The sequence below is a fragment of the Streptomyces sp. G45 genome (assembly GCF_049542095.1).
In the GTDB taxonomy this organism is placed as follows: Bacteria; Actinomycetota; Actinomycetes; order Streptomycetales; family Streptomycetaceae; genus Streptomyces.
This window is the reverse complement of sequence record NZ_JBMUZU010000001.1, coordinates 2,004,432-2,119,774: the sequence shown is the minus strand read 5'-3', so window position 1 is coordinate 2,119,774 and position 115,343 is coordinate 2,004,432. Positions and strand designations below refer to the sequence as shown.

Genomic DNA, 115,343 nt, shown 5'->3' with positions numbered 1-115,343 from the left:
GAGCTCGGAGGCGAAGAAGCACGCTGCTCGGGCTGCCCTGCGGGACCTCCTGCGGGCCGCGGGAGTGTGGGACAAGCGTCTCCTGGAAGCCGTGGCGGCGGGCGGGCGGCCCACCGGGCTCACCCGGAACACCCTGCTGGTCGGCGTCCACGCCCGCCGACAGCAGACGGGGACCACGCGGCCCCCTTGGTCCTCACCATGGTCGCGCTGTACATCGCTCCTGACGACCTCGCGAGCTGCCGCCTCCTGGTGTACAGCGACCGGCAGCGGACATGGGTCCGCGGTGCCCAGGGCACGGCGGACTTCCACGCCGGGGCCATCGGCACGACCCGCTTCGGCCGCACGGGAGAGCAGGCCGAGCTGACGCGGGACGTGGTCGAGTCCCGGCTGGCCGAGCTGCTCGCGCTACAGGCCCGCGGCACACCCATGGTGCTCTTCGTCGACGCGCAGGAAACCCGCACCATCTGGCCCGGACTCCAGAACGCGCACTTGGGCACCGGTCCGCTCCCCGGGGACAGGCTGCGCGACGAGGGCGCCGATGTCGCCGTCGTCCGTCTGAACACCGACCTCAAGGAGATCGGACGCCCCGTCACGCGCCGGGAAAGGGCGAACATGCCAAGCGATCCGGGGAAGCCCGCAGCGCCGGGCCGGAAGGTGTATCGACTCGCGGGCGGGGACCGACCCTGCTGGCTGTTCGCTGGCCGTTCCGTGACGCTCAAGGCCAAGGGAGGCGACCGGGGCGCGCTGTACACGCGATGGACACTGCCCCCTGAGCTCGGCTCTCAGCTCACGGTGCCGTGGCACTCGTACACGGCCAAGGAGATCGTGGTGGCGAGCCCAGGCTCGTGGGCCCCGGAGCAGTTGGCCGGTCTCGCGGCGAGCCTGTGCGAGCAGGCCGTCTCCTGGGACGACCGCACGCAGATGCCGGTGCCGCTGCACATCGCGACCGTCATCGACGAGGATCACCCTGACTACCGGGTCTCCGGGGAGGACGAGGCCTGAGTTTCCACGCTGCCGTCAGGACTCGGTGCCGCTCAGCGGCTTGAGGATGTGGGGCGGCAACTTCCCGAGCGGTGGCCGTGTGTACTCGGGGACACCGGTCATCGCTCGCAGGAGGCCCTCGATGCCCTTGTCGGTCAGCTCCTTGATGTCGTAGTGGTCCACCGTCCACGGGTACAGCTCATCGGGGATGTTGTCCACCGTCTCGTGAGGGAGGACGACGGGCAGCACTTTGGGCGTCCACTTGTCGCGCTCCCGGTGGAGCTTGTTCCTGATGATTCCGGCCTCGCTCCGGATACCTGGGTGGGCCGCGCCGGTGCTTCTGTCGCTGAAGGCCGCCTTGCAGGCGGCGGAAGCGATGACAATGACGAAGTCCAGGTTGTTGATGAGCCCAAGCGACCAAGTTCCCCAGTCCTTGCGCCCGTTGTCGTGGCACTGGTCCAGGTGTGCGTCGATGCCGTTGCGGACCAGGAGGGTGCAGAATTCCCGGACGCGGTTCTTGTGGTAGAGGGTGTCGTGCGCGTAGCAAATGAAGACCGAGGGGTGGTACTCGTCATCGCGGCCTTCGACTGAGGCGGACAGGGAGGGGGTGATGACGCCGGGAGGGTTCGCGGGGGTGGAAAGGTCTAGCCGGAAGTCGGTCGGGGCCTGTGTGGTTCGATATGCGGTCTCGGGACTGACCGTGACGTCGTATCGAGCGCTGAATTCGACGCGCTGGTCGGGCTGCCCGGCCGGGACCAGCAGGACCAGCCAGGCGGAGCACGAGCCGTCTCGGACGCCGGTTCCGTCGGGCGAGACATGCCGCCATCGCACGCCGTGGCCGCCGATGCCGAACGTATCGACCCTGTCCGCGGAGGCCGGAAGCAGCACGTCCGCGGATGTGCCGTCCCCGCACGGCACGAAGTTCAGATACCGGTTGAGTACGTAGGGCTTGGGGGTGTCCGTGAACGTTCCGAAACGAGGGAGGGCATCGACTACGGAAACACGGTTGGCCTCCCCTTCAGATGTGAAATCGAAGGAGATTTCGAACCAGGGCATCGGCGGGCATCCCGGCTCCAACTTGACGTCGTAATTGATCTTAATGAAGTGGGCGTCGTACCCGTCGAACGTTCCCTCGGTGGCGTCGATGCGGTCGATCTGCCAATCCCTGAGAATCACCGCACCGATACGAACGCCGTTCGGCGCCGAATCCATCTTCTTGCCACCCTCGTCGATGAGGGTGAGATCGATGCGGACGTTGTTCTGTGAACCCACGTATGTGCCCTTCCGTCTCCTCTGCGGAGGCGTCACAGTAGCCAGCCCTGAACGCCGTGTAGGCCGCAGCTGGTCAGATGTCAGACTTCTGACACGTTTCTGGGGCCCTAGAGACCCTTGGAGCGGTCGCGTGGCCGCCCGGGAGGGCGCCGTCAGGGGCCGAAGGACGCAGGGGTGCCGGGAGCGCGCAGCGAGACGCGTGGTGAGGCTCGGCGTCTGGTGGAGCGCGGGGGAGAAAAAAGTGGTGGCGCCCGTGCGGGCGTGCCTCTATGTTGAGTGTGGTTCTCGCGGCGGCCGACGGCTGCCGCATTTCAGTGGAGTTGACGAAGCGGAGGTGTGACCGATGGCTGTCGTTGCAGCGGGTGGTGCCCGCGTTCAGACGTTCGTCATGTTCACCTCCGTGGTTCCCGGCTGAGCCTCCTCGTTTTCTGCCGCGTCCTGTGACGGCGCGGGCCGGGGCCGCCCTTGTGAAGGGTTTCCCGTTGTCCTCCTCTCTGTTCTCCGCTTCCTCCGGTGACTCGCACCCGCTCGCTCCCTACGGCTGGGACGACGACTGGGCCGCCGCCTTCGCGCCGTACGCCGAGCGCGGGCTGCTGCCGGGGCGGGTCGTCCGTGTCGACCGGGGCAGCTGCGACCTGGTCGTCACCGAAGAAGGCGTCATCCGCGCCGACACCACGTACGTCACCCCGCACGACCCGCTGAAGGTCATCTGCACCGGCGACTGGGCCGCCGTCGACGCCCCCGGCGGTGACCCGCGGTACGTGCGGGCCTATCTGCCGCGCCGCACCTCGTTCGTGCGGTCCACCTCGTCCAAGCGGTCCGAGGGGCAGATCCTCGCCGCCAACGTCGACCACGCCGTCATCGCCGTGTCCCTCGCCGCGGAGCTGGACCTCGGGCGGATCGAGCGGTTCCTCGCGCTCGGCTGGGAGTCCGGCGCGCAGCCCGTCGTCGTCCTCACCAAGGCCGACCTCGTGCCCGACGCCACCGCCCTGTCGTACCTCGTCCAGGACGTCGAGACCGCCGCGCCCGGCGTGCAGGTGCTGCCCGTCAGCGCCGCCCACGACGACGGCGTCGACGTGCTCGCGGCCGTCGTCTCCGGCGGCACCTCCGTGCTCCTCGGGCAGTCCGGCGCGGGCAAGTCCACGCTCGCCAACGCCCTCGCGGGCGCCGAGGTCATGGACGTCCAGGCCATCCGCGACGTCGACGGCAAGGGGCGGCACACCACCACCACCCGCAACCTCATCCCGCTGCCCGGCGGCGGTGTGCTCGATCGACACCCCCGGTCTGCGCGGCGTCGGGCTCTTCGACGCCGGGAGCGGCGTCGGGCAGGTCTTCGCCGAGATCGAGGAGCTGGCCGAGAGCTGCCGGTTCCTGGACTGCGCGCACGAGGCCGAGCCCGGCTGTGCCGTGCTCGGCGCCGTCGAGGACGGGTCGCTGCCCGAGCGGCGGCTCGACAGCTACCGCAAGCTGCTCCGCGAGAACCAGCGGATCGTCGCCAAGACGGACGCGCGGGTGCGGGCCGAGATGCGCAAGGAGTGGAAGCGGAGGGGGGCTGAGGGGAAGGCCGCGATGTCGCTGAAGCGGGGGCGCTTGCGCTGAGCCCTGGCGGACGGGTGGGCGCGGCTGCCCGCTGCCCCGGGCGGACCTGGCGGCGGCTGGGCCGTCCCGGGCCGTGCGGTGGCCCGGCGGCTGGGGCTGTGCCCACCCGTTCCGCCCTCCGGGCGGACCAGATGCCCACAGATGGTGCCCGGACGGCGGGTGCCCGCGGGACGTGGTGTCCGAATTCCGCTAGCCCGTGGTGTGGGGGTGGGTCACACTGGGGTGATGAGTGATCTCGACACCCGGTACGAGGCCGTTCGCAGCCGTGACGCGCGGTTCGACGGAGAGTTCTTCTTCGCCGTGTCGACGACCGGGATCTACTGTCGGCCGAGTTGCCCGGCCGTGACGCCGAAGCGGCAGAACGTGACGTTCTACCCGACGGCGGCCGCCGCGCAGAGCCACGGGTTCCGGGCCTGCCGACGGTGCCGCCCGGACGCCGTACCGGGGTCCGCGGAGTGGAACGTGCGCGCGGACGTCGTCGGCCGGGCCATGCGGATGATCGGCGACGGCGTCGTGGACCGGGAGGGCGTCGGCGGGCTCGCGACGCGGCTCGGGTACAGCGCGCGGCAGGTGCAGCGCCAGCTCACCGCCGAGCTGGGCGCGGGCCCCGTCGCGCTCGCCCGGGCCCAGCGCGCGCACACCGCGCGGGTGCTGCTCCAGACCACCGATCTGCCGGTCACGGAGATCGCGTTCGCCGCGGGGTTCGCCAGCGTGCGGCAGTTCAACGACACCATCCGGGCCGTGTACGAGCTGTCGCCGACCGGCCTGCGGGCCGCCGCGCCCCAGCGGGGCGGCGGCCGGGCCACACCGTCGGCGGGCATCCCGCTGCGCCTCGCCTACCGCGGCCCCTACCAGGCCGCCGCCGTCTTCGACCTGCTCGCCGACGAGGCGCTGCCCGGCGTGGAGGAGGTCGGCGGCGAGCGCGGCGACCGCACCTACCGGCGCACGCTGCGGCTGCCCCACGCCTCCGGGATCGTGGCCGTCGCGGAGCGCGCCCCCCGCGGGACGGGCGCGGGCAGCGGGTGGCTCGAGGCCCGGCTCCACCTCTCCGACCTGCGGGACCTGACCACGGCCGTCCAGCGTCTGCGCGGCCTCTTCGACCTCGACGCTGACCCGTACGCGGTGGACGAGCGGCTCGGCGCCGACCCCCGGCTCGCGCCGTTCGTGCGGGCCAGGCCGGGGCTGCGGTCGCCGGGCGCGGCGGACCCGGAGGAGTTCGCGGTGCGGGCGGTCGTCGGCGACCGGGAGGCCGAGCGCCTCGTGGCGGAGTACGGCACGCCGCTGCCGACGCCCTGCGGCACCCTCACCCATGTCTTCCCCGCGCCCGCGGCCCTCGCCGACCGGCTGCCGCTGGCCGCCGCGCTCGCCGACGGCCGGGTGCGGCTCGACGCGGGCGCCGACCGCGACGACGCCGAGCAGCAGCTGCGCGCCGTGGATGGGGTGCGCGCCGAGGCGGTCGCGCTCATCCGGATGCGGGCGCTCGGCGACCCGGACGTGCCGCTCCCGGGCGTGCCGGTCGACGACGCGTGGCGGCCCTGGCGGTCGTACGCCGTACGTCATCTTCGTACGGAGACGGTTCCTGGCCTGCGTACGGCGATGACGTTGCCCAGTGGCGCGCGTACGGCGTCGTCAGGGGCGCGGGCCGAGGCGCGGGCCGGGGGCGAGTGCGTCACGGCGTGAGGGCGCGGCGGGCGCGGCGCGCCGCGTACCAGCCGGTCGCCACGAGGGCCGCCGCGAGGGCCGTCGCGCCCGCCGCGGTGGCGCCGGTGGAGGCCAGGCTGCCGCCGGTGCCGCCAGTGCCGCCGGTGCCGGTGGGGGCGGCACCGCTCACGTCACCGGAGCCGGAGCTAGGGGAGCCGGGGGAGCCGGAGCCTCCGGGTCCGTCGGGGCCGTTGTCCGCTCCCGGGTCCCCGGCGCCCGGGCCCGCGCCGCCGTCCGACCCCGAGCCGCCGCCGGTCGGGCCCCCGCCGGACGAGCCGCCGTCCGCCGAGCCGTCGTCCTTGAACGACACCGGCACCCGCACGTCCTGCGACCGGTCCCGCGGCCGCGTGTGGTCCGCCCGGGTCGCGAGGACGCACCGCCGGGTGAGGCAGTCGGTGTGCTGGTCGCGCGCGTCGACGGTCAGGCGCACGGTGAAGGATCCGCCGGGACCGTACGGCGTGGCCAGGTCCTCGGCGCCCGGCGGCGGGTCGTTCGTGATCCACGCGGAGGCCGTCGAGCCGCCGGTGGCGGCGCCGCCCACGCAGGGCGTCGGCGCCTTGCCCGGCCCGTTGTCGACGCACAGGGCGGCGTAGACGCCCTTGCGCACGTCGTAGCCGGTGCCGGTGACGGTCAGCTTCTGGCCCTTGGCGGCCAGGCCGCGTACCGGCGTGACGGTGAGCCGCTGTCCGCCGGGCCCGGTCGCGGAGCCCTCGTCGCCGCCGCCGGGTGCGCGGACCGTGAGCGTGACGGCGACGGTGCGGGCCGTACCGGAGGCGTTGGTGAACTCGGCCCGGTAGCGGTGGCCGTCGAGCGATGCCTTCGCCGCGAACGTGTACGAGGACTTCGTCGCACCCTCGACCGCGTGCCAGGAGCGTCCGCCGTCACCGCTCCGCTGCCACTGGGGGGTCGGCTCGGGGGAGCCCTCCGCGGCGGCCGTCAGGGTCACCTCGGTGCCCTCCGCGGCGGCCACGTCCTCGGGGGAGCGGGTGACCTTCGGCGGGGTGCCGCGTGCGAGCCGGGTGACGCGGCCCTGCGCCGGGCTCGTCACGAACACCTCGGCTCCGCCGGGCGTCACGGCCACGGCGGCCGAGCCCAGTTGGGCCTCGTTGCCGGGGAGGCGCACGGGCGCGGCGGCCTGCTTCAGGGTGCCGGTGTCGACGACGGTGAGGGTGCCGTCGCCGTCGTAGCCGGGCGCGGCCGGGTCGCCGACGTCCTGCCAGGCGACGTACGCGCGACTCCCGTCGAAGGCCGCGTCGCGCGCCAGGTCGGTGCCGTCGAGCGTGCCGCGCGCGGCCCCGTCCGCGTCGAACACCATGACCTTGTCCTCGCGCCCCACCCACACCGAGCCGGTCGCGGGGTCCACGGTCGTGAAGCCCTCCGACCCTTCGGTGACGGGGAGTTCGACGGACTTGGTCACCGTGAAGGAGCCGGTGTCGATCCGGTACAGGCGGCTGTGCGCCAGGTCCGCCGACCACACCGCCGCGCGGCGGGCGTCCACGGCGAACTGCCCGGCGCCGTCCAGCGTCACCGTGCGCCGGACCGCGCCGGTGGCGGTGTTGACCTCGCTGAGCGCGGTGCCCTGGGCCACCAGGGTGGTCCCGGCGGTGAGCCCGGGGCCGACGTCGGTGACCTTGGCGCCGGGGAGCCAGACGCCCTTGGCCTCGGGGTCGCCGCCCCTGGCCGTGCCGAGGCCCTTGAGCGGGTAGTGGAAGACCACGCCGTCACCGGGCAGCGGCGCGGCGATCCTGCGGACCGCCGACTCGCGCGGCTCCCCGGTCGGGCCGGGCGCCTTGGCCGTGTGGCCGCGCACCGTGCCGTCGGCGCGGTCGAGGACGTACAGGCCCCGCTCGTTGACGTCGGCCGTGCCCGGGGCGTCGTCGGAGCCGACGTACAGCTTCTTGGAGTCGGGGTGGACGACGGCGTCGAGGGGTTTGCCCGCGGTGGTGAAGTCCGCCGTACGGTGGTAACTCAGCCCGCCCGCCAGGGAGTTCGCGCCGCCCGCCGTCGGGGCGGACGGCGCGAAGCCCGTGCTGAGCGAGGCGAGCACCAGCGCCGCGGCGGGCAGCGTGGCTGCGCGTCTCATGGTGGGGCCCGGCCTACTGGAAGGTGACCGGGACGTGCACGTCGTACTTGCGGTCGCCGGAGTCGAAGTGGTCGGCGCGCGTGACGATCGCGCACTCCACGGTCTCGCCGCACACGTTGCCGCCGCCCAGGTCGGCCTTGACGTGGATCTTCACCGAGAAGGAGCCGTTCGCGCCGAAGCGGGAGCTGTTGGGTACGGTGCCGCCGCCGACGTTGGAGACCCAGTGCGAGGCGCCGGTGGTGCCGGACTGGTCCTGGCCGCCGAGGCAGGGCGTCGGCTTGTTGGCGCCGGGCGCGCCGTCGACGGCGCACAGGCCGACGTAGATGCCCTGCGAGGTGTTGTAACCGGTGCCGGAGACGGTGACGTTGGCGCCCGCCTTGGCCGCGGTGTCCGGGGCCGTCAGCGCGAGGTGGTACGTCTTGCCGCCGTCGGTGATGGTTCTTCTCGCGGTTGCGTCGGCGGTGGGGGCGGGTGTGGGTGTGGATACGGGGGCGAGGGTGGACGCGGGTGCGGGTGCGGGTGCCGCTGCGGGGGCTGACGTGGGCGTGGACGCTGATCCGGTGGGGGCGAGGGCGAGGGTGAGCGCGGTGGCGGCTAGGGCGGGGAGGAGGGCGCGGGTACGCGTACGCATGGGTGCGGGCACCTTTCTGGGCTCTCTGGCCACTGAGCCCCTTCGGGAGGGGCCCGTTGGTTAGGTAAGGCATACCTAACCTTGCCCACTTCTTGGTGTCAACGCCGTCACCGCCTGTGCCTGTGGCCGCCCCGTCCTCCCCTGCCTCGTGTCGTCCTGCCTCCTCAAGTGCCCCGCGCCGCGCACCCGCTGTGCCGCTGCCCCGCTTTCCCGCTGCCCCGGCGTCAGCCCGCGTCGCCCTCAAGGCCCCAGCTGTGCACGCGCTTCGGGTGCAGGCGGATCACCTCCTCGCTCATGTGCGACCCCAAGTCGTGCGGACCGACGAGGAGTTCGGCCTCGCCCCGGATGTCCACGCCGCGCACCCGCCAGGGGTGTTCGCTCACGATGTCGTCCACGACCAGCGCGACCTTCGGGTTCGCCCGGAGGTTGCGCCACTTCTTCGTGGTGCCCATGGCGTAGCCGCCGATGAGGATGGTCCCGTCGTCGCGCAGGAAGAAGCCCACGGGGTTGGCCTGCGGCTGGCCCTTGGGGTCGACGGTGGCGAGTCTCCCCAGGCGCTGGGACATCAGATAGGCGCGCTCCGCCGCGCTGAATTCGCTCATGACGGGAGGCTGTCATGGGGGGTGAGGGGGCGCATCGGCACGGGGGCCTAGGTCTTGTCCGACGGGTAAGCCTTCAGGCGGCCCTGACTGGGAGGCGTCGGGATCTCGCCCAGAAACTGATCGAGTCGTGACATGACTCGTTGAAGCACGTCGATGGACCCGGCGACATCGCCAGGGAGTTCAAGAGCGTGATCTGCGGCGGGTACTTCGTGGACAGCGTGCGGCAGGGAGTCCGCGATCTGCGGGTCCCACATGTCATCAGCGGAACCGCCGACAAGAAGCGTCGGGGCGGTGGTCCTCCGGAGCGAGTCGACAACATGGCTGCTCGTCAGCAGCGGAGTCAGCCACACTGCTGGAAGGGACCGCTCCGCTGCGCTGCCGCAGGCCAGCGTCCCCAAGGATTTCCCGACCAGCAGACGGCAAGCTCCGTTCTCGGCATCGATGGCCTCGGCGACCTGCCATTCCACCCAGGCGATCTGGTCCTTCTCGGCCCATCGGGGAAGTCCTCCGGTGGGCTCCACCACAGTTCCTGAACGGTCCACCCGTGGCGCAGGAGCGCGGCTCGAGCGAAATGGAGCAGTGGCCGGGCGGGGGAGTACCCAGTTCCGGGCAGTACCAGCGCCACACGGTCAGGAGTACCGCCGAAGCGGGTGGGCATCGCTAGGGGCATGTTCGTACCCTATAAAGCCGTCCGCCCGTCAGGATCGGAGCCAGAGGCGGTGGTTCCGTTGATCGCGGCGCTCGGGAATGGTGTGCGGGATCTGCCGTCGCCGCGGGGAGCGGCGGATACGCATTGAGCTAACGCCTTGTCACCACACAGGTGGTCGGTGCGCGTTCTCGGATGTGCGGCAGCTGGGTGGGGGGCTCGGGTGCGCGGCGGCCGCTGGCGAGCCCCAGTAGCGTGCCGTGCTGATGAGCACGGCACACTGTCCATTCCACGCTGCGCATCCCGCCATGGAATACCTGTCCGCAGTCGGAAGGTGATGCCCTTGACAACCGCCTGGTGGTTCTTCCAGTGCCCTCCCTGCCCTCTGCATTCCTGGTGTGAAGCTGTGCGCAACTGGGTGACCGGAGTGCCCGTAATCCACTGGACGCCCCTGGATGAGCGCGCGAGCCATTTCGAAGCCCTGACTCCTGGCTCAGTGAACTCGACCGCTCACCGCTTGGATTAGCTGGTGCGATATGGCTCGGGCGTGGGGAGCCCGAATCGGGTGCAAAGCTGCGTCACGTCAGAGAAGTCAACTGCGCGCGGGGTATATCCGGTGTGGCATCGCAGTGCCCACTCCGGGGCCTCACAGCGCACGGCCGTGTCGAGGATCTGGCCTACGCCATCGAGGTCGGCTGTAGTGAACTGATGGCCGTTCAGGACGCTCCCGTAGTGAATGACTCCGTGGGCGAGTTCCTCGTACAAGTGGAGATCGACTCGCAGGTGCTCACCATCGTGCAGCACGAAGTTCCATGGCCTGTCGCCGCCCCAAGGCAGTACGCGGTCGATGCCGAGCCGGGAAAACGCGGCGATCAACGGGTCAAGGTCAGCTGCTGGAAGCCAGAGGTCGAGGTCGGAATGTTCGCGGGTCTGCGTGCCCATCAGCGCGTCAACGGCCCATCCGCCACCGACACAGGATCGTGCTTTGTGAGCATCAAGCTCCGCGATCACTGACAACGCCGACTCAGCTGTCATGACGTGCTTGTGCATCCGCCGCTCCGATCTGCTCGCGGTCCTGTGAGCGATGACGCGGCGTGGTTGATGACCGCACGATCCCCGGCATGGTGCCTCACCGGACTCTACCGACTGCGGCAACGCCGTTCGAGAGATCTTGGTAGGCGTCATCGACTTGGCTGGGGGCGCTTTCAGAGAAATCGGCGGGATGGAGCTGGGCCGTGCTTTCCTCGGGCGGGTAGCGGGGGCGATCCATTCGTAGTGCGGCTCGAAGAGTACGGCGGTGACCAGCCGCGGCAGGGCGTCGTCGTTGGGGAAGACCTGGACGACGTCGGTCCTGCGTTTGGTCTCCTGGTTGATCCGTTCCAGCGGGTTCGTCGACTGGATCTTCTCCCAGTGCCGGGGTAGGGGAGACCGCGAACGCGGTCAGGTTCTCCTTCGCCTCCCGTAGCATCGCTTTGACCTTGGGGAACTGGGTGCCAAGCATGTCGGCGACGGTGTCGAGCTGGGTGCGCACGAGCTCCGCGGTGGGTTGGGTGAGGACCGTGCGGATCGTCGCGGCGGCCATCTCGCCGGGGCCCCGGTCGATCACACCCCGCGAGACGATCGGGTGGTTCACTCGCGCCCTGCGGTAGGTCGCGTCCAGGGAGACGTGGGGGGAGGTGTGAGGGAAGCGGACGTGGTCCAGCGGGCGGGTGCTGAACACGGTCAGCGGTTCGTCCAGCGCCGCACAGATCCGCGAGACCCTCCGACTTCGAGATGCCACTGTCCCCGCCCAAGGCTTTAACCAGGCCATCGACGCTGCGGGCGGAGACGCCGTGCACGGATGCCTCCGTGATCACGGCGTAGAGGGCCTGGTCGATGCGGCGCTGGCGTTCCAGCAGCGACGGGAAGAAGCAGCCGGTGCGGACCTTGGGGATCTCCAGTTCAGGTCACCGATCAGTGTGGTCAGTGCCTTCTCCCGGCGCCCGTTGCGGACATTGACCCGCGTCGATGTGTGCTCGTTCCACTCCGCGCAGACGTGGGCACTCGCTTCGGCCTCGATCAGCTCTGCGCCATCCGCGCGGCGATGGCGCGGATCAGCTCGATTCCGTCGGTCGAGCGGAGTGACTCCAGCAGCCGTATCAGCTCAGACTGGCTGTTCACCAAAGAGAGTTACGCGATGGCTCACCCCCTGTTCAGGGAGCGGTGCCCACCCGTGGAAGCGCGCCCCGGGCAGACGCCCGCTCACTGGCAGCCGCTGATCCCGTACATCACGACGAGGGACACGATCAAGTGCGGTACTAGCCGCCCCCATTCGTCGTCCGCAACGTCACCCCGTCCCGCACCGTAGCGACGGCCTTCCTCGCATCCCGTCACCGACCCGTCGGACAGGCTCTAGAGCCTGGGGGCTTGGAGTGTCCTTGGGGCTTTGGGCTTGGGGCTTGGAGGTTGGGGTGGGGTTCGGGGTGCTGCTGGCCGGGGTGGGGTGTCGCTTTCGGGAGGAGACGGGCGCGGGGGCTGCCTTGGAGGGTGCTCCGGGCTTGGGGTGTTGCGTTGGGTTCGGGGTGTAGCTCGGGTTAGAAGGCGTCACCAGGGTTGCAGAGGGTTTTCTGGGCTGGGGTGTCGCCTGGGTTAGGGAGTATCGCCTGGGTTAGGGGGTGTCGCTCGGGCTTGGGGCTTCACCTGAGTTAGAGGGCATAACCCGGGCCTGACGTGTCGCCCGGGGCCGGGGGTGTCACCCGCGTTAGAGGGGACCGCCTGGGTTGGAGGGAGCCACCTGAGTTAGAGGGATCCACCTTGGTTAGAGGGATCCACCTTGGTTAGAGGGCTTCACCCGAGCGGAAGGGATTCACCCGCGCCAGGGAAGGGATTCACCCGCGCCAGACAGCCTCACCCCCTGGAGATCACCGCCCCCACCCACGCCCCCACGATCAGCAGACACGCGTACAGCTCCACGAACACGCTCCAGCCCCCGCTGCGCAGCGCCGTCCGCACCGCCGTCGCCGCCTCCCCGTGCCCGCCCAGCCGCAGCCGCTCCGCCAGGTACATCCCGCCCACGAACCCAGGCGCGGCGCCCACGACCGGCAGTACGCAGAAGCCGACGAGCGCCCCCGCCCCGGCGTACGCCGCGAGCCGCCCCGACGCGCCGGACTCGCGCAGCCGACGCGGCGGGAGTTGCCAGCGCACCGCCTGGGATATCAGCAGCACCAGGGTCGCGCCCACCAGGACGCCCCAGGCCAGGCCGTGCGGGTCCTGGAGCGCCCACCACAGTGCCCCGGCCCACACCAGCCACGACCCGGGCACTCCGGGGACCAGTACCCCGCACAGGCCGAGCAGCATCACCACTCCGACGAGCCCGAGCTCCCACGCTCCCATCTGCCCAGGGTGCGGGATCGGCCGCGGAACCGCAGGTCGCGTTAGTCCTGGGCGGTCCGCTCCCGGCCCCCGCCCGGCGGTGGTCCCGGGCGGTTGCCGCTGCCCGCCTCGCGGGCCACCCAGCCCCGTTCGTACGCGTGCCAGCCGAGCTGGAGGCGGGTCGTCACGCCCGTGAGTTCCATCAGGCGCTTCACGCGCCGCTGCACCGTGCGCAGGCCGAGGTCGAGCTGTTTCGCGACGCTCGCGTCCGTCAGGCCCGCCAGCAGCAGCGACAGGACCTCCAGGTCCGTGCCGTCGGGCCCGTCAGGGGCACTCTCGCGCACCGCGCTCCCCCACCGTCCCCGGCGCCACCACCGTCCCCGGCGCCCCCGGCGCCCCCCGCCCCGCCCTCCCCGAGCCGCAGCGGCAGCGCCGTCCGCCATACCGCCTCGAACAGGCCGGTCAGCGACTCCAGGAGCCCGCTGGCGTGCACCACGAGCGCCGCGGGTTCCGCCGTCCGCGAGGTCAGCGGCACCATCGCGAGCGAGCCGTCCGCGACCACCAGCTTCGTCGGCACGCGGTCCACCACCCGCACCCGTTCGGCCCGGCGGAGCGCCGCAGCGATCTCCGCCAGGCCCGTGGGCGCGGCCAGCACCTCCCGCTCGACCACCACGCGGTAGGCGACGCCGCGGCTGGTGGCCTGTTCCTCGGCGTCGTTCTCCAGGCCCGTGACCGCGACCGGGCGGCCCGTCACGAGGGCGCACACCTCGCGGGTCGCGCCCAGCTGGAGCTGGAGGAAGCGCTGCGAGACGGCCGCGGCGCCCGTCACCACCTCCACCAGGTCGTGCACGCTGGGTTCGGCGGCGCGGGCCCGGTACTCCTCGGCCAGCAGCGTCGCCGCCAGCTCCGCCTTCTCCAGCTCGTGCCGGTGCTGGGTGAGCAGCGCGCCGAGCGCCACGCCCGGCGGCGCCGCCACCCAGCGGCCCGCCCGGCCCGACGCCTGCGCGGCCAGGCCGTGCCGCTCCAGACGGCGCAGCGCCCGCTCCGTCTCCGGCTCGCCCAGCGTGAGGCGGCGCGCCAGATCCGGTACGTCGGCGGCGCCCACCGACACCAGCGCGCGGTACGCCGACTCGTGCGTCTCGTCCAGACCTATCGCAGCCAGCATGCGGCGACGTCCTCCCCCGGCGGCCCACCTGGCGGGCCCCGTTCCCGCTCCTTCGTACGCGCGGCGGTCACGCGTGGCGGAAAGCTGCCACGGCGTGAACCCGCCGCGCACATCATCACCGCACCCACCGCCGGACGGCCAGACGGACCCCGCGCCGCCCCCGCCCCGGCCGTTGGAATTTCCGGATGCACCGTTTTCGTACGCCCTGTGCGGTGGACAATAGGGGCATGAGCCAGCAGGGGGACAGGCACACCGGTCGGAAGGACGACTGGTGGGGGCAGTTGTACGACGATGACCTGAACGACACGGGGCCCGCGGCCGCGGCGGACACTCTGGACGACCGCTTCGCCTCAGCCGCCGGAACGGTGGGCTCCGCCCCGGTTCCCGGCGCCTCGACCGACACCGGCGCCGCGGCCGACACGGCCACCGGCCCCGGCACCACGACCACGGCCGAAACCGGCCCCGGCCCAGGCCCAGGCCTCGGCGCCGCGGCCGACCCGGGCGGCGTGCCGGACCAGCGCCCCGTCCCCACCGACGAGCTGCGGCCCCGCCCGCCCGTCTCACCCCCGGCGCCACCCCCGCCACGCGGAACCCCGGCGCCCCCGGCCACACCCACCGAGGCCCAGCCCTCGGAGGCGCCCCCGCAGGCACCCCCGGATCCGGACCGCGACGGCACGACGGCGGCCCCCACCCAGCCGCCCCGGACACCGCCGCCGCCCCAGGTGTCCCAGGCACCCCAGACACCCGAGCCGCCCCAACCCACCCAGCCGCCCCGCCCACCCCGCTCACCCCGGCCAGAGGCGCCCCCCAGACACGGCCACGCCCCGGAGGCATCGGTTCCGCCCTCGGCGGGGGCCTCGCCCCCAGGCCCGGCCCGCCGCGCGGACGCCTCCTCCGCCCCCGCGGCACCACCCCCGGCACCCCCCTGGCCCCCCGTCCCCACCGGGACCCCGGCCGCCAGCCAGACGGGAGCCTCCACCGGCACGGCCCGCGCCGAGGCGTCCACCGACAGCTCGCCCCGGCCACCGTCCCCGGACCGCACGCCCCCACGGGCCGAGCCCCCCACCACCCCGGACCGCACACCCCCGCAGGCCGACCCACCCACCCCCGACCGGGCACCCGCCCCCACCGAGCCCCGCACCCCCACCCCACCCAACCGCCCCACCCCACCCAACCGACCCGCCAAACCCCCCACACCCCCCGCCTACCGCGCCCCCGCCCCCTGGGCCCCGCCCACCACCTCCACCTCCGGCCCGGTGACCTTCCCCGCGGCGGCCGCCGCCGAGGAGCCCCCCGAGCCCCCCGAGCCCACCGGGAGCGGCACGGCCAAGGCCCCGGCAGTGGCATCCGCCGCCGAGGGGCCCGCGTACGTGGGGACGGGCCGCCGACGTACGAGGCCGAGCCGACCGGGCTGCCCGTGGCCGACCCCGACGACCTGGACGGACTGGTCGCGGACACCGTGCTCGACGGCGCGCGGTACGGCACGTGCACGCTGCGCGCGGCGTCCGTGCGCGGCGACTCCGCGCGCTACCGGGGCGAGCCGCGCCGCGACGCCCTGCTCACCGCCCGCTTCGGCACCGGCGACGACGCGCTCATCCTGGTCGCCACGGCCACCGGCGCCCGCGCCACGCCGGGCGCGCACCGCGCGGCGGCCGACGCCTGCGCCTGGATCGCCCGCGCCGTGGGCCGCAGCCACGTGCGGCTCGCGCAGGACATCAGGGCGGCCCGCCGCGGCGACCTCAAGTCGGGCCTGCACCGGCTCACCGACCGCAGCCTCGGCAAGCTCCGCGCCCGCGCCGCCGAACTCGGCCTGGAACCGGAGGAGTACACGGCGACGCTGCGCTGCCTGCTGCTGCCCGCCGACCCGGAGTGCCGCACCCGGGTGTTCTTCGGCGTCGGCCCCGGCGGCCTGTTCCGGCTGCGCGGCGGCGAGTGGCAGGACATCGAGCCGCGCGTCGCCGACGCCACCGGCGAGGCCGTCGTCGGCTTCGGCTCGCCCCCGTCCGAGGCCGCGCCCTCAGCGCCTTCGGAGACCTCCGAGGGCGACCGGCTCACCATGGACCTCGGCATCACCACACCCCCGAGCCCCTACGAGCCCGCGCCCGCCCCGCCCCGCGACCCGTTCCGCTTCCGGGCCTCCGTCGCCCGCCCGGGTGACACGCTGCTGCTGTGCAGCGGCGGCCTCGCCGACCCGCTGCGCGGCGAGCCGGAACTGGCCGCGCACCTCACCCGCCGCTGGACCGGGGCGGCCCGCCCGGCACCGCCGCGTTCCTCAGCGACGTACAGGTGCGGGTCAAGGGATACGCCGATGACCGCACGGCCGTGGCCGTTTGGGAGGCGTGAGCGCCGCCGCTGTGAATTCATGGACCCATAGCGACCTAAGGGGTGCATGAAGACATGGCCAAGCAGAACGTCGCCGAGCAGTTCGTCGACATCCTCGTCCGCGCCGGGGTCAAGCGGCTCTACGGAGTGGTCGGCGACAGCCTCAATCCCGTCGTCGACGCGATCCGGCGGACCCCGGCGATCGACTGGATCCAGGTCCGGCACGAGGAGACCGCCGCCTTCGCCGCCGGAGCCGAGGCGCAGATCACCGGCACCCTCGCCGCCTGCGCGGGCTCCTGCGGCCCCGGCAACCTCCACCTCATCAACGGCCTCTACGACGCCCACCGCTCCATGGCCCCCGTCCTCGCCCTGGCCTCGCACATCCCGTCGTCCGAGATCGGGCTCGGCTACTTCCAGGAGACCCACCCCGACCAGCTGTTCCGCGAGTGCAGTCATTACAGCGAACTCATCTCCAACCCGAAGCAGATGCCGCGGCTGCTCCAGACGGCCATCCAGCACGCCGTCGGCCAGTCCGGCGTCAGCGTGGTGTCGCTGCCCGGCGACATCGCCTCCGAGCCCGCGCCCGAGAAGGCCGCCGAGACCGCCCTGGTCACCTCCCGCCCATCCGTGCGTCCCGGCGACGCCGAGATCGACAGGCTCGCCGCGATGATCGACGAGGCCGACAAGGTGACGCTGTTCTGCGGCAGCGGCACGGCGGGCGCCCACGCCGAGGTGATGGCCTTCGCCGAGAAGATCAAGTCCCCGTGGGCCACGCCCTGCGGGGCAAGGAGTGGATCCAGTACGACAACCCGTACGACGTCGGCATGAGCGGACTGCTCGGCTACGGCGCCGCCTACGAGGCCACCCACGAGTGCGACCTGCTGATCCTGCTGGGCACCGACTTCCCGTACAACGCCTTCCTGCCCGACGACGTGAAGATCGCGCAGGTCGACGTGCGGCCCGAGCACCTCGGGCGCCGCTCCAAGCTGGACCTCGCCGTGTGGGGCGACGTCCGCGAGACGCTGCGCTGCCTGACGCCCAAGGTGAGCCCGAAGACCAGCCGCCGCTTCCTCGACAAGATGCTGAAGAAACACGCCGACGCGTTGGAAGGCGTCGTCAAGGCCTACACCCGCAAGGTCGACAAGCACATCCCCATCCACCCCGAGTACGTGGCCTCCGTCCTCGACGAACTCGCCGACGACAACGCCGTCTTCACCGTCGACACCGGGATGTGCAACGTCTGGGCCGCCCGCTACATCTCGCCCAACGGCAAGCGCCGCATCATCGGCTCCTTCAGCCACGGCTCGATGGCCAACGCGCTGCCGCAGGCCATCGGCGCCCAGTTCATCGACCGCGGCCGACAGGTCGTGTCGATGTCCGGCGACGGCGGCTTCTCCATGCTGATGGGCGACTTCCTCACGCTCGTGCAGTACGACCTGCCGGTCAAGGTCGTCCTGTTCAACAACTCCTCGCTCGGCATGGTGGAGCTGGAGATGCTGGTCGCGGGCCTGCCGTCGTACGGCACCGGCAACCACAACCCCGACTTCGCGGCCGTGGCGCGGGCCGCCGGGGCCTACGGGGTGCGGGTGGAGAAGCCCAAGCAGCTCGCGGGCGCCCTGAAGGACGCCTTCCGGCACAAGGGGCCCGCCCTCGTCGACATCGTCACCGACCCCAACGCGCTGTCCATCCCGCCGAAGATCAGCGCCGAGATGGTCACCGGGTTCGCACTCTCCGCCTCCAAGATCGTCCTGGACGGCGGCGTCGGCCGGATGCTCCAGATGGCCCGCTCCAACCTGCGCAACGTCCCGCGCCCCTGAGCCGCCTACCCCAGCGGTCGCGCCCCCGCCCCGCCCCGTACCTCCCCGGTTGCGGACCGGGCCCGGCCCGTTCCGCCGCGGGGAGGACGGCACGGCGGGGCGGGCCTGCCTACGCTGGCCGCATGGTCACCGGTGCCGGACTCCGTCGGCGGCTGCCGCGCGGGCGCGTGGCGGACGCCACCCTGGCCTGCGCGGTGTTCCTGCCGGTGGCCCTCGGCAGCCTCTGGTCGCTGCTCGGCCCGCGGCACGAGCCGTGGGCCGTCACCGCCGTCGGCTGGGCGCTGATCACCGGCGCCTGCGGGGCGCTGTACTGGGCGCGGCGCGCCCCCGTGGCCGTCGCCGCGTTCGTCCTCGCCGCGACGGCCGCGTACTACCTGAGCAGCGACTACGACGGGCCGCTGCTGCTGGTGTTCATCGTCGCCCTGTACGTCGTCGCGGCCACGGGGCACCAGCGGGCGGCCCCCCTGCTCGCCGCCGTCGCCCTCGTCGGCACCGCGGCGGGCACCCTCGGCGGCAACCACGACGTGAACGGCGTCGCCCTGTTCATGCTGGCGGGCTGGCTCGTGGCCACCGTCGCGCTCGGCCGCCTGCGCCACGGCCGCCTCGCCTTCGCCCGGGAGGCCGAGCAGCGCGCCGCCACCGAGGAGCGGCTGCGCATCGCCCGCGAACTGCACGACGTCGTCGGCCACCACATCTCGCTCATCAACGTCCAGTCCGCTGCCGCCCTGCGCCGCCTGCGCAAGGACCCCGAGGGCGGCGCCGAACGGGCCGACGCCGCCCTCGACGCGATCAAGCAGTCCAGCAAGGAGGCGCTGCGCGAGCTGCGCGCCACGCTCGGCGTGCTGCGCCAGGCCGACGAGGCCGCCCCCACCGCGCCCGTGCCCGGCCTCGACCGGCTCGGTGACCTCGTCGACGCCGCCCGCCTCGCGGGCCTTCAGGTGCGCGTCCGCACCAGCGGCGAAACCGGCCCGCTGCCCACCGAGGTCGACCTGGCCGCCTACCGCATCGTCCAGGAGTCCCTCACCAACGTGGCCCGGCACGCCCACGCGGGCACCGTCACCGTCCACGTCGCCCACGCCCCCGGCCAGGTCACCGTGGAGATCACCGACGACGGCCGGGGCCCCACGGCAGGCCCCGGCAGCGGCATCAGCGGCATGCGCGAGCGCGCCCGCGCCCTCGGCGGCGAGCTGACCGCGGGCCCCGCCCCCGGCCGCGGCTTCACCGTCCGCGCCCGCCTCCCGTACCGGAACGGAGTACCCACACCGTCATGATCAAGGTCCTGCTGGTGGACGACCAGCGCCTGGTGCGCGCCGGGTTCCGCTCGATCCTGGAGGACGAGGACGACTTCCAGGTCGTGGGCGAGGCGGGCGACGGCGCCGAGGCCGTCACGGCCTGCCGCGCGCTGCTCCCCGACGTCGTCCTCATGGACATCCGCATGCCCGGCGTCGACGGCCTCCAGGCCGCCCGCGACATCGCCGCCGACGCCCGCCTCACCGCCGTCAAGGTCGTCGTCCTGACCACCTTCGACCTGGACGACTACGTGTACGGGGCGCTGCGCGCCGGAGCCGCCGGGTTCCTCGTCAAGGACACCGAACCGGAGGAACTGGTGCACGCGGTGCGGGTCGCGGCCCGCGGCGACGCGCTGATCAGCCCCACCGTGACGCGCCGCCTGATCGCCGAGTTCGCCGGGCGGGTCCGGGCACCGGAGCCCGGCCCGCGCCTGAAGGCCCTCACCGAGCGGGAGAGCGAGGTCATGCGCCTGGTCGCGGCCGGTCTGTCCAACGACGAGATCGCCGCCCGCCTGGTCCTCAGCCCCGCCACCGCCAAGACCCACGTCAGCCGCATCATGACCAAGCTGGCCGTCCGCGACCGCTCCCAACTGGTCGTCCTCGCCTACGAGTCGGGCATGGTCAGCCCCGCCTGGCTCACCGGGGAACACCCGCGGGCGCAACCACCGGGGTAGCCGCACGGGCCCCGCCACGACTCCTGGGGTACGGCGGGTGTCCGCCACGGGCCGACGCGCGGCGCCGCACCGCGCGCCGACGCTGTGGGCCATGAACACCTTCCGCACCCACCGGGACCGGTGACCCATGGCCCCGGACACCGACACCACCCCGCCCGCCCCGCCCACCCGGGCCGCCCGGGACCGCACGGGCGTCTTCGGCCGCGTCGCCGCCTGGTCCCAGCGCCACCGCGTCGCCGCCGTGCTCCTGTGGCTCGCCGTGGTCGCCGCGATCACCGTGGGCTCCCAGGCCGCGGGCAGCGCCTACCGCAACGACTTCACCCTGCCCGGCACCGACTCCCAGGCCGCCGCCGACCTCCTTCAGCGGCACGGCTCCGCGCAGGCCGGGGACAGCGTGCAGATCGTCTTCCGTGACCCCGACGGGATCCGCGGCGACCGCGCCGCCGTCACCGCGCTCCTGGAGCGCGTACGGGACCTGCCGAGCGTCACCGACGTCCGTACCCCCTACGCCGACGCCGCCGCCGTCTCCCGGGACGGCACCGTCGGCTACGCCACCGTCGTCCTGGACGGCAAGGCCGAGTCCGTCCCCAAGGACGACGTCACCCGGATCGTCGACACCGCCCGCGACGCCGCGGGCGGCGGACTGACCGTGGAGGTCGGCGGCGACGCCGTGCGCGCCGCCGAGGAGGAGGGCGGCGCCGCCGAGGGCGCGGGCATGCTCGCCGCGCTCGTCATCCTCGTCCTGCTCTTCGGGTCGGTGGTGGCGGCCCTGCTGCCGCTGGTCACCGCGCTGTTCGCGGTCGGCGGCGCCATCGGCCTGATCGCGCTCGCCTCGCACGCCTTCACCATCGCCGACTTCACCCCGCCCCTGATGACGCTGGTCGGCCTCGGCGTGGGCGTCGACTACGCGCTGCTGATCTTCTACCGGTACCGGCACGAACTCACCCACGGCGCCGACCGGGCGACCGCCGTGCGCACCGCCCTGGACGCCGCGGGCCGCACCGTGTTCTTCGCCGGGTGCACCGTCATCATCGCCCTGCTCGGCCTGGTCGCCCTCGGCCTCGGCTCCCTCCAGGGCGTGGCCCTCGCCGTCGCCCTGACCGTCCTGGTCACCATGGCCGCCTCACTCGTCCTGCTCCCGGCGCTGCTCGCCCTCTTCGGGCCCCGCGTCGAACGGCACGTCCGCAAGCGCGCCGCCCGCGACCTGGCCCGGGGCAGGCAGGAGGGGCGGCGCTGGCGGCGGCTCGCCACGGCCGTGCAGCGGCGGCCGCTGCCCGCGCTCGCCGCCGCCGTGGTGGCGCTGCTCGCGCTGTCCGCCCCGGCCCTCGGCATGCGCCTGGGCTTCGCCGACGCGGGCAACGACCCCGCCGCCACCACCAGCCGCAAGGCCTACGACCTGCTCGCCGACGGCTTCGGGCCCGGCTTCAACGGCCCGCTGCTCGTCGTCGCCCAGGGCGACCCCGGCTCCCTCGACGCCCTGCGCGCCGCCCTCGACCGCACCGACGGCGTCGCCGCCACCACCGAGCCGCTGCCCGCCAAGGGCGCCGACGTGGCCACCGTCATCGCCTTCCCCGAGACGGCGCCGCAGGCCACGGCCACCACCCGGCTCGTCCACGACCTGCGCGACGACGTGCTGCCCCGCCTCGCCGAGCGCACCGACGCCACGTACCTCGTCGGCGGGCCGACCGCCGCGGCGCAGGACTTCGCCGACTCCGTGTCCGCGCGGATGCCGCTGTTCGTCACCCTCGTCGTCGGCCTGTCCGCGCTGCTGCTGATGGCGGTGTTCCGGTCGCTGCTCATCCCCCTCAAGGCCGCCGTGCTCAACCTGCTGTCCATCGCCGCCGCGCTCGGCGCGATCACCCTGGTCTTCCAGCACGGCTGGTTCGGCGTGCGGCCGGGCCCCATCGAGTCGTTCGTCCCCGTGATGATCTTCGCGATCGTGTTCGGCCTCTCCATGGACTACGAGGTGTTCCTGGTGTCCCGCATCCACGAGGAGTGGGAGCGGACCCGGGACGCGGGGCTCGCGGTCCGCGAGGGCCTGGCCGCCACCGGCAGGGTCATCACGGCCGCGGCCGCCATCATGATCGTGGTGTTCGCCGCGTTCGTGCTCAGCCCGAGCCGGATGCTCCAGCAGTTCGGCCTGGGCCTGGCCGTGGCCGTTCTCCTCGACGCCCTCGTCATCCGCTGTCTGATCGTCCCGGCCGCGATGCGTCTGCTCGGGCCCTGCGCCTGGTGGCTGCCCCGCCCGCTGGCCCGCGTCCTGCCGAAGGTCTACCTGGAGCGGCCCCACTAGCGGGGCGCGCCCCGCCGGTGCTCAGGCGGGGCGCAGCCGCAGCGTCAGGATCTGGAACGGCCGCAGGTCGAGGGAGAGCCCGTGCGCTCCGGCGGGCGCCTCGCCCAGCGGCCGTTCCAGCAGGTCGGTGACCTCGGCCCGCAGCACGGGGAACCCCGTGGTCAGCGTGGCCCGCGCCCGCCCGCCCCGGGACTCGTAGAGCCGCACCACCACGTCGCCGCCGCGGTCCTCGGCGAGCTTCACCGACTCCACGGTGACGGCCGGGTCGTCGACCCGCACCAGCGGCGCCGCCTCCGGCGCGGGGGCGACGCGCAGCGGCAGGTTCAGGGCGAGGCCACCGGCGACCGCGTCCCCGGTCGACGCGCCGGGCTGCAGCGCGTACGCGAAGCGGTGCGTGCCGACGTCGGTGGCCGGGTCGGGGCTGTGCGGGGCGCGCAGCAGGGTCAGGCGCACGGTGGTGCCGAGCCCGTCGGCGTGCGCGGCCCGCGTCACGTCGTGCCCGTAGGTGGCGTCGTTGAGCAGCGCGACCCCGTACCCCTCCTCGGCGACCCGCAGCCAGCGGTGCGCGCAGATCTCGTAACGGGCCGCGTCCCAGCTGGTGTTGGCGTGCGTGGGCCGGTGCACGTGCCCGAACTGGATCTCCGCCGTGGACCGTTCGGCGTGCACGTCCAGCGGGAACGCCGCCTTGAGCACCTTCTCCGACTCGCGCCAGTCCACCTCCGTGACCACGTCGAGGCGGCGGCTGCCCGCCGCGAGCCGCAGCTCCTGCGTGATCCGCGAGCCGTCCCCGAAGGCCCGCACGACCCGCACCGACGCCCGCAGCGGCCCGTCCTCCACGAGCCGCACCGACTCGGCGTCCGCCAGGTCGGTGTGCCGGTGGCGGTAGTGCGGGTCGAGGTCCCAGGCGTCGTAGCGGGTGGGGTGGTCGGGGTGCAGCTGGAGCAGGTTGCCGCGGGCGCCGGGGGAGATGACCTCGCGGTCCCGCTCCAGGTCGCGTACGGAGCTGAGCAGCCCGTCGGCGTCGACGGTGACCCGCAGGTGCTCGTTGGTCAGGATGATCTCGCCGCCGGTCCGCGTCGCCGCGGTGACCTCGTCCCCGCCGCCCGCGCCCCCCTCGACGGCCAGGCGGCGGACGCCGAGCGGCCCGACGTCGACCCGGGTGAGGGCCCCGTCGTGCTCGACGACCTCGCTGCGGGCGTACGGGGAGGCGTTCAGGACGGACACCTCTCCGCCGCCCAGGTGCCGCACCGCCGCCGCGGTCAGCTCCTCCAGCTCGGCGAGCACCCGCGCGTACGTCTCGCGGGCCTCCCGGTGCACCCACGCGATGGACGAGCCCGGCAGGATGTCGTGGAACTGGTGCAGCAGCACCGTCTTCCAGATCCGGTCCAGCGCGTCGTACGGGTAGGCGTACCCGGGGTCCTTGAGCGCGGCCGCCGTGCACCACAACTCGGCTTCCCGCAGGGCGTGTTCGCTGCGCCGGTTGCCGCGCTTGGTCGCCGCCTGCGTGGTGTACGTCGCCCGGTGCAGCTCCAGGTACAGCTCGCCCGACCAGACCGGCGCCCGCTCCCCGTACTCCTCCTCGGCCGCCGCGAAGAACGCCGACGGCTTCTCGATCTCCACGCGCGGCGAGCCTTCGAGGGAGCGCAGCCTGCGGGCCCGCTCCAGCATCTCCCGGGTCGGGCCGCCCCCGCCGTCGCCGTGCCCGAACGGGACGAGCGAGCGGGTGGCGCGGCCCTTCTCGGTGAAGTTCCGCTCGGCGTGGGCCAGTTCGGAGCCAAGGAGCTGGGAGTTGTAGGTGTCCACGGGCGGGAAGTGCGTGAACACGCGGGTGCCGTCGATGCCCTCCCACCAGAACGTGTGGTGCGGCATCTTGTTGGACTGGTTCCAGCTCAGCTTCTGCGTGAGGAACCAGCGCACCCCCGCGAGCCGCGCCAGCTGCGGGAACGCCGCGCTGTAGCCGAAGGAGTCCGGCAGCCAGATCTCCTCGGTCTCGACCCCGAACTCCTCCTGGAAGAACCGCTTGCCGTGCACGATCTGCCGGGCGAGCGCCTCCCCGCCCGGCATGTTGGCGTCCGACTCCACCCACATCGAGCCGACCGGCGCCCAACTCCCCTGGGCGACCGCCTTCTTGATCCGCTCCCAGATGTGCGGCTGGTGCTCCTTGACCCACGCGTACTGCTGGGCCTGCGAGCAGGCGAAGACCAGCTCCGGATAGTCCCGCGCCAGCGCCGTCACGTTCGCGAACGTCCGCGACGCCTTGCGGACCGTCTCGCGCAGCGGCCACAGCCACGCCGAGTCGATGTGCGCGTGCCCGGCGGCCGACACGCGGTGCGCGCTGGCGTGGGCCGGGCGGGCGAGCACGTCGGCGAGCGCGGCGCGCGCGGCGGCGGCCGTGCCCGGCACGTCGTGCAGGTCGAGGGCGTCCAGCATGTCCTCGACGGCCCGCAGGATCTCGTGGCGGCGCTGCCGGGCCGGGTCCAGCTCGCCCATCAGCTCCGTCAGGACCTCCACGTCCAGGGTCAGGTGCCACACCTCCTCGTCCAGGACGGCGAGGTCGGCGGAGGCGAACCGGTACAGGGGCCGGTCGCCCGCGGTCAGGACGTCGCCGAGCGGCGTCGGCTCGAAGTCGCGCAGGACCGTCGGGTTGGCCGCCGCCTCCAGGAGCAGGCGCACGGGCTCGCCGCCGTGGGCGCGGGCGGCGATCGGCACGTAACGATTGCATGGGTGAATGCCCTTCAGGGGCACCCCCGAGGCGTCGTACACCAGGCCCTCCGCCTGGAAGCCCGGCCCCTCGCCGGTGAACCCGGGGTCCACCACCACCTCGACGCGCCGCCCCGCCCACTCCTTGGGCACCCGCCCTTCCAGCCGGAACCAGCTCGTCGACCAGGGCCGCCCCCACTCGGTTCCGGTCGCGAAGGGCTCGTAGGCGGCGGCCAGCGCCTCCCGCACCCCGACGGGCTCACCCGGCGCGTGCCACACGGACAGCGCGAGCGGCACCCGGGCGGGGTAGCGCGCGGGCCGGATGAACTGCCTGAGCGCGCGCTCGAGGCGCTCCTCCACCAGCGTTCGGTCGTCGTGCACGGCGGCTCCCTCACCTGGACGGTCCTCAGTGGTACTCGGCTTCACTTCCCCTCCACGCATCGGCGCATCCGTCCCGGAGGATGACCGTTGATTGACGAATCGACATGAGTGCCACGAAGCGTGACGGGCATGCATCCCGTGAGTGCGTTCGAGCAAGAGCCCGGGCAGGGAGGCCTGGGCGCGTCGTCTGACGGGCGGGGATCATGTCGAGACAGGTACCAGGAGGTGCCGCAGTCGAATGGCGGTCGCCTTCGCCGCAACGGGAGGACGAATCGGTCGACGGGATACGCGATGACGGAACACGCGGTGCCGGGCCGCGCGAGCACGGCACGCGCGACGACGGCAGGCGCCAGCTCCGGCGCCGCCTGGGGCGCTCCGATCTGCGGGCGGTGTCCGAGGTCCGCGGGGCGCTGCGCGATCTGCTGCGGAACTGGGGCAGGCCGGGAAAGTCCGAGGTGGCCGAGCTGCTCACCAGCGAACTCGTCACCAACGCGCTGGTGCACACCGACCGGGACGCGGTCCTGACCGCCACCGTGGGGCCGCGGGGGCTGCGCGTGGAGGTACGGGACTTCGTGGGGCGGCGGCCGCGGGTGCGGGCGCCGGACGTCGGTGACGGGACGCACGGGCGGGGGCTGATGCTGGTGCAGTCCCTGGCGGACGCGTGGGGGGTGCGGGCCCACGGGGTGGGGAAGGTGGTGTGGTTCGAGCTGGACGGCGGGGCGGCCTGATCCCTCGCGGGCGCGCCCCGGTCCCGCCCCTTTCCCGAGGCCAGGGGCTGCCGCCCCTGGCACCCCGCCTCATCGCCGCCGCGCGGCGCTTCCTCACGAGCCGGACGGGCTCACCTCAACCGAACTGCTGCTCCAAGTCCTTGAGCTTCTGTTCCAGCGTGTCGAGACGCGGCAGCGTCTGGGTGTCGTCCTCGGCGGTGAGGTCGACGGTCACGGTCGGCCCCTGCTGGCCGGGTTCACTGCGTACGGCCTGGAGGGAGGGCCGGGACCGGACGGGCAACTGCTCCGGCGCCGCCGCCACTATGGCGGGGTCCGCGCCGACCTGCGCGGACCCCGGCGCCGACGCCACCGCCGCGACGTCCACCTGACGGCCGCCGCGCCCGTGGTACCGGCGGCCCCGGCTGATGGCCTTCAACTGGGCCCGCTCCAGCTTCTCCTTGTCGCGCCGACGGGTCCGTGCCTGCTCCTTCTCGCGCCGGTCCTCGCGCACCTCCTCGACGGCCTCGTCGAGGGTGCGGACGCCTTCGAGGAGCATCAGCGACCAGGCGCCGAAGGTCTCGCGGGGCGCGCGCAGCCACCGCACGATGCGGATCTGCGGCAGCGGGCGCGGCACCAGGCCCTGTTCGCGCAGGGCCGCGCGGCGGGTCTGCTTCAGAGCCCGGTCGAACAGGACCGCCGCCGACAGGGACATCCCCGCGAAGAACTGCGGGGCACCGGCGTGGCCGATGCCCCGGGGCGCGTGCACCCAGTTGAACCAGGCGGCCGCCCCCGCGAACGTCCACACCAGGAGGCGGGAGCCGAGGGCCGCGTCACCGTGGCTGGCCTCGCGCACCGCGAGGACGGAGCAGAACATCGCGGCCCCGTCGAGGCCGAACGGCACCAGGTACTCCCAGCCGCCCGACAGGTTCAGGTTCTGCCTGCCGAAGCCGACCAGGCCGTGGAAGGAGAGGGCGGCGGCGACGGCCGCGCAGCAGAAGAGCAGGACGTACGAGGCCGTGCCGTAGAGGGCCTCCTTGCGCCTGCGGCGCTCCTCGCTGCGCTCCCAGGAGTCCTCGGCGACGGCCGCCTTCGCCTGGGCCTTCCTGCCCCGCGCGAGCACCGCCACCGCCACCGCCAAGCCCAGGAGCAGGACGGCGCCGGGGAGCAGCCAGTCCAGCGATATGTCGGTCAGTCTCATCTGGGGTCCCTTGCGTCGCGGTAGGGCGTTTCGGGCGCCATAGTGACCCACGCCCGACGGCGCACAAGGGGTTTTCCGGCAAGAGGCCGCCAAGGGGGTGGTGCGGGCCGCGAAGAGCGCCGTTTCGTTCGAACTGGTGCCTAAGGGGCGTTAGTTGAGTTCGATTAAACGTGCGCGAAGGGGTGGTTGCGGGTGGCGGGAGGGCCCGCGGGCGGGTGGGCGGTCCGGTGTCCGGGGCCGCGTCAGGCGGTGGCCGCGAGCCGGGCGACGCGGTCCGCGTCGCACATCCGCGGGCAGGTGACGCAGGTGTCCTCGGGGCGCAGCGTGTAGAACATGCAGCAGCTCGCGCGGTCGCGGGTCGGCAGCTTCTCGCCGTTCGGCCCGGTGAGTTCGCGGAACGCGGCCGTGCCCACGTACGGCTTGGTGGTGCCCGGCAGCAGGCGCTCCAGCTCGGCCGTCGCCCGCTGCTCCTCGCCGAGCAGGTGGGCCACGTACCAGATGCCCTCGACGATCTCGTCGGTGGCGATGGCCCACAGCGCGCGCCCGCGGCGCCGCATGCGGGGGCCGAAGCCGTCGAGGAGGGGGGCCAGGTGCTCGGCGACCGCGGCCCGCACCTCGGCGCGCAGGGCCTCCTCGTCCGGCACGACGCGGGCGCCGGGCAGGGCCGCCGCCGGGTCGTCCGGGAGGCAGGCGAAGGCGGTGGTCCTGACGGCCATCTTGCCGAGGGCCCGCTGGAAGGCGACGTGCTCCACGGGGTAGCGCGGAACGCGGCGGTGCAGGAACCACGGCACGGTGAACAGCAGGCAGGCGGGCCAGGCGTACCGGTGCAGGGCGAAGCTCGCGACCACGTCGGGGCGGGCCCGCTGCCCGTAGTCCTTCAGGACCTGCGCCTCGTCCCAGGCGAGGAACGCCTCGAAGTCGGGCCCGGCCTCCGCGAGCCGCGCCGCGGTGACCCAGCCGCCGCCCCGCGGGGCCTGTTCGTCCTCGGCCAGCTCCTGGATGCGCAGCCCCGGGAACACCTCGGTGAGCCGGGCGTAGGCGCCCGCGACCGGGCTCTGGGCGCGCTCCGTGTGCGGGGCGCCGGAATCCAGGGTGGGAACGGACATGCGCGGGGACCGCCGAATCACGATCGATTGCAGGTAAGCCTTACCTTACCCGACATGATCGAGGTTTCAACTGCGGTCCGGTCCGCCTAAGGTGCTTCTCGTATGGTTCGGATCGTACGTTTTCGATCCGGGCGCCGACGGGTGGGACGACGGGCGGGACGCGGGAGGCGACCAGTGGAGCGGGCCAGAGCGCACGAGGGGGGCACCCCCGCCCGCTGCGCCACCGCGCGCATTCCGGAGCAGGCGTCGGCCGCGGTGCGGCGTACGTCCGTGCGGGGGCAGGTCCTGGACGCCCTGCGGGCGGCGCTCGTGGAGGGGGAGCTGGAGCCCGGCGCGGTGTACTCCGCGCCCGCGCTCGGCGAGCGGCTCGGGGTGTCGGCGACGCCCGTGCGCGAGGCCATGCAGCAGCTCGCCGTCGAGGGCGCCGTGGAGGTCGTCCCCAACCGCGGGTTCCGGGTCGCCCGGCGCGGCCCGCGCGAGCTGGGCGAGCTGGCCGAGGTGCGGGCGCTCATCGAGGTGCCCGTGGTGCTGCGGCTCGCCGGGTCGGTGCCCGCCGCGCGGTGGGGCGGGCTGCGGCCGCTGGCCGAGGCGACGGTCGCGGCGGCGGCCGGGGGCGACCGGGCCGCGTACGCCGAGGCCGACCGGGCCTTCCACCGGGCGCTGCTCGGGCTCTGTGGCAACGAGCAGCTCGTGCGGGTCGCCGACGACCTCCACCGCCGCTCCCAGTGGCCCCTCGGCGCCGGTCCCGGCCCGGACCTCGCCGCCGACGCGGCGGAGCACGTGGTCCTGCTGGACGCGCTGGCGGAGCGCGACCTCCCGGCGGTGCGGGCCCTGCTGCGCCAGCACTTCGCCCCGGACGACGCCGGACGGGCCGGGAGCGGCCTGCCCGGCGTGTGAGGCCGAGGCCGTGTGAGGCCGAGGCGCGGAGCACCGACCGGGCGGGGGCGAAGGGGCGGGGCGCCACCCGCGCGGGTCAGGTCGCCGGGGAGGTCAGGCCGCCGGGGGCAGGCCAGGCTGCCGGGGAGGCCAGGCCGCCGGGGAGGTCAGGCCGCCGGGGCCGGAGGGTCCAGCTGGGGGGCCAGCCAGGAGGGCACGCCGCCCAGGAGGCGGAACAGCCGCGCGGCCTCGGCCCGCAGGCGCGACGCCTCCGGCTCGGGCTCGGCGTCGGCCAGCGCGGCGAGCGCCGGGGCCGTACCCACCAGGAACCCCAACTCCTCCCGCAGCCGCAGCGATTCGGCGAACCCGTGCCGCGCCTCCGCCAACTCCCCTTCCCGCAGGGCGAGTCCGGCGAGGTGCCGCCAGGTGAAGGAGAGCAGCAGGGAGTCGCCGTGCGCCGTGGCGCCCGCGTGCGCCCGGCGGTACGCGGCGCGGGCCGCCTGCGGTGAGTCCGCCAGGTGCTCGGCCACAAGCCCGCGCCGGTAGTCGAGGAGGGGCCGCCCGGGGGAGCCCGGCGCGAGCAGCGCGGCGGCCCGCCCGAGCGCGGTGCGCGCCTCGTCGGCCCGGTCCCTGACGTTCAACACCGTGGCGGCGTACGCGAGTTGACCGCGCTCGCAGGCGGCGCAGCCCCGGTCCTCGTCGTCCGAGGCGAGCGCCTCCGCGGTGCGCAGCCCGTCCTCCGCCTCCGCCCAGCCCTCGCCGGTGAACAGACAGCGCTCGACGAGGAGCGAGGTTCTCTGGAGCGCGGGCGCCGGTCCCTCGCGGGTGGCGAGCAGCGCGGCGGCGTCGGTCCAGCAGCCGCGCGAGCGCAGCCGCCATACCGCGGTCTGGAGTGGATCGTGCCCTGAGTCAGTTCCGGTACCAGACATGGCGGTATGCGCCACGTTGCCCTCCCCTAGCGCACCATTGAGCTGTTGAGTCGTGGGCGAATCTCAGCATGGATCGGCGCGCCGGGCCAAGGGGCTGGGTGAAAGATTTCACAAACCTGGGGGATGGCCCGCCCGGCAAACATCACCGCGCGCGCGGCCCCGGACGGCGCCCCGGCGGGGCGCCCGGCGCCCCGGTCGGGACCCCGCGCCACCGGGCGCCCGTGGAGAGCAAGCCCGTCCGGCCGGGCCCCGGGCGTCAGCTCATGCGCAGCGCCAGGAAGAAGTCCAGCTTGTCCTCAAGGCGCGACAGGTCACGGCCCGTCAACTGCTCGATGCGGCCCACGCGGTAGCGCAGCGTGTTGACGTGCAGGTGCAGCCGGGTCGCGCAGCGCGTCCACGAGCCGTCGCAGTCGAGGAACGCCTCCAGGGTGGGGATGAGTTCCGCCCGGTGCCTGCGGTCGTACTCCCGCAGCGGGTCGAGGAGGCGTGCGGTGAACGCGCGGCGCACGTCGTCCGGCACGAAGGGGAGCAGCAGTACGTGCGAGGCCAGCTCCTGATGGCCCGCCGCGCAGACCCGGCCGGGGCGCGCGGCGGCGACCCGGCGGGCGTGCCGGGCCTCCTCCAGGGCGCCGCGCAGGCCCTCGGCGGAGTGCACGGACGCGCTGACGCCGAGCGTGAGGCGGCCGTCGTCGCCGAGGCCCGCCGACAGCGGGTCCCGCACGGCGGCGAGCAGCGCGTCGGCGAGCAGCCCCGCCTCGGTGCCCAGGGCGCCGTCGGGGTCGGTGGGCAGCGCGGGCAGCGGCACGAGCGCGATGGCCTCGTCGCCGGTGTGGGCGACGGCGATCCGGTCGGAGGGGTCGGGCCCGGCGGTGGCCGGGTCGACGAGGATCTCCTCGAGCAGGGCCTGGGCGACGGGCCCGCCCTCGACCGGGGACGCGACGGAGCCCGAGGGTCCGGCGGCGCCCGAGGACACGGCCGCGCCAGGGGACCCGGCCGCGCCCCCGTCAGCGCCCCCGTCCCACTCGACCCGCGCCACCACCACCTGCCAGTGCGGCGCCGCCCCGAGCCCCGGCAGCAGCACCGGCGCCGCGACCCGCAGCCGCGCCGCGATCTCGGCGGGCGCGGCACCCGTCTGGACCAGTTCGAGCACTTCCTGGGCGAGACGGCGGCGCACGGTGCGGGCCGCGTCCCTGCGGTCGCGCTCCACGGCGATGAGCTGGGTGACGCCCTGGAGCAGGTCCAGGCGCTCCTCGGGCCAGTCGCCCGCGTCGGCCTCGACGGCCAGCAGCCAGTCGGACAGCACGGTCTCGCGCACGTCCCCGGCGGCGCCCGCCGCGCCGCGCCCGCTGGAGCGGATGGGGAACAGGGAGTACGTCGTCCCGTCCACGCTCACCCGGTGCGGGCCGCGCCGTCCGGTGCGGGCGGCGGCCAGGTGCTCGCCCGCGAGGCGCGCGCGCACCGGCGCGGGCAGGCCGGGGCCCGCCGTGGTGGCCCCGGCGATGGCCCGGCCGACGGGGGAGAGCACCCAGGCCCGCAGGTCCAGGTCGGAGCCGAGCAGGTCGAGGACCACGTCGGGGCCGCCGCCCGCCGGTCCCGAGGTCATCAGGCGGCGGTGGCGGTCCACCACCGCCGCGAGGTCCCCGGCGCGCTCGCCGGACACCTGCCGTACGACGTGCTCGGTGATCGTCGCGAACGCCACCGACTCGTTGACGGCGAACAGCGGAAGCCGGTGGCGCGCGCACGCCTCCACCAGGTCCTCGGGGACGTCGCCCAGCTCTGCCTCACCGGCGGCCAGCGCGGCGACCCCGGCGGTGGTGAGGATCCGTACGAACGGCTCGCTGTCGGCGGCGTCCCGGCGCCAGGCGAGACCGGTGAGCACCAGCTCGCCGCCCGCCAGATACCGGCTCGGGTCGCGCAGATCGGTGGTCATCACGCCCCGCACGCCGCGGTCCAGCTCGTCCTCGCCGCCGAGGAGCCTCAGGCCCAGGGCGTCGGTGTCAAGGAGTGCGCGCAGCCGCATGGTGTCGTCGCCGCCGATCTGTCTCGATTTCACGTGGGGCAGGCCGCACCGGACGCTCCGGCGGCCGGGGCCCTGGGAAGGGCTGGATGGTTTCCAGGGGGATTCCGCGAGGTTTCCGGGGCCCGTTCTTCATACGAATCTACAAGACGACCGGCGTGGCCAGCCAACTCCTTCATGGTTTCGGTGACTGACCCCGTGGGAGGGGCGGGCGGTGTACTGGCCCCACTCCGCGTTGACAGGACATGAACGAGCAGTCGAGAGGCGAGCGGCCCACCTGGCCGGATCCATCGCCTCCGCCCGGCGGCCGAGCCTCCCGCCCCACCCGAGGGCGGGCGGCCGCCGCCGTGTGACGGGGCACGGGCCTGACCGGGCCCGACCGGACCGGCCCTGACCCGGTGCTGGCGGAGCACGAGCACCGGGCGCGCCCCGTGAGCACGACCGGCGCGTACGACCACCAAGCGCGATCATCAAGCACGACGGCCACAACGATCACCGGCACGACTCCCGAGTACGACCCCTGAGTACGACTTCCGAGTACGACCCCCGAGTACGACTCCCGAGCACGACGTCCGGCCGCGACGCCCGACCGCGACGTCCACGCACGACGCCCGACCGCGACGCCCGCGCACTACGCCCGCGCACCACGTCCGCGCACCACGTCCACGCACGACTTCCGCGTACGACTACGAACACGAAGAGAGAGCCGCTCATGGACTTCCTTCGCCCCGCCACCTGGGAGGAGGCGCTCGCCGCGAAGGCCGCGCACCCCACGGCAGTGCCGATCGCGGGTGGCACCGACGTCATGGTCGAGATCAACTTCGACCACCGCCGCCCGGAGTACCTGCTCGACCTGGGCCGCATCGGTGAGCTGCGGGAGTGGGAGGCCGGTGAGGACACCGTCCGGCTCGGCGCCTCCGTTCCGTACGCGCACATCATGGAGCACCTGCGGGCCGAGCTGCCGGGCCTGGCGCTCGCCTCGCACACGGTCGCCTCGCCGCAGATCCGCAACCGCGGCGGCGTCGGCGGCAACCTCGGCACCGCCTCCCCGGCCGGGGACGCCCACCCGGCGCTGCTCGCCGCTGGGGCCGAGGTCGAGGCGCAGTCCGTGCGCGGCACCCGCATGATCCCCATCGACGCCTTCTACACGGGCGTGAAGCGCAACGCCCTCGCCGCCGACGAGCTGATCCGGGCGGTGCACATCAAGAAGGCGGACGGGCCGCAGCAGTACGCGAAGGTCGGCACCCGCAACGCCATGGTGATCGCGGTCTGCGCCTTCGGCATCGCCCTGCACCCCGGGACCCGCACCGTGCGCACCGGCATCGGCTCCGCCGCCCCCACCCCGATCCGCGCGACGGCCGCCGAGGAGTTCCTGAACGCGGCCCTGGAGGAGGGCGGCTTCTGGGAGAGCCGGAAGATCATCACCCCGTCGGTCGCCAAGCGGTTCGCCGAGCTGGTCTCCGGCGCCGCCAACCCCATCGACGACGTCCGCGGCACGGCGAGCTACCGCCGTCACGCCGTCGGCATCATGGCCCGCCGCACGCTCGGCTGGACCTGGGAGTCCTATCGCGGCACCGGCCGCGGCACGGAGGGAGTCGCGTAATGCGTGTCCACTTCACGGTCAACGGCCGTCCGCAGGAAGCCGACGACGTGTGGGAGGGCGAGTCCCTGCTGTACGTGCTGCGCGAGCGGCTAGGCCTGCCCGGCTCCAAGAACGCCTGCGAGCAGGGCGAGTGCGGCTCCTGCACGGTCCGCCTCGACGGCGTGCCCGTGTGTTCCTGCCTGGTCGCCGCCGGGCAGGTGGAGGGCCGCGAGGTCGTCACCGTCGAGGGCCTCGCCGACTTCGCCAAGCGGCGCGCGGAGCGCGGGAGTTGCGCCTCCGGTGCCTGCGGCTCGCCGGGCACGTCGCTCCAGGACGCCCAGCAGTGGTCCGCCAAGGGCACCGACTCGCAGACCGGCGAGGGCGCCGAACTGGCGCCGATCCAGCAGGCGTTCATCGACGCGGGCGCCGTGCAGTGCGGCTTCTGCACCCCGGGCCTGCTGGTCGCCGCCGACGAGATGCTGGAGCGCAACCCCCAGCCCAGCGACGCCGACATCCGCGAGGCCCTGTCCGGCAACCTGTGCCGCTGCACCGGCTACGAGAAGATCCTGGACGCGGTCCGCCTCGCCGCCGCGCGCCGGACCGAGGAGGTCTGAGGACATGGGCACCAACGGCGCTCCCACCAAGCTCACCCAGGGCTCCCCGACCAAGGGCGGCATCGGCGAGTCCACGCTCCGCCCCGACGGCACCCTCAAGGTCACCGGCGAGTTCGCCTACTCGTCCGACATGTGGCACGAGGACATGCTGTGGGGCCAGATCCTGCGCTCCACCGTCGCGCACGCCGAGATCGTCTCCATCGACACCTCCGAGGCTCTCGCCCAGGCGGGCGTGTACGCCGTCCTCACGTACGACGACCTGCCCGCGGACGTCAAGCACTACGGCCTGGAGCTCCAGGACACCCCGGTGCTCGCGCACGGCAAGGTCCGCCACCACGGCGAGCCCGTGGCCCTGGTCGCCGCCGACCACCCGGAGACCGCGCGCCGCGCCGCCGCCAAGATCAAGGTCGAGTACCGAGAATTGCCCGTCATCACCGACGAGGCCAGCGCCCTCGCGCCGGACGCGGTCCTGGTCCACGAGCACCGCGACGACGAGTACGCGGAGATCGTCCCGCACCAGAACATCGTGCACCGCCAGCCCATCGTGCGCGGCGACGCGGCCGCGGCCGCCGAGCGGGCCGATGTCGTCGTCACCGGCGAGTACACGTTCGGCATGCAGGACCAGGCCTTCCTCGGCCCCGAGTCCGGCCTCGCGGTGCCCGCCGAGGACGGCGGCGTCGACCTCTACATCGCCACCCAGTGGCTGCACAAGGACCTGGACCAGATCGCGCCCGTCCTCGGCCTGCCCAAGGACAAGGTCCGCATGACGCTGTCCGGCGTCGGCGGGGCCTTCGGCGGCCGCGAGGACATCTCGATGCAGATCCACGCCTGCCTGCTCGCGCTGCGCACCGGCAAGCCCGTGAAGATCGTCTACAACCGCTTCGAGTCCTTCTTCGGCCATGTCCACCGCCACCCCGCGAAGCTGTTCTACGAGCACGGGGCCACGCGCGACGGCAAGCTGACACACGTGAAGTGCCGCATCGTCCTCGACGGCGGCGCCTACGCGTCGGCGTCCCCGGCGGTCGTCGGCAACGCCTCATCGCTGTCCGTGGGCCCGTACGCCGTCGACGACGTGGACATCGAGGCCCTCGCCCTCTACACCAACAACCCGCCCTGCGGCGCGATGCGCGGCTTCGGCGCGGTCCAGGCGTGCTTCGCCTACGAGGCGCAGATGGACAAGCTGGCGGCCGAACTCGGCCTGGACCCGGTGGAGTTCCGGCAACTGAACGCCATGGAGCAGGGCACGCTCCTGCCGACCGGGCAGGTCGTGGACTCCCCGGCGCCGGTCGCCGAGATCCTGCGCCGCGTCAAGGCCCGGCCGCTGCCGCCCGAGCGCCAGTGGGAGACCACCGAGGGCGCCGACGTGCGCCAGCTGCCCGGCGGCCTGTCCAACACCACGCACGGCGAGGGCGTCGTGCGGGGCGTCGGCTACGCCGTCGGCATCAAGAACGTCGGCTTCTCCGAGGGATTCGACGACTACTCGACGGCCCGGGTGCGGATGGAGGTCGTCGGCGGCGAGCCCGTCGTGACCGTGCACACCGCGATGGCCGAGGTCGGCCAGGGCGGTGTCACCGTGCACGCGCAGATCGCCCGCACCGAACTCGGCGTCGCCCAGGTGACCATCCACCCGGCCGACACCCAGGTGGGCAGCGCCGGTTCGACGTCCGCGTCCCGGCAGACGTACGTCACCGGCGGCGCCGTCAAGAACTCCTGCGAGGCCGTGCGCGAGAAGGTCCTGGAGCTGGGCCGCCGCAAGTTCGGCACCCACCACCCGGCGTGGGCCACCACCGAACTCCTCCTGGAGGGCGGCAAGGTCGTCACCGACGGCGGTGAGGTCCTGGCCGACCTCGTCGACGTACTCGAAGACGACGCCGTCGACATCGAGCTGGAGTGGCGCCACCGGCCCACCCAGCCCTTCGATCTGATCACCGGTCAGGGCAACGGGCACGTCCAGTACTCCTTCGCCGCGCACCGCGCCGTCGTCGAGGTCGACACCGAACTCGGCCTGGTCAAGGTCATCGAGCTGGCCTGCGCGCAGGACGTCGGCAAGGCGCTCAACCCGCTGTCGGTGGTCGGCCAGATCCAGGGCGGCACCACGCAGGGCCTGGGCGTCGCCGTCATGGAGGAGATCGTCGTCGACCCGAAGACCGCGAAGGTCAAGAACCCCTCCTTCACGGACTATCTGATCCCCACCATCCTCGACACGCCGACCATCCCCGTCGACGTCCTCGAACTCGCCGACGAGCACGCCCCGTACGGCCTGCGCGGCGTCGGTGAGGCCCCCACCCTGTCCTCCACCCCGGCGGTCCTCGCCGCCATCCGCGCGGCGACGGGCCTGGAGCTGAACAGGACGCCGGTCCGCCCGGAGCACATCACGGGCACGGCCTGACCCCACCGCCGCCCCGAAGGGCGGGCCCCGCCGCCGGGCGACCATCCACCCGGCGGCCCCGGGTGGTGCTGGGCAACCCCCGCCCCACTGGCCCCCAGCCCGCCCCCCACTCAAGTCCCGTACCAAGACCACACCCAGGACCACACTCGGGCCGTCCCCGGGTCGTGCGCACCCACCCCAAATCCCGCGGTCACCCGCGGGTGCCCCTATGAACCTTGGGAGTAGGCACCATGACCCAGCAGTCAGTGGAGCCCAAGACCACCGCGGAGGACGCGGGCCCCGGCTCGCGCGTCCCCGCCGGGCGGTCTTGGCTCGACCGGTACTTCCACATATCCCCACGGGGATCGACGGTCGCCAGAGAGGTCCGCGGCGGCATCACCACGTTCATGGCGATGGCGTACATCGTCCTGCTCAACCCGCTGATCCTGTCCGGCAAGGACGCGGCGGGCGACACCATGGGCCAGAAGGCCCTGATCACCGCGACGGCCCTGGCCGCGGCCGTCACCACCCTGCTCATGGGCTTCATCGGCAAGGTGCCGCTCGCCCTGGCCGCCGGGCTCTCCGTGTCCGGCGTGATCGCCTCGCAGGTCGCGCCGGAGATGACCTGGCCGCAGGCGATGGGCATGTGCGTGATGTACGGCGGCGTCATCATGCTCCTGGTGGTCACCGGGCTCCGCGAGATGATCATGAACGCGATTCCGCTGGCCCTGAAGCACGCCATCACCATGGGCATCGGCATGTTCATCGCCATCATCGGCCTGGTCAAGGGCGGCTTCGTGCACCAGGGCAAGGCCACCCCGCTCACCCTCGGCCCCACCGGTGAACTCGCGGGCTGGCCCGTGCTGTTGTTCGCGGGCACCCTGCTGCTGATCTTCATGCTCCAGGCCCGGGAGACGCCCGGCGCGATCCTCATCGGCATCGTCACCGGCACCGTCGTGGCGGTGGCCCTGAACGCGATGGACGTCATCGACCCCGAGCAGTGGGCCAACGGCGCCCCGGAGTTGCACGGCGGCGCGGTGTCGGCCCCGGACTTCTCGCTGTTCGGCGACGTCGAGTTCGGCGGCTGGGGCGAGGTCGGCGCGATGACCGTCGGCATGATCGTCTTCACCCTGGTCCTGGCGGGCTTCTTCGACGCCATGGCCACCATCATCGGCGTCGGCAGCGAGGCGGGCCTCGCCGACGACAAGGGCCGCATGCCCGGCCTGTCCAAGGCGCTGTTCATCGACGGCGCGGGCGGCGCGATCGGCGGCGTCGCGGGCGGCTCCGGGCAGACCGTGTTCGTGGAGTCCGCGACCGGCGTCGGCGAGGGCGCCCGCACGGGCCTCGCCTCCGTGGTGACGGGACTATTCTTCGCCGCCTGCTTGTTCTTCACCCCGGTGACCGCGATCGTCCCGCAGGAGGTCGCGTCCGCCGCGCTCGTCGTCATCGGCGCGATGATGATGATGAACGCCCGGCACGTGGACTGGGCCGACCGCGCCACGGCCATCCCGGTCTTCCTGACCGTGGTGCTCATGCCGTTCACGTACACCATCACCACCGGTGTCGCGGCGGGCGTCGTCGCCTGGGTCGCCATCAAGGTGGCGCAGGGCAGGGCACGGGAGATCGGGGCCTTCATGTGGGGCCTGGCCGCGGTCTTCCTCGTGTACTTCGCCCTGAACCCCATCGAGGGGTGGCTGGGCGTCCACTGAGCACAGCCGACCGTGACGCACGTACCGTAGTCGAGGAGGCCGACATGCTGGACATCGCCGAGGAACTGCACCGGTGGGTCGGGCAGGGACGTGACTTCGCCGTCGCCACCGTGGTGGCGGTCGGCGGCAGCGCGCCCCGCCAGCCCGGCGCGGCCCTCGCCGTCGACGCCGACGGCGCGGCGATCGGCTCGGTCTCCGGGGTGTGTCGAGGGCGCGGTCTACGCACTGTGCCAGCAGGTCCTGGACGACGGCGAGCCCGTCGTCGAACGCTTCGGCTACAGCGACGACGACGCCTTTGCCGTGGGCCTGACCTGCGGCGGCGTCATCGACATCCTGGTCACGCCGGTCCGCGCGGACGATCCCGCGCGGCCGGTGTACGCCGCCGCGCTCGCCGCCGCCTCCCGCGGCGAGGCGGCGGCGGTCGCCCGGATCACCTCGGGCCCGCCGGACCTCGTGGGCCGCCCGCTGCTTGTGCGGGGGGCCGTCGACGCCGCGTACGGGGCCGACGGCTCGGAAGGCCGCTCCGAGGGCCCCGCGGGCGAGGACCCCGGCTTCGACGGCGGCCTCGGCGGCCACCCCGAGCTGGACCGCACCGTCGCGGCGGAGGCCCGGGCGATGCTCGACGCCGGGCGCACCGGCACCGTCGAGATCGGCGCGGACGGCTCCCGCTGCGGGCAGCCGATCACCGTGCTCGTGGAGTCCTCCGTACCCCCGCCCCGGATGATCGTCTTCGGCGCCATCGACTTCGCGGCGGCCCTGGTGCGGGCCGGGAAGTTCCTCGGCTACCACGTCACCGTCTGCGACGCGCGGCCCGTCTTCGCCACGCCCGCGCGCTTCCCGGACGCCGACGAGATCGTGGTCCGCTGGCCGCACGAGTACCTGGCCGACACCGACGTCGACGCCCGCACCGTCCTGTGCGTCCTGACGCACGACGCCAAGTTCGACATCCCGCTGCTGCGGCTCGCCCTGCGCCTGCCCGTCGCGTACGTCGGCGCCATGGGCTCGCGCCGCACCCACCTGGACCGCAACGAGCGGCTGCGCGCCGTCGGCGTCACCGAACTCGAACTGGCCCGCCTGCGCTCACCCATCGGCCTGGACCTGGGCGCCCGCACCCCCGAGGAGACCGCCCTCTCCATCGCGGCGGAGATCGTGGCGACCCGCCGAGGCGGCTCCGGCCGCTCCCTGACCGGAGCCCACACCCCCATCCACCACGACGGCCCCCACCACGGCATCGGCTCGGTGGCCTGACGCCCCTCGACGTCGGCGGTTCGTGGCCCGTGGATGCCTCAGCGCTGCCGCCGATCAGGAGCCCCGATCAGTTCCCGAGGGCGGCACGTTACGAGGTGATGAGCCGACTGGTGAAGCCGTCACGGATGAGTCCTTCGTACGCTGCGTGGACGCCGTCCGGGACCTCCTGCTCAAGGGCGAAGCCGAGCTTCGGATACTCGATGACCCGCTGGAGGTCGCCGACGAGCATGTCCAGGACGAGCTTCTCGTCGCCGATGGACTTGAGGTAGTCATCGAACTCCAGTGGCTCAGACGCGCAAAGGATCTCAACGTCGGGCCACAGCTTGCGGGCGGTCGCGAACGATCGGCGTTCCATGTACGGCTTGGAGACCAGCAGCACCGACGCGGGGTGGATGCCGGAAGCGGCCAGGACTTCGCGGGAGAGGGCGATGTTCTGCCCGGTGTTGGTCGCGTTGGGCTCCAGCAGGATCGCGTCGTCGGGGACACCGAGGCCGATGGCGTGCTCGCGGAAGTGGACGGCCTCGCCGCGCGGGAAGACCTGGGCGGTAGTGGGGCTGTTGCCGCCGGTGAACACCAGGTGAGGGAAGAATCCGGCGCGATACAGCTCGGCGGAGTAGGCCGCGACACCGAGGTCATGGCTGCCCAGACCAATAGCCACGTCGGCGGGCCGCGGCACGTGGTGCATCTGGTGGTAGTCCCAGATCAGCTTGGCCTGGCGCCACTGGTCTTCGGTGATGGCCCGCTGGTCGTCGCTCACGTGTGTTCTCCCTGGTCACCGCTTGCCGGGGCCGGTCGGCCCCTCGCTCTTGGCCCTGATGCCCTCGATGCTGCGCAATTGGTGCACGAGCCCGTACCGCGCGGCTGTCCTGGCGGCCTGGTCGAGGACAAGGAGCCCATCATCCCGGGTCGCTGGGTCGGAGAGCAGGATGTGGCCGTGAGCGGTGTCCAGCCGCACACGTTGCATCGGTGATGCGGCGGTCCCGCTGCTGCGGGCGATGTCGACGAAGTACAGGGCCTGGGTGAGGTCGCCAGCGCCACGGCGGGCAAGGGCGAGTTTCTGCTGGGCCACCGACCAGTCCTCGGGTTCTTCCAGGTCTTCGAAGGCGCGGGTCGCTGCCTGGATAACGCGGGTCGCATACTCGTGCTGCCCATCCTTGCTCAGTGCGGTCCCCACCCACAGACGGGCGCGGGCTCGATCGCGGTGGGAGAGCCGATCGTCGACGGCGAGGGCCTCGTAGCGGCGAGCGGCGAACTCCAGCTTCCCGGACATCTCCGCCACCACCGCGAGTGACAGGTCGAGCTGAGCAATGCGGCGCGGGATATCGAGCTGAGCGAAGACCGCGCGGGCGCCTACATACGGGTGCTGGGCCGAGAGCGGACCGACCACCGACCCTTGGTCGCGCTTCAGGTCGCCGAGCAGAGCGGTTGAGCGGGCGAGCAAGTACAGACCCTTCTCGTCCAGCTCAGGAGTTCGGAACCGGGCCAGCCAGCGGCTGAGAAGGCTGTCGGCGAGGACGAAGTCCTGCCGGGACAGGGCGATCACGACTCGGTCCAGGTCGTCCGCCCACGACTCGTAGGCCCAGGCCCGGGGACCTGAGGTGGTAACGCGCCGCCGATCAGCGCTCTGCCCTGGACTGCCCATCTCAGACAGGAGCGTTTCGAACCGCAGATGGACCGAGGCGTCCGCACGGCCGAGCGCGGTGTCGAGGATGGCCTGGGTGTCAGGTCTGGGCTCGGTGGCGGCGAGCTTGCTCTCCCATTTGGATACGGTCGCGACAGCCAGACCGAGCTGTTCGGCGAAGGCCCGCACGCTCAGTCGCAGGGCGAGCCGAAGCGCCTTGGCCTCCAGACCAGTCCAGTGGTGCACGGTCGCCACACGTCACTCCCTTCCCTCTGCCATCGAACCACGGACCGGGCGGTGGGCGGACGGAAGTGGAACGCAAGTAGAACAAGCAGTGATTGGCCGGGGGTTGGGCGGCAGCCAAGCTGAGGACGTCGCCACGCGTCGAGCCCTTTGGACGGACACAACAGCATGGAACCCATCACGGAGCATCGCCAGGTCAGCGGCCCGGTCGTCTACGGCTTCCTCAGGCTGGTACGAGTCTCCGCAGCCCGGCAAGCGGCCCTTGCCGCAACGCTCACCGACTACTGCCGCAGCCACGAGCTGCACCTCTCCGGCCTCTTCACGGACCGCGACGCGTTCTCTGGACCCGATTCCGCAGCCTTCGCCGGGCTCCTCGACGTACTGGCTCTGCCAGACGTCTATGGCGTGCTCGTTCCGGCCATGTCGCACCTGGGACCGAGGGCCATAGCTGTTGCGCGCGGACACCGCATCGAGGCGGCTGGTTCCCGTCTGCTGCTCGTCCGTCGCCCTCGCCCCACGCAGTCGTCCGCCTCCGGCAGTGGTCGTGTTCGCCGCCGTACTCCCGGAACCAACCGCGCCTTGAACGCCGAGTCATGAGGACCGGGATGACCGAGACAACGCAGAGGTTCTTCGACGCGAAGCCCGAATCGGTCGGCCGGGCAAGGGCGTTCACTGCGGAGGTCCTGACGGGCTGGGGCGTGGGCCGAGCTGAGGACGTCCGGCTCTGCGTCTCCGAGCTCGCGACAAACGCGGTGGTTCATGGAACTGCCCTGGAGCACGGCTTCCTGGTCAAGCTCGACCTTGACGAGGAGGTCGTACGGCTGGAGGTGCATGACAGCTGCCCCCTGCTTCCCGAGCCCCGCCGCGCGACCGACACGGACCTGTCCGGACGCGGCTTGACGCTGATCGAGGCCCTCGCTGACGACTGGGGAGTCGAGAACCGGGCCCCCATGGGGAAGATCGTCTGGTCCTGCTTCAAGGTCACAAGAGGGGCGACTGCGTGAGTGCAGTCCTCACCCCACACCCTCGGGAAGGCGTGTGCGGTAGCACGTAGCTAGCGCTACACAGAGGGCTGGGAGCGAGCGACTGAGCCTTCGCATCTATCGCCTCAAATCCGCAACTGTCCCCTATGTAACGCCGGTTGACGTGCCATCCGGCGCCTCACTACAACTCCTCCCTGCTTGTCTCCGCTGCCCCAGGAACTCCTGACGCAGCGGTCAGCCATGCCCGCTTTCCCGCTCTCGCAAGAAGACAGGGAGGTAGTCGGCACAGTGAGGATCGATCACCGAAGAGCGCTGGTCGGCGTAGTCGTATCGGCCGTATTAGGGTCCGCCCTGCCGCAGGTCGCCGTCGCGCAGTCGGCGGCCGACGGCAAGGGCGCCGTGACAGCCGACGCCGATCAGGCGCAGGACGAAGACCAAGGCGAAGACCAAGGCGAAGGCGGAGAGCCGCCCAAGAGTGGCGACCCCGCCCCCAGACGTGAGCGCCTCCCCAAGGGGACGAAGGCGCCCGAGGCCAGGCGCGTCAAGGAACTGACGAACGAGCGCACCCCCAGCACCCGCTTCTGGAAGCTGTCCGACGGCCGCGTGCAGGCGGAGATGTCGGCGTTCCCCACCGCCTACAAGGCGGGCAAGCGCTGGCGGCCGATCGACACCGACGTCACGAAGGCGCGCGAACGGCGCGCGGGCGGCACGTACGCGTACGCCAACACCACGAACACGGGCCGCAGTTACTTCGGCTCCGACGCTCGGCGGCTGCTGCGCTACGAGGCGGGGAGCGGCCAGACCGTGACGCTCGGCCTCGACGGCACGGCGGCGCGGCTCACACCCCGCGTCAAGGGCGACCGGGTGACGTACCGCGACCCGAAGTCCGGCGCGGAGCTGCGCTACCGCGTCGGCGTCGGCCAGGTGAAGGAGGACATCGTCCTCGCCAAGCGGCCGAAGAACCCGGTGTCGTTCGCCTTCCGGCTCGACGCGGACGGGCTGCGGCCCAAGCCGCGCCAGGACGGCTCGATCGCGTTCTTCGGCGAGTACTCCCGCCACCCGGTCCTGGTCATCCCGGCGCCCCACATGACGGACGCCCGGAACGCGACCTCGTCGCCGTACGGGAAGACCGGCACCACCAAGGTCCGGCAGAAGCTCACGCGGCACGGCGGCGCGTGGCGGCTCACCGTCACGCCGGACGCGAGCTGGCTGGCGGCGAAGCAGCGCCGCTACCCCGTGGCCATCGACCCCAGCATCACCATCTCGCCGCGGCCCGCGCAGTCCCAGGACGTGATGGTCCTCTCCGACCAGCCGGGTGTGAACTTCAACGCCAACTGGCGCCTGGCGGTGGGCAGGACGGACACCGGTATCGCCCGCTCCTTCCTGAAGTTCCCGCTCGACGAGATCCCCGCAGGCGTCGACATCGACGCGGCCCGGCTCGGCGTCTACTACGACCAGACCCACACCACCAACGGCAACGACGTCACCGTCGAGGCGCACCGGGCCACCGGCGCCTGGGACGAGGCGACCGCCACCTGGGACAAGACCGACAACCTGGTGGGAGAGCTGTCCGGGACGACCGTCCGCCTCGACGACGGCTCAAAGGGCACCGCGGCCGTCGGCGACTGGCCGAAGGAGACCACCACCGGCGGCGACGCCACCAACAACGACTACGTCTACAACAAGAACTCCGCGCGCAACGAGTCGTACACCTGGCAGCCGACGGTCCCCGAGAAGTCCTCGTACCGCGTGGAGGCCCACTTCCCGAAGGCCTCCGACGCCGCCAAGGACGCCCCGTACACGATCACGTACGACGGCGGAACCAAGACCGGCACGGTCGACCAGAACGGCTCCGAGAGCGACTGGAAGTCCGTGACGAGCGGTCAGCTCGACTTCGCCAAGGGCACCGAGGGCAAGGTCGTGCTCGGCGACACGGGTGACGCGGGCAGGCGCAACATCGCCGACTCCGTGCGCCTGGTGAACCCCGCCCAGGTCGTCAAGGACAAGGGCGAGTACAACCAGTGGCACAACTTCCCCGTCAGGGACACCGTCCAGAAGTGGGTCGACGGCACCGCCAACCACGGCTTCGTCCTGAAGGCCAAGGACGAGTCCGCCGACGCGCCCAAGGGCGGCCCGCGCTACGAGCAGGCCGACTACGACTACGGCGGCGAGACCTCCACCTACCCCCGCCTCACCGTCACCTACGGCAAGGTGGGCAGCGCCCTCGACTCCCCGACGGTCGTCCACAGCAACGGCCCCGAGCTGTCGTGGTCGAAGTACACCAACGGCACCGACGACCCCGACCTCGACATCGCCGAGTACCAGATCCACCGCTCCACCCGCGAAGGCTTCGCACCGGACGACTCCACTCTGATCGCCCCGGTGAGCAAGTCCCGCACCACGTTCCGCGACACCACGGCCAGGCCGACGCCCGACAGCAGCCCGAACGAGATCGGGCGCGTCTACTTCTACCAGGTCGCCGTCAAGACCAAGGACGGGCAGCTCCTCGGCTCGCCCGTGCGCATGGTCGGCATCCCCAAGGCCGGGCGCACCATGAAGCTCATCCAGGCGGGCCAGAGCGACACCACCCTGTCCTCCGCCAAGCCGGACACCAACCTGGACGCCCTGCCCTCCTGGGACGTGGGCCAGACGTGGACCAGCGTCGGCAACAACTCCGACACCTACGGAAAGACCCGCGCGGTCCTGAAGTTCCCCACGGACGGCGTCCCGAAGACCGCCACGATCCTGGAGTCCCAGCTCCAGATGTGGGGCTCGGAGACCACCAGCGAGAGCCGCGGCGCGGTCTACGAACTCCACGCCCTCACCCGCGATTTCGACGAGAAGAAGGCCACCTGGAACAAGGCCGACGCCACCAACGAGTGGACCAAGAAGGGCGGTGACTTCTCGTCGACGGTCTCCGACACCGTCCCCGAGATCACCAGCGACGTCGGCCGCCACTGGTGGGACGCCACCTCCCTGACGCAGAAGTGGGTGGACACCCCCAGCAGCAACAAGGGCGCCCTGATCAAGCTGAAGGACGAGTCCGCGAGCGGCGGCCAGGAGCGCACGCTGTTCCTGTCCGCGGAGGCCAGGGACAAGCAGCTGCGTCCGCTGCTGCGCGTCATCTACGTCGACTCCTCCACCGAGTCGACGTACTACGCCGCGAACACCCCGTCCCGTATGACGGAGGGCCTCACCTACACCACGGACGTCGCCGTCACCAACACCACCGACGCGGCCTGGCCCGCCGGTGAGCGTGAGCTGTCGTACCGCTGGACCCTGCCCGACGGCACGGACGCCACCACGGCCGCCAACCAACTGGAGACCGCGCTACCGGCGTTGGCGCCCGGCAAGTCCGCCACCGTCAAGGCCAAGGTGAAGGCCCCGACGGTCGACGACGGCAACGGCCGCGTGGGCCACGTCCTCACCTGGGACGTCCGCGAGAAGGCCTCCGGCACCTGGCTGTCGCAGCGGCCCGGCATCCCCGGCCTCGCCCAGCGCGTCGCCGTCGAGGACTCGGGCACCGCCGACCAGCTGGGCCTGGAGAAGTTCTACGGCTACACCGGCAAGAACACCGGCGCGGGCTCGACCCTGATGTCCCACCTGGCTTCCGGCAACGCCGTCTGGTCGTACGACGCCTTCAGCAACCCCGGCCGCGGCCTCAACACGTTCCTGCGCCTGTCCTACAACTCCCTGGACACCTCCGACAGCACCCTGGGCCACGGCTGGACCGCGCAGGCGTCCGGCCCGCTGCGCCTCGGCGCCCCGCTGGACTTCGAGCCGGACACCAACCCGACCAAGGCGCACCTCACGGACGGCGACGGCACCACCCACGTCTTCCGCAAGGAGTCCGACGGCGGCTGGACGTCCCCGCCGGGCCTGCACTACCGGCTCAAACCCAAGGCGAACGCCACCTGCGCCGCCGACAACGACACGCTCACCGACGCCTGGTCGCTGACCCGCCCCGACGGCACGCGCTTCCTCCTGGACTGCGACGGCTACCTCACGTCCATCGTCGACACCAACGGCAACACCCAGCGCTACGTCTACGAGGAGCGCGTCTCCGAAGGCCGAACGGTCAAGTTCCTCAAGGAGATCCGCGACCCGGCGAACCGCAGGTCGCTGACCGTCGACTTCTACGAGCGCGGCGACGCGACGTACGACTACATCGACGCCAACGGAAAGCCCGCCAAGGGCACCGACCTCACCAACCCGCGGATCTACGACCACGTGAAGTCCCTCAAGGACATCTCGGGCCGCGAGGTCACCTTCCTGTACACCACGAAGGGCCTGCTGGGCCGCGTGGTCGACGGCGACGGCTCGGCCCAGCCGAAGACCTTCGCGTTCTCGTACGACGAGGCCCAGACCAACCGCAACGCCAAGCTCACCAAGGTCACCGACCCGCGCGACCACGGCACGGCCCTGGACTACGGCACCCGCTGGGCCACCAAGTCGATCACGGACCGCCTCGGCGGCACCACCGGCTTCACCTACGCCGCACGCCCCTCCGGCGGCGGCAAGGAGACCAAGGTCACCGACGCCGAGAAGCACACCACGGTCCACGAGACCGACGACCTGGCCCGCCCGGTCAAGGTCGTCAACGCCAAGTCCGAGCAGACGAAGATGACGTGGGACGGCGACCACAACGTCACGCTCCTGGAGGAGAACAACGGCGCGAAGACGGCGTACTGCTACGACGAGAAGACCGGCTACCCGACGTGGGAGCGCTCGGCGGAGGAGAACAAGGACGGTCTGCCGTCCGCCGACGAGTGCGCCCCCAACAAGTACCCCTCCCACGCGGTCCGTTACGAGTACCAGACCCGCGACGACGGCTATGTCGCCGACCTGAAGAAGAAGACGTCGGCGGAGAACCGCGCCTGGCAGTTCACCTACGACACCAAGGGCAACCTCAAGCAGGTCACCGACCCCAAGGGCGTCGCCACACCCGCCTCCGGCGACTACACGACGACGTACGACTATGACGGCTACGGCCAGCTCACGAAGGCCACGGACGCCAACGGCAACGCGACGCTCTACGCCGACTACGTGTCCTCGGGCTACCCGCGCTCGATCACGGACGCGCTGGGCAAGGCGACGAAGACCGAGTACGACTCCCGGGGCCAGGTCACGGCGGTGACGGACGCGCTGGGCAAGAAGACCACGCAGACGTATGACACGTATGGCCGTCCGCTGGTGTCGAAGGTGCCCAAGGACCAGGCGGCGGGGGTCTACATCACCACTCCCGCCCCCGACTACGACGCGAACGACAATGTCACCAAGTCCACGGCACCCAACGGCGCGGTGTCGACGGCCGTCTATGACAAGGCGGACCAGGTCACGGAGGCGACGGCGCCGAAGGACACGGACACCTCGGGCGAGCGGCGCACCCGGTACGCGTACGACAAGGTCGGCAACCTGCTGACGACGACGGAGCCGAAGGGCGTGGCGACGCCGTCGGACCCCGACGACTACGTGACGACAAACGCCTACGACGAGATCTACCAGCTCACCGAGGTCGTCAACGCCAAGAAGGAGAAGGTCAGTTACGTCTACGACGGCGTCGGCAACCCGGTGAAGGTCACTGACCCGAAGAAGAACCAGTCCTCCGACCCCGACGACTACACCACCAAGACGGCCTACGACCTGAACCACCGGGTCGTCACGGTCACGGACGCGGCGGGTAAGACGGTCAAGCGGACCTACGACAAGGACTCCCTGGTCGTCTCCACGACCGACCAGGAGAACAACACCACCAAGAACCACTACGACGAGCGCGGCAAGCTCACGGCGGTGGATGTCCCGCACAAAGACGGCACACTCCGCACGACGAAGTTCGCCTATGACGAGGTCGGCAACCAGATCAAGGTCTTCACGCCGCGCAGCGTCGCCGCCGACCGCGCTGACGCGTTCGTGGCGGAGACCACGTACGACGCCTTGAACCGTCCCGCGCGGCAGATCCAGCCGTACGACCCGCGGGATGGGCGCTACAACCGGAAGGTCTGGACGGAGACGACGTATGACGCGGTGGGCCGGGTGGCGAAGGTCTCCGCACCGCCTTCCGAGGGCGAGCAGACCCGCGTCGACACGACGTACTCCTACTTCGACAACGGCTGGGTGAAGTCGGCGGAGGACGCGTGGGACATCCGCACGCTGTACGACTACAACGAGCTGGGTCAGCAGACGGCCCGTCAGCTCACGTCGGCGGCGGGTTCGTCGAGCCGGACGATGCGGTGGGGGTACTTCCCCGACGGCAAGCTGAAGTCGCTGGACGACGACGGGGCGCCGGTGGGCCGCAACGAGTTGCTGGGGGAGCCGTCGCAGAGGCTGCCGATCCCGAGGTCGGGCACGTACACCGCGTACGCGGACCGGGCCGGTGACGGCAAGGGCTGGATCAAGCTCGGCAGGCAGGAGTACGAGAAGAACGAGTTCGTGACGCTGAAGGCGCAGGGCGCGGCGAAGGTGAAGCTGGTCCGGGACACCGCGGGTGTGGCGGACACGGAGAACAAGCGCTTCGCGTACGCCTATGACGTCAACGGCAACCTCACCTCGATCGACGACAAGTCCACGGGCACGAAGGTCGACGCGTACACGATCTCCTACACCGGGTTGAACCAGGTCGAGAAGGTCGTGGAGGCACTGGCGGGCCAGGAGAAGAAGACGACGTCGTACACCTACGACGCCAACGGCCAGCCGGAGACGCTGAAGCACCCGGATCAGTACGCCAAGTACACCTACGACCTGCGGGAGCTGGTCAAGGAGGTCTCAGTAGGCAAGTCGCCGTCGGACGGATCTCCCAAGATCACGACGTACGACTACACCCCGAGAGGTGAAAAGAAGCAGGAAACGAAGGCCAACAAGAACACGGTCGACTACGCCTACTACCTCGACGGCGCCCTGAAGTCCCAGACGGAGAAGAAGCCCAACGGCACCCTCGTGTCGTCGCACACCTACGCCTATGACCCCAACGGGAACAAGGCGCAGGACGTGGCGAAGAAGATGAACGCGGACGACACGTCGCAGTATCTGTCGTCGACCACGGACTACTCATACGACCCGGCGGACCGCCTGTCGAAGTCCGTCCGCACGGGCGACGGGGCCGGGACGGAGACCTACGTCCACGACGACAACGCCAACGTCGTCTCCCAGACCGTCAAGGGCAAGACGACGACGTTCGGCTACGACCGCAACCGCCTCCTGAAGACGACGTCGGGCGGGGCGGAGGCCTGGTACACCTACGACCCCTTCGGCCGCCAGGAGTCAGTCACCAGCGGCGGCAAGGTCATCGAGCGCAATGTCTACGACGGCTTCGACCGCATCCGCCAGCACGAGAAGGCGGACGAGTCGTCCGGGGCGCTGAAGGCGACGAAGTACGCCTACGACCCCCTGGACCGCACCGCCTCCCGCACGGAGGCCTCCGGCAAGACCACGGACTACACCTACCTCGGCATGTCCGGGGAAGTCCTGGGCGAGGAAGTCGCGGGCAAGCTCACCAAGTCCTACCAGTACAGCCCCTGGGGCGAACGCCTCTCCCAGGTGAAGCACGCAGCTGACGGCGGTGGCGCGTCAGAGGACACCTACTACGGCTACAACAGCCACACCGACGTCGAGACGTTGACCGACAAGGACGGCAACACCAAGTCCACCTACGGCTACACCGCCTACGGCGACAACGCCCCCTCCGACTTCACCGGCATCGACAAACCCACGGCCACCGACCCCACCAAGGAGTCCTACAACCCCTACCGCTTCAACTCCAAACGCTGGGACGCGGCATCCTCCACCTACGACATGGGCTTCCGCGACTACAGCCCCGGCCTCAACCGCTTCCTCACCCGCGACATGTACAACGGCGCCCTCGCCGACATGAACCTGGTGTCCGACCCACTGACCGGCAACCGCTACGCGTTCGCGGGCGGCAACCCGACCACCTTCTTGGAGTTCGACGGCCACGGCTTCGGGATTCCCGGAGTGGACAACGTGCTCGACGGCATGCGCGAGGGGCTGAAGAACGGCTTCAAGGAAGCGGCCAAGGCCGGTACCAAGCTCGCGGGCAAGCGGAATCCGGTGGGCCTGGCCTTCAGCGCTCTCAGAGCCGCCGGAGTCATCGATGACAACCCATGGGACCGGGCTGTGGACCGCGCGGTGGACAGCGCGGTGGACAACCTGGCGGACGCGGTCTTCGGTGAGGACTCCGGAGGTGGGTCCAGAACACGCGGTCAGACGCTTGAGGAGCGCTGTGATGACGAGCCGCGGTCCAAGCGGTACAACTACCAGCCGCTGAAGGACGGGGCTCCTACTGGGGCCACCGCCCTGATCTGCCCGTCGGATCTCAAGCCCGCGAATTCCCGAACTCCTCGTCCAAGGTCCTTGCCCGACCCGCCTGGGTACGTGTCAGCCAAGGATCAGGCAGGGTTGTGGATATTCAATCGATCTCACATCATTGGCGATCGCTTTCATGGCGAGTGGGTGAGAGAGAACGTGTTCACTGGTTACTGGGAGATGAACCAGAAGGCGATGCTGTCCTGCGAGGACGAGATGGCAAAGGCCCTCAGTAATGGTCAACCAGTACTGTATTCCGGCCAGTTGCACTATGGTGATGGCCGTCAGAACCTGCCGACCGGGATCACCATGACGGCTACGACGTCAAGCGGTCGGCTCTTCAACGAGTCCATAGAGAACAGGCCAGGAGAGCAGGTAACCTGTTGAGCGTCCAGCATTTGGAGCAGGAGCTTCCCGAGCTCTTGCGGCATCGTGCGACAGAAACGCGCGCCATCAACTGGGGTGAGATCTCCGCCGAGCTTGGAACGGAGCTTCCAGCGGACTTCAAGGCGCTGTCCGAAGCCTACCCGCCGCTGACCATCGACGAATTCCTCGCGATTCTCATCCCGACCCCTGGAGCAGAGCGCTTCTTCATCTCCGGGGTGCGGAGACTGCTCGATATGCTGAGGCATCGGCGGGATCGAGGGGCGTCGCGCGGGTATGTCCCCTATCCCGAGGAGCATGGTCTGCTGCCCTGGGGGTCGTCCTCGGAAGGGGACATCTTCTACTGGAAGACCTCAGACGGCGGGCCTGATTCATGGACCATTCTCGTGAGCGGGCGCAACGACGACTGGTGTGAGTTCCAGGGGAGCCTCACGGAGTACCTGGCGGGGCTGGTCTCCGGAGCGGTGCCGCCTGACGGGCTGCCGCCGGACTTCCCGGGGCGTACTCCCACGATCGAGTCCGACTGAGACGGCTCGCTGAGACGATCAGCTGAGGCACCCAGGCCATGCCGGGCGGACTGACTGTGGTCCGCCCGGCATTCTCCGTTCCAACATCGTGAAGAACACCATGCGTTCCACGACGGCCACAGGAGCGGCGGCGTGTCGGAGAAGCCTCTGCCTGGAATCGGCCGACGAGGAAATGACAGCACTCCAGAGCGAATGCCTCGAAAACGCGCGGGGGGTGACGGGAGAGTTGCCTGGAGTGTGGCGTCGCGCCAAGTCATGAATGGTGTGGGGCGGAAGACGCGGCCGACCGTGTCGATCCGACTGTGCTGGTGAAGGAGTATTTGGGTGAATGTGTACCTCGATGTGTGGCTCGATGGGGGTGCAGCGGACCGGGCCAGGGCGGTGACGCGTTGGCTCGATACGTGCTGGCGACGTCTCTTCTCGTCGTATTCCCCTTCTGGACCTTTCTGGGTGGCGTCCTTGGCCCGTGGAGAGCACGACCCTCTTGAGCACTTCTCCGCTGGCGTTGAGCAACGAGATCGGTTCTTTGCGGAGCTGGCACAGCCGCACTTTTGGGCGCAGTTATTGTTCGGTGAAGGCGGCGATTCGGGCCGTGTTGTCTGTTCTTCTGCCTATTTTGAGAGTGAATATGTGTCACTTTCAGCCTCGTTGCTATGCGAAGACCATGTGCTGTCTGACGTCGGATTCTGTGCGCAGCTTGTGGAGTGCGTGGCTGAGGCCGCAAGTACCGTGAATCCAACGTTTGGTCGTATCGAGCTAGGCCCATCACTGGACCGATCCAATCTTGATCTGGCTCTTCGGTGCAAACGGCGTACGTTCCTCCCTGAGTCGCGGGAAGTGCTGCGCGGGTACGCGTGGGTGACGGTCTGTCCCGAGGAGCTGGTCGACCGGCTAGGCGGCTGTGAGGGGCTGGCCTCAACCGGAGCTTTCCACCGGGTGATCCCCCTATCCGCCGGGGGCGCGGTACTACAGGCTTCGGAGACGCTGGCAGGCTATTCGGACGAGGTGCTTGAGCGGGTTTTTCGAGCCTTGTCTCCCGTCCTTCCTTCGGGGGCACCCACGCCTCATGTCGCCTTTCCCGATATCCGGTTCTTCCCTGAGGACGCTCGGAGCGCTGATGCTCGCTAACGGGGGCAGGGGTGGCAACGCCAAGTCCACGTAGGGCTGCACCGCCCATGGCGGCACAGCCTGCCGTCGCCCTGATGGACGGAGTCGAGGTGGGCGAGGTAATCCGCCGATTCGGTGGTGCTCCTGGTGCCGCGCGCTTCCGGCCGTGGGCGTTCCGTCAGCCGCTCGCTACGCGGGTACGCCGGTATGGGAAATCCCCTGACGGTGATCGAGGACAACTGCCGTGTGCGACCTGGCGGGTTGGTCTTGGTCTTACATAAGAGGGCGTCTTGCTGGGCGGTAGTGTGGGGGCGTTTTCCGCAGGAATCCTGCCCATCGCCCGTACGAGAGGCGGCATTATGGCCGGTGCCATGCGGTAGCTCTGCACCCAAGTAGGGACGTGCAGCGGCGAGGCGTGTGCGTTGCCCGGCGAGCCCTTGTCGTCCTCGTCCTGGGGCCTGGGCCAGCAGTTCGCGGTCGGGAGGACCTTCAGCAACGGTTCCAGGGCCTGTCCTGAAAGGCGGTCCGCGCCTCGACGTCGACTTCGAGGTCACTGGTGTCAACGAGGTTGAGTATCTCTTCAATGCTATTCCTCCTTGAACTCCGGGAGCCTGGGCGGCGTACGCAATAGAGTTCCACCGTGGATGCCGATGGGGTGCTCCGTGACGTGGACGGTTTCGATTGGGAAGTGGTGGGAGGCTCTGGCCTGCCCAGACGCTCCGTTTGCTTACCTCGCCTGACCAGGAGGTTTTCGAGGACGCGATCTGGGATCTCTATGATCACGTATTGAACGTGGATACGGTGTCTCCGGCAACCGTTCCCGCTGTTCCGTTTATCGCCCGGCTCGCCGCAGCAGGGGTTCGAAGTCCCGCTCTCCTCTACATGCTGGGGCGCATCGCGGCTGCCGATCACGCGGACGATGGCTCGCCCGACGAAGCGCACGCCGCAGTGGTGACACAACTCCCTCTGTTGCTGCCGATGCTCACCCATGACGACGCGGAAGTACGGCAGTTGGCGGTATGGGTAGTCGCTCAATGCCGCGGCTCTGACCTGGCCCCTAAGGCTCTGTGGGCTCGTTGGCGGGAGGAGCGTCATGCCTCTGTCCGGGCCGATCTCGTGTTCGCCCTGGCCCTGCTGGACCCGGCCCGGGCCACCGGTATGGCTGCCGGACTGCTGACCAGCGCCGAGCCCGACAAGGTCCGTATCGCAGCGGTGGCCGTCAGTCTTCGTCTTGGAGGTGCGTGGACCGATGAGGCGAGGGACACGGTGCTGTCCCTCCTGCCCGTTGGCGATCGATTCGGTGAATCTCCATGGATACGTGAGCCACTGGTTGAGATCGTTCACGACGTGGCCGAGCGCGGTGACATCCCGCAGGCGATCGAAATGCTGGAGATTGGCCTGAAGGCGGTCGGCCTGACGGATCCAGCCGCACGCGACGAACTCCTCCTCGCAGCGAAGAGCGTGGGCGACGAGGTCGCCGAGACGCGGGCCCGGATGCTTCCTGTGCTACTTCCCCTGCTGAAAATCCCGGATGAGAGTCAGCGAGTGATGCGGTATCTGCGGGCGTGGTCGGTATTCGGGTGAGGCAGGGTGCTTTTCGGGAAGCCGCGGGGCGTACGGATGATGTTCCGGTCGAGAGGGCACCGGACGCCGAAGAGGACGCTCCTGGCTGATCGTCGCATCCGGTAGGGAGCCGGTCCGACGCGTCCTCTGGGTGCTTCGGCCTGTTCTTGTCGAAGGTGAGTCAGGAGGTTTCTCTCGGCGTCCGACTCAGGAGCCGACTCGCATGACAGCCCTTCCGCGACGGGAAGCGGCTCGCCTGCCTGGCTCCAGCGTTACCAGAGGTGTCGAGAGGTGCGTTAGGGGCGTTCGTTTCCGGGGCGGGGTGCCGCTCGGCCCGTGCACACCGCCTTCCCATAGGCCCCGTACGCCGTAGCCCGCTGTTGATGGTGGCCTTGGATCGCCAGCGTGCAGTGGGCCTCGCCGCCCTTGGCGGGGAGTTGGATGCGGAGGATGGGTTGTTCGTCGCGGGGGAGTGGGACGGTCTTCTTCCAGGGGAGGGGGACGGCGGTTCTGGTGGCGGTGGTGGTGCGGGTGAGGTAGGTGATGTCGGCCGTGCCCCTGCCGGTCACCTCGTAGGTGACGGGGGTGGTGGGGCGGGGGCTGGCCTCGGGGGAGGGGGTGTTCGTGGTGTGAGTGGAGATCAGTAAGGCCGCGCCCGCCGCTAAGGGGAGGGCCGTCACGGTCGTGATCAAGAGCTTCCGGGGCGTCATGGGTTCAGGCTCCCTGTAGGGGACTCGTGCGTGTCGTGGCGTGGGCCGTCGTCGCGACGCGTGGTTCTACTACGCCCAGCCCCGCGCGGGCCAGCCCCGGCGCGAATGGGGTGATACCGGGCGGGGTGGCGGAGCGCGTCCGTGGGGCTTTCGTGGGGGCCGGGGGGTTGCCAGCATGAGGGCATGGATCAGGGCATGGATCGCCAACTGCACGCGCGGCTCGACGAGTTGATGCGGGATCCGTATCCGCTGTACGAGAGGGCCCGGCGCGCCGCGGGGCTGACGTACGTGCCGGAGCTGCGGGCCTGGCTCGTGGCGCGGGACGCCGACGTGCGGGCGGTGCTGCGGCGGCCCGACGTGTACTCGTCGGCGAACGCCGTCCGCGGGGACACCGTCCCCTGCCAGGCCGCCCTCGCCGTACTCGCCGACAACGGCAGCGGCACCGGCGGCCGCACCCGCGTCGTCGTCACCGCCGACGGCCCCGCCCACCGGCGGCTGCGCGCCCCCATCACGCGCGGCCTGGGCCCGGCCCGGGTCGCCGCCCTGGCCCCGTACGCCGCCGAGCGGGCCGCGGCGCTCGTGGACGCCTTCGCGGGCGACGGCCGCGCGGAACTGATGGCCGCGTACGCCACGCGGCTGCCCGGCGAGGTCATCGGGCGGCTGCTCGGCTTCGACCCGGCGGACGTACCCACGGTCGTCCGCGGCGTGCACAGCACCGAGCGGCTGCTGTTCCGGCCGCTCCCCGAGGGCGAGCAGGTGGCGGCCGCGCACGACATCGTCGCCCTGCGCCGCCTCCTCGACGGCTATGTACGCGACCGGTACGCCGCGCCCCGCGACGACCTCTGCGGCGAGTTCGTCACGTCACTCGGACGGGATGAAGGGGAGGACGGCGACATGGGCGCCCTCACGGACGCCCGGCGCGCCGAACTGGTCGCGCACCTCAACAACTTCCTGATCGCCGGGCACCTCACCACCACCGCGCTCATCGGCACGGCCCTCCTGCACCTGCTGCGCCACCGCGACCAGTGGCGCCTGCTGTGCGCCGAGCCCGAGCGGATCCCGGCCGCCGTCGAGGAGGCGGCCCGGTACGACACCGCACTCCAGGGCTTCCGCCGGATCACCACACGGGCCGTGACGCTCGCCGGGACCGAACTGCCCGCGGGCGCCGAGCTGTTGGTGGCCTTCGGCGCGGCGGGCCGGGACGGCGCCCGGCACCCGCGCCCCGACGCCTTCGACATCACGCGCCCCGCCACCGCCCGGCACCTCGCGTTCGGGCTCGGCGCCCACGCCTGCCCCGGCGCCCAACTCGCCCGCGAACAGGTCCGGTTGACCCTGGCGCTGTTCGCCCGCCGCTTCCCGGGCCTGCGGCTCGACGACGACCGGCCTCCGGTCACGATGCGGCCCACCCTCATCCACCGTGCCCCGGAGGCCCTCCACGTGACGTGGGTCCGGCCCTGACCGCCGAGCGGCGGTGGCGGCCTAGCGGTAGACCTTCCCCGGCTCCGCCTTGCCCGGCGCGAGCAGCTGCGGCACGGTCACGAAGACATAGCCGCGCTTCTTCAGCTCGCTGATGATGCCCGGCACCGCGGGCACCGTGCCCTTGTAGATGTCGTGCAGCAGGATGATGCCGTCGCGGCTGGACTGTTCGAGGACCCGCTTCTGGATCAGGGCGGAGTCGTTCGTCGTGTAGTCCTTCGCGGTCACCGTCCACAGGATCTCCGCGAGGCCCAGGTCGCGGGAGATCTTGTTGATGGTGTCGTTGGTGCGGCCCTGCGGCGGGCGCATCAGCGTCGGCTTCTTGCCGATGAGCTTCTCGATCGCCTTGTTCGGGCGCTCCAGCTCCTCCCGGGCCTCCGCGGGCTTGATCTTCGTGAGGATCTTGTGCGACCAGGTGTGGCTCGCCACCTCATGGCCCTCGCGGTCCATCTGCTTGACCAGCTCGGGGTACTTCACGATGTGGTTCTTGCCGAGCGTGAAGAAGGTCGCGGGCACCTTCTCCTTCTTGAGGATCTTCAGCAGCCGGGGGGTGTTCTCGCTGGGGCCCGCGTCGAAGGTCAGCGCGATGCACTTGGCCTTGCGGCAGTCGACCGTCCCGAACGCGCCCTGGTCCTTCGCCTTCGCGTCGGCGGCGTCCTTGCGCACGGTGCTGGGCGAGACCGTGTCGAGCTTGGTGCAGCCGGACAGGGCCACGGTGGCGGCCAGCGCCGCGGCGCCGAGGAACCACTTCCCCGGATTGTTCATCTTGCGTATGGCAGGCATGCGGGAACTATACACTCCGTGTATATCGAGGCTTTGCGACAGCCAAGCGCGACACCTGCCCGGAATGGCGGCCTCCGTTCGATCGTCCCACAGGGTGCGGAGCCGGGGCGGACCCCGGGTCGGCTCCTGGGTCGGACACCGGGTCGGGCGCCGGGTCGGGCGCCGGATCGCGGTGCCGGTCCAGTGGTACGAGGAGAGGCTCCCGGGGCGGAAGACACGGCCGGGGCCGAAGGGGAACGCCCGGCCCCCGCGGCGTGAGTCGGCGCAAACTCGTCTGGCGGGATGCCTGATTCCTCCCGCACCATGTGCAGTTGCCCGCGGTCCCGCCAGGGGGCGGCGGGCGTGCGAAACGGGGAAACACCATGCCAGGCAGAGCACTGTCCTCAGCCATGCCCGCGAACGCCGCTTCCGCGAACGCCGCCTCCGCGGGTGCCGTCTCCGCGCGGGCCGCCTCGGCGAACGCCGGGCCCACGAACGAGCGGGACACCTCCAGGACGCGGGACGCCGCCGCCAGGACACCACGCCAGGGCCGCGGCCAGGGCGGCTGCCCCGGCAACCACGACACGGGACCCGGCGGCGGCCGAGCACAACCCCAGGGCGAAGGCGAGGTGGTCCCCCCGAAAGCCCGACGGGCACCCCTCCAGCAGGGCAGGGGGGTGCTCGACGGAGCGTTCGCCCTGCTGGAGGCGCTGCGGCTGCGCGGCGGCGAAGCCGGACTCACCGAACTGGCACTGGCCTGCCAGGTGCCCAAGGGCAGCGCCCACCGCCTCCTGGAGCAGCTGGGCCTCGTCGGCGCCGTCGAGCGCCGGGGCAACCGCTACCTCGTCGGACCGCAGCTCTTCCGGCTCGGCCAGGCCTGGCAGCCCTACCCGGGGCTGCGCACCGCCTCCCGGATCCCGCTGCACCGGCTGCGCGCCTCGACGGGCGCCAGCGTCGTGCTCACCGTGCTGCGCGACGAGCTGGCCCTGACCGTGGCGTCGGTGCCCGGCCGCGTGGAAGCGCTGGTTCCGGTGCGCACCGGACTGAGCTTCCCGCTGGACACCGCCGCCGGGCGGGTCTTCACCGGCAGGCCCCACGGCCCCGTACTCGACCGGGAGCAGGTGCAGGAAGGGGTGTCCTGCGTCGCCGTGCCGGTACGGGCGCCGGACGGGCGGACCGTCGCCGCGCTGGCCGCGGTGGTGCCCGCCGACCAGGGGCTCGCGGCCGTCGCCGCCGCGACCGCCGCCGCGTCGGTGGCCATCGAGACCCGGCTGGCCCGCACGCCGCCCCAGGAGCAGGGCTGGCCACCGCACCTGCTCCGCTACTGACCCTGCCGGGACCCGCCGCGCCACCGCGCCTCCCGGGCCGCCCGCGCACTCCCGTGACCCCTGTGTTCCGCTGAGCGGAACACGCGTGGCGCGGGCCGCGCGCCTGGGCCATCGTGGCACCACCCGAGGCGGGGGGAGACCCGGCCGGATTCGGGGCGGGTCTCTGGGGAGGGGCCCGCCGCGGTGCGCGCACCGCCCCGCCGGATCCGGCCCGGCCCGGCCCTCTCGACGACCGGCCGCGTGACGCCTCGTACGCGGCCGGAGCGCCACGCGCCGCGTACGCGGTCGGGGCGCGGCACGGCGTACGCGCTTCAGGTGCGGGTGTACGCGCCCCGGGCGCGACCTGCGTCGTCCGCGCTCCGGGCGTCGAGTGAGGGGAACGGGGCCGAGCGGCCACGGCACCTGCCCCGGCCGTGGCCGCCCGGCGCCCTTCCGGATGACCGCGTACGGCCGTCGGGCGCCGCCGGGCGCGGGCCGGGCACCCCGGTGTCACTCCACCCGCGACTCCCCGCTCTCCGTGTCGTCGTCCGGCAGCCGCACGTCGTTCACGGCGACGTTGACCTCGACCACTTCGAGGCCGGTGATGCGCTCCACGGCGGCGATCACGTTCTCGCGGACGTCGTGGGCGACGTCCGTGATGGGCACGCCGTACTCGACGACGATGTCCAGGTCGATCGCGGTCTGCCGCTCGCCGACCTCCACCTTCACGCCCCGGCCCACGTTCGAGCGCCCGCCGGGGACGCGGTCGCGCACCGCCCCGAGCGCGCGCGAGAGGCCGCCGCCCATGTCGTACACGCCGGGGATCTCCCGCGCGGCCATGCCCGCGATCTTCACCACGACGACATCGGCGATGGACGTCCTGCCGCGCGTCGCCGGGGGTTCACCCGCGCCGGTGCTGCCGCCGCTGAGGGTGGTGGCGCCCGGGGGGCGCTGCGCCACGCCCGCCGTGGTCCGCTCCGTGCCGGGGGAGACGTTCGCCTTGGAATCCAGGTCCTGCGCCATGGTCGCTTCTCCTCGCTCTCGCTCTCGTCCTTCTTGCTCGCTTGCTCGCTTGCTCGCTTGCTCGCTTGCCCTCTTGCTCTCGGGCTCTCTCTTGCTCTCGGGCGTTTCCGCGCGGGCGCGCGCGTTGCTTCGGGCCGTACGGCTGTGACCTCCGGGGCGGTACGGGAGCGGCCTGCGGCCCCCTGACCGCCGTACCCCAGAGTTCTACCGGGCCCGTATCCCGCTGTCTTCCACGTCTGCCACGGTTCAGCGGGATCAGGCCTCTTCGGTCAGGCGGCCCTCCAGGGCGAGGGTGAGGACCGTGCCGGGCTCCGCCCCGGCGCCCCGCCGGAACGCCCGCTCGAACGCCTCGCGGCCGACGGCCGTGAGCGCCAGGTGGCGGCAGTGCTCGCGGACCTCCCGCAGTTCGGGCATGCCCCGCTGGGTGTGGCCGACCGCCTGCCACAGCGTCTCGCTGGTCCCGCACACCAGCGCCGCGACCTCGGCGCGCCCCTGGGCGGCGGCCGCCGCGGCCAGCAGGTCCATGCCGAGGGCGATGCCGAAGCTGTCGCCGATGAGCCGCTTGCCCGCGAGCATCGCGCGGGCGTGCTCGGCGGCCCGGTCCGGCCGGTTCTGGCCGAGGGCGATCAGGGACAGGATGTAGTCGCAGTACGCCCGGGTCCAGCACTCGCCGTGCGCGATGCAGCCCTCGCGCAGCGCGCTGGTGCGGCGCCGGGCCTCGTCGAGGCGGCCGAGGGAGGTCAGCGCGAACGCCTTCACCAGGTGGCAGCGCAGCCGCGAGGGCGAGCGGAACGGCGGCCCCGGGGAGCGGGCCAGGGTCCGCTCGGCGGTGTCCAGGGCCTCGGCGGGCCTGCCCTCCAGCAGGTAGGTGATGCCCAGGAGATAGGCCACGGCGAGCTGCTGCTCGACGTCGTCGGTGAGTTCGGCGCCGCGGGCGCACCGCAGGCCGAGCTGTTCGGCCCGGTCGTGCTCGCCCTGGAGGAGCGCCACCACGCCGAGGGCCCACAGCGCCCGGTCCCGCGCGGGGGTCGCCCGCTCGCTCAGCGCGAGCACCTGCTCCAAGTACGTACGGGCCTCGTGCAGATGGCCGCAGCAGCTCCAGAAGAACGCCACCAGACCGGCCAGTTCGAGGGCGCGCTCGGGGGCGGTCAGGGACAGGTGGTCGAGCGCGGCGCACAGGTCGGTGTGCGCGGCGGCGACGCGCCCGTACCAGGTGACCTGCTCGGGGCCGAGCCAGGCGGCCTCGGCGGCGCGGGCCAGGTCGAGGAAGTACGCGGCGTGCCGGTCGGCGGCGGCGCCGTGCTCGCCCAGCTCCCCGAGCCACAGCAGTCCGTACTCGCGGACGGTGTTCGGCAGCCGGTAGCGGCCCTGTCCGTCCAGGCTGACCACGGACTTGGCGACGAGCGAGAACAGCGCGGTGGTGACGGCGTCGTCGTCGAGCGGGCCGCCGCCGCACACGCCCCGCGCGGTGTCCTCGTCGAAGGGGCCGCGCAACACCGAGAGGCGCGCCCACAGCAGCCGCTCCAGCGGCTCGCACAGCTCGTGGCTCCAGCCGATGGTCGTCCGCAGCGTGCGGTGCCGGGCGGGACGCAGCGGGGCGGCGGCGACCAGGCCCTCGTGGTGGGCGCGGAGGCGGGCGGCCAGCTCGTCGAGCGGGGTGTGCCGCAGCCGGGCGGCGGCCAGCTCCAGGGCGAGCGGGATCCCGTCGAGGCGCTCGCAGATCTCGGTGGCGGCGGCCCTGCGGCGCGCACCGGTGAGCGGGATGCCGGGTACGACGGTCCGGGCGCGGTCGGTGAACAGAGTGAGCGCGTCGCCGTCCGGCGCCAGCGGGCGGACCTCGATGCGGGCCTCGCCCCACAGGCCGAGGGGCTGGCGGCTGGTGGTGAGGACGGTGAGCCCGGGACAGCCCGCGAGCAGGGCGGCCACCAGGTCGCGGCAGGCGTCCACCAGGTGCTCGCAGGAGTCCAGGACGAGCAGGACGCGGCGCGGCGCGAGCCAGGCGCGCAGCGCGTCGAGCGGCATGCGCGGGGTGTGGTCGGCGAGGCCCACGGCGTCGGCCACGGCGCTGATCAGCAGCGCGCCGTCCGGCAGCGCGCTCAGGTCCGCCCAGCGGACCTCGCCGAGCGCCGCCCGCCGCTCGTCGGGAAGACGCCGCAGGGTGTGCGCGGCGAGCCTGCTCTTGCCGACGCCGCCGGTCCCGGTCAGCGTCGTCAGGGTGCGCGGGGCGAGGGCCCGCACAAGTCTGGCCCGCTCGGCCCGACGCCCGATGAAACTGTCTCGTTCTTCCGGCGGATTGCCCAACATCCGGCAATGATCCCCCAGTTGGCCCGTGTGCCACCGCGATGTCGCCGTCACGGGTGACACCCGGCCGTTGCTTGCCACTCGGGGCATTGGGCGCGTCGCGTGCGGGCGTGTCGGTCGGGGGTGGTCGGGGGTGGTCGGGGTGCGGGGTGAACGGGGGAGGGGTGTGGCGCGCACGGGGGAGGGGTGTGGCGCGCGCCGGGGAGGGGTGCGCGCGCTTCGGGGAAAGTGGCTGGTGCTCGGGCTCGGGCACCGTGCTGTGGGTGCCCGGGGTGTTCCGGCCGTCGGGCCCTGGGTGTCCGGGCGTCGAGTCTGGCTCGTCGTGGAACGGGCCTCCGGGGGCGGGGACTTGGTCGTACGGGCCTGAGCGGGCGGTGGCCTGAGCAGGGTGCTGGGCGGCGCGCGAGCGGGTGGGTGCGCCCCTGTCGCGCTCCACGCGCGGGAGCCTCACCGCGCGGAACCGGCCGCCCCGGTGCTCCCGCCCCCCTCTGATCCAACACTTGCGCCAGGTGCCCCCTGGGGGTATACATGTCTCCGTCGATCACATACCCCCCTGGGGTATAAATCCACTGGAGGAACCCATGTCGAACTGCTGCACCCCGAACGGCAGCTGCCACACCCCCGCCACCACCGACACCGGCACCACCCCGGCCACCGCCACCGTCACCAAGGCCGTCTACCGGGCCAACGGCATCGGCAGCGCGCACTGCCAGGGCGTCGTCACCGACGCCGTGCGGGCGCTGGACGGCGTCACCGCCGTCGCCGTCGAGATCGGGACCGGACTGATCACCGTGACCACCGGCGTCGAGGCCGACGAGGCGTTCGACGCGCGGATCGGCGAGGCCGTCGGCGCCGCGGGCTACGACTTCGCGGGCCGCGTGCCCGCCTGACCCGCCCAGCCGGGGCGGCGGTGCCCGCCCGCCCCGTCCGGCCAGGGTCGTACGGCCTGCCTGCTCGCCTGCCTGACCCGCCCGGCCGGGGCCGGGTCCCCCAACCGTCCGTTCCTCAAGAGAGGCCAGCCATGTCAACCGTCAATCCACGCCGCTGGTGGGCCCTGTGGGTGCTCGCCACGGCCCAGTTCATGGTCATCATGGACACCTCGATCATCGGGGTGGCCCTGCCCGAGATGCAGCGGGACCTCGGCTTCTCGCCGGGCGACCTGCAATGGGTGTTCAACGCGTACGTGATCACCTTCGGCGGGCTGCTGCTGCTCGGCGGACGCCTGTCCGACCTGCTGGGCGCCCGGCGGGTGTTCACGGCCGGGTGGGTCGTCCTCATCGCCGGATCGGTTGTCGCGGCCGCCGCCCAGACCGCCTGGGTGGAGGTGCTCGGCCGGGCCGTCCAGGGCGTCGGCGGTGCCCTCATCGCGCCCGCCGCCATGACCCTGCTGATGATCCTCTTCGCCCACGACCCCAGGGAACTCGGCAAGGCCATGGCCCTGTACGGCGCGGCGGCGCCCGCGGGCGGCACGGCCGGGGTCTTCCTCGGCGGCGTCTTCACCGAGTGGCTGAGCTGGCCCTGGGTGTTCATCATCTACGTCCCGATCGGCATCGCCACCCTCGCCGCCACCGGCCTGCTCCCGGCCGTGGCACCCCGCCGCGGCGCCGTCGACGTGCTCGGTGCCGTCACCGTCACCGCGGGTCTCGCGCTGGCCGTCTTCGCCGTCGTACGAGCGCCGGAGGCTGGTTGGGCGGCCACGGAGACCCTGCTCGAACTCGCCGGGGCCGTGGCCCTGTTGGCGCTGTTCTTCGTGATCCAGAAGACCGTGCGCGAGCCGCTGATGCCGCTCGGCATCTGGCGGGTCCCGCGCCTGGGCTCGGCCAACCTGGCGATGACGCTGCTCGGCGCCGCGTGGATCCCCATGTGGTACTTCCTCAACCTCTACCTCCAGCAGGTCCTCGGCTACGGGGCGTTCGCCTCCGGCGCCGCGCTGCTGCCGATGACCGGGCTGCTGATGGTCTTCATGACGACGATCACCGCGCGCCTCCTCGGCCGCTTCGGTGCCAAGCCGCTGATCGGTGGCGGGCTCCTCGTCCTCGCGGCGGGGCTGCTGTGGCTGTCGGCGGTGGAGCCGACCGGGACCTTCGTGGTCGACGTCCTGCCCGCCTCGCTGGTCGCCGCGCTCGGCATGTCGCTGGCGTACATCCCCGCGATGATGGCCGCCCTGTCCGGCGCCCCGCAGGAGCAGGCCGGGCTCGCCTCCGGCATCGTCAACACCACCTACCAGGTGGGGTCGGCCCTGGGCCTGGCCGCGCTCACCGCCCTGGCCACCACTCAGGGCGGCGACCAGCTGGGCGACCTGGCCGCGCTCACGGACGGCTTCAGCGCCGCGTTCCTCGGCGCCGCGATCGTCGCGGCGGCCGCCGGGATCGTCACCCTCCTCGTCATGCGCGCGGACAGCGCCGCCGGGGCCGGGCAGCCGCCGAAGGAGGCGGGCGACCGGGTGGGTGTCTGAGTACGGAAACACCCCAGGCGTCCGCCGTCCCCACCGGGGCGGCGGACGCGGTCGGCTGACCACCTCGCCAAGGACGGAACCCATGACCACCACGCCCCGCCCCACCCCGGCCGGACGCGCCACCACCACCTGGACCCTGCTCCGCAAGGGCGCCACCCACCCCCTGACCCGCCTGGCCACCGCGGCCCTCCTCCAGGCCCTGGCCACCCACCTGAGCCGCACCACCACCCCCGGACCCCACCCCCCCGGACGACCGACCGCCTACCACCAGTCCCGCCGCTTGAAGACGAAGTACAGGCTCACGCACACCACCCCCATCAGCCCGATAGTGCACGGGGCCCCGAACGCCCAGCTCGGCTCTGGCATCCAACCGATGCTCATGTGGTAGATCGGGCTGAGAGGAAGCCACAGATCCGCTGGCACATGCTGAGGTGGAATTCGTAGGTGCCCAAGTCGGGCAGCCGGACGAAGAGGACGTCGTCGGCTTCGTCGTTGACAGCTGGTTCACCGCCGACGGGGCGGCTGAAGTACACGGTCTCGTCGACCCGATACTCCCGCCGCAGGCTCGATCACGGCTCGTGATGCCTAGTTGCCACCATGGTGGTCCCTTCGAGTGCCGTTCCCACCGGTGTCTTGGCCCACTGAGCAAGCAGCAGCGGGTTCTCATCCACGGATTTCAGCAGGCGTGTGATGTCGTCGGCGTCCGGTGCGGAGGGCAGAGCACAAGTGAGGATGGTGCTGCCGGTCGCACTGGAGTGTTCTCCGTATTCTTCGTGGGGATCGTCAGGTTCCCAACGTCCAATCTCGATCTCCCACGAGCTGTCGTCGTCAGACGGATCCGGCGTTTGGACAGTCAAGTAGAAACCGTCAGAGTCGTAGGGCTCCGCAAACAGCTCGCTGCTGGGATCATCCAGGGAAGCCCACCTGCCGCCGCTCCTGGAGTGGGCAGTGACCAGCACTCGGAGGTCGGCGACGGCCTTCTCGCGATCCTCCGGGGAGTATCCGTCCTCACGGCTGTCGAGTTGGGCGCGCGTCCGATCGCTCAGTGTGTCCATTCCATCGTCGAACTTCACGAATGGATGGCCGAAGTCCCAGTGGCGCTCGGGCTCTGGCTCGTCTCCCAGGGAAGTTCCCGAGAAGTCATCGAGTGCTGCCCGCAAATCGCGCTCTTCTAGCTCCAGTTCGGAACGGATCGCCCTGCTGACCGTATCGGGTACCGCCAGCAAGGCGCTGTCCAAGTCGGCCAGCGCCTGGTGGAGTCGCAGGCAGACGTACTCGTACCACAGGCTGTGTGCGCCCTTGAGGAGTTCGCCTCGGGCGGCAGTGTCAGTCAGCGCGGCAAGGTGCTTGCGTGGGTAGTAGCCCACGCGCCGCCCTCGGCGGTCGTGAATGCTGACAGGGACGGTGATGAAGGCGGAGATCCGGTTGAGGGCGTCGACGATGGGAGTCGAGAGGCGTGAGTCGCCGAGGCTCGTCACGGTCTTGGACGCGACGCCGTCCGGCCCCTGGTAGGTCGCAAGGATCTGATTCTTCCCGCGGTTGGCGTGCTGGGAATAGATGGTCAAGGGAACGCCTTTCGCCTGTCCGGCAGACGAGAGCCGAGAACAGATTCGGTGCGTGGGGTGTGAAGTGGAAAGAGGTGGTGGCGAGGGTGCTTTCCGACGCTCCGTACCTAAGACGACCGGGGGTGGCCCAGGTGCTTTCCCGGGCTCCTTCCCGCGTGCAGGCTAGACAGGTGCTCGAGCGCATCGCAAGCGGATTCCCGTCAATCTTTCCTAGCCGTTCTCCCACGGGGCTGCGTCCACCATGGATCTCGGACGGCCACGCCTGCACGTGGTGCACGTGCCAACGGAAGCGGCGTGCGGGAGGACGCCAGTACTCGGAACGCCGGGGGCACGGCTCGCGATGGGGGCATAGGTTCTAGCCGCCTCATACGAGACGGCGGTCAGCTGAGGTCGAGGTGTGCGGTCGGTCGGCCGTCACGGGAAGTCGGCCTGAACGTCCGCGACAACACCTGTTCCTGTCTCGTCGACAGCCCTGGAAAGCGGCCGATGGCGAGATCTCGCGCAGTGACATGTTCCCTGTCCACCTGTTCGCCAGGGGGAGGCGCACTAGGCACTGGGCGCGCGCCTACAGCCAGTCCCGTCGCTTGAAGATGAAGTACAGGCTCACGCACACCACACCCATCAGGCCGATGGCGAACGGGTAGCCGAAGGTCCAGCTCAGCTCGGGCATCTCGTCGAAGTTCATGCCGTAGATCGTGCCGACGAGGGTGGGGGCGAAGAGGATGGCGGCCCAGGAGGAGATCTTCTTGATCTCCTCGTTCTGTTCGAAGCCCGCTTCGGCGAGGGCTCGCATTTCGGCGTTCTGCTGTTGGGTGACCAGGGTGGCGTTGACGGTGAGGATGTCGGTGAGGGCCTGGCGGAAGCCGTCGACTCGTTCGCTGGTGTGGGTGACGTGGTCGGCCACGTCGCGCAGGTAGCGCTGGAGTTCCTCGTCCGTGCCGTACTTGGCGAAGCCCGCCATCAGGCCGTGCAGCATGCCGACCAGGGGGCGGGTGGCGCGCTGGAACTCGACCATTTCGCGGGAGAGTTCGTAGATGCGGCGGGAGACCTCCGGGTCGCCGCTGAAGACCTCGGTCTCGATCTCGTCGATGTCGTTCTGTACGCCCGCCACGACGGGCGCGTAGCCGTCGACGACCGCGTCCAGGATGGCGTACAGGACCGCCTCCGGGCCGAGGCGCAGCAGCTCGGGGGTCTCCTCCATGCGGCGGCGCACGGCGGACAGGTCGGGGGCCGCGCCGTGCCGGACCGTGATGACGAAGTCGGCGCCGACGAACACGTGCAGCTCGCCGAAGTCGACCTCCTCCGACGCGTCCAGGTAGCGGGCCGCGCGCAGCACGACGAACAGGGTGTCGCCGTAGCGCTCCAGCTTCGGGCGCTGGTGGGCCTCCATCGCGTCCTCGACGGCCAGCTCGTGCAGGTCGAACTCGGCGGCCAGCGACAGCAGCTCCGCCTCCGTCGGCCGGGCGAGGCCGATCCACGCCATGCCGTCGGTCCTGCCGCGCAGCTCGCGGTAGGTGTCGGCGAGCGACGTGGGCGACGACACGCGGACCCCGTCCTGGTACAGGGCCGCCTGCACCACGCTCGGCCCCTCGGGCCGCGTCGGCTGCTCCGCGCGCGGCGGGCGGGGTTCGGCGGGCGGCTGCGCCGGGGGCCGCTCCGCCGCGCGTCGCCACGCGTGCTTGCGCGCGGGCTGCGGACGGTGTGCGCGTCGCTCCGGGGTCACCGGGGGCCTCTTCCTGTCGTGGTCGTGGGAGGGGTGGGGCCTTCTGTCTCGGCTCTGGTGGGGGCCTGGGGGCTGGGGGTCCTAGTGGGGTTCTCTGGCCTGTCCTCTGGCGGGGGTCCTTTGGTGTGGTCTCGGAGCAGGATATATGCGGCAAATGAAGCGGAGGGTTGAGGACAGTAGTTGTCCGCAAGGAGGGATAGCGTGTGGGTGTGGGCTCCTTCCGGCCGCAGTTCCGGGTGCGGTTCTGGGTGGGGTTCTGGGTGGGGAGCCCGGTCGGGTCCCAGGGCGGTCCCAGGGGGGGCCGTGGCGTGTTTGAGGGGTGGGCTGTGAAAGGGGACGTGATGGTGAGCGGAGCGAAGACCGGGGGCGCGGGGCGCCGGGCCGGTGCGGTGGTGCCCGTGCTGGGGGTGCGGGAGCTGAACCGCGCCACCCTCGCCCGGCAGCTGCTGCTGCGCCGCGCGCCGATGTCCGCCGAGGACGCCCTCACCCACCTCGTCGGGCTCCAGGCGCAGAACGTCAAGCCGCCGTACTACGCGCTCGCCGCCCGGCTCGACGCCTTCGACCCGCTGGAGCTCTCCGGGCTGATGGGCGACCGCGCGGCCGTGCGGGCCGTCACCATGCGCTCCACCGTCCACACCCTCACCGCCGACGACGTCCTCACCCTGCGGCCCCTCACCCAGCCCGCCATCGACCGCGAGCTGCGCGCCTTCCGCAAGGGGCTCGTCGGCGTCGACCTGGACCGCCTCGCCGCGCTCGCCCGCGCCTTCGTGGAGGACGAGCCGCGTACGCCCGCCCAGATCCGTGCCGAGCTGCTGCGGTACTGGCCCGAGGCCGACCCGCAGTCGCTGGGCATCGCCGCGCGTGCCCGGCTGCCGCTCGTCCAGGTCACGCCGCGCGGGCTGTGGCGGCGCAGCGGGCGCGTCGCGCTCACCACGGCCGAGAAGTGGCTGGGGCGGGAGCCGGAGGAGGCGCCCTCGGTGGACGCTGTCGTCCTGCGCTACCTCGCCGCGTTCGGTCCCGCCTCCGTCAAGGACACGCAGACCTGGTCGGGTCTGACGCGGCTGCGGGACGCCTTCGAACGGCTGCGGCCGCGGCTGCGGGTGTTCCGGGACGAGTACGGGGTGGAGCTGTTCGACCTGCCCGACGCACCGCGGCCGGGGGTGGACGTTCCGGCGCCGCCGCGGTTCCTTCCCGAGTACGACAACCTGCTGCTCTCCCACGCCGATCGCACGCGGGTCGTGCCGCCCGCCCACAAGGATCGGGTGTGGAAGGGGAACCAGTCCTTCTGCACGTTTCTCCTCGACGGCTTTCTGGCGGGGGTGTGGCGGCTTGAGGAGGGCGGGGCGGGGGAGGAGGCCCTGGTCGTCGTCGAGCCGTTCGCCTCGCTGACGCAGGCGGAGCGGGGGGAGGTGGAGGCCGAGGCGGTGCGGATGGCGAGGGTGCTGGTGCCTGACGCCACGTCTCACGACGTGCGCTTCGCTTGAGTTCTGTCTCCCTTCCTTCCGCCCGCCCGCGCTTTCCCGGGGCTCCGCCCGGGGCCCGGATCGGCGCTCCGCGCCTTGTCCTCACACGCCGGACGGGCTGTTTTCCCCGCCCGCCGCCCCAAAAGGGGAGGGTGGGCGGGGAGGGCAATCCGCCGCGGAGCGGCGGAGCACCACGACGGCGCGGTGCGGGCCACACCCGCCCGCACGGGCAGGATCCAGCCCGTCCGGCGCTTGAGGAAGAGCGCGCTGGCGCGATGGGGGCGGGTGGGTGGGAGAAGAGGGCACCCCTGCCAGCCTCAGGGAAGGAGTGCGGCTCGGCGAGCCGCCGATACGGCCTCGCCCCGCGTCCGCGCCCCCAGCCTCCGCATCGCCGACCGCAGGTAGCTCTTCACCGTCTCCGGCCGCAGACCGAGCCGCTCGGCGACCTCGGCGTTGGTGGCGCCCAGGGCGACCCAGGCGAGGACGTCCACCTCACGCGGGGCGAGCGTGACGGCGGCCCCCCGAGGCGCCGCGGCCAGCGTTCCGCACGCCGCGAGGACCTCGTCGCGCAGCACCGGATCGTTGATGCGCGTCGCCAGCGCCCGCAGCGCGGCGTGCGCCTCCCGCATCCGCTCCCACACCGCGCCCCCGCACGCTCCACCACACCCGCACCCGCCCCCGCCCCCAGCTCCGGGCCCGGACCCGCCGCCCCCAGCACCCGCGGCATCCCCGTCGCCCCCGGCACCCCCCGCCACAGCCAGCAGCGCCCGTGTCTCGTCCCGCACCACCAGCGCCTGCTCGACGTCGCGCGCCGCCGCGACCGCCGCGTCGAGGACCCGGTCGCCCAGGGGGAGCGTCGTGCGCAGGGCGCCGTACAGCAGGCCGCGGACTCGGCGGCGTACGACGAGGGGGACCGCGACGACCGAGCGCAGGCCCTCGGCCTCCACGGCGGCGTCGTACTCGTGGCTGATCCGCCGCGACGCGCGGTAGTCGGCCACGGCGCAGGGGCGGGCCAGGGCGGTGGCCTTGCCGCCGAGGCCGTTGCCCGAGGAGATGGCGAGGCCGCTGAGCACGTGCGTGCTGGTGCCGCTCAGCTCGCCGATCCTGATGTGCCCCTCGCCGTCGGCGAGGCCGCCGAAGGCGACCGGCAGCCCCGTCGCGCGCCGCAACCGCAGCAGCGCGCCGCGGACCTGGGACGCCTCACCGCTGTCGGCAGTCGTCACCCGCTCGCCTCCCGCCCCTTCGGCACCCCCGTCCGGGGGTAGTGAGACCTGCATCACGAACTCCACGATGGTACGGATCGGCCGGGACACCAGCCAGAACCGGAAACCCGGAAGAACGGCACGACCAGCACTACGGCGAGACCAGCGGTACAGCCAGACCAGCAGTACGGCGAGAACCGGAAGACCAGGCAGAAGACGAGGGATGCAGATGACGGTGTCGGAGACTCGGACGGGCGCGGGCGGCGGCGGCACGGAGCGGTTCCGCGTCGCGCGGGACTTCCTGCTGCGCCACCGCGAGGACTACGCGACCGCGTACGAGGGCTTCGCCTGGCCGCGCCCCGAGCGGTTCAACTGGGCCCTCGACTGGTTCGACGTGATCGCCGACGGCAACGACCGCACGGCGCTGCACATCGTGGAGGAGGACGGCACCGAGACGAAGCTGTCCTTCGCCGAGCTGTCGCGGCGCTCGGCGCGGGCCGCCAACTGGCTGCGCGAGCGGGGCGTCAGGGCGGGCGACCGGATCATCGTGATGCTGGGCAACCAGGCCGAGCTGTGGGAGGTCGCGCTCGCCGCGATGAAGCTGCGCGCCGTGGTGATCCCGGCGACGCCGCTCCTCGGCGCCGTCGACCTGCGCGACCGCGTCGAGCGCGGCCGGGCCCGGCACGTCGTGGTGCGCTCCGAGGACACCGCCAAGTTCGCCGACGTACCGGGGGACTACACCCGGATCGTGGTCGGCGGCGCCCGCGACGGCTGGACCGGCTACGACGGCGTCGACACCGCCTCCCCCGACTTCACCCCCGACGGCGTCACCCACGCCGACGACCCGCTGATGCTGTACTTCACGTCCGGTACCACCGCCCGGCCCAAGCTCGTCGAGCACACCCATGTGTCGTACCCGGTGGGCCACTTGGCGACGATGTACTGGATCGGGCTGAAGCCCGGCGACGTCCATCTGAACATCTCCTCGCCCGGCTGGGCCAAGCACGCCTGGTCGAACCTGTTCGCGCCGTGGAACGCGGAGGCGACCGTCTTCATCCACAACTACACGCGCTTCGACGCCGGACGCCTGATGCGCGAGATGGACCGGGCGGGCGTCACCAGCTTCTGCGCCCCGCCCACCGTGTGGCGCATGCTCATCCAGGCCGACCTCACCCAGCTGAAGACCCCGCCGCGCGAGGTCGTGGCCGCCGGGGAGCCGCTGAACCCGGAGGTCATCGAGCAGGTGCGGCGCGACTGGGGCGTGACCATCCGCGACGGCTTCGGGCAGACGGAGACGGCCGTACAGGTCGCCAACACGCCCGGGCAGCCGCTCAAGCCGGGCTCCATGGGGCGGCCCACGCCCGGCTTCGCCGTGGAGCTGCTCGACCCGGTCACGGGCGAACCCGGCGCCCAGGAAGGGGAGATCGCCCTCGACCTGTCCACCCGCCCGGTGGGCCTCATGGTCGGCTACCACGGCGACCCGGAGCGCACCGCCGAGGCCATGGCGGGCGGCTACTACCGCACCGGCGACATCGGGGCGCGCGACGCCGAGGGCTATCTGACGTACGTGGGCCGCGCCGACGACGTCTTCAAGGCGTCCGACTACAAGATCTCCCCGTTCGAGCTGGAGAGCGCGCTCCTGGAGCACGAGGCGGTCGCGGAGGCCGCGGTGGTGCCCGCGCCGGACCCGGTGCGGCTCGCCGTGCCGAAGGCGTACGTGGTGCTCGCCGAGGGGTACGAGCCGGGTCCGGACACCGCCAAGCTCCTGTTCGAGCACTCCCGCGCGGTCCTCGCTCCGTACAAGCGCGTACGACGACTGGAGTTCGGCGACCTGCCCAAGACGGTGTCGGGCAAGATTCGCCGCATCGAGCTGCGTGAGGCGACGGCCCAGGGGTCCGACGCCGAGTACCGCGAGGAGGACTTCCGGTGAGCCATCCGCAGGACACGGCGGCACAGGACACGGCGGCCCAGGGCGCGACGGCCCAGGACGCGGCCCTCTCGTACGCGCACGGCACCAGCACGACGCCGCTGCTCGGCGACACCATCGGGCAGAACCTGGCCCGGGCCGTCGCCGCCTGGCCCGACCGGGACGCGCTCGTCGACCTGGGATCCGAAGTCCGCTACACGTACGCCGAGTTCGGCGCCGCCGTCGAGCGGGTGGCCCGCGGGCTGATCGGCGCGGGCGTCGGCAAGGGCGACCGGGTGGGGATCTGGGCGGTGAACTGCGCCGAGTGGGTCCTGGTGCAGTACGCCACCGCCCGTGTCGGCGCCATCATGGTCAACATCAACCCCGCCTACCGCGCCCACGAACTGGCGTATGTGCTGCGGCAGGCCGGGATCTCGCTCCTGGTCGCCACGCCCCGGCACAAGAGCAGCGACTACCGCGCGATGATCGACGAGGTCCGCGGCGACTGCCCACAGCTGCGCCGCGTCCACTACGTCGGCGACGGCACCTGGGACGCCCTCCTCGACGCCGGGCGGTCCGTGACAGAAGCCGAACTCGCCGCCCGCGAAGCCGAGTTGAGCTGCGACGACCCGGTCAACATCCAGTACACGTCCGGCACCACCGGCTTCCCCAAGGGCGCCACGCTCTCCCACCACAACATCCTCAACAACGGCTACTGGGTGGGCCGCACCATCGGCTACACCGAGCGGGACCGCGTCTGCCTGCCCGTGCCCTTCTACCACTGCTTCGGCATGGTCATGGGCAACCTCGCCGCCACCTCGCACAGCGCCTGTGTGGTGATCCCCGCGCCGTCCTTCGACCCGGTGGCCACGCTGCGCGCCGTCGAGCGCGAGCGGTGCACCTCGCTGTACGGCGTCCCGACGATGTTCATCGCCGAGCTGAACCTCGCCGATTTCGCCCGCTACGACCTGTCGTCGCTGCGCACCGGCATCATGGCCGGGTCGCCGTGCCCCGTCGAGGTGATGAAGCGGGTCGTCGCCGAGATGCACATGGAGCAGGTCTCCATCTGCTACGGCATGACGGAGACCTCGCCCGTCTCCACGCAGACCCGCATGGACGACGACCTGGAGCGGCGCACCGCCACCGTCGGCCGGGTCCTTCCGCATATCGAGGTGAAGGTCGTCGACCCCGCCACCGGCGTCACGCTGCCGCGCGGCAGCTCCGGCGAGCTGTGCACCCGCGGCTACAGCGTGATGCTCGGCTACTGGCAGGACCCCGACCGCACCGCCGAGGTCGTCGACGCCGGGCGCTGGATGCACACCGGGGACCTCGCGGTCATGCGCGACGACGGGTACGTGCGGATCGTCGGACGCATCAAGGACATGATCATCCGTGGCGGCGAGAACATCTACCCGCGCGAGATCGAGGAGTTCCTGTACGGCCATCCGAAGATCGCGGACGTCCAGGTGGTCGGCGTGCCGGACGAGCGGTACGGGGAGGTGCCGCTGGCCTGCGTGATCCTCCGCGATGGCGCGGAGGCGCTGACCCTTGACGAACTCCGCGCCTACTGCGAGGGGCGCCTCGCGCACTACAAGGTGCCCGTGCATCTGCGGCTCATGGAGGCCTTCCCGATGACGGTGAGCGGGAAGGTGCGGAAGGTGGAGCTGCGGGAGCGGTTCGGTTAGTACGTCGGCCGGTTCCGGCTGGTACGGGATTCCGGTCTGCCCGGCACCGCTGCCGCGTCGTTACGCGCCGCGGGCCGCCAGTTCGTCCGCCGCGCCGTTGAGGGCCTCCGGTTCGCCGGTGGGGGTGATGCGGAACAGGGGGACGCCCAGTTCGTCGGCGCGGCCGCGGGCGTCGGGCGTGAAGTCGTCCAGGGCGAAGCACACGCACGCCGCGGTGCGGGACAGCGCGGTGAGCCACGCGCACTCCACGTCCCGCAGCGACGCGGGCCGCGCCGACGGCTCGACCTGCGCCACGAGGCCGGGCGCGGTGAGCCGCGTGCCGGACGGCGGCCGCTCGTCGGCGTCGCGCACGTCCTCGTAGCCGAGCCAGCGCAGATACAGCGCCGCCGCCGTCACCGCGTCCCGGGGGCCGCGCACCGGCAGCGGCCGGAACGCGGGCCGGGGCGTCGGCGCGGTCCGCGGCAGCGGGATGTGGGCGGGGGTGAGCCGCTCGCCGCGCCCGCCTCCCGCGCCGCCAAGGGGACCGGGAGCCACCGGCACCCGCAGCACCGTCCCGCACCGGCAGCCCAGTTCCGGATGGGGCCAGTCCGTCTCGCGGCCACAGGCGCCGCAGCGCAGCGTGAGCCAGTCGTCCGCCCAGGTGTGGTGGGCCAGCGGCGTGGCCGGGGCCCCGGCGGCGACCGGCGGTCTGACGGGGGCGCCGCAGACGCAGGGGAACTCCGGGGCCGCGTACGCCTGCTCGTGGCGGCACACCGGACACCGCACCACTGACACACCGTCCGCCACCATCGTCACCCGCCGTCCTCGTGCGCCGCCTTCGTACGCCGTCTTCGTACGTCGTTCTCGTGCGTCGTCTTTGTGCGCTGGTCTCGTCCGCTCGCTCGCCGTTCCTGACGCCCGCCCGGTCCGCCGTCCGCCGACCACCGTCCGCCGCGTGCCGCACGAGCCTGGGCCCATGTTCTAACGGAAAGCAATCACATCGATACCGGTCTGCGCGCACGGAGGCCCCTCCCTGGACGGCTCTCCTGGACGGCCCTCCTGGACGGCTCCCTTGACGGCCCCGACCCGCCCCCCTACATTGCTTCCATATAGCAGAACATTAGTTTCACGATACGGAATTCTCGCTCACCGCGGGGCGCGACGGGAGCCGGATCCGCCAGTCGGAGCAGGAGAACTCAATGGCTCGAATGACCGCTGCCCGCGCGGCAGTTGAGATCCTCAAGCGCGAGGGCGTGAGCAACGCGTTCGGCGTGCCCGGTGCCGCGATCAACCCCTTCTACAAGGCGCTGAAGGAGGGCGGCGGCATCGACCACACGCTCGCCCGCCACGTCGAGGGCGCCTCGCACATGGCCGAGGGCTACACCCGGGCGGCGCCGGGCAACATCGGCGTGTGCGTCGGCACGTCGGGCCCCGCGGGCACCGACATGATCACCGGTCTGTACTCGGCGATCGGCGACTCGGTCCCGATCCTCTGCATCACGGGCCAGGCGCCGACACACGTCATCCACAAGGAGGACTTCCAGGCCGTCGACATCGCCTCGATCGCCCGGCCGGTCACGAAGATGGCGGTCACGGTGCTTGAGGCGGCACAGGTGCCCGGCGTCTTCCAGCAGGCCTTCCACCTGATGCGCTCCGGGCGCCCCGGACCCGTCCTCATCGACCTGCCCATCGACGTCCAGCTCACGGAGATCGAGTTCGACCCGGAGACGTACCAGCCGCTGCCGGTCTACAAGCCCGCCGCGACCCGCGCCCAGATCGAGAAGGCCCTCGGCCTGCTGCTCGCCTCCGAGCGCCCGCTGATCGTCGCGGGCGGCGGCGTCATCAACGCCGACGCCGCCGAACTCCTCGTGGAGTTCGCCGAACTGACGGGCACTCCGGTCGTGCCCACCCTGATGGGCTGGGGCGCCATCCCCGACGACCACGAGCTGAACGCGGGCATGGTGGGCCTCCAGACCTCCCACCGCTACGGCAACGCCACGTTCCTGGAGTCCGACTTCGTCCTCGGCGTCGGCAACCGCTGGGCCAACCGCCACACCGGCTACAAGCTCGACGTGTACCGCGAGGGCCGCACGTTCGTGCACGTCGACATCGAACCCACCCAGATCGGCAAGATCTTCGCCCCGGACTACGGCATCACCTCCGACGCCAGGGCCGCCCTCGCGCTCTTCGTGGAGGCCGCGCGCGAGCTGAAGGCGGCCGGGAAGCTGCCCGACCGCTCGGCCTGGATCGCCGCCGGACAGGAGCGCAGGGCCACGCTCCTGCGGCGTACGCACTTCGACGACATCCCCATCAAGCCGCAGCGCGTGTACGAGGAGATGAACAAGGCCTTCGGCCCCGAGACGCGGTACGTGTCCACGATCGGCCTCTCGCAGATCGCGGGCGCCCAGATGCTGCACGTCTACCGGCCCCGGCACTGGATCAACTGCGGCCAGGCGGGCCCGCTCGGCTGGACCATCCCGGCCGCGCTCGGCGTCGCCAAGGCCGACCCCGAGGGGCAGGTCGTGGCGCTCTCCGGCGACTACGACTTCCAGTTCCTCATCGAGGAGCTGGCCGTCGGCGCCCAGCACCGCATCCCGTACGTGCACGTCCTCGTCAACAACTCCTACCTGGGCCTGATCCGCCAGGCCCAGCTCGGGCTCGACATCGACTTCCAGGTCAACCTGGAGTTCGAGAACGTCAACTCGCCGGAGCTGGGCGTCTACGGCGTCGACCACGTGAAGGTCGCCGAGGGCCTCGGCTGCAAGGCGATCCGCGTGACCGACCCCAACGAACTGGCCGCCGCCTTCGAGCAGGCCAGGAAGCTCGCCGAGGAGTACCGCGTGCCGGTCGTCGTCGAGGCGATCCTGGAGCGGGTCACCAACATCGCGATGAGCCGCACGGCCGACATCAGCGACGTCACCGAGTTCGAGGAGACCGCCACCGAGCCGTGGCACGCACCGAGCGCCATCAGAACGCTCAAGGCCTGACGGACGCCTCCGCCCCGGGGTTCCGCTCCGGGGCGGAGGCCTTCGCGCCGAGCCGTGCCGTGCGCAGCGACGGGAACGCCGCCGCCACCGCGAGCGTCGCGCCCACGCACACCAGGCCGCCGATCGTCACCGCCGCCGAGGGGCCGGTCAGCTCGGCGAGGAAGCCCACCGCCGCGTTGCCCAGCGCGGGCGACACGGTGGCCTGCGCCATCCACAAGCTGCTGACCCGGCCCCGCAGTTCGTCCGGCGTGCCGTGCTGGAGCAGCGCCGAGCGCAGCGTCTCGGAGATCAGGTCGCCGAGCCCGGCGAGCGCCAGGAGTACGAGGGCCAGCGGCAGCCAGGAGCTGAGCCCGACACCGGTCAGCGCGGCGCCCCACAGCAGCACCGCCCCCACCAGGGCGTGGCCGCCCGCGCGGGCCGTCCAGCCGCTGGTCGCCGCGCCCACGAGCGCGCCGAACGCGGGCGCCGCGTACAGCAGGCCTACGGCCGCCGCCCCGCCGCCGAACCGCTCGTCGGCCAGGGCCGGGTACAGCGCCTGCGGCATCGTGAAGACCATCGCCGCCGCGTCGATGAGCAGCAGGCCGAGCACCACCCGGTGCCCCCGCACGAAGCGCAGCCCGTCGGCGAGCGAGCCGAACGCCTGCCGCACGCCCCGGCCCGAGCCCGCCCCGGTCGGCAGCGGCCGGACGAAGAACAGCGCCACCGTGAACACCAGGAACCCGCCCGCGTCGACGGCGTAGCACGCGGCGAGCCCGGGGCCCGCGATGAGCGCGCCGCCCGCCGCCGGGCCGACCAGCGCGGCCAGTTGGGTGGAACCGGAGAGCAACGCGCCTGCCGCGGCCAGGCGTTCGGCGCCCGCGAGCGCCGGGATCGCGGCCAGCATCGCCGGGCCGCCGAGACCCGCGAGCAGCCCGGTGGCGGCGGTCGCCGCGTAGATCACCCAGAGCCGGGGGTCGGGGAGCAGCGCGTTGACCATGAGCGCGGCGGCGACGAAGACCAGCGGGAACCGGGTGACGATCATCAGCCTCCGGCGGTCCGCCCGGTCGGCCAGCACCCCGCCGACCAGGACGCCGACCACCGTCGGCAGCGCGCGGGCCAGGCTGACCAGGCCGATGTGCAGGGACGAGCCGGTGAGGTCGTACACCTGCACCGCCACGGCGACCGACGTCATCAGCGTCCCGGCCATCGCGCCGAGGAAACCGGCGTACAGCAGCCGGAAGTCACGGCTCTCGCGCAGCGGACCGACGTCCATGACGAGCCCGGAGAGACGGGGCATCGGGGACTCCCAGGGAAGTGAGGCAAGCCTTACCCGCACCCACCTTGGCGGGCACCTCCCTTGAAGTCAACATGTGTGAAGTTCTAGCGGCGGCGGTCTCCTCCGTTAGCCTCGGGGGATGACCGGCACGACACGGCGGCGGCCCACGCACCGCAAGGGCCGGGCCACCCTGACCCGCGAGGGCGTGGGCGAGGCCGCCCTCGCCTACCTGGGGCGGCACGGCGCCGCGGCCCTCACCATGCGCTCCCTGGCCGCCGAACTCGGCGTGTCCGCGCGGGCCCTGTACCACTACGTCGAGGACCGCCGTGACCTGATCGCGGTCGCCGCCGAGGTCTTCCAGGCGGGCTGGCGGCCGCCGGGCCTCGACCCCGCCCCCGCCTCCTGGCGGCGCAGCCTGCGCGCCTACTGCGACGACCTGCGCGCCCACTACCGCCGCCACCCCGGCATGACCACCCTCGCCCTCAGCGAGAACATCACCATGGCGGGCCACCCGGCCATGCTGCGCAACGTGGACGCGCTCATCGGCTTCTACGCCGCGCTCGGGCTCACCCCGGCGGACGCCTACCGCGCCTGCATGGAGACCATCCGCCTCGTCGTCGGCTTCGTCGAGTTCGAGGACGCGGTGCGCGACCGGGTGCCGGACCACCTCGACCCGGCCGACCTGGAGGCGCACCCGCCGCCGTGGCTGCGTACGGAGGCGGCGGACGAACTGCCTCATCTGGCGGGCGTCGCCGCGCTCGAACCCGACTCGGCCGACACGCGGTTCGCGTTCGCGGTGGAGGTGTTCACGGACGGGATCGCCGCGCGGCGACGCCGCGCGTAGTGCGCGGCCCTCGCGGGGGCGCCCGGCACCGCTTGATCGGCGCTCCGCGCCTCGTCCTCAAACGCCGGACGGGCTGGATCTTCGCGGGCTGGGCTGGATTCTGCCGGTGCGGCAGGGTTTTAGCCCGTCCGGCGTTTGAGGACGAGGCCGAAGGCCGATTGACGGGGGTGCCAGGGGCGGGGCCCCATGGTTTCGGTGAAGGGGCGGGTCTGGGGCGCCCCCGCGAGGGGCCCGCGGTGGCCCGGCGGCGGTGGTTGCCGACCCCTCTCCCCAGGTCGGAGGGGAACCGGCGGCCACCCTCACCACCGCACTGGCTCGCCGCCAGGCGCACCGCGGGGGCTCAGTCCTCGCGCAGGGCGCGCACCGCGGCCTCCACCCGGCGGCCGTAGTCGGCGTCGGCGGCGTGGAAGTGCGCGAGGTTCTTCTCGATGACGTCGTCGCGGGACACCTGGGAGAGTCCGCCCGCGATGTTGGCGACCAGGCGGGACTTCTCCTCCTCGGACATCAGCCGGTACAGCTCACCGGCCTGGAAGAAGTCGTCGTCCTTGGTGTGGGCGGGCGCCTCGTGGGTGCCGGTGTGGCCGGACACGGCGAGCGGCGCGGCCAGCGGGCGCCCGGTCTCGGCGGGGCCGTCGTAGGAGTTGGGCTCGTAGTTCTTGCGGTCGCGCGGGTAGGCGTTGGTGGCCATGAGGCCGTCGCGGCCGTAGTTGTCGGCGCCGCCGGGCACGGCCTTCGGCGCGTTCACGGCGAGCTGGGTGTGGTTGACGCCCAGGCGGTAGCGGTGCGCGTCGGCGTACGCGAACAGGCGGCCCTGGAGCATCTTGTCCGGCGAGGGGCCGATGCCCGGCACGAAGTTGTTCGGCGAGAACGCGGCCTGCTCGACCTCGGCGAAGACGTTGTCGGGGTTGCGGTCCAGGACCAGGCGGCCCACGCGGACCAGCGGGTAGTCGGCGTGCGGCCACACCTTCGTCAGGTCGAAGGGGTTGAAGCGGTAGGTGGCCGCGTCCGCCGCGGGCATGATCTGCACATGCAGGGTCCAGGACGGGTTGACGCCGCGCTCGATGGCCTGGAGCAGGTCGGTCTGGTGGGAGTTGGGGTCCTTGCCCGCGGTCTCGGCGGCCTGCTCGCTGCTCAGGCAGCGGATGCCCTGGTTCGTCTTGAAGTGGTACTTGACGAAGAAGGCCTCGCCCTTGGCGTTGGTCCACTGGTAGGTGTGCGAGCCGTAGCCGTTCATATGGCGGTAGGAGGCGGGGATGCCGCGGTCGCCCATCAGCCAGGTCACCTGGTGCGTGGCCTCGGGGGCGTGCGCCCAGAAGTCCCAGACGTTGTCGGGCTCCTGCTTGCCGGTGAACGGGTCGCGCTTCTGCGAGTGGATGAAGTCGGGGAATTTCAACGGGTCCTTGATGAAGAACACCGGCGTGTTGTTGCCGACGAGGTCGTAGTTGCCCTCCTCGGTGTAGAACTTGACCGCGAAGCCGCGCGGGTCCCGGACGGCGTCCGCGCCGCCGAGGCTGTCGGCGACGGTGGAGAAGCGCAGGAACACCTCGGTGCGCTTGCCGACTTCGGAGAGGAAGTCGGCGTACGTGTAGTCGGTGACGTCGTCGGTCACCTCGAAGTAGCCGTACGCGCCCGAGCCGCGGGCGTGCACCACGCGCTCCGGGATGCGCTCGCGGTTGAAGCGGGCGAGCTTCTCCAGGAGGTGCTGGTCCTGGAGGAGGAGCGGGCCGCCGACACCTGCGGTGGCGGAATTCTGGTTGTCGGCGACGGGGGCGCCGGACTCGGTCGTGAGCACGCGCTTCGGCATGGTGGTAGGTCGGCCTTCCGTGCAGAACTGCGGGGACTGCGTGAGGTGACGCGAGCGTAGGGACGCCCGATCCGTCACGTCAACAGTTTGTTGAAGTTGGAGGTGGGGCAGGGTTCCGGGCCGCGGCGGCACTTGGGCGCGACAGGACAGGTGTCAGCGCCGCCGCGGCCCGGAAGTCGGTGGGGTCAGGCGGCCCCGGCGCCCGACAGGCGCTCGACGGAGCGCAGCAGCGCGGAGTGGTCCAGGCCGCCGTCGCCCTGGGCGCGCAGCGAGGCGACGAGCTGGGCGACCACCGCGCCGACCGGCAGGGCGGCGCCGACGCTGCGGGCGGCGTCGGTGACGATGCCCATGTCCTTGTGGTGCAGGTCGATGCGGAAGCCCGGCGCGAAGTCCCGGTTCAGGAAGTTGTCCCGCTTGCGGGTCAGGACGGTGGACCCGGCGAGCCCGCCGCCCAGCACGTCGAGCGCGGCCTTGAGGTCGACGCCGGACTTCTCCAGGAAGACCACGGCCTCGGCGCACGCCTGGATGTTCACGGCGACGATGAGCTGGTTGGCGGCCTTCACGGTCTGGCCCGAGCCGTGCGGCCCGCACCGCACGATGGTCTTGCCGAGCGCCTCGAACAGCGGCCTGGCCGCGTCGAAGTCGGCCTGCTCGCCACCGACCATGATGGACAGGACCGCCTCGACGGCGCCCGCCTCACCGCCGGACACCGGCGCGTCCAGGACCCGGATGCCCTTGTCGGCGGCGGCCTTCGCCAGGCCGATGGAGGTCTCGGGGGTGATCGACGACATGTCGATGAGCAGCGTGCCGGGCCGCGCGTTCTCCAGGATGCCGTCGGGGCCGTACGCGATGGCCTCGACCTGCGGCGACGCGGGCACCATCGTGACGACGACGTCGGCGTCGCGGACGGCCTCGGCGACGGTGGCGGCCGCGGTCCCGCCCGCGGCGGCGAGCCGGTCCAGCTTGTCCTGCTCCAGGGTGTAGCCGGTGACGGAGTACCCGGCCTTGATCAGGTTCTCGGACATGGGCGAGCCCATGATCCCGAGTCCGATCCACGCGACCTTGGGGAGCGTGCTCATGGGGAACCTCTTCTCACTGCTTCGGTACGAGGGAGGGGGTGGCCGTCAGCGCGCCGCGCGGGCCCCGGCCGGGAGCCAGCCGAAGGACTCGTGGCTCGGGCGGTCGCCGGGCTTGTACTCCAGGCCGGTCCAGCCCTCGTACCCGGCCTTGTGGAGCTGGTCCAGCAGGTCTTCGAGGGGGAGCGAGCCGGTGCCGGGGGCGCCGCGGCCGGGGGAGTCGGCGATCTGCACGTGCCCGGTCCGGTCGGCGTACGCGGCGATCACCTGCGGCAGGTCCTCGCCGTTCATGGCCAGGTGGTACAGGTCCATCAGGAACTTCGCGTTGCCGAGGCCGGTCGCGGCGTTCACCCGGTCGACGATCTCGACGGCCCTGGCGGCGCTGACGACCGGGTACTTCGGCGACTCGATGGCGTTCAGCGCCTCGACGAGCAGGACCGCGCCGATGCGGTCGGCCGCGCGGGCCGCCAACTGGAGGTTTTCCAGGGCCAGTTCGTCCTGGACGGCCGGGTCGACGCCGTCCACGCGGTTGCCGTACAGGGCGTTGAGCGCGGTGCAGCCGAGGGAGTGCGCGAAGTCGGCCGTCACGTCGACGTTGGCGCGGAACCTCTCGCTCTCCTCGCCGGGCACGGACAGGGCGCCCCGGTCGGGGCCCGGCAGCCGCCCGGCGTAGAAGTTCAGGCCCGTCAGCCGGACGCCCGCGTCCTCGATGGCCCCCTTCAGGGCGTCGAGTTCGGCCCGCTCGGGGACGGGGGCGTCGACCCAGGGCCACCACAGCTCGACGGCCGTGAATCCCGCCGCGGCGGCGGCCGCGGGGCGCTCCAGGAGCGGGAGCTCGGTGAAGAGGATCGACAGGTTCACAGTGAAGCGCCGGTCGGAGTATCCCATGGGGCTTCCGCGCTCCTTCCGTATGACGTAATGCGTATTCCGTTTCCGCGTCACGCACTCCGCGTGTATTCCGTATTGCGGAAGTGTGTTTCTGCTTATCGGAAGACTGCATGCGGTTCGCGGAAGCTGTCAAGGGGTGGCGGGGGAAATTCAGGTCGCCCTGCCGGAGGGCGGCGGCACCGCAGTAGGTTGAGGCCGTGCGATTGAGAGTGGAGTTCACGACCGAGCCCTTCGACCTGGACCAGGCGCCGCCGCACGCGGTGGTGGCGCGGCAGGTCATCCAGGGGGCCGACCTCGACGCCGTGGACGTCGGCCCGTTCGGCAACACCGCCGAGGGCGACGCCGACGCCGTGCTCGCCGCGGTCGACGCGATGCTGCGCAAGACCCTGGGCGCGGGCGCCACCCGCGTCTCCCTCCAGGTGAACGTCCTCGACGGCGGCACCGGGGAGGGGGAGGGATGACCGGCTTCGGGGACGACCCCTTCGCCCTCGCCGTCAAGCCGCTGGTGGACGCCATGGGCGGGCGGATGCTGCCGCCCGAGGAGGCGGGCGAGGACGACGTGGTGCTCGCCTGGGAGGGGCGCGACGTGCTCGCCGTGCGCCTGCCGCAGCTCGCCGACTCCCTCGACCAGATCCTGCTCGCCCTGGAGCGCAAGCACGGCAGGCCCCTCGCCGACCTCGACCGCAAGGCCAAGCAGGAAGTCGTCCGGGCCCTGGAGGCGCGGGGCGCCTTCTCCGTCAGGCACGGCGTGGAGACCGTCGCCACCGCCCTCGGGGTCAGCCGCTTCACCGTCTACAACTACCTGAACCGCTCCACCTGAGGCCCCGGCCCACCAGTCGGCCGAAGCCCCAGGTCACCAGCGAAATCCCGGCAGTTGCACCCGGCCGCCGTCCGTTCATCGGGCGGCGGTCTTTGTTCATCCAAGTTTTCAACAAAGTGTTGACGCCGGGTTTCGGACGGCGTTAGCTATGCGCAGCCCGTCCAGCACAAAGGCCCCGGAGGCCCCCGTGACTTCGAGCACCACGACACCGGGCCTGGCCCGGTTCAACGCCCTCGACGAGGCCGTGGCCCGCGCCGCGCTCCACGAGGTCTGCGCCTCGACGGCCTGGGGGAGCGACCTCCTCGCCCAGCGCCCCTTCCCCACCGCCGACGCCCTGTACGCCGCGAGCGACGCCGCCACGGCGAAGCTCACCGCGGCCGACCTGGCCGAGGCGATGGCGGGGCACCCGCCGATCGGACGCCCGAAGCCGGGCGACCCCACCTCGGCCCGCGAGCAGCGGGGCATGGCCGGGGCCTCCGAGCAGCTCAGGGCCGAGCTGCTCGAACTGAACCTCGCCTACCAGGAGAAGTTCGGCCACGTCTTCCTCATCTGCGCCACCGGCAGGACCGGCGAGCAGATGCGGGACGCGGTCAGGGAACGGATCGGCAACTCGCCCGAGGCCGAGCGCGGTCACGTCCGCACCGAACTGGGCAAGATCAACCGCATCCGCCTCACCCGCCTCCTGGAGGAGCACCCCGCATGAGCACCGCCACCACCGCCTCCGTGTCCACGCACATCCTGGACACCAGCGTCGGCCGCCCCGCCGAGGGCGTCCCCGTCCAGCTCTCCGCGCGCGGCGGCGGCGCCGTGCCGTGGGCGGCGCTCGGCGGCTCGACGACCGACGCGGACGGGCGCTGCAAGGACCTCCCGGCGCTGCCGGAGGGCACCACCCACGTACGGCTCGCCTTCGAGACCGAAGCGTACTTCGCACGGCGGGCCGACTTCGTACAGCAAGCCGAGGCGCAGCAGGACGCCCCCGCGAATCGGGACAGCGGTGCGTTCTTCCCAGAGGTAGTGATCACCTTCGCCGTCAAGCCCGGCGAGCACTACCACGTACCGCTGCTGCTCAACCCGTTCGGCTACTCCGTTTACCGAGGGAGCTAGCAGACACATGCCGACGATCCTGGGCCAGAACCAGTACGGCAAGGCCGAGAACCGAGTCGTGAAGATCACGCGGGACGGCGACACCCACCACATCAAGGACCTGAACGTCTCCGTCGCCCTCTCCGGCGACCTGGACGACGTCCACTACAACGGCTCCAACGCCAACTGCCTGCCGACGGACACCACCAAGAACACCTGCTTCGCCTTCGCCAAGGAGCACGGCATCGAGTCCGCCGAGCAGTACGGCATCCACCTCGCCCGGCACTTCGTGGACAGCCAGCCCTCCATCCACCGGGCGCGCATCCGCATCGAGGAGTACGCCTGGGAGCGCATCGCCGCCTCCGACGCCAACTCCCAGTTCATCGGCGCCGACGAGGTCAAGCACTCCTTCGTCCGCAAGGGGCAGGAGACGCGGCTCGCCCAGATCACCTACGACGGCGAGAAGTTCGAGGTGCTCAGCGGTCTGAAGGACCTGACCGTCATGAACACCACGAACAGCGAGTTCTGGGGCTACATCAAGGACAAGTACACCACGCTCCAGGAGGACTACGACCGCATCCTCGCCACGTCCCTGTCCACGTGGTGGCGGCACAACTGGACCAGCGACGAGCAGCGCATGCCGCACTGGAACAAGTCCTACGAGCAGGCGAAGAAGCACATCCTGCACGCCTTCGTGGAGACCTACTCCCTCTCGCTCCAGCAGACGCTGTACCAGATGGGCTCGCGGGTCATCAACAACCGCGGCGAGATCGACGAGATCCGCTTCTCCGCGCCCAACAAGCACCACTTCCGCCAGGACCTGTCCTTCTGCGGCCTCGACAACGAGGCCAAGGACGGCGCGGTCTACTACGCCGCGGACCGTCCCTACGGCCTCATCGAGGCCACCATCCTGCGCGACGGAGCCGAGGCCAGGATCCCGGTCGACATGACCAACCTCTGACGCGGGCCGCGGGCCCCCGCCGGGGCCCGCCACCTTGGAGGGAACGACTGCTATGGCACAGCCCCCACAAGGGCCGACCGACGGCCCGTGTTCCACCCCGCCGGTACCTGACGGTGCCTCAACTCCCGTCTGCCACCCGGTCGACGAGAAGCTCCACCCCTCGCGGCTCGTCCCCGCGGCGCTCCAGCACATCGCCGCCATGTACGCGGGCGTCGTCACCCCTCCGCTCATCATCGGCCAGGCCGTCGGCCTGGACACCGCCGCCCAGACCCGGCTCATCGCGGCGAGCCTGCTGATCGCGGGCCTCGCCACGCTGCTCCAGACCCTCGGCGTCAAGGGCGTCGTCGGCAACCGCCTGCCGTTCGTCAACGCCGCCTCGTCCGCCGGGATCGCGCCGATCCTCGCCATCGCCGAGAACAGCGACAAGGGCCATCAACTCCCCGCCATCTACGGGGCGGTGATGGTCGCCGGGGTCTTCTGCCTGGCCGTCGGGCCGTTCTTCGGGCGGCTCCTGCGCTTCTTCCCGCCGCTGGTCACCGGAGTCGTCATCACCCTCATCGGCGTGACGCTCATGCCCGTCCCCGTCACCTGGGCGCAGGGCGGCAACAAGGAGGCGGAGGACTTCGGCGACATGCGCTACCTGGCGCTGGCCGCCTTCACCCTCGTCGTCATCCTCTGCTTCCAGCGGTTCGCCCGCGGCTTCTTCCGTCAAGTCGCCCTGCTCATGGGCCTGTTGATCGGTACGGTGGCGGCGATCCCGTTCGGCCTCGCCGACTTCTCCGCGCTCGGGTCCGCGCCCGTCGCGGCGCTGCCCACGCCCTTCGCGTCCGGCGCGCCGGAGTTCAACGCGGCGGCGATCCTCTCCCTGTGCATCGTGATGCTCGTCCTGATGACCGAGTCCAGCGCGGGCATGCTCGCCCTCGGCGAGATCTGCGAGCGCAGGACCGACGGCGCCACCATCACGCGCGGCCTGCGCACCGACGGCATCGCCACCCTCGTGGGGCCGGTCTTCGGCGGCTTCCCGACGTCGGCCTTCGCGCAGAACGTCGGCGTCGTGTCGCTGACGCGGGTGCGCAGCCGCTATGTCGTCGCCGTCGCGGGCGGCGCGCTGATCGTCCTCGGCGCCTTCCCGGTGCTCGGCGCGGTCGTCAGCCTGGTCCCCATGCCGGTCCTCGGCGGCGCGGGCATCGTGCTCTTCGGCTCCATCGCCGTCAGCGGCATCCGCACCCTGTCCCAGGCCGGGCTCGACGACAGCTCCAACATCGTCCTGGTCGCCGTGTCGCTCGGCGCGGGCATCATCCCGCTCGCCGCGCCCGCCTTCTACACCGACTTCCCGGCCTGGGCGCAGACCGTGCTCGGCTCCGGCATCAGCGCGGGCGCCCTCGTCGCCGTCTCGCTGAACCTGTTCTTCCACCACCTCGGCACCCGTGGCGGCGCGCCCAGCGAAGCCGCGGCACTCAAATCTCCCTAGGGTCCTGCCGTGCCCTCCCTCCGGCTCCCCGGGAGCAGGGGGACCCGTCCCGCCACTCACCCCAGAAGGGAAGCTCCATGGCACCTTCGGCAGCCCCTCAGCGCACCGTCATCGAGAACGTGGCCATCGCCACCGTCGACGCCGACGACACCGAGTACGCCTGCGGACACCTCGTCGTCGCGGGCGACCGGATCGAGTCCGTCGGCGCGGGGAAGGCCCCCGAGGGCCTCGCGGACGTCGGGCGCCGCGTCGACGGCACCGGCCACCTCGCGACCCCCGGCCTGATCAACACCCACCACCACTTCTACCAGTGGATCACCCGGGGCCTGGCCACCGACCACAACCTTTTCGACTGGCTGGTCGCGCTCTACCCGACGTGGGCCCGCATCGACGAGGACATGGTCCGCGCCGCCGCCCAGGGCTCCCTCGCCATGATGGCCCGCGGCGGCGTCACCACCGCCATGGACCACCACTACGTCTACCCGCAGGGCACCGGCGACCTCTCGGGCGCCATCATCGGCGCCGCCCGCGACATGGGCGTCCGCTTCACCCTGGCCCGCGGCTCCATGGACCGCGGCGAGAAGGACGGCGGACTGCCCCCGGACTTCGCCGTGGAGAGCCTGGACGCCGCGCTCGCCGCCACCGAGGAGACCGTCAACCAGCACCACGACGCCTCCTTCGGCTCCATGACGCAGGTCGCCGTCGCGCCCTGCTCCCCGTTCTCCGTCTCCACCGAACTCATGCGCCAGGCAGCGGAGTTGGCCCGCCGCCTCGGTGTACGGCTGCACACCCACGGCAGCGAGACGGTGGAGGAGGAGAAGTTCTGCCACGAGCTGTTCGGCATGGGCCCCACCGACTACTTCGCGTCGACGGGCTGGCTGGGCGACGACGTGTGGATGGCGCACTGCGTCCATATGAACGACGACGACATCGCCGCCTTCGCCCGCACCGGCACCGGCGTCGCCCACTGCCCCTCGTCCAACGCCCGGCTCGCCGCCGGGATCGCCCGCGTGCCCGACATGCTGGCCGCGGGCGTCCCCGTTGGCCTCGGCGTGGACGGCACCGCCTCCAACGAGTCCGGCGAACTTCACACCGAGCTGCGCAACGCCCTGCTCATCAACCGCCTCGGCGCCCACCGCCAAGCCGCCCTGACGGCCCGTCAGGCACTGCGCCTGGGCACGTACGGCGGCGCCCGGGTGCTCGGCCGGGCGGACCAGATCGGCTCGCTCGAAGCGGGCAAGCTCGCCGACCTGGTCCTGTGGAAGGTCGACGGCATCGGGCACGCCTCGATCGCCGACCCGGTCACCGCGCTGGTCTTCGGCGCCGCCGCGCCGGTCACCCTCTCCCTCGTCGGCGGCGAGCCGGTCGTCGAGCACGGCCGCCTGGTGCATGCCGACGAGGACGCCATCGCCCGCGCCACGCGGGACGAGGCCCGGCGACTGGCCCGCATCGCGGCCGGAAGCTGACCCCACGAGAACTCCGGTCAGGGGGACGGCCCCTGACCGGACTCAAGCAGCCGAGCGGGCCGCTTGAGTGCCGCCCCGGAACGTGGCCCGACGCCTCACGTTCCCGGGGCGGTGAGCACTGCCTGGGCGCACGACAACCGCATACCGAGCACGTCCGCACCACCTCCCAGAAGCGAAAAGCGCCCGCCACGGCGGGCGCTGGAAAACAACCGGAGGACCCACCGTGGCGAACACGCCCAGGTTCAGCAAGCAGCACCCCACCCCCGGAACGGCTCCCAGTCCCGGAGAGCCTGCCGCCGCGCCGACGGCGGCCAGGCATCCCGTCGACGAGACACTGCCGCCCCTGAAGATGGCGACGACGGGCCTCCAGCACGTCGCCGCCATGTACGCGGGCGTCGTCGCCCCGCCCCTGATCGTCGGCGCGGCCGTCGGCCTGTCCCCGAAGGAACTCACCTTCCTCACCGGCGCCTGCCTGTTCACGGCGGGCCTCGCCACCTTCCTCCAGACCCTCGGCGTCTGGAAGATCGGCGCCCGTCTGCCCTTCGTCAACGGCGTCACCTTCGCGGGCGTCGCCCCCATGATCGCGATCGTCGACTCCACCAAGGACAAGGACGACGCGCTGCCCGTCATCTTCGGCGCCGTCATCGTCGCGGGCCTCCTCGGCTTCCTCGCCGCCCCGTTCTTCTCCAAGGCCGTCCGCTTCTTCCCGCCCGTCGTCACGGGTACGGTCATCACCCTCATCGGCATCTCCCTGATGCCGGTCGCCTTCGGCTGGGCCCAGGGCCCGAACCCGGCGGCGGACGACTACGGCACGGGCAAGTACCTGGCCCTCGCGGGCATCACCCTGCTCATCGTGCTGCTGCTGCGCCGGTTCACCCGGGGCTTCGTGAAACAGATCGCGGTGCTGCTCGGCCTGGTCCTCGGCACGCTCGTGGCGATCCCGTTCGGCGTGACGGACTTCGCCCCGGTCACCGAGGCGGACGCCGTCGGCTTCCCGACGCCGTTCCACTTCGGCGCGCCCCAGTTCCAGGCGGCCGCCATCGTCTCCCTGTGCGTCGTCATGATCGTCTCCATGACGGAGTCCACCGCCGACATGCTGGCGCTCGGCGAGATCGTGGACCGCCCCGCCGACGAGCGGACCATCGCCGCGGGCCTGCGCGCCGACACCCTCGGCTCGGCGGTCAGCCCCCTGTTCAACGGGTTCATGTGCAGCGCGTTCGCCCAGAACATCGGCCTGGTCGCGATGACGAGGATCCGCAGCAGGTACGTCGTCGCCGTCGGCGGCGGCTTCCTCGTCCTGATGGGCCTGTGTCCGATGGCGGCCTCGCTGATCGCGGTCGTCCCCCGCCCGGTCCTCGGCGGCGCGGGCGTGGTCCTGTTCGGCTCGGTCGCCGCCAGCGGCATCCAGACCCTCGTCAAGGCGGGCCTGGAGAAGGACAACAACGTCCTGATCGTCGCGGTCTCCCTGGCCGTCGGCCTCATACCGATAGCGGAGCCGGAGTTCTACCACGCCTTCCCGGAGACCGCGAAGATCATCCTCGACTCGGGCATCTCCACGGGCTGTGTCGCCGCCGTCGTCCTGAACCTCCTCTTCAACCACCTGGGCAAGGGCCAGGAGGCGGACGAGGTGACGGCCCCCATGGAGCCGGGCGAGGACATCGCCGACACCCGGGCGATCTCCAGCCCGTCCGGCGTCTGAGGACGAGCGCGCCCGGGCGGCGGCCCGCTGGCCTGGGGAAGGGGCGGGCCCGGGGCGTCCCCCTCAGCCCACCCCCAGCAGCGCCTGCACCACCGGCTCGGGGTCGAGCGGCCCGATGTGCGAGGCGGCCGGGAAGTCCACCACCCGGAAGCGGTTCCCCGGCGTCCGCGCGTCCGCCTCCCTGACCATCCGGTCCTGGAGCGCGGGAGTGATGAGCCGGTCCCTGCCGAACCGCAGATACGTACGCGGCACCCGCCCCCAGGTCGCGGCCTCCCCGACGGCCCGGTCGTAGGCCACCCGGTCCGACTCGTCGGGCTGGAGCCCCGCGAGCACCCGCCGGAACGCCGCGTCCGGGTAGTCCGCGCACATCATCTCCTTGAACAGCGCCAGCGCCTTGGCGTCGCCCGTACGGAGGTTGAGCCGGACCACGCCGAGCACGGCGGGGTCGCCGACGACCAGCTTGTCGGGCACGACCGCGTCGGCGGCCTCCGGGGCGCCCATGCAGTCGGCGATGGTGGGCAGCGCCGGGCTCGGGCAGTACGCCGCCATGTACACCAGGTGCTCCAGGAGGTGGGGCACGGCGCTGGCGACGCGGCTGACGGAGACGCCGCCCATGCTGTGCCCGACGAGCACCACGCGCCCGTCACCGGCGGCGCGGCGCACCACCCGGGTCACGCGCCGCTCGAAGTCGTCGAGGCCGAGCCGCCCCAGCGGCGTGGGCTCGACGGCGAGCGCGTTCAGGTCCTGGGTCTGGTAGGCCGCCGGGAGGTATGCCTCGGTGCCGTGCAGCGGCTGGTCCACGGCGATGACGCGGTGCCCGCGCAGCGTCAGCTCCCGGGCGATCGCCGCCCAGAACGAACCGGCGCTGTTGGTGCCGTGCACCAGCACATACGTCCGGGGCCCGCGCCCTTGGCCCGCGGCGGTCCCGGCCGCCGCCCCGGCCAGGGCCGTGCCCCCGGCCACCGCTGTGATGCCCCGCAGTACTGTCCGCCTGTTGGTCATGGCGGGGAACGTAACTCCCGTGCGTGAAGGGGCGCAAGAGCCGCCCGTGGCCCCGCGCCCCCGTGCGTCACGCGCCGTCAGCGGCCGATGTGGAACGACTCGCCGTAGACCTTCCAGTCCAGCGGCGGGTTCAGGTTCAGGTTCCGCTTGTTGAGGAAGACCCGCTGGGCGGTGTCGACGCGGCTGGTGTCCTCGTGGGCCTCCTCCTGCTTCATCGCCCACACCCGGGCGTCGAGGAAGGCGTGCAGGTACTTCACCTCGTCGCCGCCCTGCGCCGGGGGCTTGGCGGAACGCAGGGCGCGCTTGCGGATGTTGGTGAAGCTGGTCTTGTCGGAGCCGTCGCCGTGCATGACGATCGCGTCGTAGTAGGCGAACTGGCCGAGGACGCCGATGCCGTCGGCCTTGCCCTGCTTGACGGCCGGGTTGAAGTACACGCGGTCGCGCTCGTCGTTCTGGGCCTGCTGGAAGGCGGGGTCCTGGGCGGCCTTCTTCCAGTCCTTGGTGAAGTTCGGGTCGAGGCCCGCGTGCGAGTCGGTGCCGTTCACGCGGCGCAGCGCGGGAAGGTACTTCTCCAGGACGTTGCCGGGCTTGCGCTCGGCGTACAGCTCGACCAGGTCGAGCATGTCGCCGGTGCCGGAACAGAAGCCGATGATCCCCGCGGTGTAGCCGCGCTTGTCGTTGATGTCCTCGATGTACTTGTACTGCGCCTTCCAGTCCAGCGAGGAGTTCTCCGCGCTGGAGACCAGCTTCATGGCGATTTCCTTCTTCGCCGGGTCGTCGAGCCCGGGGGCGGCGGCGCTCGCCGACTGGGTCGTCAGGAGCGGGCCCGCTATCAGGGCCGCGCCTATCAGGCCGATCAGGGCACGTCGCGAGGTGTGCGGGTGGGGGGTGCGCTGGGCGTGCAACGGGACCTCCAGAGAGGGGAGTTCAGGGTTCCGCGTCGATCGCGTTCTGATAGGAAGGTTTCCTACCAGAGATTCCGTGTGACGTATACCCGTCAAGCACCCGTCGAGTCCGGAACCGTTGGCGGGAATCACTCGCCGCGCTGCCCGATAACGAGCGGTCCAGCGCCCCACGGGGCCCCGGGAGCCCCGTGTACATGGCCGGACATCGCCCTAGTCGCTGCTCACGCTGGTCCGTACGATCCCAGCACCCTCAGCCGCCGCTCATCGCGCCCCGGCCCGTCGCGGCCCGGCGCGACGGCTGAGTCAGCTCCTCCCGCACCACTCCAGTTCCGCTCACAACCCCCACCTCGTGCCGCCGCGCCCTGCGCCGGTACGGCACGGGCACACACTGGATGGGAGAACACGACACATGTCCGCAGTACTGCTCGGAGGCGGCGCCCTCGCCGCCCTGCTGGCCGCGGGTCTGCCCGCGCAGAACCCGGCGGAGTTCAGCGACCCGCCGCCCGACAGGATCGAGATCCAGATAGCGACCGTGAACGGTTCGGGCTGCCCGAGAGGCACGGCCGCCGTCGCCGTGTCCCAGGACAACACCGCCTTCACGGTCACCTACAGCGACTACCTCGCGCAGGCCGGGGGCAACTCCGCGCCCACGGCGTTCCGCAAGAACTGCCAGCTCAGCCTGATCGTCCACGTGCCGCAGGGCTTCACGTACGCGATCGCCAGCGCCGACTACCGCGGCTTCGCCTCGCTCCAGCGCGGCGCCAAGGGCACCGAGAAGGCCTCGTACTACTTCCAGGGCTCCCCGGACACCGGCGCCAAGTCGCACGCCTTCACCGGGCCGGTGGCCGACAACTGGCAGGCCACCGACGAGACCGAGGTCACCCAGCTGGTCTGGGCGCCCTGCGGCAAGAAGCGCAACTTCAACATCAACACCGAGCTGCGCGTCGACCTCGGCAACTCCGACGCCAGCAAGACCAGCTTCATGACGATGGACTCCACCGACGGGGACATCAGCACCATCTACCGTGTGAAGTGGAAGGAGTGCCCGCGCTGACGCCCGCGCCGACCCGGCCCCACGAGGTGCTGACCCGAGCCGGGTGAGGAGGGCGCGTCTCCGGAGGGACCGGCGCCGCCGTCCGGAGACGCGTCACCTCACCCCCGCCGGCCCGCCAGCACGTCCCGCACCCGCTTCGCGATCGCGTACGTGTCCCCCTCGGGCCGCGTGGCGAGCCGCCCCGGCGCGCGGAGCCACCGCTCCTCGACCGCGTACCAGTCGATGTCCCGGGGCGCGCGGTCGCCGTCGAGGGCGGCGCGCAGCTCCGCGAAGTACGTGCGCCAGCGCAGCCGGTAGAGCCCGCCGACCAGGCCCGCCCACTCGCGGTTCGCGTAGTTGCTCAGGCCCGCGTCGGCCCCGGCGCGGGTGCCCCACACGGTGACCAGCGTCAGCTGGTCGTGGGCGAGCCGCTCGCGCTCGCGGGCGTCGGCGCCCCAGGCGCGCGCGTCGGCCACCCACCGCCCGAGCAGATGCCGGGAGTCGGTGGCCACCAGCTGGTCGAGCAGGTCGATCAGGCCGAGCCAGGTGCGGGTGAGCCGGTCGAAGCGGCCGGTGTCCCGCGCGTCGTACGCCGCCTTGATGTGCGGCAGCAGCACCCGGCTCCGGTTGGACAGGGCCTGCCGCGCCACGTCGAGCAGGTCCCGGCGGTAGGCCGTCGACGACCTCAACTCCCGCCGTACGGACAGCAGATGGCCGAGCGCGGGGGCGAACGCGTCGGGGTCGTAGCGTGACGCCTTCGGCGACCAGGAGGCCGCCGAGGCGGCCGTCAGCGAGGGTCGCGCGCCGAACAGGCCGTCCGCGCCCTCGGCCCAGCCGTCCGCGCGGGTGGTGCCGTAACAGGTGCGGCGCAGCACGTCCCAGGCGGCCGTGGCGTGCCGGTCGACACCCCCGTACCGGGACACGGCCCACTGCCCGAACCACTCCTTCAGGTCCAACTCGCCTGTCTGCCAAGGGAGTTCGGAGAACAGCTCGAACGCCGCCGGGTTGTCGTCGGCGGCCTCCGGCAGCAGCGAGATGCCGCGCAGCGCGCTGCCCTCCCTGGTGCGCCAGCGCTCGTACAGGGCGGCCCAGTCGGGGGTGTTGGCGCCGAGCGCGGTGTGTCCGCCGAAGTTCCAGATCGAGCCGAAGGTGTAGGGCGTCGCGCCCCAGTCGGACTCGCGGTCGGTGACGCGCGGATAGCGGTCGCTGAGCCCGTCGACGACGAGCGTGCGGGCGCGGTCCACGGCGTCGGTCAGCTCCTTCGGCGGGTTGTGCCGCCAGCCGAGGACGACCCAGACGGCGTCCGGGTGCGCGGCCCGCAGCGCCTTCTCGACACCCCGCGCCGCCTCGCCCACCGGTACGTCACCGGGTGTCCCGCCCTCGTGCAGCAGGTCCGCCTTGTACATCGTGGAGGGCCCGAACAGCTCGTCCTGCACGCGGTAGAAGGCGGCGGCGACCCGCGCGAACCACTCCGTGCGCGGATCCAGCCAGTCGGGCCGCGCGAAGCCCATCCAGCTGCCCTGCGGCACGGTCCGGGCGCCGGGGTTCCGCGCGGCGAAGCCCGGCGGGACGGTGCCGGAGCAGCCCGGGAGCACGGGCGTCATGCCCAGCTCGCGGAGCCGGTCGGCGATGCGCCGCCCGAGCCGGGCGCGGCGCGCCAGCAGCCGCCGTGACAGCGGGGGCGGGGCCGGGGGAACGACGCCATATTCTGCAGCAGCCACCACGGCTGGTGCGCCGGGGCGGGCAGCCAGGCCCGCAGCTCCGCGTCCCCGTACCCGAACTCCTGGAACACCCGGTGGTGGACGGCGTCCGCGCCGACGTACACCAGCACCTCGTTGTAGCCGTGCAGCGCGAGCACGTCCAGCTCGCGCTCCCAGTACGTCCAGTCGTGGTACGCGTTCGTGTAGCCGTCGTTGGTGTCGTTGAGGGCGAAGCGGTGGGGGACGTTGGCGCGGCGGGTGACGGGCGCGCCGGGAGCGGGCAGCGTCGTCGGCAGGTCGAGCTGGTGGCCCGCCCAGGTGACGTTGGCGCGCGCGGTGTGCTTCAGGTAGTGGTACAGGCCCTTGAGCTGCACGGCCGGGGTGGATCCGGCGATGACGACGGCGCCGCGCTCTCCTGAGACGCGGAAGGTGTCAGGGGGCCCGTCCGGCAGGGGCCTGAACGTGAGCTGGTCGGCGTGGCGGGGCAGCAGGCGCCGGGCGGCGGCCTCGGCGGCGCGCGGGGTCCCCCGGGGGGCCCGGGTGCTCCTGGGCGCGCTGTCGGGGGTGTGGCCGCCGGAGCAGGCCAGGGTCGCTCCGGCGGTCGCCGCGGCGGCCGCGGCCGCTCCGGCGAGGAGGGCGCGGCGGGGGAGTGGGGGCATGGGGGCTCCTTGCCGCTTCGCGGCTCGTCCTCAAACGCCGGACGGGCTGAAACTCTGCCGCGACCGGCAGGATCCAGCCCGTCCGGCGTTTGAGGACGAGGCCGAAGGCCGATGGGCGGGGGTGCCAGGGGGCGGAGCCCCCTGGTTTCGGTGAAGGGGCGGGTCTGGGGCGCCCCGCGACGGGCCGCACACCGCCCGCACCGCTCACAGCCTCTCCAGCGCCCCGTCCACCGTGGCGACGAGCACCTCCCGGTCATCCTGGACCCGGCCGAGCACACGCAGGCCGTAGTACGTGCTCTGCACGTGCCGGGCCAGGGCGCGGGCGTCGCGGTCCACCGGGATCTCGCCCGCCGCCTGGCCCTCGGCGACGACCGCGCGCACCTCGTCCTCGACGCGGCGGAAGTTGCGCCGCACGACCCGCCTGACGTCCGGGTCGAGCGCGGCCAGCTCGATCGCCGCGTTGATCGCGAAGCAGCCGCGCCGGTCGTCGGCGTCGAGATCGCTGTCGACGGAGTGCAGCATCATCGCGCGCAGCCGCTCCTTGGCTGTCCCCGGCCCCCGGAGCCGCTCGACCTGCTCGGCCGTGACGGTCTCGTAGTAGCGGTCGAGGGCCCGCAGATACAGCTCGCGCTTGCCGCCGAAGGTGTTGTACAGGCTGGAGGGGCCAAGGCCCGTGCTCTGGCACAGGTCCCGGGTGGAGGTGCCCTCGTACCCGTGGCGCCAGAAGGTCTCCATGGCGGCGGTGATGACGTGGTCCTCGTCGAACTGTCGTGGCCTGGCCATGCGCCGAGCCTACCCGTTTTGGAACACCTTCTCAAAACTCGTCCCGGCGTCCTGGGGGGCCGCCGTCGCCCGCTCCAGGCGCCCCGCCCACAGCGCCGCCGCGCACCCGAGCGCGGCCAGGCCCGCGCCGACCCAGGCCACCGACGTGTAGCCGTACCCGGCGTCGATGGTCAGGCCGCCCAGCATCGGCGCCAGCGTGTTGCCGACGTTGAACGCGGCCGTGTTGGTGGCGCCGACCAGCGTGGGCGCGTCCGGCGCGAGGGTGAACACCCGGGACTGGAGCGCCGGGTTGGTGACGTACCCGGCCGCGCCCAGCAGGAACACCAGGGCGATGACGACGGCGAGCGTCGTGTGCGCGGTCAGCGCGAGCGCCGCCGAGATCACCGCGAGCGCGGCGAGCCCCCAGCTCAGCGTCCCGACCGCGTGCGCCTGCGCGGTGCGCCCGCCGAGCAGCAGGCCCAGCATGCCGCCCGCCCCGAACAGGGCGAGCACGGCGGGCACCCAGCCCTCGCTCAGGCCGCTCTCGTCGGTGAGCAGCGACGCCAGATACGAGAACGTCACGATGACCGCGCCGAACGCGAAGCCCGTCACGGCGTACGACAGCCAGAGCTGCGGCCGTCGCATGCCGCGCAGTTCGGCGCGCACGGACGGCGCCTCCCGCGCGCCCCGCCCGCCCGGCACGGCGACCGCGGTGGCGGCCAGGCTGACGGCGGTCGCCGCCGCCACCGCCCAGAACGCGGCCCGCCAGCTCGCGGACTGGCTCAGCACCGTCCCCGCCGGGACGCCCACGATGGTCGCGAGCGTCAGGCCGCCCGCGACCAGCGCGACCGCCCGGCTCTTGGCCTCGCCCGGCACCAGCGCCACGGCCGTGGCCACCGCCACGCCCCAGAACCCCGCGTAGGCGAGGGCGCTGACGACCCGCGTCGCGAACAGCACGCCGTACCCCGGCGCGAGCGCGCCCACCACGTGTCCCGCGACGAACACGGCCTGGAGCAGCACCAGCGCCGTGCGGCGCGGCCAGCGCAGCGTCGCCACCGCGAGCAGCGGCGCGCCGACGACCATGCCGATCGCGAAGGCCGAGATGAGCAGCCCGGCGTCGGGTATGGACACGCCCAGGTCCTCGGACATGCCCGGCAGCAGCCCGGACAGCATGAACTCCGACGTCCCCTGGGTGAAGATGCCGAGCGCCAACACATAGACCGCGAGCGGCATGAGACCCCTCCCTCTGTTCCAGCGTTCCCGTTTTTTGAATCACTCGCTTCAGAACTCGGATGGACCCTAGCATGTTCTGAAGCGAGCGCTTCAAAACGAGTGAAGGGCGTTGCCGCGACCCGTGACGGACCCCCGGGTCGGCGCAACAATGCCCACGCCGTCACCTTCTCCCCACAGGAGGCACCATGAGGCACCGTCGGATCGTCGTCCGCTTACTGTGCGCCGCGCTCGTGGCCCTCGGCCCGCTCGCGGCGGCCCCCGGCGCCACCGCCGACACGACCGCCCAGGCGGTGGTGCGCGGCGGCGACCCGCTGTACCGCGGCGGCGGTGGTCGCTGCACCGTCGGCTTCAACGCCACCGACGGCAGGGACTTCTACGGGATCATGGACGGGCAGTGCGGCTCCGTCGGCACCCAGTGGTACGCCGACCCCCGCCTCACCATCCCGGTCGGCGTGACCGAGACGGCGGTCTTCCCCGGCAGCGACTACTCGCTGCTGCGCTACACCAACCGGGACGTCTCCTACCCCAGCGAGGTCAGGTACGGCTCCGGCGGCCTCCGCATCAACGACGCCGACCGGCCGGTCGTGGGCCAGCAGGTCTGCCGCACGGGCCCCACGACCGGCACGCACTGCGGGACCATTCAGTCCCTCAACAGCACGGTCACCTACCCGCAGGGCGTCGTGTACGGGCTCATCCGCACCAACGTCTGCGCCGAACCCGGCGACAGCGGCGGCCCCGCGTTCAGCGGCGACTCCGCCGTCGGCGTCCTCGTCGGCGGCAGCGGCAACTGCGCCTCGGGCGGCACGACGTTCTACCAGCCGGTGGCGCCGATCCTCAGCCGCCACGGCCTGCGCGTCGGGTACTAGGACCAGGCGGGTACCGCGTCAGGTACGACGCCGGGTCTTAGCGGTCGCCGCCGGGCCCGGCGCCGTGCGGTCGGCGCTCGCACAGGGCCGTCTCGACGGCGGCCTGGAGGTCGTCGCTCTGGGCGTCCGAGCTGCCCGGCCCGAGGTTCGCCATGGCCGTGGCCTGCCTGCCGTCGAGCGTCGCGCCGGCCGCCGTCTCGTAGCCGAAGATGTCGCCGGTGTGCCCCCAGTAGCGGCCGCCGCAGGGCAGGGGCCTGCTCTCCAGGCCCAGGCCGTACGCCCGGCCGTCGGCGTCGCCGGTCGGCCGGGTGTTCATCATCTGCCGCAGCTGGGCCCGGCGCAGCAGCCTGCCGCGCGTCAGCGCGCTCAGGAACCGGTTGTGGTCGCCGCCGCTGGAGATCATCGCCCCGCCCGCGCCCGCGACGGAGGGGTTGATGGCGGTGATGTCCCGCAGCGGTGCCTTCGGACCGGGCCGCACATAGCCGCGCGGGTGCGGTCCCGGGATCGCCGGGGAGTCGCCGGGGGCGGATGTGCCGCGCAGGCCGAGGGGGGTGATGACGCGTCGGCGGATCTCGTCGCGGTAGCTGTGCCCGGTCACCCTCTCGATGATCATCCCGGCGAGCAGATAGCCGGTGCTGGAGTAGCTCCAGCCGGTGCCCGGAGCGAAGGTCGGCGGGTGGGCGAGCGCGATGTCCACGAGATCGCGGGCGTCGTGGTGGGCGAGCGGGTCGTCCAGGACGTCCTGGGGCCTGAGGTGGTCGAGGACGTCGGGCACGCCGCTGGTGTGCTGGAGCAGCTGACGGACCGTGATCTTCCGCCCGTCGTTGCCATGTCCGCGTACAACGCCCGGCAGGTAGCGCTCCACGGGCGCGTCGAGGGCGACGCGCCGCTCGCCCACGAGCTGGAGCACCACCGTCGCCACGAACGGCTTGGTCAGGCTGCCGATCCGGAACCGGCTGTCCGGGCGCACCGGCGCCTGACTGCGCACGTCCGCGACCCCGCTGGTGAGCACGGTGGTGCCGCCGCGCCGGTCCTGTACGGCGGCGAGCGCGCCGGGAGCGCCGTCGACCGTGGTCAGGCGGTGCAGGAGGGCGCGGAGGCGGGGGTGGTCGGCGGTGGACGCGGCCGCCGCGGCGGTGTTCCGCCGCGGGGTCGCGTCGTCCGGCGGTGCGCTCAGCGCGACACCGGCCACCGCGGCCAGGGCGAGTAAACCCCCCGTCGCGTGCTTGTGCTTGATCACGTACTGGATCATGTGGGCCCCCTGGTCGTGGGACGGGCACGGGGGCGGGCGTGCCCGCCGTGCGGTGTCCCACGATGGCCGGGGAGGGCGGGGCGCCGCGATGGGGTGATCGTCCGGGCCGCGGTGGGGTTAACCCCCGCCGTCCCGGCTACAGGCCGAGGACGCGCGGGTCCGACGCCAGCGCCCTGAAGTACTCCTTGGGGTCCGGGACCATCTTGCGCGCCTTCAGGTCGAGCAGCCCGCCCACGCCGGTGAGCGTCGCGGACACCGTCCCGTCGGCCTTCGTGACGACCTGCTCGATGGTGAACGTCCGGCCCTCGCCCCACACGAACGCGCAGGACACCGTGACCTCGTCGCCCGCGCGCAGCTCGCTGCGGTAGCGGATCGTGTTCTCCAGCGCCACGGGGCCGACGCCCTTGGAGAGCAGCGCCTCCTGCGAGATGCCCGCCTCGCGCAGGACCGACCAGCGCGCGTGCTCCGCGTACTGGAGGTAGACGGCCTGGTTGAGGTGGCCCTGCGAGTCCGTCTCGTATCCACGGACGGTGATGCTGACGGAGTACGGCTCCTGCGACACGGCTTCCCCTAGTGGCTATGGGTTCTGGTGCAACGCTCAACGGTTGTGCGATCTACGGCATTCCTCGCCCGCCTCGCTCCGTGCCGGGTCCCCGGATCATCCTCGCCCGCCTCGCTCCGTGCCGGGTCCCCGGATCATCCTCGCCCGCCTCGCTCCGTGCCGGGTCCCCGAATCTCCTCGCTCGCCCCCGCCCGCGCCGGGTTCCGCCCGTCGTCTCAGAGCCGCTTCGGTGAGGCCAGCACGTAGCGCTGACCGGAGCGGGTGTCGCCGTGCTCGCTGATCTGCCAGCCCGCGCGCTCCAGGACCGCGCCGCAGGCCCGGACGCCCTCCGGGGTCGGCTCGTGCACCGCCACCGCGTCCAACTGGGCCGTGGCCGTGACCCGGTAGCCCGCGGCGCCGGGGCTCGCGGGGGTGCGGCCCGCGGCCTCCAGGGCTATCGCCACCGCCTGCGCCTGGTGCGTGCGCTCCCAGGGGCAAGGCCTGTCCCGGGCGGCGCCCGGGTTGGTCATGCGGCGTATCTCCAGCAGGCCCTGCCAGGCGGCCCGCACCTCGCGGGAGCGCTGCGCCGGGTCCTCCCCGGCGGGGGGCCGCTCGGTGCCCGTGCGGGCCGTGAAGACGCCCGGCGTGGGCTCGGCCGGGGCCGTCTGAGGTGGGGCGGTGGGGGGCGTCTCGCGGACGCGGTGGCCCGCGGGGGTGAGGAAGTAGGCGTGGGGCGGGCGGGGGTGGCGGAAGGCGAGGCGCTGGCGTGCCAGGGCGGTGAGCTGGGTCTCCGGGCCCGTCAGGCGGCCCGTGGCCGGGTCCGCGGCCTCGATGATGCGTCGCTGCGCTGCCGTTGGCTTGGGCATGGGGCCATGGTGCCGCGTGCCACTGACAGTCGGGCCCTGCCGGGTGGACCCCAGGCCCGCCCCTTCACCGGAACCAGGGGGCTGCCGCCCCCGGCACCCCCGCCTTCCTTGCCGCTGCGCGGCTCGTCCTCACGCGCCGGGCGGGTGGAGGTTCCACGTCGCCACCACCGGGTGGCCGTGCTCCACGCTGAGTCTGCTGACCGTGCCCGTGGCCAGTTGGAAGAGGGCGCCCGCGGACGGGGGAAGGCCCAGGCGCCGGGCGGCGAGGACGCGGAGGAAGTGGCCGTGGGCGAAGAGGAGGACGCTGCCCTCGGTGTTGGCCAGGGCCGCGTCGACCTTGGCCAGCATCCGGTCGGCGCGGGCGCCGACCTGCTCCGGGGACTCGCCGGGGTGCTCGGGCGGCCCGGGGGCGACGCCGTCCCTGAACAGGAACCAGTCGGGGCGGTCCCGGTGGATCTCCACCGTGGTCACGCCCTCGTACGCCCCGTAGTCCCACTCGGTCAGGTCCTCGTCCACGCGGGCGTGGGGGAACCCGGCGAGCGCCGCCGTCTCGCGCGCCCGCTCGCGGGGGCTGCTGAAGACGGCGTCCACCCGGTACCGGCCGAGCAGCGGGCCGAGCGAACGGGCCTGCTCACGGCCGTGCTCCGTGAGCGGGATCTCGGTGAAGCTGGTGTGCTGGCCCGTTAGGGCCCACTCGGTCTCGCCGTGCCGGACCAGAAGAAGATCACCCATGATCGCGATCTTCGCACGCCGGTTCCGCCCATGTATACGAAGTACATAGGCATGGGGCCGTCCGCCTGGGATAGCGATGCTTGCAAGCCTTCCCCCATGGCAATCGAAGGGTATGCATCGTGCATCCGGCTCAGGAGTTCGGCGACAACCCTGTTGACGTGCGAGAAACCGGCCACTACACCGAGGAATACGTGCCCAGCTTCGTCGAGAAGTGGGACGCCCTGATCGACTGGGAGAAGCGCGCGGAGAGCGAGGGCGACTTCTTCATCGACCTGCTCCGACGGCGCGGCGTCAAGAGCGTCCTGGACGTCGCGACCGGCACCGGCTTCCACTCCGTGCGGCTGCTGGCCGCCGGGTTCGACACCACCAGCGCGGACGGCAGCGCCGAGATGCTGGCCGTCGCCTTCGAGAACGGCATGAAGAAGGGCGACCACGTGCTGCGCGTCGTGCACGCGGACTGGCGCTGGCTCAACCGCGACGTGCACGGCGAGTTCGACGCCGTCGTCTGCCTCGGCAACTCCTTCACCCACATCTTCTCGGAGCGCGACCGCCGCAGGGCGCTCGCCGAGTTCTACGGGATGCTCAAGCACGACGGCGTCCTCGTCCTCGACCAGCGCAACTACGACGCGATCCTCGACGACGGCTACACCAGCAGACACAAGTACTACTACTGCGGGGAAGACGTCAGCGTGGAGCCCGAGTACGTCGACGACGGCCTGGTCCGGATGCGCTACCACTTCCCGGACGACTCGGTCTACCACCTCAACATGTATCCGCTGCGCAAGGACTACACCCGCCGCCTCATGGCCGAGGTGGGCTTCCAGCACATCGAGACATACGGCGACTTCCAGCACACCTACCGGGGAGAGCAGCCCGACTTCTTCGTGCACGTCGCCGAGAAGGCCTACCGCCGCGAGGGCGCCCTCGGCGCCGACGCCCCCTACTCCGGGGCCGCCACCGTCGCCCGCGACTACTACAACTCCTCCGACGCCGACACCTTCTACGCCCGCGTGTGGGGCGGCGAGGACATCCACATCGGCCTGTACGAGGACCCCCGCGAACCCATCGCCGAGGCCAGCCGCCGCACCGTCCGGCACATGGCGGCCAAGCTAGGCCTCACCCCGGAGTCCCTGGTCCTCGACCTGGGCTCCGGCTACGGCGGCTCCGCCCGGTTCCTCGCCGAGACCTACGGCTGCCGCGTCCTCGCCCTCAACCTCAGCGAGGTCGAGAACCGCCGCCACCGCGCGCTCAACGCCGCCCGGGGGCTCAGCGACCGCATCGAGGTCGTCGACGGCTCCTTCGAGGACATCCCGTACCCCGACGACCAGGTCGACGTCATCTGGTCGCAGGACGCCTTCCTGCACAGCGGCAGCCGCACCCGCGTCCTGGAGGAGGCGGCCCGGGTGCTGCGGCCCGGCGGGCACCTCGTCTTCACCGACCCCATGGCCACCGACGGCTGTCCCGCCGACGTGCTGCGGCCCATCCTGGACCGCATCCACCTCGACGCCATGGGCTCGCCCGGCTTCTACGCCCGCGAACTCGCCCGGCTCGGCTTCACCCCCGTCACCGACGGCTTCGAGGAGCACCGCGAGCACCTGGTCACGCACTACGCGCGCGTCCGCGAGGAGACCGAGCGCCAGGAGGCGCGAGGCCTCGCCGACGAGGTCAGCGAGGCCTACCTCACGGCGATGAAGGCGGGCCTCACCCGCTGGGTCGACGGCGGCCGCGACGGCCATCTGACCTGGGGGATCTTCCACTACCGGTACGAGGGGAGAGGGTCCGGGAGCTGACACCTGGCGGCGGGCTAGCGGCCGAGCCGACCCCCGCCGAACGCGCCCGTGCCGTCCGCCTGCTTCCACCACGCCTCCAGGGACGCCTGGTCCAGGGACCGCCAGTCGGGGGTCTCCTGGACCAGGGCGCGCCCCAGGCGGCGCCCCAGGTCGACGATCGTGCGGCCCGCGACGGCACGGTCCACGTCGTACGACTCCAGGGCGTCGGGCCAGGTCGTGGCCGTGGTGATGGCCGACTCCAGGACCGTCGCGTCCTGGAGCGCCTTCACCGCGCCCGCGCCCGTGTGCGGGCGCGCCACCGTCGCCGCGTCGCCCGCGAGCAGCACCCGGCCCTGCGCGTAGCGCGGCGCCGTGAAGTCGTACATCGGCTGGAGGAACAGCTCCTCCGGCGTGGTCCGCCGCACCACTTCGCCCCAGTACGGCGGCAGCAACTCCTCGGCCACGTACGCCAGATGGGCGCTGAGCGCGTCCGTGAGGCCGCCCGGCGGCAGGCTCGTCGGCGTGGCGAAGCCCAGCTCCGCGGACAGCTCCGGGGGCGGGGCCGTGTACAGCACCCAGTTGACGCGGTGGCCGCCGGTGCCGTCGGGGATGCGGTAGATGATCGCGTGGCCGCCCGCGAAGACCGCGTACACGCAGTCCTCCGCCGACCACAGCTCCGGGTCGGCCAGGCGCTGCTCGGGGTAGGCGCCGCGCCACGCCAGATAGCCCGCGTACCGCGCGGCGAGGCCCGGGTAGGCGGCCTCGCGCACCACCGAGCGGTAGCCGTCGGCGCCGACGACCACGTCGAACCGCTCGGTGCCGTCGTCCGTCTCCACCGCCGCGCCGCCCGGACAGGGCCGCACCCCGGACACCGTGACGCCGGTGCGGAAGTCCACCGTCTCCGGCACCCGGCGCCGCAACTCGCTCCACAGCGGGCCCCAGTTGTAGGTGCGGAACGGGAAGGGCAGCACCCCGATCTCGTGCCCGCGCGCGTCCGGCGCCGCGTCGTCGCGCACGTACCAGCGCCGTCTGACCAGCTGGACCCAGGGCATGTCGGCGTCCAGATAGCCCGCCGACTCCAGTTCCGCGTAACGGGAGTTGTGCACGGCGAGGCCGACGCCCCGGTCCGCGAGGCGGCCCGCCGCCCGCTCGTACACCGTGATCTCGTCCGCGCCGCCCCGGTGCGCCGCGAGCGCCGCCGCGCACCCCGCGACGCTGCCGCCGACGACGGCCACCCTGCCCGAATGCATCATCGCGCCATCCTGGCAGGGCGAGTGACGTCCTGTCATGACCGAGCGTCAGCGCAGGGACACACCGCGCCCGGCGAAGAACGGCTCGAACTCGGCGAGCGGGAGCGCCGCCGCGCGCGTGGGCGCGTCGATGCCCGACGGGTTGTGGAAGTGCAGGCCCCCGTCCGCCGTGCGCGCCGTGACCAGCACCAGGTGCCCGCCCCGGCCGGGCGCGGGCCGCTTCGGGCGGCGGATCTCGAAGTGCACGGACGCGATGACCGTCCGCCCGTCGTCGAGGAGTCCGCCGATCTCGTCGAGGTCCAGGTGCCGGTGGACGGTGGCCTCGCGGCCATGTGCCTCGCGCACGTACTGAGCGAAGGGGGCGTAGACCAGGCCGTGGATCTCGCCGTCCGCGTCCTCGGTGTACGCCCCGTACTTCAGGGCGCCGTCGCGCAGTTCGAACAGCGAGGGCGCGTGAGGGCCGAGCGCCATCCGCAGACAGGTGAGCCCGCACAGGTGGCCGCACCAGCGCGCGTAGTCGTCGACGGTGGCGGCGCCCGACGTGCGCCAGGCCGGGTCGTCGGCCCGGTCGTGGCCCTCGTACACGATCCTCGCCACCAGGTCGGGCGAGGCGAACTGGGTCAGAACGGGAACCCGGCACGTCGGGCAGAGGGCCATGCGCTCGCCTCCTACTGGCGGTAGCCGCTCAGGAAGCGGCCGATGCGGCTGATCGCCGCGTCGAGGTCGTCAGCGTACGGGAGCGTCAGGATCCGGAAGTGGTCGGGGCGCGGCCAGTTGAAGCCGGTGCCCTGGACGACCTGGATCTTCTCCTGGAGCAGCAGGTCGAGGACGAACTTCTCGTCGTCGTGGACGGGGTGCACCTGCGGGTCCAGGCGCGCGAACGCGTACAGGGCGCCCTGGGGCTTGACGCAGGACACGCCGGGGATCTCGTTGAGCTTCTGCCAGGCGCGGTCGCGCTGCTCGCGCAGGCGGCCGCCGGGCGCGGTCAGCTCGTGGATGGACTGGCGGCCGCCGAGCGCGGCCTGGATCGCGTACTGGGCGGGCGCGTTGGCGCACAGCCGCATGGAGGCCAGCGTCGTCAGGCCCTCCAGATAGTCCTTCGCGTGCTGCTTGGGCCCGCTGACCAGGAGCCAGCCGGAGCGGAAGCCCGCCACGCGGTAGGTCTTGGACAGGCCGCAGAAGGTGAGGACCACCAGGTCGGGGGCGAGGGCGGCGACGCTGTGGTGCACCGCATCGTCGTACAGGATCTGGTCGTAGATCTCGTCGGCGAAGACCATCAGGCCGTGGCGGCGGGCCAGGTCGAGCATGCCCTCCAGGACCTCGCGGGGGTAGACCGCGCCCGTCGGGTTGTTCGGGTTGATGATGACCAGGGCCTTGGTGCGGTCGGTGATCTTCGACGCCAGGTCGTCGAGGTCCGGGTACCAGTCGGCCTGCTCGTCGCACAGGTAGTGCACGGCCTTGCCTCCGGAGAGGGTGGTCACGGCCGTCCACAGGGGGAAGTCCGGGGCGGGGATGAGGACTTCGTCGCCGTCTTCGAGGAGCGCCTGCACGGCCATGGTGACCAGCTCGGACACGCCGTTGCCGAGGAAGACGTCGTCCACGCCGATGTCGTCGACGCCGAGCGCCTGGTAGCGCTGCACCACCGCGCGCCGCGCGGACAGGACGCCGCGCGAGTCCGTGTACCCGTGCGCCCGGGGCAGCATCCGGATCATGTCCTGGACGATCTCCTCGGGCGCCTCGAAGCCGAAGAGCGCGGGGTTGCCCGTGTTCAGGCGCAGCACGCTGTGGCCCGCCTCCTCCAGGGCGTTGGCGTGCTCGATGACCGGGCCCCGGATCTCGTAACAGACCTCGCTGAGCTTGCTGGACTGCCGGAACTCCATGCGGTGTGCCTCCCGTGGCGTGCGTTCCTTGGTTTTACCAAGCTGGAGCTTGGAAAGTCCAACAACTTGTCTAGACTGCGACGCATGCCATATCGACCGCGCCGTAGCTACGACCAGTTCTGTGCCGCCGCCCGCGCCCTCGACGCCGTCGGGGACCGCTGGACCCTGCTGATCGTCCGGGAGCTGCTCGTCGGGCCGCGCCGCTACACCGATCTGCACGCCGACCTGCCGGGCGTGAGCACGGACGTGCTCGCCTCCCGCCTGAAGGACATGGAGCAGGCCGGGCTCACCACGCGGCGCAAGCTGCCGCCGCCCGCCTCCGCGTACGTCTACGAACTCACCGACCGGGGGCGGGAGTTGCTGCCCGTCCTGCGGGCGCTCGCCGCGTGGGGCGCGCCGGACCTGGCCGAGCGGCGCCCCACGGACGCCGTGCGCGCGCACTGGTTCGCGCTGCCGCTGCTCGACGCCGTCGGCGCCGAGGAGGGGGTGCTCGACGTGCGGCTCGAGGAGGGGGAGTTCCACGTGCGGGTGCGGGGCGGGGACGTGTCGTACGGGGACGGGCCCGCGCCGGAGGCGGCGGACGCGCGGATGGTGCTGGACGCGGGGACCGCCGTGGAGGTGGGGCGGGGGGTGCTCAGCGTCTCCGACGGGGTGCGGGGCGGGCGGATCGCCGTGAGCGGGGAGGGCGCGTTGGCCAAGGCGTTGCGGGCGGGGTGAGGGGCGGGACCGGGGCCCTCGCGGGGCGCCCCAGGCCCGCCCCTTCACCGGAACCAGGGGGCTGCCGCCCCCTGGCACCCCCGCCTTCATTGGCGCTTCGCGCCTCGTCCTCAAACGCCGGACGGGCTTGAAATCCCTCGGGCGCCGGACGGGCTTCTTCTTGTCAGCGTGTAGCCGCCCACGCCTGCCAGGGCGGCCAGGGCGCCGCCCACGCCCGTCCAGATCCAGCGGCTCGTCCACCAGCCCGACGACCAGCCGTCCTCCGGCTCGGCCTCGGTGGTCGTGCCGCCCGGCACCAGGGGCGCGCCCAGGGTGCCGTCCACGGCCGCCGCGCCGCCGATGTCCTTCGACGTGGCCTCGACCTCGGCGGTGACCGGCTGGCCCAGGTCGGCGGTCTTCAGACCGGTCGCCGTCAGGCGCACGTAGTACGTGCCCGGCAGCGGGTCGTTCGCCCACGGCTCCGACCAGGCCCGGACCGTGCGCAGCACACAGGCCAGCTCCACCGACCCGGCGCCCTGCGGCGCGGTGCGCGCCTGCATGCCGTACATGCAGGACTGGCGGCGCCGCAGGCCGTCGTACACGTCGATCCGCCAGCGCGCGCTGGACGGCGCCGCCTTCGGCAGCTTCACGGTCGCCTTGACCGTGGGGCGCTGACCGGCGTCCGCCGGGAACGACCAGTACAGGTAGTCACCGGTCGAGGCGTTCGCCGTGGCCGTGTGGCCCTGCGCGATCTTCGTGGCCGTACGGAAGGAGGTGCCCGCGTCGGTGGGCTTGTCGTCGTCTCCGGAGGCGGCGAGCGCCGCGCCGGGAGCGAGCAGCGCCGCCAGACCGGCCAGGCCCACGGCTGCCAACAGCCTTGTCGTCCGCATCAGTTTGTCCTCCAGACCGCGATCCGCCAGCGCGAGAGCCAGCCCCACAGCACACCGCCCACGAAGCCGGTGAGCACCAGGGCGCCGAGCAGCCACCAGCCGCGGCCCAGGCCGAACGCCGCCACGTCGGAGGCGTCGTCCGGGGCGTCCACGACGTCGACGGCCAGCTCGACGGGCAGGCCCGGCTTGCCCTTGGCCGCGGCGGTGCCGTCGGCGGGCGCGTAGGAGTGCGACACCTGGAGGCAGACGGTCTCCTTCTCGTCGGCCTCGTCGTCGTCGCGCTCCGGCTTCGGGTAGCGCAGGCCCGCCGAGATGACGTCGGTGCGGCCGTCGCCCGCCTCCGAGCCGCGCACGATCTCCCGCTGGTGCTTCGTCACGGCCCGCAGCAGCACGCCGTAGTCGTCGCGCACGGCCCGGTCGGCGGCGATGCTCACCGAGGCGCGCAGCTCCTGCCCGGGCGCGACGTCCACGCGGTACCAGCGGTGCTCGCCGAACCGCGCGCGGTCGCTGTACAGGCCCGGCTTCAGCTCCGGGGCGGCGGCGCAGCTCTCGGCGCCGTCGACGGCCACCGGGTTGACCACCGGGTCGGCCGCGCGGTCCACCAACTGGCCCACACGGTCGGTGAGTTCGTCGGTGTGCCGGATGGACGTGTAGGTGCCGCCGGTGGCCTCGGCGATGCAGCTCAGCTGGGCGCGCATCTTGGTGTTGGGGACCAGGCCGAGGGTGTCGACGGTGAGGTTGATGCCCTTGGCGGCGATCTCCCGCGCCACCTCGCACGGGTCAAGGGGCTGGCAGGTGTCCTCGCCGTCGCTGATGAGGACGATGCGGCGCGAGCCCTCGCCGCCCTTCAGGTCGTCGGCGGCCTTCAGCAGCGCCGGGCCGATCGGCGTCCAGCCGGTGGGCGACAGGATGGCCACCGCCGTCTTGGCGTCCCGGCGGTCCAGCGGGCCCACCGGGTAGAGCTGCTCGGTGTCCTTGCAGCCGGTCCTGCGGTCGTCGCCGCGGTAGTTCGCGCCGAGGGTGCGGATGCCCAGCTCGACGTCCTTCGGGGTGGCGTCGATCACCTCGTTGAACGCCTGCTTCGCCGCCGCCATCCGGCTCTTGCCGTCGATGTCCCGGGCCCGCATCGAGCCGCTCACGTCGAGCACCAGCTCGACCTTGGGCTTCGGGCCGCCCTCGGAGTCGTCGGGTTCGTCGGCCGCGTACGCCGCCGAGGGCGCGAGCCCCATGCTCAGGGTCGCGACCAGGGCGCAGAGCCCCGTCGCGAACCGTTTTCCAATGATCATCAGCGGATCTTATGGATCAAGGTCCGGCGGCTCCAAAACGAGCGCGGGCCCGGGCTCGGGAACCGGCCAGGAACCCATCCGGTACGCGCCCGGGAACCGACCCGGTACGCGCCCGGGGACGACTCGGTACGCGCTCGGGAAAACCGTTTGCGCCGTCCGGTTAGGGTGACGGGTGTGCTGCGAGAAGTGACGGCTGTCCGGTATCTGGAACCCCTGCGGGCGGGCGGCTCCGTGCCCGGAGTCGTCGAGGCCGACGACCTCGGGACGTACGTCCTGAAGTTCACCGGCTCCGCGCAGGGCCGCAAGGCGCTGGTCGCCGAGATCGTCGTCGGCGAACTGGCCCGCCGCCTTGGCCTGCGTGTGCCGGAGCTGGTCCTCGCCCGCTTCGACCCCGCCCTCGGCGCGCACGAGCCGCACCAGGAGGTGCGCGACCTCCTCGACCGCAGCGCGGGCCTCAACCTGGGCATGGACTACCTGCCGGGCGCGGCCGACTTCACACCCGACACGGACCTGGACGTGGACCCGCTCGAGGCGGGCCGGGTCGTCTGGCTCGACGCGCTCACCGCGAACGTCGACCGCACGGTGCACAGCTCGAACCTGATGGTCTGGCCCACGTTCGGGGTGCGCGAGCCGAGCCTGTGGCTCATCGACCACGGCGCGGCCCTCGTCTTCCACCACCGCTGGGACGCCTCGACGGTCCTCGCCACCGCCGAGAAGGCCTACGACTTCCGCCAGCACGCCCTCGGCCGCTACGGCCCCGACGTCAAGAAGGCCGACGCGGAGCTGGCCCCGCTGGTGACCAAGGACCTGCTGCGCGAGATCACGGCCGAGATCCCCGACGTGTGGCTGGCCGACGAGCCGGGCTTCCCGACGCCGGACGCCCTGCGCGAGGCGTACGTCACGCACCTGGCGGCCCGTGCCCGCGCCTCCGCCGCCTGGCTCCCCACGGACTTCCCGTCCCGGGCGGAACTGGCGGCCGAGGCCGCGCTCCGCGCCCAGGCCACCGAGGCGGGCCGCCCCGCCTGGCTGAAGAAGGTCCCCAACCTCCACGGCGGCACACATTAGGCACCGGGCCAGAGGGAGCGCCCCGAAGGGGCGCGGGGAACTGCGCGCCCAGCCACGACGCACCCTGAGCTTCGAGATGAGGCCCTAGTTCACCAATTCACCGCAGCCGCTCATACGCGGGCAGCGTGAGGAAGTCCGCGTAGTCCTCGTCCAGGGAGACCTGGAGCAGCAGGTCATGGGCCTCCTGCCACTTGCCCGCGGCGAAGGCGTCCTCACCGAGCTCGCCGCGAATCGCGGCGAGCTCCGCCGCGGCGACCTCGCGCGCGAGGTCGGCCGTCGCGGTCCGCCCGTCGTCGAAGACGACGCCCGCGTTGATCCACTGCCAGATCTGCGACCGCGAGATCTCCGCCGTGGCCGCGTCCTCCATGAGGTTGAAGATGGCGACCGCGCCGAGGCCCCGCAGCCAGGCCTCGATGTAGCGGATGCCGACCTGGACGGCGTTGACCAGGCCGTCGTACGTGGGCTTCGCGTCGAGGGAGTCGATGGCGATGAGGTCGCCGGGGGCGACGGACACGTCCTCGCGCAGGCGGTCCTTCTGGTTCGGCCGGTCGCCGAGGACCTTGTCGAAGGACTCCATGGCGATGGGGACCAGGTCGGGGTGGGCGACCCAGGAGCCGTCGAAGCCGTCACCGGCCTCGCGGTCCTTGTCGGCCCGCACCTTCTCGAAGGCGACCTTGTTGATCTCGGGGTCCTTGCGGGAGGGGATGAACGCGGCCATGCCGCCGATGGCGTGCGCGCCGCGCTTGTGGCAGGTGCGCACGAGCAGTTCGGTGTAGGCGCGCATGAACGGGGCCGTCATCGTGACCGCGTTGCGGTCGGGCAGGACGAACTTGGGGCCGCCGTCGCGGAAGTTCTTGACGATGGAGAAGAGGTAGTCCCAGCGCCCTGCGTTGAGGCCGGAGGCGTGGTCGCGCAGTTCGTAGAGGATCTCCTCCATCTCGTACGCCGCGGTGATGGTCTCGATCAGGACCGTGGCGCGGATGGTGCCCTGCGGGATGCCCACGTGGTCCTGGGCGAAGACGAAGACGTCGTTCCAGAGGCGGGCCTCCAGGTGCGACTCGGTCTTCGGGAGGTAGAAGTACGGGCCCTTGCCGAGGTCGAGCAGGCGCTGGGCGTTGTGGAAGAAGTAGAGGCCGAAGTCGACGAGGGCGCCGGGGACGGGGCGGCCGTCCTCGTCCGTGAGGTGACGCTCATTCAGGTGCCAGCCGCGCGGGCGCATGACGACCGTGGCCAGCTCGGCGGCGTCCTTGAGGGCGTACGACTTGCCGGTGCGCTCGTCGGTGAAGTCGATGCGGCGCTCGTAGGCGTCGGTGAGGTTGAGCTGGCCGAGGATCACGTTCTCCCAGGTGGGGGCGGAGGCGTCCTCGAAGTCGGCGAGCCAGACCTTCGCGCCGGAGTTGAGCGCGTTGATGGTCATCTTGCGGTCGGTGGGGCCGGTGATCTCCACGCGGCGGTCGTTCAGGGCGGCCGGGGCGGGCGCGACCTTCCAGGAGTCGTCGGCGCGGACGGCGGCGGTCTGAGGCAGGAAGTCCAGCGTGGAGGTGCGGGCGATCTCGGCGCGGCGCTCGGCGCGGCGGGCCAGGAGCTCGTCGCGGCGGGGCGTGAACCGCCGGTGCAGCTCGGCCACGAAGGCGAGGGCCGCGGGGGTGAGGACCTCCTCCTGCCGGGGCAGGGGCTCGGCGTCGACGATGGCCAGCGGGGACGGCGCTGGTGCGGACATGAGCTGTCACTTCCTTCAGCGAGCTTGCGGCCCCGCGGCGCGGCACTCGGTCCGGCACTGAGTGCCGCGGTGCCGGAACACGGCTGCGGGCGCCGTCTGAGGTATCGGGCGCTTCTGATCAGTGGATACTAGTTTCCTCATAGTGGAAGTTCAATGGATTGTTGGCGTCGAGATTCTCTTCGTCGACAGAACGCGGCTCTGAGTGCCACGGCTGTCACTCCGTGTGGCCTCGGTCCCCGGGGCGGTCCCCGCGGCGCCGTCTGCGGGGCCGTTCGCGGGGGTTCCCTTCGGGTGTCACTCCAGGCCCTCCAGGTCCGAGAACGTGTCGATGTCGTACGGCGCGGCCACGTCCCCGCACTCCACCAGGGCCAGCTCGGCGGCGTGCTCCCGCAGATAGGCGCGGGCCCCCTGGTCGCCCGTCGCCGACGCGGCGATCCCGTCCCAGTGGTCGGCGCCGAACAGCACCGGGTGGCCGCGCTCGCCGTCGTACGACGCGGCGGCGAGCGTCGCGGGGGAGCGGTAGGCGGCAAGGAGCCGGGCGACGGCCGGGGCGCCGATGCCGGGCTGGTCGACGAGCAGGGCCAGCGCGGCGCGCGCGCCGGTGCCGACCAGCGAGTTCAGGCCGACGCGCAGGGAACTCCCCATGCCGTCACGCCAGTCGGGGTTGTCGACGAGGACGCAGTCCGGCAGGGTGGCCTGCTCGCGTACGACGTCGGCGGTGGCGCCGAGGACGATGTGCACCCGCGTGCAGCCGCCCTCGCGCAGCGCCCGTGCCGCCCGCTCCACGAACAGCTCGCCGCGGTGCTCCAGGAGCGCCTTCGGGCAGCCGCCGAGCCGCCGCCCGCCGCCAGCGGCGAGTAGCAGTCCGGAGACAGGAGGTGACAGTGATTCGGTCATGACTCTTGCTTACCGCATGGGATGTGGGGACCCTATTCCGGCCGGGGCGTGGCCGGAAAGAGTCGGCCGCTGCACAACGAGGTGCGAGGGGGCAGAGCTGTGTTGCGGAGCGTGGGGCAGAGAGCGGTGACGGACGGCGCGGTGACGGGCGGCTACGAGGATCCGCGGGTGACGGAGCTGCGGGCGGCGGTGTCGCGGCTGCGGCGTGAACTCGCCGCGTACCCAGGGGAGTTCCCCGACCGCGGCATAGCCGAGGACGAGTTAGCCGCACTCGCGGCGATGGCTGCCGCCGGGGATCCCGAGGCGCGGCGGTTGCGGCGGTCGCTGTTGCTGGTGGCCGGGGCGATGGGGTCGGTGAGCGCGTTGGCGGGGGCGTTGGCGGGGGTGCGGGGGGCTGTGGAGGGGTTCGGCCGGGCTTGAGCCCTCGCGGGGGGCGCCCCAGACCCGCCCCTTTCCCGAAACCATGGGGCTCCGCCCCCTGGCACCCCCCTTCATTGCCGCTTCGCGGCTCGTCCTCAAACGCCGGACGGGCTATATCCAGCCCGTCCGGCGTTTGAGGACGAGGCCGTCAGGCCGATTCGGGGGTGCCAGGGGGCTGGCCCCTGGTTCGGGAAGGGGCGGGGTTGGGGCCTACGCAGGCGCGGGCTAGGCCACCCACTCGCGGCCGTGGGCCGGGGGCGTTGCCTTCAGGCCAGTGGCCAGGGCCGCCGCCAGCCGCGCGGCGGCGGCCTCGCAGCGGTGCGGGGGCAGCACGTACGGAATCCGGAGGCGGTGCTCATGCGTACCGGGATCCGCGCCGAAGCGCGCCCCGCCCTCGATCCGCACCCCGTGCCCGCGCGCGGCGGCCGCCAGCGCCGAGGCGTAGGGCGCGCCCAGGTCCACCCACAGGCAGAGCCCGCCGGTCGGCAGCCGCCACCGCCACTCGGGCACCTCGCGGGTGAGCGCGGCGGCGAGCGCGTCGCGGGAGGCCCGCAGCCGGGGCAGCCGCTCGGCGAGCACGTCGTCGATGCCCGCGAGCAGCCGCAGCGCGACCAGCTGGTCGAGGACCGACGTCGCCATGTCCGTCGTGATGCGGGCCGTCGCCAGCTCCGTGACGAGGCGTGAGCCCGCCCGCACCCAGCCGATGCGCAGCCCGCCCCAGTGCGACTTGCTCAACGAGCCCACGGTGATGACCTGTTCGGCCACGCCGTGCGGGGCGAGCGAGGCGAACGGCGCGGGCGCGGGCACGTCCAGGGCGATGTCGGCGATCGTCTCGTCGATCAGCAGCCAGGTGCCGGTGGCGCGGGCCGCCTCCAGGACGCGCAGCCGCTGCTCGCGCTCCATCAGCGCGCCCGTCGGGTTCTGGAAGTCCGGTACGAGGTACGCGACGCGGGGCGCCGCCTGCCGCAGCGTCGACTCGACCAGGGCGGTGTCCCAGCCCGTGTCGGTCACCGGCACGGGCGCGGCCCGCAGGCCCGCCCGGACGATCGCGTCCAGGGCGTTCGGGTAGGACGGGTTCTCCACCACGACACGGTCGCCGGGGCGGCCCAGCAGGGTGAGGGTCAGCGAGATGGCGTGCTGCGCGCCGTTGGTGATGAGGATCTGCTCGGGCAGCGTGGGCAGGCCACGGCGCGTGTACCGGTCGGCGACCGCCGCCCGCAACCGGGGCAGCCCGTAGGGGTGGTAGCCCGCCGTCGGCGCGTGCCGCGGCAGTTCGGCGGCGGCCGCCGCGAGCGCGTCGGCGAGCGCGCCCTCCGGCGCCGGGGGCGCCGCCACCGCCAGGTCGATGACGTCCTCGTCGCCGTCGTCGACGCCGTACGCCGCCACGCTCGTCGGGCGGC

At 72.2% G+C, this 115,343-nt stretch carries 83 protein-coding genes and 7 pseudogenes (2 of these 90 cut by a window edge); 45 read left to right on the top strand and 45 right to left on the bottom strand.

The annotated features are described in order from the left end of the window. Positions 1-13, top strand: a pseudogene (locus ACOBQU_RS08500) (pPIWI_RE module domain-containing protein); its annotated part reaches 1,592 nt to the left of the window's first position; the annotation flags it as partial. A 185-nt stretch (positions 14-198) separates the two neighbouring features. Next, the gene (locus ACOBQU_RS08495; RefSeq protein ID WP_423625449.1) at positions 199-1,002 is read left to right on the top strand and encodes an RNAseH domain-containing protein; all 804 of its coding nucleotides are present in this window, start codon (positions 199-201) and stop codon (positions 1,000-1,002) included. Between the two features lie 15 nt (positions 1,003-1,017). Here ACOBQU_RS08495 and ACOBQU_RS08490 read toward each other — a convergent pair whose 3' ends face one another. Next, positions 1,018-2,253, bottom strand: coding sequence for an SEFIR domain-containing protein (locus tag ACOBQU_RS08490; RefSeq protein WP_423625447.1), 1,236 nt, complete (start codon positions 2,251-2,253; stop codon positions 1,018-1,020). 494 nt (positions 2,254-2,747) lie between these two features. On the opposite strand from ACOBQU_RS08490, the pseudogene rsgA reads away from it, so the two are divergent. Next, positions 2,748-3,852 (top strand): annotated as a pseudogene (gene rsgA, locus ACOBQU_RS08485) (ribosome small subunit-dependent GTPase A). 225 nt (positions 3,853-4,077) lie between these two features. Continuing rightward, a complete protein-coding gene (locus tag ACOBQU_RS08480; RefSeq protein ID WP_423625445.1) occupies positions 4,078-5,532 on the top strand; it encodes a DNA-3-methyladenine glycosylase 2 family protein in 1,455 nt (484 codons plus the stop codon). On the opposite strand, the gene ACOBQU_RS08475 is transcribed toward ACOBQU_RS08480, so the two are convergent. The 8 genes and pseudogenes from ACOBQU_RS08475 to ACOBQU_RS08440 form a co-directional block, all read right to left on the bottom strand. Then, positions 5,522-7,636: a hypothetical protein gene (locus ACOBQU_RS08475; RefSeq protein ID WP_423625443.1), complete on the bottom strand. Its 2,115-nt coding sequence runs from the start codon at positions 7,634-7,636 to the stop codon at positions 5,522-5,524. The genes ACOBQU_RS08480 and ACOBQU_RS08475 overlap by 11 nt on opposite strands. Positions 7,637-7,649: 13 nt before the next feature. After that, entirely contained in the window at positions 7,650-8,267 is a 618-nt protein-coding gene (locus tag ACOBQU_RS08470) for a hypothetical protein (RefSeq protein ID WP_423625441.1), read from the bottom strand. Positions 8,268-8,491: 224 nt separating this feature from the next. Next, positions 8,492-8,869 carry a PPOX class F420-dependent oxidoreductase gene (locus tag ACOBQU_RS08465; RefSeq protein WP_423625439.1) on the bottom strand — a complete coding sequence of 126 codons (378 nt, stop codon included), beginning with the start codon at positions 8,867-8,869 and terminating at the stop codon, positions 8,492-8,494. 47 nt (positions 8,870-8,916) lie between these two features. Continuing rightward, positions 8,917-9,390, bottom strand: a complete 474-nt coding sequence (locus ACOBQU_RS08460) for a hypothetical protein (protein WP_423625437.1) — start codon at positions 9,388-9,390, stop codon at positions 8,917-8,919. A 647-nt stretch (positions 9,391-10,037) separates the two neighbouring features. Further along, positions 10,038-10,565, bottom strand: a complete 528-nt coding sequence (locus ACOBQU_RS08455) for a nucleotidyltransferase domain-containing protein (RefSeq protein ID WP_423625435.1) — start codon at positions 10,563-10,565, stop codon at positions 10,038-10,040. Positions 10,566-10,644: 79 nt separating this feature from the next. After that, positions 10,645-11,678 (bottom strand): annotated as a pseudogene (locus ACOBQU_RS08450) (transposase). 723 nt (positions 11,679-12,401) lie between these two features. Beyond that, a complete protein-coding gene (locus ACOBQU_RS08445) occupies positions 12,402-12,887 on the bottom strand; it encodes a DUF456 domain-containing protein (RefSeq protein WP_423625433.1) in 486 nt (161 codons plus the stop codon). Between the two features lie 41 nt (positions 12,888-12,928). Then, positions 12,929-14,031, bottom strand: a pseudogene (locus ACOBQU_RS08440) (helix-turn-helix domain-containing protein). Between the two features lie 1,417 nt (positions 14,032-15,448). Here ACOBQU_RS08440 and ACOBQU_RS08435 point away from each other — a divergent pair. From ACOBQU_RS08435 to ACOBQU_RS08415, 5 genes and pseudogenes are all read left to right on the top strand, one after another. After that, positions 15,449-16,405, top strand: coding sequence for a protein phosphatase 2C domain-containing protein (locus tag ACOBQU_RS08435; RefSeq protein WP_423625431.1), 957 nt, complete (start codon positions 15,449-15,451; stop codon positions 16,403-16,405). Positions 16,406-16,428: 23 nt separating this feature from the next. After that, positions 16,429-18,170: pseudogene (locus tag ACOBQU_RS08430) on the top strand (pyruvate dehydrogenase). A gap of 122 nt (positions 18,171-18,292) precedes the next feature. After that, the gene (locus tag ACOBQU_RS08425; protein WP_423625429.1) at positions 18,293-19,441 is read left to right on the top strand and encodes a sensor histidine kinase; all 1,149 of its coding nucleotides are present in this window, start codon (positions 18,293-18,295) and stop codon (positions 19,439-19,441) included. After that, positions 19,438-20,133 carry a response regulator gene (locus ACOBQU_RS08420; protein WP_423625427.1) on the top strand — a complete coding sequence of 232 codons (696 nt, stop codon included), beginning with the start codon at positions 19,438-19,440 and terminating at the stop codon, positions 20,131-20,133. The genes ACOBQU_RS08425 and ACOBQU_RS08420 overlap by 4 nt, the downstream gene beginning before the upstream one ends. 127 nt (positions 20,134-20,260) lie before the next feature. Next, on the top strand, positions 20,261-22,426 hold the full coding sequence (locus ACOBQU_RS08415; protein WP_423625425.1) for an MMPL family transporter: 2,166 nt from the start codon (positions 20,261-20,263) through the stop codon (positions 22,424-22,426). Positions 22,427-22,447: 21 nt separating this feature from the next. Here the strand turns inward: ACOBQU_RS08415 and ACOBQU_RS08410 are convergent, their stop codons facing one another. Next, positions 22,448-25,507: an alpha-mannosidase gene (locus ACOBQU_RS08410; RefSeq protein WP_423625423.1), complete on the bottom strand. Its 3,060-nt coding sequence runs from the start codon at positions 25,505-25,507 to the stop codon at positions 22,448-22,450. 203 nt (positions 25,508-25,710) lie between these two features. On the opposite strand from ACOBQU_RS08410, the gene ACOBQU_RS08405 reads away from it, so the two are divergent. Then, a complete protein-coding gene (locus ACOBQU_RS08405; protein ID WP_423625421.1) occupies positions 25,711-26,235 on the top strand; it encodes an ATP-binding protein in 525 nt (174 codons plus the stop codon). A gap of 115 nt (positions 26,236-26,350) precedes the next feature. Here the strand turns inward: ACOBQU_RS08405 and ACOBQU_RS08400 are convergent, their stop codons facing one another. Together ACOBQU_RS08400 and ACOBQU_RS08395 are read right to left on the bottom strand one after the other, a co-directional pair. Then, positions 26,351-27,412 carry a DUF2637 domain-containing protein gene (locus ACOBQU_RS08400; protein ID WP_423625419.1) on the bottom strand — a complete coding sequence of 354 codons (1,062 nt, stop codon included), beginning with the start codon at positions 27,410-27,412 and terminating at the stop codon, positions 26,351-26,353. Positions 27,413-27,654: 242 nt separating this feature from the next. Continuing rightward, a complete protein-coding gene (locus ACOBQU_RS08395) occupies positions 27,655-28,518 on the bottom strand; it encodes a (2Fe-2S)-binding protein (protein ID WP_423625417.1) in 864 nt (287 codons plus the stop codon). Between the two features lie 174 nt (positions 28,519-28,692). Between ACOBQU_RS08395 and ACOBQU_RS08390 the strand changes: the two genes are divergently transcribed. Next, complete coding sequence (locus ACOBQU_RS08390) at positions 28,693-29,415, top strand: GntR family transcriptional regulator (RefSeq protein WP_423625415.1); 723 nt, start codon at positions 28,693-28,695, stop codon at positions 29,413-29,415. A gap of 146 nt (positions 29,416-29,561) precedes the next feature. On the opposite strand, the gene ACOBQU_RS08385 is transcribed toward ACOBQU_RS08390, so the two are convergent. Together ACOBQU_RS08385 and ACOBQU_RS08380 are read right to left on the bottom strand one after the other, a co-directional pair. Further along, positions 29,562-30,323, bottom strand: coding sequence for a hypothetical protein (locus ACOBQU_RS08385; RefSeq protein WP_423625413.1), 762 nt, complete (start codon positions 30,321-30,323; stop codon positions 29,562-29,564). Between the two features lie 256 nt (positions 30,324-30,579). Then, a complete protein-coding gene (locus ACOBQU_RS08380; protein WP_423625411.1) occupies positions 30,580-32,376 on the bottom strand; it encodes a PucR family transcriptional regulator in 1,797 nt (598 codons plus the stop codon). 676 nt (positions 32,377-33,052) lie between these two features. Between ACOBQU_RS08380 and ACOBQU_RS08375 the strand changes: the two genes are divergently transcribed. From ACOBQU_RS08375 to ACOBQU_RS08355, 5 genes and pseudogenes are all read left to right on the top strand, one after another. Continuing rightward, positions 33,053-33,943 (top strand): FAD binding domain-containing protein, encoded by an 891-nt coding sequence (locus ACOBQU_RS08375; RefSeq protein WP_423625409.1) that lies wholly within the window; start codon positions 33,053-33,055, stop codon positions 33,941-33,943. Continuing rightward, positions 33,943-34,536: a (2Fe-2S)-binding protein gene (locus ACOBQU_RS08370; protein WP_423625407.1), complete on the top strand. Its 594-nt coding sequence runs from the start codon at positions 33,943-33,945 to the stop codon at positions 34,534-34,536. Before ACOBQU_RS08375 ends, ACOBQU_RS08370 begins: the two co-directional genes overlap by 1 nt. Positions 34,537-34,540: 4 nt before the next feature. Continuing rightward, on the top strand, positions 34,541-36,925 hold the full coding sequence (locus ACOBQU_RS08365) for a xanthine dehydrogenase family protein molybdopterin-binding subunit (RefSeq protein WP_423625405.1): 2,385 nt from the start codon (positions 34,541-34,543) through the stop codon (positions 36,923-36,925). Positions 36,926-37,155: 230 nt separating this feature from the next. Continuing rightward, a complete protein-coding gene (locus tag ACOBQU_RS08360; protein WP_423625404.1) occupies positions 37,156-38,613 on the top strand; it encodes an NCS2 family permease in 1,458 nt (485 codons plus the stop codon). A gap of 44 nt (positions 38,614-38,657) precedes the next feature. Next, positions 38,658-39,861, top strand: a pseudogene (locus tag ACOBQU_RS08355) (XdhC family protein). 88 nt (positions 39,862-39,949) lie between these two features. Here the strand turns inward: ACOBQU_RS08355 and ACOBQU_RS08350 are convergent. Both ACOBQU_RS08350 and ACOBQU_RS08345 read right to left on the bottom strand, forming a co-directional pair. After that, positions 39,950-40,618 carry a YdcF family protein gene (locus ACOBQU_RS08350; RefSeq protein WP_423625402.1) on the bottom strand — a complete coding sequence of 223 codons (669 nt, stop codon included), beginning with the start codon at positions 40,616-40,618 and terminating at the stop codon, positions 39,950-39,952. A gap of 15 nt (positions 40,619-40,633) precedes the next feature. Further along, entirely contained in the window at positions 40,634-41,737 is a 1,104-nt protein-coding gene (locus ACOBQU_RS08345) for a helix-turn-helix domain-containing protein (protein WP_423625400.1), read from the bottom strand. A gap of 156 nt (positions 41,738-41,893) precedes the next feature. Here ACOBQU_RS08345 and ACOBQU_RS08340 point away from each other — a divergent pair, with 156 nt between their 5' ends. The 5 genes from ACOBQU_RS08340 (at position 41,894) to ACOBQU_RS08320 (ending at position 54,629) form a co-directional block, all read left to right on the top strand. Next, on the top strand, positions 41,894-42,322 hold the full coding sequence (locus ACOBQU_RS08340; RefSeq protein ID WP_423625398.1) for a hypothetical protein: 429 nt from the start codon (positions 41,894-41,896) through the stop codon (positions 42,320-42,322). 8 nt (positions 42,323-42,330) lie between these two features. Beyond that, positions 42,331-42,729 (top strand): ATP-binding protein, encoded by a 399-nt coding sequence (locus ACOBQU_RS08335; RefSeq protein ID WP_423625396.1) that lies wholly within the window; start codon positions 42,331-42,333, stop codon positions 42,727-42,729. Positions 42,730-44,001: 1,272 nt separating this feature from the next. Continuing rightward, a complete protein-coding gene (locus tag ACOBQU_RS08330) occupies positions 44,002-51,414 on the top strand; it encodes a DNRLRE domain-containing protein (protein ID WP_423634343.1) in 7,413 nt (2,470 codons plus the stop codon). A gap of 11 nt (positions 51,415-51,425) precedes the next feature. Then, entirely contained in the window at positions 51,426-51,938 is a 513-nt protein-coding gene (locus ACOBQU_RS08325; RefSeq protein WP_423625394.1) for a hypothetical protein, read from the top strand. 1,830 nt (positions 51,939-53,768) lie between these two features. After that, positions 53,769-54,629 carry a HEAT repeat domain-containing protein gene (locus tag ACOBQU_RS08320; protein WP_423625392.1) on the top strand — a complete coding sequence of 287 codons (861 nt, stop codon included), beginning with the start codon at positions 53,769-53,771 and terminating at the stop codon, positions 54,627-54,629. 275 nt (positions 54,630-54,904) lie between these two features. Here the strand turns inward: ACOBQU_RS08320 and ACOBQU_RS08315 are convergent, their stop codons facing one another. Continuing rightward, positions 54,905-55,318 carry a hypothetical protein gene (locus tag ACOBQU_RS08315; RefSeq protein WP_423625390.1) on the bottom strand — a complete coding sequence of 138 codons (414 nt, stop codon included), beginning with the start codon at positions 55,316-55,318 and terminating at the stop codon, positions 54,905-54,907. 195 nt (positions 55,319-55,513) lie between these two features. Between ACOBQU_RS08315 and ACOBQU_RS08310 the strand changes: the two genes are divergently transcribed. After that, the gene (locus tag ACOBQU_RS08310) at positions 55,514-56,776 is read left to right on the top strand and encodes a cytochrome P450 (RefSeq protein WP_423634341.1); all 1,263 of its coding nucleotides are present in this window, start codon (positions 55,514-55,516) and stop codon (positions 56,774-56,776) included. 21 nt (positions 56,777-56,797) lie between these two features. On the opposite strand, the gene ACOBQU_RS08305 is transcribed toward ACOBQU_RS08310, so the two are convergent. Next, positions 56,798-57,577: a polysaccharide deacetylase family protein gene (locus ACOBQU_RS08305; protein WP_423625388.1), complete on the bottom strand. Its 780-nt coding sequence runs from the start codon at positions 57,575-57,577 to the stop codon at positions 56,798-56,800. A 362-nt stretch (positions 57,578-57,939) separates the two neighbouring features. On the opposite strand from ACOBQU_RS08305, the gene ACOBQU_RS08300 reads away from it, so the two are divergent. Then, the gene (locus ACOBQU_RS08300; RefSeq protein ID WP_423625386.1) at positions 57,940-58,884 is read left to right on the top strand and encodes a helix-turn-helix domain-containing protein; all 945 of its coding nucleotides are present in this window, start codon (positions 57,940-57,942) and stop codon (positions 58,882-58,884) included. A 489-nt stretch (positions 58,885-59,373) separates the two neighbouring features. Here the strand turns inward: ACOBQU_RS08300 and ACOBQU_RS08295 are convergent, their stop codons facing one another. Then, positions 59,374-59,886, bottom strand: a complete 513-nt coding sequence (locus ACOBQU_RS08295) for an Asp23/Gls24 family envelope stress response protein (protein WP_423625384.1) — start codon at positions 59,884-59,886, stop codon at positions 59,374-59,376. A 255-nt stretch (positions 59,887-60,141) separates the two neighbouring features. Then, positions 60,142-62,190, bottom strand: coding sequence for an ATP-binding protein (locus tag ACOBQU_RS08290; protein ID WP_423625382.1), 2,049 nt, complete (start codon positions 62,188-62,190; stop codon positions 60,142-60,144). 578 nt (positions 62,191-62,768) lie between these two features. On the opposite strand from ACOBQU_RS08290, the gene ACOBQU_RS08285 reads away from it, so the two are divergent. The 3 genes from ACOBQU_RS08285 to ACOBQU_RS08275 all read left to right on the top strand — a co-directional run bounded on the left by ACOBQU_RS08285 (position 62,769) and on the right by ACOBQU_RS08275 (position 65,030). After that, a complete protein-coding gene (locus ACOBQU_RS08285) occupies positions 62,769-63,077 on the top strand; it encodes a heavy-metal-associated domain-containing protein (protein ID WP_423625380.1) in 309 nt (102 codons plus the stop codon). Positions 63,078-63,208: 131 nt separating this feature from the next. Continuing rightward, positions 63,209-64,642 (top strand): MFS transporter, encoded by a 1,434-nt coding sequence (locus ACOBQU_RS08280; protein ID WP_423625378.1) that lies wholly within the window; start codon positions 63,209-63,211, stop codon positions 64,640-64,642. Positions 64,643-64,724: 82 nt separating this feature from the next. Further along, positions 64,725-65,030 (top strand): hypothetical protein, encoded by a 306-nt coding sequence (locus ACOBQU_RS08275; RefSeq protein ID WP_423625376.1) that lies wholly within the window; start codon positions 64,725-64,727, stop codon positions 65,028-65,030. 181 nt (positions 65,031-65,211) lie between these two features. On the opposite strand, the gene ACOBQU_RS08270 is transcribed toward ACOBQU_RS08275, so the two are convergent. Further along, entirely contained in the window at positions 65,212-66,207 is a 996-nt protein-coding gene (locus ACOBQU_RS08270; RefSeq protein ID WP_423625374.1) for a hypothetical protein, read from the bottom strand. Positions 66,208-66,772: 565 nt separating this feature from the next. After that, positions 66,773-67,930: a magnesium and cobalt transport protein CorA gene (locus tag ACOBQU_RS08265; RefSeq protein WP_423625372.1), complete on the bottom strand. Its 1,158-nt coding sequence runs from the start codon at positions 67,928-67,930 to the stop codon at positions 66,773-66,775. A gap of 341 nt (positions 67,931-68,271) precedes the next feature. Between ACOBQU_RS08265 and ACOBQU_RS08260 the strand changes: the two genes are divergently transcribed. Then, on the top strand, positions 68,272-69,414 hold the full coding sequence (locus ACOBQU_RS08260) for a winged helix DNA-binding domain-containing protein (protein WP_423625370.1): 1,143 nt from the start codon (positions 68,272-68,274) through the stop codon (positions 69,412-69,414). 296 nt (positions 69,415-69,710) lie between these two features. Here the strand turns inward: ACOBQU_RS08260 and ACOBQU_RS08255 are convergent, their stop codons facing one another. Further along, entirely contained in the window at positions 69,711-70,670 is a 960-nt protein-coding gene (locus ACOBQU_RS08255; RefSeq protein WP_423625368.1) for a response regulator transcription factor, read from the bottom strand. A gap of 160 nt (positions 70,671-70,830) precedes the next feature. On the opposite strand from ACOBQU_RS08255, the gene ACOBQU_RS08250 reads away from it, so the two are divergent. After that, a complete protein-coding gene (locus ACOBQU_RS08250) occupies positions 70,831-72,525 on the top strand; it encodes an AMP-binding protein (RefSeq protein ID WP_423625366.1) in 1,695 nt (564 codons plus the stop codon). A 98-nt stretch (positions 72,526-72,623) separates the two neighbouring features. Then, a complete protein-coding gene (locus ACOBQU_RS08245; protein ID WP_423634339.1) occupies positions 72,624-74,186 on the top strand; it encodes an AMP-binding protein in 1,563 nt (520 codons plus the stop codon). A gap of 60 nt (positions 74,187-74,246) precedes the next feature. Here the strand turns inward: ACOBQU_RS08245 and ACOBQU_RS08240 are convergent, their stop codons facing one another. Next, positions 74,247-74,975: a hypothetical protein gene (locus ACOBQU_RS08240; protein WP_423634338.1), complete on the bottom strand. Its 729-nt coding sequence runs from the start codon at positions 74,973-74,975 to the stop codon at positions 74,247-74,249. A gap of 398 nt (positions 74,976-75,373) precedes the next feature. Between ACOBQU_RS08240 and gcl the strand changes: the two genes are divergently transcribed. After that, on the top strand, positions 75,374-77,152 hold the full coding sequence (gcl, locus tag ACOBQU_RS08235; protein WP_423625364.1) for a glyoxylate carboligase: 1,779 nt from the start codon (positions 75,374-75,376) through the stop codon (positions 77,150-77,152). Here gcl and ACOBQU_RS08230 read toward each other — a convergent pair. Then, the gene (locus tag ACOBQU_RS08230; protein ID WP_423625362.1) at positions 77,142-78,428 is read right to left on the bottom strand and encodes an MFS transporter; all 1,287 of its coding nucleotides are present in this window, start codon (positions 78,426-78,428) and stop codon (positions 77,142-77,144) included. The genes gcl and ACOBQU_RS08230 overlap by 11 nt on opposite strands. A 118-nt stretch (positions 78,429-78,546) precedes the next feature. Between ACOBQU_RS08230 and ACOBQU_RS08225 the strand changes: the two genes are divergently transcribed. Beyond that, the gene (locus ACOBQU_RS08225; protein ID WP_423625360.1) at positions 78,547-79,251 is read left to right on the top strand and encodes a TetR/AcrR family transcriptional regulator; all 705 of its coding nucleotides are present in this window, start codon (positions 78,547-78,549) and stop codon (positions 79,249-79,251) included. 340 nt (positions 79,252-79,591) lie between these two features. Here ACOBQU_RS08225 and ACOBQU_RS08220 read toward each other — a convergent pair whose 3' ends face one another. The 3 genes from ACOBQU_RS08220 to ACOBQU_RS08210 all read right to left on the bottom strand — a co-directional run bounded on the left by ACOBQU_RS08220 (position 79,592) and on the right by ACOBQU_RS08210 (position 83,019). Next, positions 79,592-81,055, bottom strand: coding sequence for a catalase (locus ACOBQU_RS08220; protein ID WP_423625358.1), 1,464 nt, complete (start codon positions 81,053-81,055; stop codon positions 79,592-79,594). A 185-nt stretch (positions 81,056-81,240) separates the two neighbouring features. Beyond that, on the bottom strand, positions 81,241-82,134 hold the full coding sequence (locus ACOBQU_RS08215; protein WP_423625356.1) for a 2-hydroxy-3-oxopropionate reductase: 894 nt from the start codon (positions 82,132-82,134) through the stop codon (positions 81,241-81,243). A gap of 45 nt (positions 82,135-82,179) precedes the next feature. Further along, a complete protein-coding gene (locus ACOBQU_RS08210; RefSeq protein ID WP_423625354.1) occupies positions 82,180-83,019 on the bottom strand; it encodes a TIM barrel protein in 840 nt (279 codons plus the stop codon). Between the two features lie 197 nt (positions 83,020-83,216). Here ACOBQU_RS08210 and ACOBQU_RS08205 point away from each other — a divergent pair, with 197 nt between their 5' ends. From ACOBQU_RS08205 to ACOBQU_RS08170, 8 genes are all read left to right on the top strand, one after another. Next, complete coding sequence (locus ACOBQU_RS08205) at positions 83,217-83,480, top strand: hypothetical protein (RefSeq protein ID WP_423625352.1); 264 nt, start codon at positions 83,217-83,219, stop codon at positions 83,478-83,480. Then, entirely contained in the window at positions 83,477-83,839 is a 363-nt protein-coding gene (locus ACOBQU_RS08200; protein WP_423625350.1) for a helix-turn-helix domain-containing protein, read from the top strand. Before ACOBQU_RS08205 ends, ACOBQU_RS08200 begins: the two co-directional genes overlap by 4 nt. Before the next feature lie 187 nt (positions 83,840-84,026). Then, positions 84,027-84,542: a 2-oxo-4-hydroxy-4-carboxy-5-ureidoimidazoline decarboxylase gene (gene uraD, locus ACOBQU_RS08195; RefSeq protein ID WP_423625348.1), complete on the top strand. Its 516-nt coding sequence runs from the start codon at positions 84,027-84,029 to the stop codon at positions 84,540-84,542. Continuing rightward, positions 84,539-84,943, top strand: a complete 405-nt coding sequence (gene uraH, locus ACOBQU_RS08190; protein WP_423625346.1) for a hydroxyisourate hydrolase — start codon at positions 84,539-84,541, stop codon at positions 84,941-84,943. The genes uraD and uraH overlap by 4 nt, the downstream gene beginning before the upstream one ends. A gap of 7 nt (positions 84,944-84,950) precedes the next feature. Continuing rightward, positions 84,951-85,883, top strand: a complete 933-nt coding sequence (gene pucL / locus ACOBQU_RS08185; protein WP_423625344.1) for a factor-independent urate hydroxylase — start codon at positions 84,951-84,953, stop codon at positions 85,881-85,883. Positions 85,884-85,935: 52 nt separating this feature from the next. After that, positions 85,936-87,354 (top strand): nucleobase:cation symporter-2 family protein, encoded by a 1,419-nt coding sequence (locus ACOBQU_RS08180; protein WP_423625342.1) that lies wholly within the window; start codon positions 85,936-85,938, stop codon positions 87,352-87,354. 77 nt (positions 87,355-87,431) lie between these two features. Continuing rightward, complete coding sequence (locus ACOBQU_RS08175) at positions 87,432-88,820, top strand: 8-oxoguanine deaminase (protein WP_423625340.1); 1,389 nt, start codon at positions 87,432-87,434, stop codon at positions 88,818-88,820. A gap of 349 nt (positions 88,821-89,169) precedes the next feature. After that, positions 89,170-90,519 carry a nucleobase:cation symporter-2 family protein gene (locus ACOBQU_RS08170; RefSeq protein ID WP_423634336.1) on the top strand — a complete coding sequence of 450 codons (1,350 nt, stop codon included), beginning with the start codon at positions 89,170-89,172 and terminating at the stop codon, positions 90,517-90,519. Between the two features lie 63 nt (positions 90,520-90,582). Here ACOBQU_RS08170 and ACOBQU_RS08165 read toward each other — a convergent pair whose 3' ends face one another. Further along, positions 90,583-91,521 carry an alpha/beta fold hydrolase gene (locus ACOBQU_RS08165; RefSeq protein WP_423625338.1) on the bottom strand — a complete coding sequence of 313 codons (939 nt, stop codon included), beginning with the start codon at positions 91,519-91,521 and terminating at the stop codon, positions 90,583-90,585. A 77-nt stretch (positions 91,522-91,598) separates the two neighbouring features. Beyond that, positions 91,599-92,426: a chitosanase gene (locus ACOBQU_RS08160; RefSeq protein WP_423625336.1), complete on the bottom strand. Its 828-nt coding sequence runs from the start codon at positions 92,424-92,426 to the stop codon at positions 91,599-91,601. A gap of 409 nt (positions 92,427-92,835) precedes the next feature. Here ACOBQU_RS08160 and ACOBQU_RS08155 point away from each other — a divergent pair, with 409 nt between their 5' ends. Continuing rightward, the gene (locus ACOBQU_RS08155) at positions 92,836-93,480 is read left to right on the top strand and encodes a DUF4360 domain-containing protein (protein WP_423625334.1); all 645 of its coding nucleotides are present in this window, start codon (positions 92,836-92,838) and stop codon (positions 93,478-93,480) included. Positions 93,481-93,578: 98 nt separating this feature from the next. Here ACOBQU_RS08155 and ACOBQU_RS08150 read toward each other — a convergent pair. The 3 genes and pseudogenes from ACOBQU_RS08150 to ACOBQU_RS08140 form a co-directional block, all read right to left on the bottom strand. Then, positions 93,579-95,818, bottom strand: a pseudogene (locus tag ACOBQU_RS08150) (alpha-N-acetylglucosaminidase). Positions 95,819-96,022: 204 nt separating this feature from the next. Next, complete coding sequence (locus ACOBQU_RS08145; protein ID WP_423625332.1) at positions 96,023-96,601, bottom strand: TetR/AcrR family transcriptional regulator; 579 nt, start codon at positions 96,599-96,601, stop codon at positions 96,023-96,025. Between the two features lie 9 nt (positions 96,602-96,610). Next, a complete protein-coding gene (locus ACOBQU_RS08140; protein ID WP_423625330.1) occupies positions 96,611-97,813 on the bottom strand; it encodes a Cmx/CmrA family chloramphenicol efflux MFS transporter in 1,203 nt (400 codons plus the stop codon). A gap of 185 nt (positions 97,814-97,998) precedes the next feature. Here ACOBQU_RS08140 and ACOBQU_RS08135 point away from each other — a divergent pair, with 185 nt between their 5' ends. Continuing rightward, entirely contained in the window at positions 97,999-98,679 is a 681-nt protein-coding gene (locus ACOBQU_RS08135) for a S1 family peptidase (RefSeq protein ID WP_423625328.1), read from the top strand. Between the two features lie 37 nt (positions 98,680-98,716). On the opposite strand, the gene ACOBQU_RS08130 is transcribed toward ACOBQU_RS08135, so the two are convergent. The 4 genes from ACOBQU_RS08130 to ACOBQU_RS08115 form a co-directional block, all read right to left on the bottom strand. Next, positions 98,717-99,931, bottom strand: a complete 1,215-nt coding sequence (locus ACOBQU_RS08130; RefSeq protein WP_423625326.1) for a serine hydrolase domain-containing protein — start codon at positions 99,929-99,931, stop codon at positions 98,717-98,719. A gap of 136 nt (positions 99,932-100,067) precedes the next feature. Next, positions 100,068-100,493 carry an acyl-CoA thioesterase gene (locus tag ACOBQU_RS08125; protein WP_423625324.1) on the bottom strand — a complete coding sequence of 142 codons (426 nt, stop codon included), beginning with the start codon at positions 100,491-100,493 and terminating at the stop codon, positions 100,068-100,070. Between the two features lie 215 nt (positions 100,494-100,708). Beyond that, complete coding sequence (locus ACOBQU_RS08120; protein ID WP_423625322.1) at positions 100,709-101,338, bottom strand: hypothetical protein; 630 nt, start codon at positions 101,336-101,338, stop codon at positions 100,709-100,711. A 129-nt stretch (positions 101,339-101,467) separates the two neighbouring features. Next, positions 101,468-102,070, bottom strand: coding sequence for a histidine phosphatase family protein (locus tag ACOBQU_RS08115; RefSeq protein ID WP_423625320.1), 603 nt, complete (start codon positions 102,068-102,070; stop codon positions 101,468-101,470). A gap of 158 nt (positions 102,071-102,228) precedes the next feature. Between ACOBQU_RS08115 and ACOBQU_RS08110 the strand changes: the two genes are divergently transcribed. Next, a complete protein-coding gene (locus tag ACOBQU_RS08110) occupies positions 102,229-103,860 on the top strand; it encodes a methyltransferase domain-containing protein (protein WP_423625318.1) in 1,632 nt (543 codons plus the stop codon). Between the two features lie 14 nt (positions 103,861-103,874). On the opposite strand, the gene ACOBQU_RS08105 is transcribed toward ACOBQU_RS08110, so the two are convergent. Genes ACOBQU_RS08105 through ACOBQU_RS08095 form a run of 3 tightly spaced genes read right to left on the bottom strand, consistent with a single transcriptional unit; the run spans position 103,875 to position 106,969 of the window. Further along, positions 103,875-105,089: an FAD-dependent monooxygenase gene (locus ACOBQU_RS08105; RefSeq protein WP_423634334.1), complete on the bottom strand. Its 1,215-nt coding sequence runs from the start codon at positions 105,087-105,089 to the stop codon at positions 103,875-103,877. A gap of 48 nt (positions 105,090-105,137) precedes the next feature. Then, positions 105,138-105,746: a C39 family peptidase gene (locus ACOBQU_RS08100; protein WP_423625317.1), complete on the bottom strand. Its 609-nt coding sequence runs from the start codon at positions 105,744-105,746 to the stop codon at positions 105,138-105,140. 11 nt (positions 105,747-105,757) lie between these two features. Further along, positions 105,758-106,969: a pyridoxal phosphate-dependent aminotransferase gene (locus ACOBQU_RS08095; RefSeq protein WP_423625315.1), complete on the bottom strand. Its 1,212-nt coding sequence runs from the start codon at positions 106,967-106,969 to the stop codon at positions 105,758-105,760. An 84-nt stretch (positions 106,970-107,053) separates the two neighbouring features. Between ACOBQU_RS08095 and ACOBQU_RS08090 the strand changes: the two genes are divergently transcribed. Then, the gene (locus ACOBQU_RS08090; RefSeq protein WP_423625314.1) at positions 107,054-107,686 is read left to right on the top strand and encodes a winged helix-turn-helix transcriptional regulator; all 633 of its coding nucleotides are present in this window, start codon (positions 107,054-107,056) and stop codon (positions 107,684-107,686) included. Positions 107,687-107,796: 110 nt separating this feature from the next. Here ACOBQU_RS08090 and ACOBQU_RS08085 read toward each other — a convergent pair whose 3' ends face one another. Then, on the bottom strand, positions 107,797-108,555 hold the full coding sequence (locus tag ACOBQU_RS08085; protein ID WP_423625312.1) for a hypothetical protein: 759 nt from the start codon (positions 108,553-108,555) through the stop codon (positions 107,797-107,799). Beyond that, complete coding sequence (locus ACOBQU_RS08080; protein ID WP_423625310.1) at positions 108,555-109,841, bottom strand: VWA domain-containing protein; 1,287 nt, start codon at positions 109,839-109,841, stop codon at positions 108,555-108,557. Before ACOBQU_RS08080 ends, ACOBQU_RS08085 begins: the two co-directional genes overlap by 1 nt. A 174-nt stretch (positions 109,842-110,015) precedes the next feature. Here ACOBQU_RS08080 and ACOBQU_RS08075 point away from each other — a divergent pair, with 174 nt between their 5' ends. Further along, positions 110,016-110,906, top strand: a complete 891-nt coding sequence (locus ACOBQU_RS08075) for a HipA family kinase (protein ID WP_423625308.1) — start codon at positions 110,016-110,018, stop codon at positions 110,904-110,906. 97 nt (positions 110,907-111,003) lie between these two features. On the opposite strand, the gene aceB is transcribed toward ACOBQU_RS08075, so the two are convergent. Beyond that, a complete protein-coding gene (gene aceB, locus ACOBQU_RS08070) occupies positions 111,004-112,626 on the bottom strand; it encodes a malate synthase A (protein WP_423625307.1) in 1,623 nt (540 codons plus the stop codon). A 294-nt stretch (positions 112,627-112,920) separates the two neighbouring features. Beyond that, positions 112,921-113,523 carry a nucleotidyltransferase family protein gene (locus ACOBQU_RS08065; protein ID WP_423625305.1) on the bottom strand — a complete coding sequence of 201 codons (603 nt, stop codon included), beginning with the start codon at positions 113,521-113,523 and terminating at the stop codon, positions 112,921-112,923. Between the two features lie 99 nt (positions 113,524-113,622). Between ACOBQU_RS08065 and ACOBQU_RS08060 the strand changes: the two genes are divergently transcribed. Further along, positions 113,623-113,943, top strand: a complete 321-nt coding sequence (locus ACOBQU_RS08060; protein ID WP_423625303.1) for a DUF5955 family protein — start codon at positions 113,623-113,625, stop codon at positions 113,941-113,943. Between the two features lie 225 nt (positions 113,944-114,168). On the opposite strand, the gene ACOBQU_RS08055 is transcribed toward ACOBQU_RS08060, so the two are convergent. Continuing rightward, a protein-coding gene (locus ACOBQU_RS08055; RefSeq protein ID WP_423625302.1) for a PLP-dependent aminotransferase family protein crosses the window boundary here: on the bottom strand, positions 114,169-115,343 show its 3' portion. 301 nt of this gene lie beyond the right edge of the window; the window shows 1,175 of its 1,476 coding nt (coding positions 302-1,476); its start codon lies off the right edge, out of view; the stop codon is at positions 114,169-114,171.

What these genes read in the sequence shown, in the direction of transcription:
- ACOBQU_RS08280 (WP_423625378.1), top strand. Translation starts at nt 63,209, where the DNA reads ATGTCAACCGTCAATCCACGCCGCTGGTGGGCCCTGTGGGTGCTCGCC.
- ACOBQU_RS08455 (WP_423625435.1), bottom strand. Translation starts at nt 10,565, where the DNA reads ATGCACAAGCACGTCATGACAGCTGAGTCGGCGTTGTCAGTGATCGCG.
- ACOBQU_RS08295 (WP_423625384.1), bottom strand. Translation starts at nt 59,886, where the DNA reads ATGGCGCAGGACCTGGATTCCAAGGCGAACGTCTCCCCCGGCACGGAG.
- ACOBQU_RS08225 (WP_423625360.1), top strand. Translation starts at nt 78,547, where the DNA reads ATGACCGGCACGACACGGCGGCGGCCCACGCACCGCAAGGGCCGGGCC.
- ACOBQU_RS08385 (WP_423625413.1), bottom strand. Translation starts at nt 30,323, where the DNA reads ATGTCTGGTACCGGAACTGACTCAGGGCACGATCCACTCCAGACCGCG.
- ACOBQU_RS08305 (WP_423625388.1), bottom strand. Translation starts at nt 57,577, where the DNA reads ATGCCTGCCATACGCAAGATGAACAATCCGGGGAAGTGGTTCCTCGGC.
- ACOBQU_RS08260 (WP_423625370.1), top strand. Translation starts at nt 68,272, where the DNA reads ATGGTGAGCGGAGCGAAGACCGGGGGCGCGGGGCGCCGGGCCGGTGCG.
- ACOBQU_RS08290 (WP_423625382.1), bottom strand. Translation starts at nt 62,190, where the DNA reads ATGTTGGGCAATCCGCCGGAAGAACGAGACAGTTTCATCGGGCGTCGG.
- ACOBQU_RS08360 (WP_423625404.1), top strand. Translation starts at nt 37,156, where the DNA reads ATGACCCAGCAGTCAGTGGAGCCCAAGACCACCGCGGAGGACGCGGGC.
- ACOBQU_RS08095 (WP_423625315.1), bottom strand. Translation starts at nt 106,969, where the DNA reads ATGGAGTTCCGGCAGTCCAGCAAGCTCAGCGAGGTCTGTTACGAGATC.
- ACOBQU_RS08475 (WP_423625443.1), bottom strand. Translation starts at nt 7,636, where the DNA reads ATGAGACGCGCAGCCACGCTGCCCGCCGCGGCGCTGGTGCTCGCCTCG.
- ACOBQU_RS08200 (WP_423625350.1), top strand. Translation starts at nt 83,477, where the DNA reads ATGACCGGCTTCGGGGACGACCCCTTCGCCCTCGCCGTCAAGCCGCTG.
- ACOBQU_RS08470 (WP_423625441.1), bottom strand. Translation starts at nt 8,267, where the DNA reads ATGCGTACGCGTACCCGCGCCCTCCTCCCCGCCCTAGCCGCCACCGCG.
- ACOBQU_RS08085 (WP_423625312.1), bottom strand. Translation starts at nt 108,555, where the DNA reads ATGCGGACGACAAGGCTGTTGGCAGCCGTGGGCCTGGCCGGTCTGGCG.
- ACOBQU_RS08240 (WP_423634338.1), bottom strand. Translation starts at nt 74,975, where the DNA reads ATGGTGGCGGACGGTGTGTCAGTGGTGCGGTGTCCGGTGTGCCGCCAC.
- ACOBQU_RS08140 (WP_423625330.1), bottom strand. Translation starts at nt 97,813, where the DNA reads ATGCCGCTCGCGGTCTATGTGTTGGCGCTCGGCATCTTCACCCAGGGG.
- ACOBQU_RS08100 (WP_423625317.1), bottom strand. Translation starts at nt 105,746, where the DNA reads ATGGCCCTCTGCCCGACGTGCCGGGTTCCCGTTCTGACCCAGTTCGCC.
- ACOBQU_RS08175 (WP_423625340.1), top strand. Translation starts at nt 87,432, where the DNA reads ATGGCACCTTCGGCAGCCCCTCAGCGCACCGTCATCGAGAACGTGGCC.
- ACOBQU_RS08105 (WP_423634334.1), bottom strand. Translation starts at nt 105,089, where the DNA reads ATGCATTCGGGCAGGGTGGCCGTCGTCGGCGGCAGCGTCGCGGGGTGC.
- ACOBQU_RS08335 (WP_423625396.1), top strand. Translation starts at nt 42,331, where the DNA reads ATGACCGAGACAACGCAGAGGTTCTTCGACGCGAAGCCCGAATCGGTC.
- ACOBQU_RS08425 (WP_423625429.1), top strand. Translation starts at nt 18,293, where the DNA reads ATGGTCACCGGTGCCGGACTCCGTCGGCGGCTGCCGCGCGGGCGCGTG.
- gcl (WP_423625364.1), top strand. Translation starts at nt 75,374, where the DNA reads ATGACCGCTGCCCGCGCGGCAGTTGAGATCCTCAAGCGCGAGGGCGTG.
- ACOBQU_RS08465 (WP_423625439.1), bottom strand. Translation starts at nt 8,869, where the DNA reads ATGAGCGAATTCAGCGCGGCGGAGCGCGCCTATCTGATGTCCCAGCGC.
- aceB (WP_423625307.1), bottom strand. Translation starts at nt 112,626, where the DNA reads ATGTCCGCACCAGCGCCGTCCCCGCTGGCCATCGTCGACGCCGAGCCC.
- ACOBQU_RS08400 (WP_423625419.1), bottom strand. Translation starts at nt 27,412, where the DNA reads ATGAGACTGACCGACATATCGCTGGACTGGCTGCTCCCCGGCGCCGTC.
- ACOBQU_RS08365 (WP_423625405.1), top strand. Translation starts at nt 34,541, where the DNA reads ATGGGCACCAACGGCGCTCCCACCAAGCTCACCCAGGGCTCCCCGACC.
- uraH (WP_423625346.1), top strand. Translation starts at nt 84,539, where the DNA reads ATGAGCACCGCCACCACCGCCTCCGTGTCCACGCACATCCTGGACACC.
- ACOBQU_RS08165 (WP_423625338.1), bottom strand. Translation starts at nt 91,521, where the DNA reads ATGACCAACAGGCGGACAGTACTGCGGGGCATCACAGCGGTGGCCGGG.
- ACOBQU_RS08375 (WP_423625409.1), top strand. Translation starts at nt 33,053, where the DNA reads ATGGACTTCCTTCGCCCCGCCACCTGGGAGGAGGCGCTCGCCGCGAAG.
- ACOBQU_RS08170 (WP_423634336.1), top strand. Translation starts at nt 89,170, where the DNA reads ATGGCGACGACGGGCCTCCAGCACGTCGCCGCCATGTACGCGGGCGTC.
- ACOBQU_RS08155 (WP_423625334.1), top strand. Translation starts at nt 92,836, where the DNA reads ATGTCCGCAGTACTGCTCGGAGGCGGCGCCCTCGCCGCCCTGCTGGCC.
- ACOBQU_RS08275 (WP_423625376.1), top strand. Translation starts at nt 64,725, where the DNA reads ATGACCACCACGCCCCGCCCCACCCCGGCCGGACGCGCCACCACCACC.
- ACOBQU_RS08180 (WP_423625342.1), top strand. Translation starts at nt 85,936, where the DNA reads ATGGCACAGCCCCCACAAGGGCCGACCGACGGCCCGTGTTCCACCCCG.
- ACOBQU_RS08395 (WP_423625417.1), bottom strand. Translation starts at nt 28,518, where the DNA reads ATGTCCGTTCCCACCCTGGATTCCGGCGCCCCGCACACGGAGCGCGCC.
- ACOBQU_RS08220 (WP_423625358.1), bottom strand. Translation starts at nt 81,055, where the DNA reads ATGCCGAAGCGCGTGCTCACGACCGAGTCCGGCGCCCCCGTCGCCGAC.
- ACOBQU_RS08330 (WP_423634343.1), top strand. Translation starts at nt 44,002, where the DNA reads ATGGTCCTCTCCGACCAGCCGGGTGTGAACTTCAACGCCAACTGGCGC.
- ACOBQU_RS08495 (WP_423625449.1), top strand. Translation starts at nt 199, where the DNA reads ATGGTCGCGCTGTACATCGCTCCTGACGACCTCGCGAGCTGCCGCCTC.
- ACOBQU_RS08340 (WP_423625398.1), top strand. Translation starts at nt 41,894, where the DNA reads ATGGAACCCATCACGGAGCATCGCCAGGTCAGCGGCCCGGTCGTCTAC.
- ACOBQU_RS08415 (WP_423625425.1), top strand. Translation starts at nt 20,261, where the DNA reads ATGGCCCCGGACACCGACACCACCCCGCCCGCCCCGCCCACCCGGGCC.
- ACOBQU_RS08370 (WP_423625407.1), top strand. Translation starts at nt 33,943, where the DNA reads ATGCGTGTCCACTTCACGGTCAACGGCCGTCCGCAGGAAGCCGACGAC.
- ACOBQU_RS08080 (WP_423625310.1), bottom strand. Translation starts at nt 109,841, where the DNA reads ATGATCATTGGAAAACGGTTCGCGACGGGGCTCTGCGCCCTGGTCGCG.
- ACOBQU_RS08210 (WP_423625354.1), bottom strand. Translation starts at nt 83,019, where the DNA reads ATGGGATACTCCGACCGGCGCTTCACTGTGAACCTGTCGATCCTCTTC.
- ACOBQU_RS08065 (WP_423625305.1), bottom strand. Translation starts at nt 113,523, where the DNA reads ATGACCGAATCACTGTCACCTCCTGTCTCCGGACTGCTACTCGCCGCT.
- ACOBQU_RS08130 (WP_423625326.1), bottom strand. Translation starts at nt 99,931, where the DNA reads ATGATCCAGTACGTGATCAAGCACAAGCACGCGACGGGGGGTTTACTC.
- ACOBQU_RS08285 (WP_423625380.1), top strand. Translation starts at nt 62,769, where the DNA reads ATGTCGAACTGCTGCACCCCGAACGGCAGCTGCCACACCCCCGCCACC.
- ACOBQU_RS08255 (WP_423625368.1), bottom strand. Translation starts at nt 70,670, where the DNA reads ATGCAGGTCTCACTACCCCCGGACGGGGGTGCCGAAGGGGCGGGAGGC.
- ACOBQU_RS08310 (WP_423634341.1), top strand. Translation starts at nt 55,514, where the DNA reads ATGGATCGCCAACTGCACGCGCGGCTCGACGAGTTGATGCGGGATCCG.
- ACOBQU_RS08420 (WP_423625427.1), top strand. Translation starts at nt 19,438, where the DNA reads ATGATCAAGGTCCTGCTGGTGGACGACCAGCGCCTGGTGCGCGCCGGG.
- ACOBQU_RS08230 (WP_423625362.1), bottom strand. Translation starts at nt 78,428, where the DNA reads ATGCCCCGTCTCTCCGGGCTCGTCATGGACGTCGGTCCGCTGCGCGAG.
- ACOBQU_RS08115 (WP_423625320.1), bottom strand. Translation starts at nt 102,070, where the DNA reads ATGGGTGATCTTCTTCTGGTCCGGCACGGCGAGACCGAGTGGGCCCTA.
- ACOBQU_RS08090 (WP_423625314.1), top strand. Translation starts at nt 107,054, where the DNA reads ATGCCATATCGACCGCGCCGTAGCTACGACCAGTTCTGTGCCGCCGCC.
- ACOBQU_RS08120 (WP_423625322.1), bottom strand. Translation starts at nt 101,338, where the DNA reads ATGCCCAAGCCAACGGCAGCGCAGCGACGCATCATCGAGGCCGCGGAC.
- ACOBQU_RS08445 (WP_423625433.1), bottom strand. Translation starts at nt 12,887, where the DNA reads ATGGGAGCGTGGGAGCTCGGGCTCGTCGGAGTGGTGATGCTGCTCGGC.
- ACOBQU_RS08215 (WP_423625356.1), bottom strand. Translation starts at nt 82,134, where the DNA reads ATGAGCACGCTCCCCAAGGTCGCGTGGATCGGACTCGGGATCATGGGC.
- pucL (WP_423625344.1), top strand. Translation starts at nt 84,951, where the DNA reads ATGCCGACGATCCTGGGCCAGAACCAGTACGGCAAGGCCGAGAACCGA.
- ACOBQU_RS08300 (WP_423625386.1), top strand. Translation starts at nt 57,940, where the DNA reads ATGCCAGGCAGAGCACTGTCCTCAGCCATGCCCGCGAACGCCGCTTCC.
- ACOBQU_RS08315 (WP_423625390.1), bottom strand. Translation starts at nt 55,318, where the DNA reads ATGACGCCCCGGAAGCTCTTGATCACGACCGTGACGGCCCTCCCCTTA.
- ACOBQU_RS08145 (WP_423625332.1), bottom strand. Translation starts at nt 96,601, where the DNA reads ATGGCCAGGCCACGACAGTTCGACGAGGACCACGTCATCACCGCCGCC.
- ACOBQU_RS08135 (WP_423625328.1), top strand. Translation starts at nt 97,999, where the DNA reads ATGAGGCACCGTCGGATCGTCGTCCGCTTACTGTGCGCCGCGCTCGTG.
- ACOBQU_RS08480 (WP_423625445.1), top strand. Translation starts at nt 4,078, where the DNA reads ATGAGTGATCTCGACACCCGGTACGAGGCCGTTCGCAGCCGTGACGCG.
- ACOBQU_RS08405 (WP_423625421.1), top strand. Translation starts at nt 25,711, where the DNA reads ATGTCGAGACAGGTACCAGGAGGTGCCGCAGTCGAATGGCGGTCGCCT.